The sequence below is a fragment of the Rhizobium sp. SG570 genome (assembly GCF_012275345.1).
Classification (GTDB): domain Bacteria; phylum Pseudomonadota; class Alphaproteobacteria; order Rhizobiales; family Rhizobiaceae; genus Rhizobium; species Rhizobium lusitanum.
In genome coordinates, this window is record NZ_JAAZQI010000008.1 from 227,562 (window position 1) to 328,166 (window position 100,605).

Annotated in this window: 88 protein-coding genes, 1 other RNA gene and 1 pseudogene (1 of these 90 cut by a window edge); 36 read left to right on the forward strand and 54 right to left on the reverse strand. The window is 60.2% G+C overall.

Annotated features, from left to right (window positions below):
• Nucleotides 1–999: the 5' portion of an FAD-linked oxidase C-terminal domain-containing protein gene (locus tag FHT28_RS18055; protein ID WP_168596955.1), read on the reverse strand. Its footprint begins 414 nt before the window's first position; the window shows 999 of its 1,413 coding nt (coding positions 1–999); the start codon lies at nucleotides 997–999; its stop codon lies off the left edge, out of view.
• 374 nt (nucleotides 1,000–1,373) lie between these two features.
• Between FHT28_RS18055 and FHT28_RS18060 the strand changes: the two genes are divergently transcribed.
• The 4 genes from FHT28_RS18060 to FHT28_RS18075 all read left to right on the forward strand — a co-directional run bounded on the left by FHT28_RS18060 (nucleotide 1,374) and on the right by FHT28_RS18075 (nucleotide 4,241).
• Nucleotides 1,374–2,147 carry a transporter substrate-binding domain-containing protein gene (locus tag FHT28_RS18060; RefSeq protein WP_246704893.1) on the forward strand — a complete coding sequence of 258 codons (774 nt, stop codon included), beginning with the start codon at nucleotides 1,374–1,376 and terminating at the stop codon, nucleotides 2,145–2,147.
• Nucleotides 2,148–2,210: 63 nt separating this feature from the next.
• The gene (locus FHT28_RS18065) at nucleotides 2,211–2,882 is read left to right on the forward strand and encodes an amino acid ABC transporter permease (RefSeq protein WP_037202689.1); all 672 of its coding nucleotides are present in this window, start codon (nucleotides 2,211–2,213) and stop codon (nucleotides 2,880–2,882) included.
• Nucleotides 2,879–3,538, forward strand: a complete 660-nt coding sequence (locus FHT28_RS18070; protein WP_037202690.1) for an amino acid ABC transporter permease — start codon at nucleotides 2,879–2,881, stop codon at nucleotides 3,536–3,538. Before FHT28_RS18065 ends, FHT28_RS18070 begins: the two co-directional genes overlap by 4 nt.
• A complete protein-coding gene (locus tag FHT28_RS18075) occupies nucleotides 3,516–4,241 on the forward strand; it encodes an amino acid ABC transporter ATP-binding protein (protein ID WP_037202691.1) in 726 nt (241 codons plus the stop codon). The genes FHT28_RS18070 and FHT28_RS18075 overlap by 23 nt, the downstream gene beginning before the upstream one ends.
• A gap of 7 nt (nucleotides 4,242–4,248) precedes the next feature.
• On the opposite strand, the gene FHT28_RS18080 is transcribed toward FHT28_RS18075, so the two are convergent.
• Nucleotides 4,249–5,124, reverse strand: a complete 876-nt coding sequence (locus FHT28_RS18080) for an AraC family transcriptional regulator (RefSeq protein WP_092574197.1) — start codon at nucleotides 5,122–5,124, stop codon at nucleotides 4,249–4,251.
• A gap of 35 nt (nucleotides 5,125–5,159) precedes the next feature.
• Between FHT28_RS18080 and FHT28_RS18085 the strand changes: the two genes are divergently transcribed.
• The gene (locus FHT28_RS18085) at nucleotides 5,160–5,567 is read left to right on the forward strand and encodes a DUF2000 family protein (protein WP_037202692.1); all 408 of its coding nucleotides are present in this window, start codon (nucleotides 5,160–5,162) and stop codon (nucleotides 5,565–5,567) included.
• A 59-nt stretch (nucleotides 5,568–5,626) separates the two neighbouring features.
• Here the strand turns inward: FHT28_RS18085 and FHT28_RS18090 are convergent, their stop codons facing one another.
• The 4 genes from FHT28_RS18090 to FHT28_RS18105 form a co-directional block, all read right to left on the reverse strand.
• Nucleotides 5,627–6,295, reverse strand: coding sequence for an OmpA family protein (locus FHT28_RS18090; RefSeq protein ID WP_037202877.1), 669 nt, complete (start codon nucleotides 6,293–6,295; stop codon nucleotides 5,627–5,629).
• A 195-nt stretch (nucleotides 6,296–6,490) separates the two neighbouring features.
• Nucleotides 6,491–7,504: a flagellin gene (locus FHT28_RS18095; protein WP_052212365.1), complete on the reverse strand. Its 1,014-nt coding sequence runs from the start codon at nucleotides 7,502–7,504 to the stop codon at nucleotides 6,491–6,493.
• A 250-nt stretch (nucleotides 7,505–7,754) separates the two neighbouring features.
• On the reverse strand, nucleotides 7,755–10,889 hold the full coding sequence (locus FHT28_RS18100) for an efflux RND transporter permease subunit (RefSeq protein ID WP_168597004.1): 3,135 nt from the start codon (nucleotides 10,887–10,889) through the stop codon (nucleotides 7,755–7,757).
• Between the two features lie 17 nt (nucleotides 10,890–10,906).
• Nucleotides 10,907–12,073, reverse strand: coding sequence for an efflux RND transporter periplasmic adaptor subunit (locus FHT28_RS18105; protein WP_168596957.1), 1,167 nt, complete (start codon nucleotides 12,071–12,073; stop codon nucleotides 10,907–10,909).
• A gap of 357 nt (nucleotides 12,074–12,430) precedes the next feature.
• Here FHT28_RS18105 and FHT28_RS18110 point away from each other — a divergent pair, with 357 nt between their 5' ends.
• From FHT28_RS18110 to FHT28_RS36855, 5 genes and pseudogenes are all read left to right on the forward strand, one after another.
• Nucleotides 12,431–14,896: a UvrD-helicase domain-containing protein gene (locus tag FHT28_RS18110; protein WP_047558046.1), complete on the forward strand. Its 2,466-nt coding sequence runs from the start codon at nucleotides 12,431–12,433 to the stop codon at nucleotides 14,894–14,896.
• A 195-nt stretch (nucleotides 14,897–15,091) separates the two neighbouring features.
• Nucleotides 15,092–15,271 (forward strand): annotated as a pseudogene (locus tag FHT28_RS36265) (GIY-YIG nuclease family protein); the annotation flags it as partial.
• Nucleotides 15,272–15,497: 226 nt separating this feature from the next.
• The gene (locus FHT28_RS18120; protein WP_168596958.1) at nucleotides 15,498–16,781 is read left to right on the forward strand and encodes a sugar MFS transporter; all 1,284 of its coding nucleotides are present in this window, start codon (nucleotides 15,498–15,500) and stop codon (nucleotides 16,779–16,781) included.
• 112 nt (nucleotides 16,782–16,893) lie between these two features.
• On the forward strand, nucleotides 16,894–17,517 hold the full coding sequence (gene pncA / locus FHT28_RS18125) for a bifunctional nicotinamidase/pyrazinamidase (RefSeq protein WP_168596959.1): 624 nt from the start codon (nucleotides 16,894–16,896) through the stop codon (nucleotides 17,515–17,517).
• Between the two features lie 81 nt (nucleotides 17,518–17,598).
• Nucleotides 17,599–18,684, forward strand: a complete 1,086-nt coding sequence (locus FHT28_RS36855; RefSeq protein ID WP_168596960.1) for a glycosyltransferase family 1 protein — start codon at nucleotides 17,599–17,601, stop codon at nucleotides 18,682–18,684.
• 53 nt (nucleotides 18,685–18,737) lie between these two features.
• On the opposite strand, the gene FHT28_RS18135 is transcribed toward FHT28_RS36855, so the two are convergent.
• Entirely contained in the window at nucleotides 18,738–20,135 is a 1,398-nt protein-coding gene (locus FHT28_RS18135; RefSeq protein ID WP_168596961.1) for a hypothetical protein, read from the reverse strand.
• 181 nt (nucleotides 20,136–20,316) lie between these two features.
• Between FHT28_RS18135 and FHT28_RS18140 the strand changes: the two genes are divergently transcribed.
• From FHT28_RS18140 to panB, 3 genes are all read left to right on the forward strand, one after another.
• Nucleotides 20,317–20,724: a DUF1801 domain-containing protein gene (locus FHT28_RS18140; protein ID WP_051964453.1), complete on the forward strand. Its 408-nt coding sequence runs from the start codon at nucleotides 20,317–20,319 to the stop codon at nucleotides 20,722–20,724.
• Between the two features lie 232 nt (nucleotides 20,725–20,956).
• Nucleotides 20,957–21,832 (forward strand): pantoate--beta-alanine ligase, encoded by an 876-nt coding sequence (panC, locus tag FHT28_RS18145; RefSeq protein ID WP_168596962.1) that lies wholly within the window; start codon nucleotides 20,957–20,959, stop codon nucleotides 21,830–21,832.
• 1 nt (nucleotide 21,833) lies between these two features.
• A complete protein-coding gene (gene panB, locus FHT28_RS18150) occupies nucleotides 21,834–22,655 on the forward strand; it encodes a 3-methyl-2-oxobutanoate hydroxymethyltransferase (protein ID WP_092574141.1) in 822 nt (273 codons plus the stop codon).
• An 8-nt stretch (nucleotides 22,656–22,663) separates the two neighbouring features.
• Here the strand turns inward: panB and FHT28_RS18155 are convergent, their stop codons facing one another.
• Entirely contained in the window at nucleotides 22,664–22,915 is a 252-nt protein-coding gene (locus tag FHT28_RS18155; protein ID WP_037202701.1) for a DUF2164 domain-containing protein, read from the reverse strand.
• 234 nt (nucleotides 22,916–23,149) lie between these two features.
• Between FHT28_RS18155 and FHT28_RS18160 the strand changes: the two genes are divergently transcribed.
• Both FHT28_RS18160 and FHT28_RS18165 read left to right on the forward strand, forming a co-directional pair.
• The gene (locus FHT28_RS18160; protein ID WP_168596963.1) at nucleotides 23,150–23,872 is read left to right on the forward strand and encodes an AzlC family ABC transporter permease; all 723 of its coding nucleotides are present in this window, start codon (nucleotides 23,150–23,152) and stop codon (nucleotides 23,870–23,872) included.
• Between the two features lie 2 nt (nucleotides 23,873–23,874).
• Nucleotides 23,875–24,186 (forward strand): AzlD family protein, encoded by a 312-nt coding sequence (locus tag FHT28_RS18165; protein ID WP_037202703.1) that lies wholly within the window; start codon nucleotides 23,875–23,877, stop codon nucleotides 24,184–24,186.
• A 51-nt stretch (nucleotides 24,187–24,237) separates the two neighbouring features.
• Here the strand turns inward: FHT28_RS18165 and FHT28_RS18170 are convergent, their stop codons facing one another.
• The 4 genes from FHT28_RS18170 to FHT28_RS18185 all read right to left on the reverse strand — a co-directional run bounded on the left by FHT28_RS18170 (nucleotide 24,238) and on the right by FHT28_RS18185 (nucleotide 29,418).
• The gene (locus tag FHT28_RS18170; protein ID WP_168596964.1) at nucleotides 24,238–26,073 is read right to left on the reverse strand and encodes an aminopeptidase P family protein; all 1,836 of its coding nucleotides are present in this window, start codon (nucleotides 26,071–26,073) and stop codon (nucleotides 24,238–24,240) included.
• Between the two features lie 686 nt (nucleotides 26,074–26,759).
• The gene (locus FHT28_RS18175; protein ID WP_037202705.1) at nucleotides 26,760–27,638 is read right to left on the reverse strand and encodes a 50S ribosomal protein L11 methyltransferase; all 879 of its coding nucleotides are present in this window, start codon (nucleotides 27,636–27,638) and stop codon (nucleotides 26,760–26,762) included.
• 20 nt (nucleotides 27,639–27,658) lie between these two features.
• On the reverse strand, nucleotides 27,659–28,807 hold the full coding sequence (locus tag FHT28_RS18180; protein WP_168596965.1) for an NAD(P)/FAD-dependent oxidoreductase: 1,149 nt from the start codon (nucleotides 28,805–28,807) through the stop codon (nucleotides 27,659–27,661).
• A gap of 8 nt (nucleotides 28,808–28,815) precedes the next feature.
• Nucleotides 28,816–29,418, reverse strand: a complete 603-nt coding sequence (locus FHT28_RS18185) for an SCO family protein (RefSeq protein WP_168596966.1) — start codon at nucleotides 29,416–29,418, stop codon at nucleotides 28,816–28,818.
• Nucleotides 29,419–29,876: 458 nt separating this feature from the next.
• On the opposite strand from FHT28_RS18185, the gene FHT28_RS18190 reads away from it, so the two are divergent.
• Nucleotides 29,877–30,341, forward strand: a complete 465-nt coding sequence (locus FHT28_RS18190) for a chemotaxis protein CheW (protein ID WP_034504287.1) — start codon at nucleotides 29,877–29,879, stop codon at nucleotides 30,339–30,341.
• 265 nt (nucleotides 30,342–30,606) lie between these two features.
• Here the strand turns inward: FHT28_RS18190 and FHT28_RS18195 are convergent, their stop codons facing one another.
• From FHT28_RS18195 to FHT28_RS18205, 3 genes are all read right to left on the reverse strand, one after another.
• Nucleotides 30,607–31,101 (reverse strand): CreA family protein, encoded by a 495-nt coding sequence (locus tag FHT28_RS18195; RefSeq protein WP_168596967.1) that lies wholly within the window; start codon nucleotides 31,099–31,101, stop codon nucleotides 30,607–30,609.
• Nucleotides 31,102–31,297: 196 nt separating this feature from the next.
• Nucleotides 31,298–31,741, reverse strand: a complete 444-nt coding sequence (locus FHT28_RS18200) for an SRPBCC family protein (RefSeq protein ID WP_037202708.1) — start codon at nucleotides 31,739–31,741, stop codon at nucleotides 31,298–31,300.
• A 38-nt stretch (nucleotides 31,742–31,779) separates the two neighbouring features.
• Nucleotides 31,780–32,103, reverse strand: a complete 324-nt coding sequence (locus tag FHT28_RS18205; protein WP_047558067.1) for a metalloregulator ArsR/SmtB family transcription factor — start codon at nucleotides 32,101–32,103, stop codon at nucleotides 31,780–31,782.
• A gap of 323 nt (nucleotides 32,104–32,426) precedes the next feature.
• Here FHT28_RS18205 and FHT28_RS18210 point away from each other — a divergent pair, with 323 nt between their 5' ends.
• On the forward strand, nucleotides 32,427–32,963 hold the full coding sequence (locus tag FHT28_RS18210) for a GNAT family N-acetyltransferase (RefSeq protein WP_168596968.1): 537 nt from the start codon (nucleotides 32,427–32,429) through the stop codon (nucleotides 32,961–32,963).
• Nucleotides 32,964–32,999: 36 nt separating this feature from the next.
• Here FHT28_RS18210 and ligA read toward each other — a convergent pair whose 3' ends face one another.
• The 9 genes from ligA to aqpZ all read right to left on the reverse strand — a co-directional run bounded on the left by ligA (nucleotide 33,000) and on the right by aqpZ (nucleotide 45,395).
• A complete protein-coding gene (gene ligA / locus FHT28_RS18215) occupies nucleotides 33,000–35,153 on the reverse strand; it encodes an NAD-dependent DNA ligase LigA (protein WP_168596969.1) in 2,154 nt (717 codons plus the stop codon).
• 130 nt (nucleotides 35,154–35,283) lie between these two features.
• Nucleotides 35,284–36,957, reverse strand: a complete 1,674-nt coding sequence (gene recN, locus FHT28_RS18220; protein WP_037202712.1) for a DNA repair protein RecN — start codon at nucleotides 36,955–36,957, stop codon at nucleotides 35,284–35,286.
• 12 nt (nucleotides 36,958–36,969) lie between these two features.
• The gene (locus tag FHT28_RS18225; RefSeq protein WP_173410968.1) at nucleotides 36,970–37,839 is read right to left on the reverse strand and encodes an outer membrane protein assembly factor BamD; all 870 of its coding nucleotides are present in this window, start codon (nucleotides 37,837–37,839) and stop codon (nucleotides 36,970–36,972) included.
• Nucleotides 37,840–38,124: 285 nt separating this feature from the next.
• Nucleotides 38,125–39,081, reverse strand: a complete 957-nt coding sequence (gene lpxC / locus FHT28_RS18230; RefSeq protein ID WP_037202714.1) for a UDP-3-O-acyl-N-acetylglucosamine deacetylase — start codon at nucleotides 39,079–39,081, stop codon at nucleotides 38,125–38,127.
• 330 nt (nucleotides 39,082–39,411) lie between these two features.
• Complete coding sequence (gene ftsZ / locus FHT28_RS18235; RefSeq protein WP_047558074.1) at nucleotides 39,412–41,130, reverse strand: cell division protein FtsZ; 1,719 nt, start codon at nucleotides 41,128–41,130, stop codon at nucleotides 39,412–39,414.
• Between the two features lie 103 nt (nucleotides 41,131–41,233).
• A complete protein-coding gene (gene ftsA, locus FHT28_RS18240) occupies nucleotides 41,234–42,565 on the reverse strand; it encodes a cell division protein FtsA (RefSeq protein ID WP_037202716.1) in 1,332 nt (443 codons plus the stop codon).
• A complete protein-coding gene (locus tag FHT28_RS18245) occupies nucleotides 42,562–43,470 on the reverse strand; it encodes a cell division protein FtsQ/DivIB (RefSeq protein ID WP_210255783.1) in 909 nt (302 codons plus the stop codon). The genes ftsA and FHT28_RS18245 overlap by 4 nt, the downstream gene beginning before the upstream one ends.
• Nucleotides 43,471–43,481: 11 nt before the next feature.
• Nucleotides 43,482–44,408: a D-alanine--D-alanine ligase gene (locus FHT28_RS18250; protein WP_047558077.1), complete on the reverse strand. Its 927-nt coding sequence runs from the start codon at nucleotides 44,406–44,408 to the stop codon at nucleotides 43,482–43,484.
• Nucleotides 44,409–44,708: 300 nt separating this feature from the next.
• Complete coding sequence (gene aqpZ, locus FHT28_RS18255) at nucleotides 44,709–45,395, reverse strand: aquaporin Z (RefSeq protein ID WP_047558078.1); 687 nt, start codon at nucleotides 45,393–45,395, stop codon at nucleotides 44,709–44,711.
• 256 nt (nucleotides 45,396–45,651) lie between these two features.
• Between aqpZ and FHT28_RS18260 the strand changes: the two genes are divergently transcribed.
• A complete protein-coding gene (locus FHT28_RS18260) occupies nucleotides 45,652–46,983 on the forward strand; it encodes an MFS transporter (RefSeq protein ID WP_037202724.1) in 1,332 nt (443 codons plus the stop codon).
• Between the two features lie 90 nt (nucleotides 46,984–47,073).
• Here FHT28_RS18260 and murB read toward each other — a convergent pair whose 3' ends face one another.
• The 17 genes from murB to FHT28_RS18345 all read right to left on the reverse strand — a co-directional run bounded on the left by murB (nucleotide 47,074) and on the right by FHT28_RS18345 (nucleotide 65,678).
• Nucleotides 47,074–48,048 carry a UDP-N-acetylmuramate dehydrogenase gene (gene murB / locus FHT28_RS18265; RefSeq protein ID WP_047639882.1) on the reverse strand — a complete coding sequence of 325 codons (975 nt, stop codon included), beginning with the start codon at nucleotides 48,046–48,048 and terminating at the stop codon, nucleotides 47,074–47,076.
• Complete coding sequence (gene murC, locus FHT28_RS18270) at nucleotides 48,045–49,460, reverse strand: UDP-N-acetylmuramate--L-alanine ligase (protein WP_037202727.1); 1,416 nt, start codon at nucleotides 49,458–49,460, stop codon at nucleotides 48,045–48,047. Before murC ends, murB begins: the two co-directional genes overlap by 4 nt.
• Nucleotides 49,457–50,581 carry an undecaprenyldiphospho-muramoylpentapeptide beta-N-acetylglucosaminyltransferase gene (gene murG / locus FHT28_RS18275; protein WP_168596971.1) on the reverse strand — a complete coding sequence of 375 codons (1,125 nt, stop codon included), beginning with the start codon at nucleotides 50,579–50,581 and terminating at the stop codon, nucleotides 49,457–49,459. The genes murC and murG overlap by 4 nt, the downstream gene beginning before the upstream one ends.
• Nucleotides 50,582–50,759: 178 nt before the next feature.
• On the reverse strand, nucleotides 50,760–51,914 hold the full coding sequence (ftsW, locus tag FHT28_RS18280; protein WP_037202730.1) for a putative lipid II flippase FtsW: 1,155 nt from the start codon (nucleotides 51,912–51,914) through the stop codon (nucleotides 50,760–50,762).
• A 1-nt stretch (nucleotide 51,915) separates the two neighbouring features.
• On the reverse strand, nucleotides 51,916–53,328 hold the full coding sequence (gene murD / locus FHT28_RS18285) for a UDP-N-acetylmuramoyl-L-alanine--D-glutamate ligase (protein WP_047639883.1): 1,413 nt from the start codon (nucleotides 53,326–53,328) through the stop codon (nucleotides 51,916–51,918).
• Nucleotides 53,329–53,335: 7 nt separating this feature from the next.
• Nucleotides 53,336–54,457: a phospho-N-acetylmuramoyl-pentapeptide-transferase gene (gene mraY, locus FHT28_RS18290; protein ID WP_037202734.1), complete on the reverse strand. Its 1,122-nt coding sequence runs from the start codon at nucleotides 54,455–54,457 to the stop codon at nucleotides 53,336–53,338.
• Nucleotides 54,458–54,468: 11 nt separating this feature from the next.
• Entirely contained in the window at nucleotides 54,469–55,929 is a 1,461-nt protein-coding gene (locus FHT28_RS18295; protein WP_037202736.1) for a UDP-N-acetylmuramoylalanyl-D-glutamyl-2,6-diaminopimelate--D-alanyl-D-alanine ligase, read from the reverse strand.
• Nucleotides 55,926–57,389 (reverse strand): UDP-N-acetylmuramoyl-L-alanyl-D-glutamate--2,6-diaminopimelate ligase, encoded by a 1,464-nt coding sequence (locus FHT28_RS18300; RefSeq protein WP_168596972.1) that lies wholly within the window; start codon nucleotides 57,387–57,389, stop codon nucleotides 55,926–55,928. Before FHT28_RS18300 ends, FHT28_RS18295 begins: the two co-directional genes overlap by 4 nt.
• 65 nt (nucleotides 57,390–57,454) lie before the next feature.
• A complete protein-coding gene (locus FHT28_RS18305) occupies nucleotides 57,455–59,209 on the reverse strand; it encodes a penicillin-binding protein 2 (RefSeq protein ID WP_047639885.1) in 1,755 nt (584 codons plus the stop codon).
• On the reverse strand, nucleotides 59,209–59,733 hold the full coding sequence (locus tag FHT28_RS18310) for a hypothetical protein (RefSeq protein ID WP_047639886.1): 525 nt from the start codon (nucleotides 59,731–59,733) through the stop codon (nucleotides 59,209–59,211). The genes FHT28_RS18305 and FHT28_RS18310 overlap by 1 nt, the downstream gene beginning before the upstream one ends.
• A gap of 1 nt (nucleotide 59,734) precedes the next feature.
• Nucleotides 59,735–60,760, reverse strand: a complete 1,026-nt coding sequence (gene rsmH, locus FHT28_RS18315) for a 16S rRNA (cytosine(1402)-N(4))-methyltransferase RsmH (protein WP_047639887.1) — start codon at nucleotides 60,758–60,760, stop codon at nucleotides 59,735–59,737.
• Between the two features lie 14 nt (nucleotides 60,761–60,774).
• Nucleotides 60,775–61,215, reverse strand: a complete 441-nt coding sequence (gene mraZ / locus FHT28_RS18320; protein WP_037202743.1) for a division/cell wall cluster transcriptional repressor MraZ — start codon at nucleotides 61,213–61,215, stop codon at nucleotides 60,775–60,777.
• 430 nt (nucleotides 61,216–61,645) lie between these two features.
• An RNA gene (rnpB, locus tag FHT28_RS18325) (RNase P RNA component class A) lies at nucleotides 61,646–62,045 on the reverse strand.
• Nucleotides 62,046–62,112: 67 nt separating this feature from the next.
• On the reverse strand, nucleotides 62,113–63,306 hold the full coding sequence (locus FHT28_RS18330; protein ID WP_168596973.1) for an FAD-dependent oxidoreductase: 1,194 nt from the start codon (nucleotides 63,304–63,306) through the stop codon (nucleotides 62,113–62,115).
• A gap of 81 nt (nucleotides 63,307–63,387) precedes the next feature.
• Nucleotides 63,388–63,945: a transglycosylase SLT domain-containing protein gene (locus FHT28_RS18335; RefSeq protein WP_037202746.1), complete on the reverse strand. Its 558-nt coding sequence runs from the start codon at nucleotides 63,943–63,945 to the stop codon at nucleotides 63,388–63,390.
• Nucleotides 63,946–64,212: 267 nt separating this feature from the next.
• Nucleotides 64,213–64,974 (reverse strand): N-acetylmuramoyl-L-alanine amidase, encoded by a 762-nt coding sequence (locus FHT28_RS18340; protein WP_092574169.1) that lies wholly within the window; start codon nucleotides 64,972–64,974, stop codon nucleotides 64,213–64,215.
• Nucleotides 64,971–65,678: a DnaJ family molecular chaperone gene (locus FHT28_RS18345; RefSeq protein WP_037202748.1), complete on the reverse strand. Its 708-nt coding sequence runs from the start codon at nucleotides 65,676–65,678 to the stop codon at nucleotides 64,971–64,973. Before FHT28_RS18345 ends, FHT28_RS18340 begins: the two co-directional genes overlap by 4 nt.
• Before the next feature lie 264 nt (nucleotides 65,679–65,942).
• Here FHT28_RS18345 and FHT28_RS18350 point away from each other — a divergent pair, with 264 nt between their 5' ends.
• The 3 genes from FHT28_RS18350 (at nucleotide 65,943) to FHT28_RS18360 (ending at nucleotide 69,188) form a co-directional block, all read left to right on the forward strand.
• Entirely contained in the window at nucleotides 65,943–67,154 is a 1,212-nt protein-coding gene (locus tag FHT28_RS18350) for a pyrophosphate--fructose-6-phosphate 1-phosphotransferase (RefSeq protein ID WP_168596974.1), read from the forward strand.
• A gap of 115 nt (nucleotides 67,155–67,269) precedes the next feature.
• On the forward strand, nucleotides 67,270–67,905 hold the full coding sequence (locus FHT28_RS18355; RefSeq protein WP_034504243.1) for a LysE family translocator: 636 nt from the start codon (nucleotides 67,270–67,272) through the stop codon (nucleotides 67,903–67,905).
• A gap of 134 nt (nucleotides 67,906–68,039) precedes the next feature.
• On the forward strand, nucleotides 68,040–69,188 hold the full coding sequence (locus FHT28_RS18360) for a transglycosylase SLT domain-containing protein (RefSeq protein ID WP_168596975.1): 1,149 nt from the start codon (nucleotides 68,040–68,042) through the stop codon (nucleotides 69,186–69,188).
• A 28-nt stretch (nucleotides 69,189–69,216) separates the two neighbouring features.
• Here FHT28_RS18360 and FHT28_RS18365 read toward each other — a convergent pair whose 3' ends face one another.
• Nucleotides 69,217–70,605, reverse strand: coding sequence for a serine hydrolase (locus FHT28_RS18365; protein WP_037202754.1), 1,389 nt, complete (start codon nucleotides 70,603–70,605; stop codon nucleotides 69,217–69,219).
• Between the two features lie 192 nt (nucleotides 70,606–70,797).
• On the opposite strand from FHT28_RS18365, the gene FHT28_RS18370 reads away from it, so the two are divergent.
• The 5 genes from FHT28_RS18370 (at nucleotide 70,798) to FHT28_RS18390 (ending at nucleotide 76,135) form a co-directional block, all read left to right on the forward strand.
• Nucleotides 70,798–72,045, forward strand: a complete 1,248-nt coding sequence (locus FHT28_RS18370; protein ID WP_037202756.1) for a DUF3419 family protein — start codon at nucleotides 70,798–70,800, stop codon at nucleotides 72,043–72,045.
• Between the two features lie 50 nt (nucleotides 72,046–72,095).
• A complete protein-coding gene (locus FHT28_RS18375; protein ID WP_052212368.1) occupies nucleotides 72,096–72,716 on the forward strand; it encodes a class I SAM-dependent methyltransferase in 621 nt (206 codons plus the stop codon).
• A gap of 214 nt (nucleotides 72,717–72,930) precedes the next feature.
• Nucleotides 72,931–73,722 (forward strand): GH25 family lysozyme, encoded by a 792-nt coding sequence (locus FHT28_RS18380; RefSeq protein ID WP_037202761.1) that lies wholly within the window; start codon nucleotides 72,931–72,933, stop codon nucleotides 73,720–73,722.
• A gap of 79 nt (nucleotides 73,723–73,801) precedes the next feature.
• Complete coding sequence (locus FHT28_RS18385) at nucleotides 73,802–75,046, forward strand: lytic murein transglycosylase (RefSeq protein ID WP_037202763.1); 1,245 nt, start codon at nucleotides 73,802–73,804, stop codon at nucleotides 75,044–75,046.
• A 162-nt stretch (nucleotides 75,047–75,208) separates the two neighbouring features.
• A complete protein-coding gene (locus FHT28_RS18390) occupies nucleotides 75,209–76,135 on the forward strand; it encodes a DMT family transporter (protein ID WP_168596977.1) in 927 nt (308 codons plus the stop codon).
• A gap of 427 nt (nucleotides 76,136–76,562) precedes the next feature.
• On the opposite strand, the gene metF is transcribed toward FHT28_RS18390, so the two are convergent.
• The 4 genes from metF to FHT28_RS18410 form a co-directional block, all read right to left on the reverse strand.
• Nucleotides 76,563–77,465 carry a methylenetetrahydrofolate reductase [NAD(P)H] gene (gene metF, locus FHT28_RS18395; RefSeq protein WP_037202766.1) on the reverse strand — a complete coding sequence of 301 codons (903 nt, stop codon included), beginning with the start codon at nucleotides 77,463–77,465 and terminating at the stop codon, nucleotides 76,563–76,565.
• Nucleotide 77,466: 1 nt separating this feature from the next.
• Nucleotides 77,467–78,492, reverse strand: a complete 1,026-nt coding sequence (locus tag FHT28_RS18400; RefSeq protein ID WP_047558106.1) for a metalloregulator ArsR/SmtB family transcription factor — start codon at nucleotides 78,490–78,492, stop codon at nucleotides 77,467–77,469.
• A gap of 190 nt (nucleotides 78,493–78,682) precedes the next feature.
• Nucleotides 78,683–80,332 (reverse strand): energy-dependent translational throttle protein EttA, encoded by a 1,650-nt coding sequence (ettA, locus tag FHT28_RS18405; RefSeq protein WP_037202770.1) that lies wholly within the window; start codon nucleotides 80,330–80,332, stop codon nucleotides 78,683–78,685.
• Between the two features lie 125 nt (nucleotides 80,333–80,457).
• Entirely contained in the window at nucleotides 80,458–81,204 is a 747-nt protein-coding gene (locus tag FHT28_RS18410) for a ribonuclease (protein WP_168596978.1), read from the reverse strand.
• A 165-nt stretch (nucleotides 81,205–81,369) separates the two neighbouring features.
• Between FHT28_RS18410 and FHT28_RS18415 the strand changes: the two genes are divergently transcribed.
• From FHT28_RS18415 to FHT28_RS18430, 4 genes are read left to right on the forward strand one after another with little or no spacing between them, the layout of a single operon-like run.
• Entirely contained in the window at nucleotides 81,370–82,302 is a 933-nt protein-coding gene (locus FHT28_RS18415) for an alpha/beta hydrolase (RefSeq protein ID WP_168596979.1), read from the forward strand.
• 19 nt (nucleotides 82,303–82,321) lie between these two features.
• Complete coding sequence (locus FHT28_RS18420; RefSeq protein WP_168596980.1) at nucleotides 82,322–83,281, forward strand: DMT family transporter; 960 nt, start codon at nucleotides 82,322–82,324, stop codon at nucleotides 83,279–83,281.
• A gap of 18 nt (nucleotides 83,282–83,299) precedes the next feature.
• Entirely contained in the window at nucleotides 83,300–84,502 is a 1,203-nt protein-coding gene (locus FHT28_RS18425) for a CaiB/BaiF CoA-transferase family protein (protein ID WP_037202777.1), read from the forward strand.
• Nucleotides 84,499–86,157, forward strand: coding sequence for a thiamine pyrophosphate-binding protein (locus tag FHT28_RS18430; protein ID WP_168596981.1), 1,659 nt, complete (start codon nucleotides 84,499–84,501; stop codon nucleotides 86,155–86,157). Before FHT28_RS18425 ends, FHT28_RS18430 begins: the two co-directional genes overlap by 4 nt.
• A 39-nt stretch (nucleotides 86,158–86,196) precedes the next feature.
• On the opposite strand, the gene FHT28_RS18435 is transcribed toward FHT28_RS18430, so the two are convergent.
• The 3 genes from FHT28_RS18435 to FHT28_RS18445 all read right to left on the reverse strand — a co-directional run bounded on the left by FHT28_RS18435 (nucleotide 86,197) and on the right by FHT28_RS18445 (nucleotide 87,879).
• On the reverse strand, nucleotides 86,197–86,538 hold the full coding sequence (locus tag FHT28_RS18435) for a RidA family protein (RefSeq protein WP_015340385.1): 342 nt from the start codon (nucleotides 86,536–86,538) through the stop codon (nucleotides 86,197–86,199).
• An 89-nt stretch (nucleotides 86,539–86,627) separates the two neighbouring features.
• Nucleotides 86,628–86,966 (reverse strand): TIGR01244 family sulfur transferase, encoded by a 339-nt coding sequence (locus tag FHT28_RS18440; protein WP_168596982.1) that lies wholly within the window; start codon nucleotides 86,964–86,966, stop codon nucleotides 86,628–86,630.
• A 73-nt stretch (nucleotides 86,967–87,039) separates the two neighbouring features.
• Entirely contained in the window at nucleotides 87,040–87,879 is an 840-nt protein-coding gene (locus FHT28_RS18445; protein ID WP_168596983.1) for a DUF4432 family protein, read from the reverse strand.
• A 250-nt stretch (nucleotides 87,880–88,129) separates the two neighbouring features.
• Here FHT28_RS18445 and FHT28_RS18450 point away from each other — a divergent pair, with 250 nt between their 5' ends.
• A complete protein-coding gene (locus tag FHT28_RS18450) occupies nucleotides 88,130–89,569 on the forward strand; it encodes a L,D-transpeptidase (RefSeq protein ID WP_092574202.1) in 1,440 nt (479 codons plus the stop codon).
• A 108-nt stretch (nucleotides 89,570–89,677) separates the two neighbouring features.
• Here the strand turns inward: FHT28_RS18450 and FHT28_RS18455 are convergent, their stop codons facing one another.
• From FHT28_RS18455 to FHT28_RS18475, 5 genes are all read right to left on the reverse strand, one after another.
• Nucleotides 89,678–90,826, reverse strand: a complete 1,149-nt coding sequence (locus tag FHT28_RS18455; protein ID WP_168596984.1) for an iron-containing alcohol dehydrogenase — start codon at nucleotides 90,824–90,826, stop codon at nucleotides 89,678–89,680.
• A complete protein-coding gene (locus tag FHT28_RS18460; RefSeq protein WP_037202882.1) occupies nucleotides 90,823–92,208 on the reverse strand; it encodes an aldehyde dehydrogenase family protein in 1,386 nt (461 codons plus the stop codon). Before FHT28_RS18460 ends, FHT28_RS18455 begins: the two co-directional genes overlap by 4 nt.
• Nucleotides 92,209–92,369: 161 nt before the next feature.
• A complete protein-coding gene (locus FHT28_RS18465) occupies nucleotides 92,370–93,740 on the reverse strand; it encodes a glutamine synthetase family protein (RefSeq protein ID WP_047558113.1) in 1,371 nt (456 codons plus the stop codon).
• Nucleotides 93,741–93,867: 127 nt separating this feature from the next.
• A complete protein-coding gene (locus FHT28_RS18470) occupies nucleotides 93,868–95,439 on the reverse strand; it encodes an amino acid permease (RefSeq protein ID WP_047558114.1) in 1,572 nt (523 codons plus the stop codon).
• Between the two features lie 127 nt (nucleotides 95,440–95,566).
• Nucleotides 95,567–96,334 (reverse strand): N-formylglutamate amidohydrolase, encoded by a 768-nt coding sequence (locus FHT28_RS18475; protein WP_168596985.1) that lies wholly within the window; start codon nucleotides 96,332–96,334, stop codon nucleotides 95,567–95,569.
• 180 nt (nucleotides 96,335–96,514) lie between these two features.
• Between FHT28_RS18475 and FHT28_RS18480 the strand changes: the two genes are divergently transcribed.
• The 5 genes from FHT28_RS18480 to FHT28_RS18500 form a co-directional block, all read left to right on the forward strand.
• On the forward strand, nucleotides 96,515–97,387 hold the full coding sequence (locus tag FHT28_RS18480) for a MurR/RpiR family transcriptional regulator (protein WP_037202794.1): 873 nt from the start codon (nucleotides 96,515–96,517) through the stop codon (nucleotides 97,385–97,387).
• A 186-nt stretch (nucleotides 97,388–97,573) separates the two neighbouring features.
• Nucleotides 97,574–98,677, forward strand: coding sequence for an ABC transporter substrate-binding protein (locus FHT28_RS18485; protein ID WP_092574188.1), 1,104 nt, complete (start codon nucleotides 97,574–97,576; stop codon nucleotides 98,675–98,677).
• 72 nt (nucleotides 98,678–98,749) lie between these two features.
• On the forward strand, nucleotides 98,750–99,643 hold the full coding sequence (locus tag FHT28_RS18490; RefSeq protein WP_037202796.1) for an ABC transporter permease subunit: 894 nt from the start codon (nucleotides 98,750–98,752) through the stop codon (nucleotides 99,641–99,643).
• Nucleotides 99,640–100,428: an ABC transporter permease gene (locus tag FHT28_RS18495; RefSeq protein WP_168596986.1), complete on the forward strand. Its 789-nt coding sequence runs from the start codon at nucleotides 99,640–99,642 to the stop codon at nucleotides 100,426–100,428. The genes FHT28_RS18490 and FHT28_RS18495 overlap by 4 nt, the downstream gene beginning before the upstream one ends.
• Before the next feature lie 10 nt (nucleotides 100,429–100,438).
• Nucleotides 100,439–100,605, forward strand: a 167-nt coding sequence (locus FHT28_RS18500; RefSeq protein ID WP_168596987.1) for an ATP-binding cassette domain-containing protein, incomplete at its 3' end; no start/stop codon positions are given.

The following is a 100,605-nucleotide window of genomic DNA, read 5'->3' on the forward strand; positions in this document are numbered from 1 at the left end:
ATCATGCCGCGCCTTCCAGAGCTTGTTGCGCTCCTCCGCATTAACAGTCCAAAGGAATTCACCTCCGCCGCACTCGGCTGCGATCTCGGCGAATTGTGCCGATTGCAGCGCAACGGTCTCGTCGGTGCCGTGAAATTCGAGGAAAAGCGTGGGCTTCTCGTCAAAGGTCAGACCGGAATAGCGATTGCAGGCCCGAAGCTGCATTGCATCGAGCAACTCGATACGGGCAACGGGAATGCCCATCTGGATCGTCATGATGACGGCATCGCATGCCGCCTTGATATCGGGAAAGGCGCACGCGCCGCCGGCGATCTTCTGGGGAATTCCCTGCAGGCGCAACGTCACCGACGTCAGCACCCCAAGCGTTCCTTCCGCGCCGACGAACAGCCGGGTCAGATCATAGCCGGCGGACGATTTCTTGGCGCGGTGGGCGGTGCGGATTTCCTCGCCATTAGCGGTAACGACAGTCAATGCCAGCACGTTGTCCTTCATCGTGCCGTAGCGGACCGCATTCGTGCCCGAGGCGCGAGTGGACGCCATGCCGCCGATCGAGGCATTGGCGCCGGGATCTATCGGGAAGAACAGGCCGGTATCACGAAGATAGGTGTTGAGCTCCTCGCGGGTCACGCCTGGCTCGACGGTGCAATCCAGATCCTCGGCATTCACTTCAAGAACCCGGTTCATCCGGCTGAAATCGACGGAAATTCCGCCTTGTGGTGCATTCACCTGTCCTTCCAGCGAAGAGCCCGTGCCGAAGGGGATGACAGGCACCTTATGCTCGGCGCAGACCTTGACGACAGCCTGCACGTCCCCGCGCGTTTCGGCGAAAACCACGCCATCGGGAAGCTGCGCGGGAATATAGGTGGTCGTATGGGCATGCTGGGCGCGGAAACTTTCGCCGGTCTGGAAGCGCTCTCCGAACGTCTGCTTCAGAATGCCGAGAACGGCTGATATCCCCGCCTCGTTGCGTTTTCCCGCCTTAGCATCAGCCAGCACCATCTTCCGAATCTCCCATCGCGAGCGTCAAAGGACGTTAACCTTTTGTCGGTTCTATGGGACATAGATGTGGCGGTGTCCAGCCATGAAAATGATCCACCGTTCTCGTGCCACATCGCCCCTTGCTTCTATTGCATGAGTGCCCGTTTGCGGCGCCCCGGATAGACACGTGCAAAGAAACGTCGCGACCTTAAAATGCGTATTTTTTAGGCAAGCGCCGGCAAACTATCCATCGAAGACGAACCCCTCTCGCGAGGACACCGGCAGCCGCCTGAGATGAACGTCGTGCCGGCGACTGGCATGGGTCTTGCCTTTTGCCCTCCAGCTTTCACATAGCCCGATTGGAAGGACACTCGATGAAGCGCAGACAATTGCTCATGGCACTCGGCATCGCGATGCTCGCGATGGGATCGCTTTCCGCCCCCCACACAGCCCGGGCGGATGCCTTGAGCGACATAGCATCGCGCGGCACGCTCCGCGTCGCCGTTCCACAGGACTTTCCGCCTTTCGGCAGCGTCGGCACGGATATGGCGCCGATGGGTTATGACATCGACATGGCCAACCTGATCGGCGAAAAACTTGGCGTGAAGACCGAGCTCGTGCCGGTCACCAGCGCCAACCGCATTCCCTACCTGCAGACGAACAAGGTCGATCTGGTGATTTCAAGCCTCGGCAAGAATGCCGAACGCCAGGCCGTCATCGATTTCTCCGACGCCTACGCGCCGTTCTTCAACGGGATCTTCGGCCCCGCCGACATTGCCGCCACCAAGCCGGAGGACCTTTCCGGCAAGACGATCGGCGTCACTCGTGGCGCGATCGAGGATCTGGCGCTGACGAAGGTCGCGCCGCAGGACGCGACGATCAAGCGCTATGAAGACAATAACGGCACCATCTCCGCCTTCCTCTCCGGCCAGGTGCAATTGATCGCGACGGGCAACGTCGTCGCGGCGGCAATCCTCGCCAAGAACCCGCCGAAAAAGCCCGAGATGAAATTCCTCATCACCAACTCCCCCTGCTACATCGGCTTCAACAAGAGCGAGCCGGCCCTGCAGAAAAAGGTCGATGAGGTCATCGCCGCCGCCAAGGCCGATGGGACGCTGAACAAGATATCGCAGAAGTGGCTCGGTGCCGATCTTCCCGCCGGCTTCTGATCAACGCACGACGGACCGCACCACTGGCTGGCGGCGCGGTCCGTCCGAGCGAGGTATCTTCCCATGCGCTATCATTTCGACTTCGGCTGGCTCGCCGAATATTACCCTGTCCTGATCAAGGGTATCCTTGTCACTCTGGAGCTGACCCTGATCGGCGCCGTGCTTGGCATCATCCTCGGCATCGCCTGCGCCTGGGCGCGCGCGCTCGGCCCACGCTGGCTCAAGCCCGTGGTTGCAACCTATGTCGAGCTGATCCGCAACACGCCTTTCCTGATCCAGCTCTTCTTCATCTTCTTCGGCCTGCCCGGCATCGGCGTCCAGATGAACGAGATGACCGCAGCCAACCTCGCCATGGTCATCAATCTCGGCGCCTATAGCTGCGAGATCATCCGCGCCGGCATACAGGCAACGCCGCGTGGCCAGTTCGAAGCCGGCGCGAGCCTCGCGATGACGCCGTTCGAGACCTTCCGCCATGTCGTTCTCGTGCCGTCCCTGCAACGCATCTGGCCGGCGCTATCGTCGCAGGTCGTCATCGTCATGCTCGGTTCATCGGTCGTCTCGCAAATCGCGGCAGAGGATCTGACCTTCGCGGCAAACTTCATCCAGTCACGCTCGTTCCGCGCCTTCGAAGCCTATTTCGTGTCCACGGCGATCTATCTGGGGCTGGCGATCCTGCTCCGACAGACGCTCGCGGGCGTGGGCGCATTGATCTTTCCACGCAGGGCCAGCCGATGATCCAGTTCACCACATGGGATATTCTCCGCGGCCTGCTGTTGGCCACGCGCTGGACGATACTTCTGTCGCTGGTCTCCTTTGCCGGCGGCGCCATCGTCGGCGCGATCCTGCTGTTCCTTCGCATCGGCAAGCGCAAGGCCGGTCGCATCGCCGTCAAATACTTCGTCGAGCTGTTTCAGGGCACACCGCTGCTGATGCAGCTCTTCCTCGCCTTCTTCGGCCTTGGCCTCTTCGGCATCGACGTGCCGGCTTGGCTGGCCGCCGGCGCAGCGCTGACCCTCTGGTCGTCCGCCTTCCTCACCGAGATCTGGCGCGGCTGCGTCGAGGCCGTCGCCAAGGGGCAATGGGAAGCCTCCGCCAGCCTCGGCATGGGCTATATCCAGCAGATGCGCTATGTCATCCTGCCACAGGCGCTGCGCATCGCCGTGCCGCCGACGGTCGGCTTCTCCGTGCAAGTCGTCAAGGGCACGGCGCTGACCTCGATCATCGGCTTCGTCGAGCTGTCAAAGGCCGGCACCGTCATCACCAACGCGACCTTCCAGCCATTCACCGTCTATGGCTTCGTCGCTCTCATCTATTTTGCCCTCTGCTGGCCGCTGTCGAAAAGCAGCCAGATCCTGGAAAGGAAGCTCAATGTCGCTCATCGAGGTCACTGAAGTCCGCAAAAGCTTTGGCAGCAACGAAGTCCTGAAAGGCATCAACCTCGATGTCGAGCCGGGCGAAGTCATCGCCATCATCGGCAAGAGTGGTTCGGGCAAATCGACGCTGCTGCGCTGTATCAACGGGTTGGAGACAATCAACGACGGCTCGATCTCTGTTGCAGGCGCGCAGCTTCTGCCAGATGACCTGCATCTGAAAGCATTACGTCTGAAGGTCGGCATGATCTTTCAGCAGTTCAATCTGTTCCCGCATCTAAGTGCCGGACGCAACGTCATGCTGTCGCAGATGGTCGTCAAGAAGATCGCCAAGGCCGAAGCCGAAACCATGGCACGCCGCATGCTCGATCGCGTCGGTCTTGGGCACAAGTTCGACGCCTTTCCGGACGAGCTCTCCGGCGGCCAGCAGCAGCGCGTCGCCATTGCCAGGGCGCTCGCCATGCAGCCGATCGCGCTTCTCTGTGATGAGATCACCTCGGCCCTCGACCCGGAGCTTGTGGCTGAGGTTCTCGCCGTCGTGCGCGAGCTGGCAAGCGAAGGAATGACGCTGCTGATGGTGACGCACGAAATGAAATTCGCCCGCGACGTCTGCTCCCGCGTCGTCTTCATGCACCAGGGCCGAGTGCATGAGATCGGCCCGCCGGGCGAAGTCTTCGCCAACCCGCAGACACCGGAGCTCAAGCAGTTCCTCGGATTTCACTGAGGGCCGGTCAGCCTCGCTGTCCGGCTCCCCGCACCATGCTGCCCCATGCGCCCGGTGCGATGCCGAAGGCTTTCTTGAAATGCCGCGTCAGATGGCTCTGATCGGCAAAACCGGTCGCGGCGGCAACCTCGGCGATCGACTCGCCGTTGCCGATCATCACCTTCGCCTGCTGCAGCCGCCGCATCAGCAGGAAGCGGTGCGGACTGGTCGCGAAGGCGGCGCGGAAATGCCGCGCGAGCGCAAAACGGTCGAGGCCGGTGATGCGCTCGAGTTCCTGTGAACGCACGTCGCGCGTGACATGCGCCTCGAGATAGTCCCGCGCTGCCTTCGCCTGCCCCCAGGCGATGCTGCCCAACGGCCTCTGTGGCAAGCGCGCATGCTGCACGAGGCCGTCAGCAAGGCGGGAGACGAAATCGTCGACAAAGAGCTCATCCAGTTCGCGATCGAGCTCGCCGAGTGCCGCCAGCAGCAGACCGGCAAGGCGGTTGTCCTCAATGACGGGTTCGTCGACGAAGGGCAGCCCGATACGGGCAGCCGCCAGGCATTGAAACAGCACGGAAGGCTCCAGATAGAGCATGCGGTAGACGAGGCCGTCATCGGTTGCAGCACCGCCATCATGCAGTTCGTCCGGATGGAGGACGATCACCCGCCCCGGCAGGCTATTGCGCTGCTCGCCACGATAACGAAAGGTCTGCACGCCGCGCATGGTGACACCAAGCGCATAGGTATCGTGCCGATGCAGTTCGAAGGCATCGCCGCGAAACTGTGCCTGGATGCGCTCGATACCCGGATAGGGGGGCGCCGACAGGATGCGGTTCGCCTCCGGCGTCACGCACAAACGTTCAAGACGCTCGAAGGTCTCTACGGCTACATCCCCGCGCAATGTCCCATGTCCAGACTGCATGAAAGTGACCACCAATGTTCGATACCAAAATCGCCATCGTTCTGCGAAACGATCTTCAATCCTGGCAAAAGCTGAATGTGACCGCGTTCCTGACAAGCGGCATTGCCGGACAAAGTCCGGAAATCATCGGCGAACCCTATCGCGATCGTGCCGGCAACGTCTACAACGCATTATCGATCCAGCCGATCATCGTCCTCTCGGCCAATGAAGACAGCATCGCGACCATCCATCGCCGCTCGCTGGAACGCGGCGTCACTTCTTCGCTATTCATCGAGGAGATGTTCGCGACCGGTCACGACGTCGCCAATCGCGCCGTTTTCTCCGAATTCGCTCCTGAAGATGCCAAGGTCGTCGGCATCGCGATCCGCGCCGACAAGAAGATCGTCGACAAGATCACCAAGGGAGCAAGCATGCACGCGTGATAAAAGCGCGCAAGAAAAACGGCCGGATCGTGAGACCCGGCCGCACTGATTGAAAAGACTCAGCCGTTTTGGGTGATCGGTGCGATCTGGATCTCGACACGGCGGTTCTGGGCGCGGCCAGCTTCGTTTGCATTGGACGCGACCGGCTGCGACGGGCCGAAGCCGATGGCAGACATGCGGCGCTGGTCGATGCCCTGGCTGCCGAGGTAGGAGGCAACCGAGCCGGCACGGCGCTCGGACAGATCCTGGTTGTGCTGCAGGCTGCCGGTCGAATCCGTGTGGCCGTTGACGTCGATCAGCGTACGATTGAACTTGCGCAGGACGATGGCGACGGAATTGAGGGTCGCAAAGAACTCCGGCTTGATCGCATCCTGGTCGACATCGAAGGTGATCGCCGACGGCATGTTCAGGATGATGCGGTCACCCGCGCGGGTAACCGAAACCCCGGTGCCCTGCAGCTGCGCGCGCAGCTCCGATTCCTGCTGATCCATATAGTTGCCAATGCCGGCACCTGCGAGCGCACCGACGCCGGCGCCGATCAGCGCGGCATTGCGGCGCGAAGCCGGGGAATGACCGATGAGAAGACCGGCAACCGCACCGACGCCGGCACCGAGTGCTGCACCGCCCGCCGTATTGGACACCTTCTGCTCGCCCGTATAGGGGTCAGTCGTGGTGCATGCATTCAAAAAACCTGCCGCTAGGGCAAGGATGGCAATTTTCTTGATCATAGAATCGTCGCTCTCCGGTTCGATGGCCGCAGCAGATATGAAGCATTGCGGCAATATGATGAAGAGAAATCTTATCCGGACCTTTGTCCCCTGTGCATAGCGCAAAGGCACAGCTTTTGCGGAAACCAATCGCCGCCCGCGATCTGCGGGGCTGATATCAACCCGTTTCACCCCGCTGCGGCGTAGGCCCGACAGTCAGAGATTCTGGAAGAGCTGCAAAACCGTATTGTAGCTCGCATTGGCGATCGAAAGCGATTGCAGCCCGAGCTGCTGCTGGGTCTGCAACGCCAATACCTTGCTCGACTGCTGTTCCATATTGGCATCCACGAGCTTGCCGACGCCGCTCGTCAACGAATCGCTGAGATTGCCGGCGAACTGGCTCTGAAGGTTGATGCGTGTCTCCAGGGAGCCGAAGGCCGAGCCGATCGTATTGAGCTGCTGCAACATCGCCGTAACGGTATTGACCATATCGACGATAGCGCCCTTCGTCGTATTCGCATCGAGTGAAATTTCCACCTGGCCGCTCGTGTCGCCATTCTTGCTGTCGATCAGTACATAGTTCTTCGCTGCCCCGGCATCCGTCGCAAAGGCCGTCGAGGTCAGCACGCCGTAGCCGCCGGTTCCACTCGACTGATCATCGATCAGGTATCGCGCATCCGCTGGTACGATGGTGCCTCCCGTCGATGCCACGCCCTCGTAGTTCAGCATGCCGATCGAAATGCTTCCGTTGGTGTGGCGGATGAGAGAGCCCGGCACCTGGTGCGGCTCTGTCGGGTCTTCGCCGTCCTGCAATACGATCCAGTTGACGCCGTTGAAGCTTGCCGACTCCCCGACGCTGCGAAGCTGCTGCTTGAGTTCGGTAATCTCGTCATTGAGCTTCGTCTTGTCGACGCTCGTCTCAAAGGCGCTGACAAGCTTCGTTCGGATCTGCGTCACGATGTCGATTGCACTGCTGACGCCCGTGGAGGCGGTGCTGACCGTGGATGCGGCAAGGCCAAGCGCGTCATGCACCGCCGAAATGGCGCCGACATCGGTGCGCGTCAGAGTCGAAATTTTCCAGTATGTAGCGTCGTCCTTCACCGTCTGCACACGCAGACCGGACGACATCTGCCGTTCGGCATTGTTCAGTTTGACCTGGGTGTCCCTCAGCACTTCCAGCGCTGTATTCACAGAGGGACTGACCCTGATGAAAGTCGAAAAAATACTCACGGCACACGAACTCCGGACGCAACAATACGCAACAAATACAATGAGACATTGGAACCTTGCCGCGGGCGCTCATGCGCGCGGGCCGAGAGTGTCGGCAAACGGGAAGCCAGGCAAAAACAACACCTGAATTCCGGCGGTTACAGGTCACTATCATTAGCAAACATGCTTAATAAACAGCTAATCGTAACGCATGATTTGCCATAAATAAGCGCAGAAGCTGCAGCGGGCGCAACTCACCCGTGCTCGACTTTCATTCCGCAGCCCGGAGATCGGCCAGCTTCGCGCGGAGCGCCGCGTCCGACATTTCCTCATGCAGGCGTTGCTCCTCATGTGTCTGCGGCTTGGCGAAGCGGGCAATAAGGAGATAGGCGACGGGCGTGATGTAAAGCGTCACCAGGGTTGCGAAACCAAGCCCGCCGACGATCACCCAGCCCAGTGCTATGCGCGCTTCCGCACCCGCGCCTTCGGCAAACACCAGCGGCACGCCACCGAGGATGGTCGCAATCATGGTCATCATGACGGGACGTAGGCGGAGCGCGCAGGCCTTTTCGATTGCTTCGCGCACGCCCTCGCCCTTGTCGCGAAGCTGGTTGGCGAATTCCACGATCAGTATCCCGTTCTTCGCCATCACGCCGACAAGCAGCACCAGCCCAATCTGGCTGTAGATGTTGAGGCTCGAACCGGTGATGACAAGCGCGAAAACGGCACAGGCAAGGCCAAGCGGCACCGTGGACATGATGATCAGCGACGACAGCACGCTTTCGAACTGCGCAGCAAGCACCAGGAAGATGATGACGATGGCAAAGCCGAAGGTCAGCGCCATGCCGCTGGAATTCTCCTCCAGCGTTGCCGCTTCCGCCAACGGCATCAACCGCGCGCCAGGCGGCAATAGCGGTGCCGCGATCCTGGTCACCTCCTCGACGGCTTGGCCGAGCGACATGCCGTTCTTGAGGCCGGCGGTGATCGCAACCGACGCAAGCTGCTGCTCGCGGGTCAGCTGCGGCGCAACAGCATTCTCCTTCAAGGATGCGATAACCGACATCGGCACGATCTTGCCGTCGCCGGTCTTCAAATAGACGTTCTCAAGATCGGTCGGATCGTCGATCGGGCGCATCGTCGAGGTCAGCAGCACCGGATAGGACTCGCCGGCGACGAAGACATCGACCACGGAACGCCCTTCAAGCAGCGACTGCAGCGCGACCGAAAGACCTGTAATATCGACCCCGAGATCGGAAGCGCGCTCGCGATCGATGGCGACGGAAACCTGGGCCTGGGTCGGTTCGTTGTTAAGACGCGGCGTGTCGAACTGGCCCGTTGCATCGAGCGCCTGCACCAGTTTCAGTGCCGATTCGGTCAGCGCCTCATGATTATTGCCGATAAGCGCCATCTGCACGCCACTGCCGGCGCCGCGAATGCGCAGGCTGTTGGCCTGAATAACGTTGCCGCGCAGGGCCGGCACATTTGCCGTGGCGCGGTTGATGTCGGAAACGATGTCCTGCTGCGTGCGATGACGTTCGCTCCATGGCGCCAGGGTCAGCACCATGAAACCGCTATTCTTCTGGCCGTTCATGCCGGAGATTGCGTAGATATTGCGGATATCGCCGCTATCCATCAGCGGCTGCAGCCGCTCCTCGACGCGCTGCAATTGATCCTTCGTGTAATCGAGACCCGCCCCCTGCGGCGTGGTCAGGCGAAGCATGACCATGGCCCGGTCTTCGTTTGGCGTCAGTTCGCTTTTGACATTCATGAATGCCAAGAGGGCGGCAGCCGAGAACAGGGCGCAGAAGACGATGACCACAAGCGGTCCATTGAGACAGGCCCGCAGCGTCCGACGATAGACGGTGGCAAACAGCTCGCCGAAACGGCCGAGCATGCCGTGATCCTCGCGCATCTCCTTGGTGAGCATGCGCGACGCGAGCATGGGGCAAAGCGTCAATGCCACGATCGACGACAGGCCGACGGAGAAGGCAAGCACGAAGCCGAACTCGCGGAACAGGCCGCCCACCTGCCCCGGCAGGAACGACAGCGGAATGAACACCGCAGCAAGCGTGGCCGTCGTCGCAATGACGGCGAAGAAGACTTCGCGCGTGCCGAGCACGGCGGCGGCCCGCGGCCCGATTTTCTCGGCCCTGCGACGGACGATGTTTTCCAGCACGACGATGGCGTCGTCGACCACGAGGCCGGTGGCAAGCACGATCGCCAGCAGCGTCAGGATATTGACCGAGAAACCGACCATGTAGAGCGCGGCGAGCGTACCCGTCAGCGCCACCGGCATGGTGACGACCGGGATCAACGTTGCCCGCCAGTCTCTCAGGAAGAGGTAGATAACGACGGTGACGATCAGCGCGGAAAGGATGAGCGCCAGCACGACCTCGTGGATCGCTCCCTGAATGAACACGGCATCGTCGCTGGTGATGACGATACGCGTCCCCTCGGGCAGTGACTTCGAAAGTTGCGCGACAACAGACTTCACGCCTTCCGAGATATTGAGCGTATTCGACTGCGCCTGACGAATAATGCCGAGGCCGATCCCCTGCACGCCGTTGGAGCGCAGCGCGGTCGTCCCGTCGCGCGGACCGAGCGTTACGGTAGCGACATCGGAAAGCCGCACACGGTCCTTGACCATCAGCCGCGCAAAATCCTCCGGCGTCTGCAGCGCAGCCGTAGCGCGCACGACTATATCCTGACGGGCGCTTTTCAGCGACCCCGCCGGCACGTCGAGCGCGGCCGTCGCAAGCGCGGTCGTCAGATCGCCGATCGTCAATCCTCGCCCCGCCAGCGCTGCCTGATCGACATCGATCCGGAAGACTTTCTCCTGATCGCCGTAAAGCTCGACATCGGCAACGCCTTCGACCGAAGCCAGCCGGTCGGTAATCTCCTTGTCGACGAGCTGCGTCAGGTCGTCCATCGTCAACGTGCTGGAGGTTACGGCAAGGCGCATGATCGGCTGCGAATCCGAATCCGCCTTGACGATCTGCGGCGCATCGGCCTGATCGGGCAATTGCTCGGTGATGCGGCCGATGGCATCGCGGACGTCGTTGGCGGCGACCGAGAGATCCGTGGCGTCGGAGAACTCCAGCGTCACCCTGCTCTGTCCGAAGGACGAGCTGGAGGAGACCGATTTCAGACCGCTGACGCGAGCGACAGCACCTTCGATGACCTTGGTCAGCTCCTGATCCACCGTCTGCGGCGACGCGCCGTCGAATACGGTTCGCACCGTGACGACGGGACGGTCGACATCCGGCAGCTCACGCACCTCGACGCCGACATAAGCGGCAAGGCCGGCAACGACCAACAGCGTATTGAAAACCAGCGCCAGAATCGGCCGGCGCACGAAAAGCGCGGTGAAGGACTGCTTGCCCGAACCCGCGCCGGCTTCCTTCATCTCATCGCCCTGCCCCGTCATTGCGTGATGACCTCCGAGGCCTGGGCGACATCGCGCGCAAACCGAACGTCGCCGCCTTCGGTCACACGCTGCAATCCTTCGATGACGATGAGATCGCCATCGCGAAGATCACCCTTGACCAAGACGGCATCCGGATTGCGCTGCACGATGCTGACACGCACCTTCGACGACTTGCCGTCGGCAACGCGCCATACATGCGCGCCCTCTCCGTCCCACTGCACCGCAAGCGGATCGACGGAGGGATAGGTTTCGCCGGAGAAGCGCATGCCGACATTGAAGGACATGCCGGCCCGCAGCTCATCGGCGGCGTTGTCGATGCGGGCGCGCACGCGCAAGGTCCGGCTGGCGCCATCGATACGATTGTCCACCGCCTCGACCACACCGGTGAAGACGCGCCCCGGCAGCGCAACCGATGTCGCTTCCGCCGGTTGATCGACCTTGACCGTATTGGCGAAGCGTTCCGGCACCCAATAGTCCACCAGGATCTCGGAGCGGTCGTCCAGTGTCACGATGCTGGTCGTCGTCGTCACGTTGTCGCCGACGACAACCGGCACGATCCCGACGATGCCGTCGATCGGCGCAACGATATCGCGGCGCTTCAAGGCGAGTTCCGCCGATTGCAGCGCGAGCTTGGCGCCCTGCTCGACGATCTCCGCATCGAAGACATCCATGCGCGACACGCTGGACTTGATATTGCGATAGAGTTGGGATTTCTCGGATGCGCTCCTCAGCGCTACTTCCGCCTGGCCGCGAGCGATGACCTGCTCGTCATCGTCGAGGCGGGCCAACACCTGTCCCTGCTTTATCCGATCACCGGACTTGATGAGGATTTCCCGGATCGTGCCGGCTGCCTGCGGCATGACGACGACCGAACGGATGGCGTCGCCTGTACCGATGGCGCTGAGGCGGTCATTGATGATGCCGCCGACCACCGGCTCCGTAACGACGAGCGGCACATTCTGGCCGCGGCGTGCACCGCCATTGGCAGCACTAGCCTGCTTCTCGCCATTGTCGCTCTTGCCGGGCGCAACAACCGCCACCACGGCTTCCGGAACGCCAGCTCCCTGCAACAGGCCGGCTGCGCCCGGCACGAAGGCCACGGCGGCGGCAAGACCCGCCACCAGCAAGAAAAAACACAAGGAAAGCTGCTTCCAGGCGGTCATGCACGTCTCCGGCTCGTTGTGTCAGAGGCGATGAAATCGCGTCGTCGGTTTGGCATGGCCTCGTCGCGTCAAGCGCGCTTGCCGAGGCCAAGTTCGGGTTGGCTTCATAACGCACGATTGTGCCCGATTTTCTGCAATATCGTTTTTTTATACATATGCGGCAAGCTTTGCCGCAGACTATGACAAAGTTGTAATATTTCCGCAGACAACGAGGCGTTTCATTCGCACTCCCACATCTCCCGTTCAGATGCGGGAACAGCCTCCCCGTTACCTGCTTTACCTGTGAATGTGCACTTTTTGTTCTATTTTCAGCCCGTTTCTTTTGCCTTTCAGGGTAGAATCATTACATTGGGCCACATGACCATCGGACATGACGACATTCCCTTCTTTGACGAGGAGCCGGAGCATCTGGCGCCGCGCCGTTCTGCGCCGGATGCAGGCAGCATCGGCGGCGGCATTGCGGCCCGTGCCATGGCGGCGCGCGACAGCCACCGCCGGCCGGACTATCTCGCAGGCCTCAATCCGGAACAGACGGAAGCGGTGGAGACGCTCGACGGGCCTGTTCTGGTGCTTGCCGGCGCCGGAACCGGCAAGACGCGTGTGCTGACGACCCGCATCGCCCATATCCTCTCCACCAACCGCGCCTTCCCCAGCCAGATCCTCGCCGTCACCTTCACCAACAAGGCGGCGCGCGAAATGAAGGAACGCGTCGCCCTGCTCGTCGGCGGCGCTGTCGAGGGCATGCCCTGGCTCGGCACCTTCCACTCGATCGGCGTCAAGCTTCTGCGCCGCCATGCAGAGCTGGTCGGCCTCTCTTCCAGCTTCACCATTCTCGATACCGACGACGTCATCCGCCTGATCAAGCAGCTGATCCAGGCAGAGGGCCTGGACGACAAGCGCTGGCCGGCCAAGCAATTCGCCGGCATGATCGACACGTGGAAGAACAAGGGTCTTGGCCCCGCCGAGATTCCCGAGGGCGATGCCCGCGCCTTTGCCAATGGCAAGGGCCGCGAACTCTATGCCGCTTACCAGAACCGCCTGAAGACGCTGAACGCCTGCGACTTCGGCGACCTTTTGCTGCATCCGATCAATATGTTCCGGCAGAATCCGGACATATTGAAGGACTACCACCAGCGCTTTCGCTACATCCTTGTCGACGAGTATCAGGACACCAACACGGCGCAATATATGTGGCTGCGACTCCTAGCCCAACGGCCGAAGGGCGAGCTGCAGAATGTCTGCTGCGTCGGCGACGACGACCAGTCGATTTATGGCTGGCGCGGCGCGGAGGTGGACAATATCCTGCGCTTCGAAAAGGATTTTCCCGGCGCCAAGGTGATCAAGCTCGAGCGCAACTACCGCTCCACCGAGCACATCCTCGGTGCCGCCGCGCATCTGATCGCCCATAATGAGGGCCGGCTCGGCAAGACGCTGTTCACCGACCGTTCCGACCCTGACGACATCAAGGTGCAGGTGCACGCCTCCTGGGATTCCGAGGAGGAAGCCCGCGCCATCGGCGAGGAGATCGAGCAGCTTCAGCGCAACAAACACAAGCTGAACGACATGGCGATCCTGGTGCGCGCCTCCTTCCAGATGCGCGAATTCGAAGACCGTTTCGTCACGCTCGGCCTGAACTACCGCGTCGTCGGTGGCCCTCGCTTCTACGAGCGCCTCGAAATCCGCGACGCCATGGCCTATTTCCGCCTGGTCTGCCAGCCGGCCGACGATCTCGCCTTCGAGCGCATCGTCAACACCCCAAAGCGCGGCCTCGGCGATACCACGGTGCGCGCGCTGCATGATTACGCCCGCGTGCGCGATATTCCAATGCTGGCGGCAGCGGCCGACATCATCGAGACCGACGAGATGAAGCCAAAGGCGCGCAAGGCGCTGTTCGACGTCGTGCAATCCTTCCGCCGCTGGCAGGGCCTGCTCGAAAATACGCCGCACACTGAACTTGCCGAGCAGATCCTTGAGGAGTCCGGCTATACGGACATGTGGAAGAACGACAAATCGGCGGAAGCGCCCGGACGGCTTGAAAACCTGAAGGAACTCATCCGCTCGATGGACAGCTTCGAATCCATGCGCGGCTTCCTCGAACACGTCGCCCTCGTCATGGACGTCGAGCAGAACGAAAACCTCGATGCCGTCTCGATCATGACGCTGCACTCCGCCAAGGGCCTGGAATTCGACACCGTCTTCCTGCCCGGCTGGGAGGAAGGCCTTTTCCCTCATCAGCGCTCGCTCGACGAGAGCGGCCGCGCCGGCCTGGAGGAAGAACGCCGCCTCGCTTATGTCGGCCTCACCCGCGCCAAACACCGCTGCCACATCTGGTTCGTCTCCAACCGCCGCATCCACGGCCTATGGCAATCGACCATCCCGTCCCGCTTTCTCGACGAATTGCCGGTCACCCATGTCGAAGTCGCCGAAGTCGAGCAATCCTACGGCGGGTACGGCCGCGGCGGCTATGGCCAGTCGCGTTTCGACAAAGCCGAGCCTTTCGCCAATTCCTATTCCACCCCTGGCTGGAAACGCGCCCAGGCCAACAAGACCGACGCGACCCGCGACAACTGGGGCAGCCGCTCCGGCCACGCCGTCGAACGTATCGGCTACGGCGAAAGCGGCCCGAAAGTGCGCACGATCGACGGCGAGCTGGTGGCCAAGTCCACCTCCTCCGAACCCTCCAAATTTGCCATCGGCGACCGCGTCTTCCACATCAAGTTCGGCAATGGCAATGTGTCGGAGATCGAAGGCAACAAGCTGACGATCGAATTCGACCGCGCCGGGCAGAAACGTGTGCTGGATGGGTTTGTGGAGCGGGTTTGATTACCTAGATCATCCGGTTTGGGACCAGAGGGCGCACACGAATGCGAAGGCCTACGCCAATATAAAGCGAGGCCTTGGACTCACTGTAGGGCTCCTCATCTCCCCACCCTCCGTCATCCTCGAGCTTGACCCGAGGATCCACGCAAAGCATTCCGACCGGACGCATTGTGCCCACTAGAACCACGGGCGCGTCACACACCCGGATTCGCATGGAAGTATGGTTGCACGCGGCTCGTCTGGTATGAAGATCACGCAGACATCGTTTCAGCCATAAAGCGGGAAAAGTCTCTGAAACACTGGCATCGCCAATGGAAGATCGAGCTGATTGAGAAAATGAACCCCGATTGGCGCGCCCTATATTATGAATTGTGGTAGACGCTCAATCAGCCGCCCGCCCCCAACATCCCAGCCCTGCAAAATCCGCATCGCTAGCAAGCTACCAATCCAGTCCTAATCGATTATATCGACTTTGGCGGCTTCGGGATTCCGCGTTTCCCGCGGTATCTCGGCAAGCCGCTGCCAGCCTGCATCTCGGCCCGTTCGGGCTCTCGCCCGGGCCGATCATCGAAGCCTGGCAAAAACAAAAACCGAGGATAAAAAAGTGGCTGGCTCAGCAACAAGCTCTGCGCCCACCAGCGCCCGTGCATCCGCACACCAAGGCCAGGGCAGTTATCAATTCGCGCTTATCGCACTCACCTCACTCTTTTTCATGTGGGGCTTCATCACCTGCCTGAACGACATTCTGGTCCCGCACCTGAAGAGCGTCTTTCAGCTCAATTACACCCAGTCGATGCTGATCCAGTTCTGCTTCTTCGGCGCGTATTTCATCGTATCGCTGCCGGCCGGAGCGCTTGTGAAGCGCATCACCTACAAGTGGGGGATCGTCGCCGGCCTCGCTATTGCCGCCGTCGGCTGCGCGTTGTTCATTCCTGCCGCCAGCTATCGCGTCTATACCCTCTTCCTCGGCGCCCTCTTCGTGCTTGCCACCGGCATCACGATCCTGCAGGTCGCCGCCAACCCCTATGTCACCGTATTGGGACCTCCCGATACCGCCGCAAGCCGGCTGAACCTGACGCAGGCATTCAATTCGCTCGGCACAACGATTGCACCGCTCTTCGGCGCCATGCTGATCCTGTCAGCCGCAACCGTTGCCGCAACCAACGCCACACCGGAACAGATCGACGCCATGCGCCTTGCCGAGGCGGGTGCGGTGAAATTCCCCTATCTACTGCTTGCGGTGGCTTTCCTGGTGCTTGCCGCCATCTTTGCGGCGCTGAAGCTGCCCGAAGTCGAAGACGAGGAGACGGTCGAACCGATGCGCGGCGGCGGCTCGGCCTGGCAGTATCGCCATCTCGTGCTCGGCGCTGTCGGCATCTTCCTCTATGTCGGCGCCGAAGTCAGCGTCGGCAGCTTCCTCGTCAACTTCCTGAGCCAGCCTGACATCGCTCATCTCTCCGAGGCCGATGCCGCGCATTATGTCTCCTATTTCTGGGGCGGCGCCATGATCGGCCGCTTCGTCGGCTCGCTGATCATGCGCCATATAGACGACGGCAAGGCGCTTGCCTTCAATGCCGCTGCGGTCATCATCCTGCTCCTGGTCACCGTGCTCACGACCGGCCATGTCGCCATGTGGTCGGTGCTGGCAATCGGCCTGTTCAACTCCATCATGTTCCCGACGATCTTCAGCCTGGCGCTGCACGGTCTCGGCAAATATACGAGCCAGGGCTCCGGCATTCTGTGCCTGGCCATCGTCGGCGGCGCCATCCTGCCGATGATCCAGGGCGGACTTGCAGACACCATCGGCATCCATCTCGCCTTCCTGATGCCGATCATCTGCTACGTCTATATCGCCTTCTACGGCCTGAAGGGCCACAAGCCCGCGTAAACCTTTGCAAACCATTGCGCCTCGTCCGGTCCGCTGGCGGGGCGCAAAAGGCTTGATCCGAATCCCGTCGCTTGGCATCGTGCAGTGCAACAGAGACGGAAGGACAGGCCTCATGAAAGCACTGCTGCTCATCGACATCCAGAACGGCTTCTGCCCCGGCGGCAATCTTCCGGTGCCCGATGGCGATCAGGTGGTGCCTGTTGCCAACGCGCTCATCGATAGCGGCAGATACGACCTGGTTGTGGCATCGCAGGACTGGCATCCAGCCGGTCACGGCAGCTTTGCCTCGGCCCATCCCGGCAAGAAGCCTTTCGAAATGGGCATGCTCTCTGGCAAGCCGCAGATGATGTGGCCAGACCATTGCGTCCAGAATACCGAAGACGCCATGTTCCACCCCGATCTCAACGCCGACGGTATCGACTTCGTCCAGCAGAAGGGCCAGAATCCGGCCGTCGACAGCTATTCCGCCTTTCGCGACAACGATCAAGCGGCGCTCACCGGCCTTGCCGCACGTCTGCGCTCCGAAGGGGTGACTGAGCTCGATCTCTGCGGGCTGGCGACGGATTATTGCGTGAAGTTCTCAGCGCTCGACGCGGTCGAGATGCTGCCGGGTGTCACCGTTCGCTTCATTGAGGATGCAAGCCGCGGTATCGATCCGGCCGGCGTCAAGGCGGCGATCGATGAAATGCGCACGCGTGGCGTCGCCATTATCGGCAGCAAGGATGCGCTTGCGTAAAATCGCGACGGCCCGGCTAAACCTTCTCTAAAGAAAATGGTGCAAGCTGTTCCCGATCAATGAGATATCGGGATTTTTCGCGTGCAATCGATCATCATCAACGGGCGTTTTCTCGGCCAGCCTCTTTCCGGCGTACAGCGCTTTGCGCGCGAACTCACGCTGGCGCTCGACCGTAGGATCTCCGCCGGCAACGTACCCGCCGTATTAAAGGGTGCAAGCTGGCGGCTGGCCGTTCCGCGGCACACCCCAGTCGATCTTGAGCTTTCCGCCATAGTGGTCGATTCCTTCGGCTCCGGCCCCGGCCATGTCTGGGAGCAGACGGCGCTGCTGGCGCGTTCGCGCGGCGGCCGGCTGATCGGCTTCGGCGGCAGCGGCCCTCTCCTACACCGCCGCCAGGCCGTCGTCATCCACGACGTAACGATCTTCCGGCACCCCAAATCCTTCAAGCGCAGCTACCGCCTGCTGCATGGCGCACTCGGCACGGTGCTAACCCGCACCGCCAAGATCGGCACGGTCTCGGAGTTCTCGCGCCAGGAGCTTGCCTCGGTCTTCCGCGTCTCGTCCGGCGGGATCGATGTCGTCTACAATGCCGTCGATCATTTCGCCGCGATCGAGCCGGATGAGACCATCGTCCAACGCCTCGGGCTGCAGGCCAACGGTTTCTTCCTGCTCGTCGGCACGATGAAGCCGAACAAGAATCTCGATTTTGCCATGCGCGCTTTCGAGACGCTCGGCGACGAAAGCCAGAAGCTCGTGGTTGTCGGCGGCACTGCGCCGACCGTGTTCAAATCGGATGGTCCGCAGTCGAGCGATCGCCTGCTCTTTCCGGGGCGGCTCAGCGATGCAGAGATCGCCGCGCTGCAGCGTCATGCCACCGCCTTTGTCTTTCCGAGCCTCTATGAAGGCTTCGGCATCCCGCCTCTCGAGGCCATGACGCAGGGCTGCCCGGTGCTCGCGGCCGATATTCCCGCCGTGCGTGAAGCCTCCGGCGACGCCGCGCTTTATTTCGATCCAACCAGACAGGCCGAGCTTATCACCGGCATGCGAAGGATCGCCGAGGACAGCGCCCTGCGAGAGAACCTGCGTCGACGCGGCCGAGAAAACGTCGCCCGCTTCTCCTGGGACCGCAGCGCCGATCGTGTACTCTCGATGCTGGAAGATCTTTGAGCGCGAAGAGCATTCCGGACGGAAAACCGCTACGCACTTTTCCTGGAAATGCTCTAGGACCGGGTTTTCGGCCGGAACATCGTAACGAAATAGCTGTAGAGCCCGAGCAGGCAGAAGAGCGCACCACCGATCACGCCGGCCGAGACCGATATCCAGAGCGAATAGGTGAAGCCCGCAGTCGCAAGCACCGGCACGGCGAGGCCGACGGCGGAGAGCAAGACCGGCTGCCAGACGAAATCGAAGGGCAGCGATATCAGCACCTTCACACCGACCGCCATCGCAATCAGCGCCCCGATCATGCCGCCGGCCATCAGGGCCGCATCGCCAAAGGACCCGAGATAGCCGCCCGCCAGCGTCCCGGCATTCAACAGCACGCAGTCGATCGCGGCGAGCAGGAAAATCGCCAGCAGCCGATGCTGCAGATGCGCCGGCGTCGGCAGCATGTTGAGTGTCAGGGCGCGGCACACCGCAAGGCCGGTCACGAAAGGCGCCGCCACGAGAAACTCGTTGCGCAGGCCGGCGGAAATGACGAATTGCCCGATGGGCTGCAACAGCGCGAAGATGCCGGCCGCCGTCATCAGAGTAAAGCCGGTCAGCAGCGAGTAGTAGTCGCCGAGCTGCTTCCTGAAAGCCGGAGTTGCGCCCTCGCGATCATAGGCGGTAACCACATCGGGATATTGAATGGCCTGCAAGGCTGAAACGATCAGCACGAAAGGCCGTTGCAGCAGATCGAACGCCAACAGCGCGCCGGCAGCCCCCCCTGCGCCCAGCACCGACGTCAGGATCGACTTCAATGCCAACGGCGCCAGAATGCCGATAACCGATGCACTGGCCGCGACGCTGCCATAGACGAAGTGCTTGCGGACCAGCGGCGGCTCGAAATGCGCCGCCTCGCGCAGGCTGTTGCGCGTGAGGAACCCAGCCCAGATACCGTAGGCGACATAGCCGGCCAGCAAGCCGGCGACCGTGCAGGTGAAATTCGGCGCAACGGCCGCACCGGCCAGCGTACCGACCGCAAGAATAGTGGCGCGCGAACCCTGGAGGCGCGAAAAGGCGCGAAACTCCTGGCGGAAGCGCAACATGGTGAGGTGCAGATCGCTGCCACCCTGGAAGATAGCGACCATGCCGCCGAACACGGCAATTTTGCCGGGAACCGAAAAGAAAATCGACGCAGATGCCGCCATCAGACAAATCGCGGCGCATACGGTGAATTCGATCGTCAGCGCGCTTCGCTCCAGGGCCTCGCTTCCGGGCGTCGACCCCGGATAGAAACGGCTGCAGGCAAAGCGGATCCATTCGAAACAGAAGATCGCCGCGAACTGGCTGATCGAGATGAAGAGCGAATAGGCAGCGTAATCAGCAGGAGCCAGCAGATGCGCGACCGCGATCAGCAGCCCGAAGGCCACCGCCGCCTGATAGAAATATGCCGCCAATGCCACGATCTTCGCCATGTGGGCAGCTAACAGCAAAAGATTGAGAAAAGCGCTAAGCTTGAGGGGAAGATTCGGAAATTGAGTGGCAAATGCCATCGATGACGACGTGACTGCAATCGCAACTTGGGGCCGCAAGCAGACATCTAGCTCGCCCCATGCTAAAGAACAGCCGTCATCACCAAAGAGCAGAGACGCCGTTTTGACGGAGCCTAAATTACTTGTAGGCGGCAACCCGCAAATACCCAAAGGCGAAGGCAATGGGCCTGTCCAGGCCTATATTGCGGCGATGCCCTGTTGGAAGCAGCGCGTGGGACGCGCCATCGACGACGTCATCGAACGCACCATTCCCGGCGCAAGAAAAGCGGTCAAATGGAACACACCGTTATATGGCGTCGAAGGCCAAGGCTGGTTCCTTGGTTTTAATTGCTACGAACGATATGTGAAAGTGACGTTCTTCCGCGGCGCATCGCTCGATCCGGTACCGCCGGGCCAGTCGAAGCAGAAGGATGTTCGCTACCTCGATATCCACGAGGATGACCTGATCGACGATACCAGTCTTTCAGACTGGATCAGGCAAGCGAGCGCATTGCCTGGTGAAAGGCTCTAGAACCGCCCTTCTCCTTCACCCTTGGCTTCGTTCCTCGATCGGATAGCTAGGTAAAGTCACAGACGATTGAACCCCGACGCCAGTGCACGGATTGCCGGCGATGCGCTCCGGAGCCATGGGGGCCGATTGGCATTGAATTGCCTTTTTGCACTGCACACGTTAGAAGAGCCGCCAAATTCAAGGGATGGAAACGGGCGGTGGGGGACAGCGCGGCCCGCGGAGGAGTGCCATTATGGAGATCGTCAATACGATAGCCGCCTTGCGCGAGCGCCTTGCCGCGCATCGCAGAGCCGGCAAGAGCGTCGGTCTGGTGCCGACCATGGGCTACCTGCATGCCGGCCATATGGAACTGGTATCGTGTGCCAGGATGGAAAACGATATCGTTGTCACCTCGATCTTCGTCAATCCGCTGCAGTTCGGCGCCAACGAGGATCTGGCGAAATATCCGCGCGATCTTGAGCGCGATAGCGCCGTGCTGCGGGACGGCGGCGTCGATTTCCTCTTCGCGCCCGGCGTGACCGACATGTATCCCCGGCCGATGGAAGCGGTGGTTGACGTGCCGAACCTCGGTGCGGAGCTGGAAGGCGCGGTTCGCCCCGGTCACTTCGCCGGTGTCGCCACTGTCGTCACCAAGCTTTTCAATATTGTCCAGCCCGATAGCGCCTATTTCGGCGAAAAGGATTATCAGCAGGTGGCGATCATCCGCCGCATGGTCGAGGATCTGGCGCAGCCGGTTCGGGTCGTGCCGGTGCCGACCGTCCGCGATGCTGACGGATTGGCATTGTCCTCCCGCAACGTCTATCTCTCGCAAGAAGAGCGTGCCGCCGCTGTCATCGTACCGAAGGCATTGGCGGAAGCCGAAAGGCTCTACGATCTCGGCGCCGACGATCCCATCGCATTTGAGGAGGCCTTGCGCGCCTTCATCGAAAAGGAGCCGCTGGCAACTGCCGAAGTCGCCGCCGTTCGTCATCCCGATACGCTGGCGGAGCTGACGAAACTGCAGGGCCAGCCCGTGCTCGTCGCCCTCTTTGTACGCATCGGCACCACCCGCTTGCTCGACAACCGCGTAATCGGCCGCAAGCAGGCCGCCAGCGAAAAGGCCGCCTGAGATGAGCACTGTCGGACAAACCAAACGCATGACGCCCGCCGCCATCGAAGCGATGAAGGGCACGCGCCCGATCGTCAGCCTGACGGCCTATACGACGCCGATCGCCCGCCTGCTCGATCCGCATTGCGACCTCCTGCTGGTCGGCGATTCCCTTGGCATGGTGCTCTACGGCATGGAGACAACGGTCGGGGTGACGCTTGACATGATGATCGCGCACGGCCAGGGCGTCATGCGCGGTGTCAAGCATGCCTGCGTCATCGTCGACCTGCCCTTCGGCTCGTATCAGGAATCGAAAGAACAGGCCTTTCGCAATGCCGCACGAATCCTCAAAGAGACCGGCTGCGATGGCGTGAAGCTGGAAGGCGGTGAGGAAATGGCTGATACGATCGCTTTCCTCACGGCCCGCGGAGTCCCCGTCTTCGGGCATGTCGGGCTGATGCCACAGCAGGTGAACGCCACGGGCGGCTACCGCTCGCTCGGCCGCTCTGACAAGGAAGCCGACAAGATCCGGCGCGACGCCAAGGCGGTCGCCGATGCCGGCGCCTTCGCCGTCGTCGTCGAGGGCACGATCGAGCCGCTTGCCCGCGAGATCACCGCCTCGATCGGCATCCCCACCATCGGCATCGGCGCATCCCCCGCCTGCGACGGCCAGATCCTGGTCTCCGACGACATGCTCGGCCTCTTCAACGATTTCAAGCCGCGCTTCGTGAAGCATTTCGCGGAGCTGGCACCCGTCATTTCAAAGGCGGCGGAAACCTATGCGGAAGAAGTGAAGGCGCGGACGTTTCCCGGCCCGGAGCATACCTTCCAGCCAAAAAAATAGAGCCGGGTTCAACCCTTGGCTGGCTCCTTCTCCAGCAGGTAGATCGCCTCGCCGAAATCCTCCATCTTGCTCATCAGCGCGGCATGAGCATCCCGCAGGCCCTGATTGTAGTAATGGGGGCCAATCTCGGCGGTGAAGAAATCTAGCAGGAATTCGGCGGGCAGCGTGCCGAGCGTCTGGTCGAGCTCGTCGGCGAAATAGCGCTGAAGGCGGGCGACCATGGCTGCCTTCTCTTCCTTGGCAAAAGTGATCTTCTTCATAGTCAGTGCCTCCCATTTTGCGAACAAGCCCAATAAGATGGATCAAGGAAATCAATTCACCCATCAAGTAAATTGAATTGCCGCCTCTTCGCGCGCAGCTTACAGCTCCGCCATTGAACAGCGCGCGGGAGCGGACACGCAAGGGGTGCAATCATATTTGTGATCCGCGCCCGGGGATGCAAATCCACTGTCCGGGATTACGTGCCGGGTTTTCCATGAAGGACAGAGCGGACCATGAGTCGCGCGGAATTTCTTGACGGGTTGAAGGGTGGCATCCCCGTCGGCCTTGCAGCAGCGCCCTTCGGCGCCTTGTTTGGCGCTTTGGCGCGCGATCAGGGCATGTCGCTCGGCGAATTGACCCTGATGAGCGGCACCGTTTATGCCGGTGCCAGCCAGATGGTGGGGCTGGATCTCTTCGGCCACAACGTCCAGGCTTGGCTCATAGTGCTGTCGATCCTGGCAGTGAACTTCCGCCACGTGCTCTATTCGGCGGCAATTGCCCGCTATATCAGGCATTTCTCGGCGGTCGAAAAATTCTTCACCTTCTTCCTGCTGGTCGATCCGCAATTCGCCGAGACGGTCAAGCGTCATGAAAGCGGCAAGCCCGTAACTTTCGCCTGGTATTTCGGCTTTGCGGCAATGGTTTATGTTCCCTGGGTATTGGTGAGCCTTGCCGGCGGTTCGCTCGGCAGTTTCATCGGCGATCCGAAATCCATCGGCCTTGATATCCTGCTGCCGATCTATTTCCTCGGAATCGTCATCGGCTTTCGCAAGCGCGATAACTTCCTGCCCGTCGTGGTGGCCAGCGCCGCGGCTTCGGCCCTCGCCTATCGCTATGTCGGCTCGCCCTGGCATGTCAGCATCGGAGCGCTCGCCGGCGTCGCCATCGCCGCTATTCTGCCGCCGGTGAAAGCAAATCGTAAGCCCGACCTCGTTCACGAAAACCACGAGGTCTGACCATGCTCGACTTCAATTCGCATATGGTCCTGCTGATCCTGGCTGCAGCCGTGGTGACCTTCCTGACGCGCATCGGCGGCTACATCCTCATCGTCAAGATGACCCGCATCCCGCCGCGCGTCGAGGCGGCGCTGAATGCGGTGCCCGCTGCAGTGCTGACGACCCTCGTCGCACCGGCCTTCTTCATCGGCGGCTGGGATACAAGGGTGGCACTATTCGCGGCCCTTCTGGTGGGCTTGCGCTATCCGCCGACATTCATGTTGATCGTAGGCTGGATCGTCGTGATGGCCTGGCGGCATTTCATCGGCGCTTGAAATGCCCGCAGCCGATCCCGCCCCTCACACGAGAGGCGGGATGGCATGGTCTCAATGGCTGAGTTCGAGCGTCGCGTTCTCCAGCCAGGCCCGGATATCCGCATCATGGATCAGCGGCATCAGCGCTTCACGAGTCTTGGTATGATAGTCGTTCAGCCAGTGCAGCTCTTCATGCGTCAACAGTTCCACAAGGACCAGGCTGCGGTCGATCGGGCAGAAGGTCAGCGTCTCGAAACCCAGCATCGGCATATCGCCGCCTTCGATCTCCTCCGGATCGCGAATGTAGATCAGGTTTTCGATGCGGATGCCGAAATGGCCGGGGCGGTAGTAGCCGGGCTCGTTCGAGAGAATCATGCCGGGCAACAGTTCCTGCGTCGATAGCCGCGAGATGCGCTGCGGCCCCTCATGCACCGAGAGATAGGAACCGACGCCATGGCCGGTGCCGTGGGCAAAATCGACGCCGGCTTTCCAGAGCGCGATGCGCGCCAGCGGGTCGAGATCGCAGCCGCGCGTGCCCTTCGGGAAGCGCGCCGTGCTGATCGCGATCATTCCCTTCAAAACCAGCGTGAAAAGGCGCTTCTGTTCTTCGGGGACGGTGCCGACTCCGACCGTGCGGGTAATATCGGTGGTGCCGTTGATATACTGCGCGCCTGAATCGATCAGGAACAGCTCGCCGGCCTGGATCAGCCGGTCGCTCGCCGTCGTGACGCGATAATGCATGATCGCGGCATGCTCGCCGGCGCCCGAGATCGTATCGAAGGAAATGTCCTTCAGCGGGTTCTGCATGCTTTCGCCGACACGGGCGCGGCAGGCTTCCAGCCGTTCGGCGGCAGCAATTTCCGTCACGGTGCCCGGCTTGTTGGTTTCCAGCCAGTAGAGGAATTCCACCATGGCGGCGCCGTCCTGCAGATGGGCTGCCGCGGATCCGTTGATCTCAGCGGCATTCTTGCAGGCGCGCGGCAGCTTGGCGGGATCATTCCCCTCGACGACCTCGCCACCCTCGCGGCGGATGATATCGGTGAGCGCATAGGAAGCGAGGTCCGGATCGACCAGGATGCGCCCACCATTCGCAGCCGCGAGAGCCAGCCGCTTGGCGAGGTCGAACGGCGGCAGCTGCTTGCAGATCTGCGCCAGGTAGGCCTCGGCCTCGACCTTGGTCTTGCGCTTGTCGAGGAAGAGCTCGGCCTCGGCCTCGGCATAGATGATGGCGCGTGCCAGCGGATGCGGTGTGTGCGGCACGTCGCTGCCGCGAATGTTGAAGATCCAGGCAACCGAGGACGGATCGGTGATCAAGGCCGCCTTGAGGTTCTTTTCCTTCAGACTGGCTGCGATCGTCGCCAGCTTGTCTCTCGCCAATATGCCGGCCTGGCCAATATCCTGAATGATGACGCCGCCGAGCGGTTCGTCGGGCCGGTCGCTCCAGAGCCGGTCCAGCGGATTGTGGGGCAGGAAAACCAACTTGCCGTCGATTTCGCCCAGCGCCTTCTCCAGCCGCCGCACTTCGGCGCCCGTATGCAGCCACGGATCGATGCCGAGCCGGAATCCCTTCTTTGCATTGCGCAGCAGCCAGACATGCGGCGGCTCGTTCACCAGGTCGCCGCCGGTAAAGACAGTGCGATCCACCTGCTCGGCGAGCTGCGTCACATAGCGACCGTCCACGAAAACCACGGCTTGGCTGTGTGTCACAAGCGCAACACCCGCCGACCCAGTGAAGCCTGTGAGCCATGCCAGACGCTCCGAGCAGCTGGGCACGTACTCGCCTTGATACTCATCGGCACGAGGCACGAGGAAGCCGTCAATGCCGAGATCGCCGAAGGCGTTGCGCAATCCGGCGACACGTTCGCGGCCGAATTGCGGGGTGGAGGTGACGTCGAAAGACTGAAACATGGCTTGATCCGAGACTGATGGGAATCCGTGAAACTGAGTGCTGCCAGTATGTTAGAGCATGATTGTCGGAAGTGCGACGTGATTTTCGGCTGCGGGCGAAAACTGTCGGCTGGGCGGCAAATCGAGCCCGCAGCATCGCAGGTCTCGAACCTGGCCCGTTAACGAATCCGCCCATTTCATGAGCATCGCTGGTCAATTATGACATCTTCACGGCATGCAATATGCATATGACGCATGGCTCCCATGAGGCGTACCCCCTGCCACGCAAGCTGGCGAGTCCCTATATCCAGCGCATCGAACGGGGTTCACAACGAGCCCAACCAAAAAGGACTAAAAACAATGCCTATCTCCCGCTCTGCATATGTTAGCCCGGCGCTGGCTGGCGAGCGTCGCACCGTACGCCACTCCGTCGGCTCGCTTCGTCAGCTTGAAGTCGAAACGTCCAGGGCAATCGGCACAAGCCGTGGCGATCGCCACTAAGAGTTCATGAGCTACGCGTTCTAATTCGGTCGTGGTCCGGTTCTCCTCCTCCCTCCCCGGATCATGATCAGAACGGTAGAGCCCGCTTGAGCACTCCTCCACACGCTCGCGGGTAAGATCGGTCTAGGCCGATCCAAGGCGGTGCCTCGGCACCGCCTTTTTTTATTTTCTCTCGTCGGAAACAGGATTACGGAAAAGCGACCGGCTCAAGGCCGGTCGAGATGGATGGTGACCCAGCCGTTGCGCCAGATGGTGCGCACATGGCGCAGCTTCGCACCATTATAAGCAGCAAGAACCTTCCAGCGCTGTTCGGCGAGAATGCCGGAAAGAACGACCGAGCCGCCCGGCGCCAGATGTGCCACAAGTTGCGGCGCCATCTTGATCAGCGGACGCGCAAGAATATTGGCGATGATCAGATCGAACGGCCCATGACGCGAAAAGGCCGTGGAATGAAAGCCCGGCGCAGTCTCGAGCGCGATGCCTGAGGAAATGCCGTTGCGGCGCACATTTTCGCGCGCGACGCGCACGGCGACCGGATCGATGTCGGTGGCAAGAACCGGAATATTGCGCAGCTTGCGTACCCCGATCGCCAGCACGCCGCTGCCGGTGCCGAGGTCGAGGGCATTGCGCACACGCCGGCTGGCGAGAACCTTCTCGATCGTCTCCAGGCAACCCGCCGTCGTGCCGTGATGGCCGGTACCAAACGCTTGGCCGGCATCGATCTCGATGGCGATGTCGCTCGAGCCAATCTTGTCGCGGTCGTGCGAACCGTGCACCAGAAAGCGCCCGGCGCGAACCGGCTTCAATCCCTCCAGCGACTTGGCGATCCAATCGACATCAGGAATGATTTCCTTTTCGACGGCAAGCTCGGGAAAGGTCGGCTTCAGCAAGGCGGCAAAGCGAGCGCGCACGTCGTCTTCGTCATCCGCGTAGAGATAGATCGAGGTTTCCCAGATGTCCCTCTTCTCGTCGATCTCGCTGGTAGCGATCGGCAACTCTTCGTCTTCGAACACCGGCGTCATCAGATCGAGAATCTGCTCTGCCTTCTTCTCGGTCGTCGTCACATAAAGGCGGATTTCACTCAACTCGTCGCTCTTTCTCGTTCTTACTCGGCCCAATCGATCCAAGGTGGCTTTGGCGTATCGTAACCGGCTACACTCCGAAGCAGGGCCAGCCGGGCCGGGCCGAATCGCAGGAGTAGCGGTGCCAACAGATTGCGCGCCTCAATGGCCAGCGGATTTATCATGGTGATCAGTCGCGTCAGGCCATAGGTCTGCTTCAACACCTGCTTCACGGCGGGAATTCTCAGCGCCGAATACTCCTGTTCTCGCCCTTCCGCAATGAGCCAGGCAAGCCAGCAGGCATCTTCGATGCCGAGGTTCATGCCGCGCGCGCCGGCTGGCGAATGGATGTGGGCAGCATCACCGGCCAGAAACACATTGCCCTTCGCCATCGGCTCGACATGGCGAAAGTGAATGCGGAACTGCGAGGCCCAGGTCTTCTCGGCAACCTTGGCCGGATGAACGATGCGGCTTTCGAAACCCTCCAGCGTCGAAATATAGCGTATGACATCGGCAGCGACAGGCAGGCGTCCGATCATGCCTGGATCGAAGAGCGAGATCTCCGCGACATGCGTATCGACCGGATCTTCGTAGCGGAAATCCGCGAGATAGAAATAGGCCTCCAGCGCCTCCCCGGGGAAACCGGCACCCAGCGCCTTGCGCACGACAGAATGCGCACCATCGGCACCGACGAGGATATCCGGCCGAACCGTTTCCATCGCGCCGTCGGCATGCCTGAGCGTAACCTCCGGCTTCCTCAAATCGGCCACCTCGCCCGCGACAACAGCCGTTTGCCATTCCGGCGCAATGCCGTGGGTCGAAAGCGCCTCGATCAGCAAGCGTTCGGTGCGGCCCTGCGCCAAAGCATGAACGGCGCTGAAACGACCGTTCACCTGCCGGGTATCCAGCTCGATGAGAGTTTTCTCTCCCGAACGAACGCGAAAATGTTCGATGGGTTGAGCGGCTGCGATGATGCGTTCACCGACGCCGCAGGCGGAAAGCAGCGTCAGCGTGCGTGCATTGACACCAAGAGCTCGGCTCTCCTCGGCGGGTGTCGGGCCAGTGCCGTCATCGATGATGCGCGGCGCGAAGCCGCGTCGGGCAAGCTCAAGCGCGGCGGTTAAGCCGACAGGCCCCGCCCCCGCAATCAGGATGGATCTGGATTTCGCTTTGCCGCCAACCCCGTCGCCCATCTTGGCCCCTATCCCTTCTTGATCAGGTTCTCCAGCTTCTTCACCGCCACGTCCGGATCCTCCTGGTAGGCAATGGTTCCGGCAAAACCGCCGGCCGAATCCAGCAGGAAAACCGAGGCGGTGTGATCCATGGTATAATCGCCGTTCGGTTGCTTTTCGTCCATCGGCACCTTCTTGGCATAGACACGGAACCCCTTGACCATGTCCATCACCTTCGAGGGATCGCCCGAAATGCCGGTAATCCGCTTGGATACGTTGGAAACATACTGGTCCATGATTTGAGGCGTATCGCGCTCGGGATCGACAGTCACGAAATAGGCATTGAGCTTGGTGCCATCGGGATCGACCTTCTGCAGCCAACCGTCCAGTTCGAACAGGGTCGTCGGGCAGACATCCGGGCAATGCGTGTAGCCGAAGAACACGGCCGAAGGCTTACCGCGAAACGCCTGATCGCTGATTGGCTGGCCACTCTGCGAGACGAGTGTGAAAGGCACGCCGTAAGGCCCCGCCGCTGCCGCCTCCGGCGCCCTGCCATTTCCGAAGCTCAGCCAGCCCAATATCCCGGCCACGATCAACACGGCCACCCAGACACCAATTCGCACGCTTTTCATGACTGCAATTCCTTGATCGGCCCCCACCGTCCATCCCGCCTGAAAAATGGCGAAGGACGGTCCTCCAGCCGGTGTAACGGCTCGTCGTGGAGGACGCAATTCAACAAGACGTTTTGACGGAGCCGAAATCGTCGCAGCAGGGGGCCGCTAAGTCTCAAGCGTCCTCCCGGCTCTTCCTTGCCGTTTCGGGCAGACCGAGGCGAAATCTGCCTGTGTGTTAAACCAATCCTAACCTGTCCGCGCCAACATCAACCACAAAAGCAAGACTCGACTTCGCCGGCCGCAGGCAAAGCGCGGCAGACCGATTTCTTTCAGAAGGGCATGACGCCCGCCGGATCAGCCAGGCGTTTTCCGCCGAAGCCACCGGATGCTGCCGCTGCCCAAGCCGCTCCAGCCGATCCCTCTTTTTCAATCGCTAGCGTCGCGTGCCGCCGACGCCAAACGGGAAGTCCTCAATCATGACGAACGCCATCAAACAATCGGGCGCCTACCTGGAAATCGTCTCCTTCCATCTCGGCGATCAGGAGTTTTGCATCGATATCATGGCCATCCGCGAAATCCGCGGATGGGCGCCGGTAACGCCCATGCCGCATACGCCGCCTTACGTGCTCGGCCTCATCAACCTGCGCGGTGCCGTCATCCCCGTCATCGACATGGCCTGCCGCCTCGGTATGAAAATGACCGAGCCATCCGAGCGCTCGGCGATCATCGTCACCGACATAGCTGGAAAACTCGTTGGCCTCCTGGTCGAACAGGTCTCCGACATGATGACCATCAAGAGCGAAGATCTGCAGCCGGCGCCGGAGATCATCCCGGAAACCCAGCGCGCCTTCTGCCGCGGTATCGTGGCGCTGGAAAAGAGCATGGTCTGCTTCCTCAACCTCGATACCATCATCGCCGATCAACTGGCGCAGGCAGCCTGATCTCAACACATTGCCGCAAAAGAGAATCGCCCTGGGGCCAAGGCTCCAGGGCGATCGTTTTTGTTCGACCGACGTTGGCAGGGGTGTAGCCAATGCGCCAGCCATGCAGGCCGTGAACAGACGGAAGCATCGCTTCACTGTTCGTCTTCAAAATTGCATCAAAAAGATGCAATCCGAAAGCAACTAGAAGGAATTCGACAACCAAAGAGTATGACTTTTTTTGGTAATAACCCTCTAACGGTTGTCGATGTGGTATTCTGATAGCTTATTTGGGTTTCCCGTTCTTCCAGCTAACATTCTGACCGAACAGCGGTATTGTCGAAATCGCCATCTTGGCCGAGCCGTCCGTCAATTGCCGCGAATGGATGAGATAGACCAGCGTATCGTTCTTCTTGTCGTAGATTCGGGTCACGACCAGTTTCTTCCAGATAAGCGACAATCCGGCGCGAAACACTTCCTCGCCACTCTGGGACAGATTGATATCGCCGATCTCGATCGGGCCGGTCTGGCGGCAGGCGATGGAGTTGTTGGAAGGATCCTCGAACCAGTTGCCCTTGCGCAATCGGTCTATGACGCTGCGGTCGAAATAGGTGACGTGGCAGGTGACACCGGAGACCCCCGGATCAGACACGGCATCGACCAGAATATCATTGCCTGTCCAATCCACTCCCACCTTGCCGACGACTTCGGCAGAGGCGGAAACAGGAGCCAAAGCCAGCAAAGACGCGGCAATGGCGGCACAGAATTTCGGTGAACTCATCGGTCATCCTCCAATATCAGCCGCGGAGCTAGAGCGGCATCGCTAAGGTAAGAGTGCCGGTGAGCTATGCAAGAGAAGGCCGCCAATGCCGCTGCCTACGAACGACCGCTCAGCGATGGGCGCCGACGGCAGCTCCCATCGCGAGGCGCCATCGCCAGGGCGACAGCGCCTCAAACCACGTCGAGAGCATTTGGCTTCATTTGCTTTCGATCGCGACCCCGCCCGTCTCCAACAGTGACTTGAGGTTGGACAATATCTTCGGCCAGCCACCGGAGACCGCCTCGATGAACTTGGAATTCTCAAGCTCGATCGTATGGGTGACCGTCAGTTTCACTGCGCCGTCGGCCGGCTCAAGCTCCATCACGCAGCGCGACCAGCCCTCGGCTTTCAGCTCCGGCCTGAACTCGTTGCGCCATCTGATGGCAAGACGTCGTGGCGGCTCGAACTCGGCGATTTCGCCCATATCGGCGATACGGCCATCGGGAAAGAGCATCTTCCATGGCGAGCCGACCTTCCAGTCGGTCTCGTGCGTCATGTCGAACCAATACTGCCTGATGAATTCGGGCGTGGTAAGCGCCGACCAGAGCTTCTCCGGCGCGGTGCGGATGAAGGTGACGTAGACGAACTTGCTTCCAGTCATGTCATTTCTCCTTGTTTCAACAGTCGTGCTTGTTGGGGCTATTGGCCGCCCTCGCCTTCGAGCGCCTTCTTCAAGGCCGAAAGCGTGCTCAGCTGCCGATGCTCGAACTTGTTGATCCAGCGCTCGGCGATCTCATTGATCGGCAGAGGATTGATAAAATGCAGCTTCTCCCGACCCTGCTTTTCGGAGGACACCAGATTGGCTTCCTCCAGAATGGCGAGGTGCTTTGCCACCGCCTGGCGGGTCATCCGCAGATCCTCGCAAAGCGCGCTCAATGTCTGGCCGTTGCGATCATAGAGTTGATCCAGCAATTGTCGCCTGCTTGCATCCGCCAAGGCCTTGAAGACCGCGTCATCATTCATATCAATACGGAACCATTTGGTTGCCTCTTTGGATCTTATAGGCAACCAAATAGTTGCCTGTCAAGCAATCTTTGAGAGAACGCGCTGTCGTAGTCGGGGATCACAGAAATGATGGGAGTCGATTGACAATGATGCTTTCGCATCGGATCATTCGCGTCATGATCGCAAACCGCACCACCACGATGCATCTTATCACCACCTCACCCCTTGCAGGGCGAGTGGAAGCTGTGTTGCACTGAGCGAACCGCGATCCATTTCAACCCTGCCGAGGCGAGCAGGGTTGAAATGGTCCTTGCTCTCCTCCCTTATCCCAAGGAGAGCCCATGAATTCCGAACAGGAAGAACCAAGCGAACGACGATCCGGCAAAATCGGACCCGTCGAGATTCGTGCAGCGCGTCCGTCCGATGCCGAAGCGATCACATCGATCGCCAACCTCTCCGGCTTTCGCGCCGGCACGCTGCGCCTGCCCTTCCAAAGCATCGAGGAAACGCAGCAGTGGCTGGATAAGCCTGCGCCCGGTGCGATCAACCTTGTGGCTGTGCTTGACGGACAGATCATCGGCAATGCCGGCCTCCGCCGCCTCACAGGTCGGCGGATTCACGTTGGGCAAATCGGCATGGGCGTGCATGACGATTTTACAGGCCGCGGCGTCGGCTCCGCACTCCTCGCAGCCCTCATCGATACCGCCGACAACTGGCTGGCGATCAAGCGCGTGGAGTTGACTGTCTATGTCGACAACGCACCGGCGATCCGGCTCTATGAGAAGTTCGGATTCGAAACCGAGGGGCGGCTCAGAGCCTTCGCATTCCGCAATGGCGAATATGTCGACGCTTTCACCATGGCACGTCGGAAACTTTGAAAAATTCTGGCGGCGGATGCAGTACCGCCGCCATCCTCACCCGCCGATAAGGTCGAGCCATTCGTCCTCAGTCATGACCTGGACGTCGAATTCCCGCGCCTTGTCGAGCTTCGAGCCTGCGCCCGGCCCTGCCACCACGATATCGGTCTTCTTTGAAACCGAGCCGGAAACCTTGGCTCCCAGGCTCTCGGCCTTGGCTTTCGCCTCGTCGCGGGTGAACTTTTCCAGCGATCCGGTGAAGACAACGGTCTTGCCGGCGACGGGGCTGCCTGAAGTCACCGGCTGCTCGGCCTCCTGAGGCTGCACCTCTTTGAGCAAGCTTGCGATCACCTCGGTATTTCGAGGCTCCTTGTAGAATTCGACGATCGCGCGCGCTACCACTTCGCCGATGCCTTCAATATTGTTGAGATCGTTCCACGCGTCGCCCGCAAGCGGGACCGCTTCCTTCATCGCCATCTCGAAGGCTTCGTAGGTGCCATAAGAGCGTGCAAGCAGCTTCGCCGTCGTCTCGCCGACATGGCGGATGCCGAGCGCGAAGATGAAGCGATGGAGCGCAATCTGGCGCCGTTCGTTGATCGCGGCGTAAAGTTTGCCAACGCTGACCTTACCGAAGCCGTCGATATTCTCCAGCTTGGTAAGCGACGACTGCTGACGCCTTTCCAGGGTGAAGATGTCAGGCGCAGTCTTTATCTGCAGCGCCGGGTCATCGCTCGCAAAGAAGAAGTCGATCTGCTTCGAACCCAGTCCTTCGATGTCGTAGGCATTGCGCGAGACGAAATGCTTGAGATGCTCGGTCGCCTGCGCGCGGCAGATGAAGCCGCCGGTGCAACGGGTCACGGCATCGACCTTGCCGGTCTTTTCGTTGATATCGCGCACGGCATGGCTGCCGCAGACCGGGCATACCCTAGGGAATTCGTAAGGCACGCTCGACGCTTCACGCTTTTCCAACACGACGTCGACGATCTGTGGAATGACATCGCCTGCCCGCTGCACGATCACCATGTCGCCGACACGAATATCGCGGCCGTCGCGGATCGGCTCGCCCTTGTTGCCGATACCCCTGATGTAATCGGCATTGTGCAGCGTCGCATTGGTCACGACCACGCCGCCGACGGTGATCGGCTCCAGCCGCGCGACCGGCGTCAGCGCGCCGGTACGGCCGACCTGGATGTCGATATCGATCAGATGTGTGAACGCCTGCTCCGCAGGGAATTTATGCGCCGTCGCCCAGCGCGGTGAGCGCGAACGGAAGCCGAGGCGAGCCTGCAGTTCCAGGCTGTCGACCTTGTAGACGACGCCATCGATGTCATAATCGAGATCGGGCCGCTGCAGGCCGATCTCCTGATAGTGGCCGAGAATGTCGTTGACGGAATTCAGCCGCTCCATCAGCGGATTGACCGGGAAACCCCATGTCTTGAAGGTCTGCACCATGCCGAACTGCGTATCGGCCGGCATGTCCGACATCTCGCCCCAAGCATAGGCGAAGAATTTCAGCTTGCGGCTTGCCGTTACCTTCGCGTCGAGCTGGCGAAGCGAACCCGCCGCGGTGTTGCGCGGGTTGACGTAGGTCTGTTTGCCCTCCGCCTCCATCTGGGCGTTGAGCGCCAGGAAATCGCTCTTGGCCATATAGACCTCGCCACGCACCTCAACGACCGCAGGCGCGCCCGCTGGCAGGGTCTGGGGAATTTCCTTGATGGTTCTGATGTTGGCGGTGACATTCTCGCCGGTCGTACCGTCGCCGCGTGTAGCAGCACTGACCATTCGCCCGTTCTCGTAGCGGATCGACATCGAAAGGCCGTCAATCTTCGGCTCGGCTGTAAAGGCGATCGAGTTGTCGGGCAAACGGCCGAGGAAGCGGTAAACGCTCGCCACAAAATCCGCCACGTCCTCCTGCGAAAACGTATTGTCCAGCGACAGCATCGGTCTTGCATGCACGACGGGAGCAAAGGTTTCCGAGGGTGCGGCACCTACCCGCCGCGAAGGGCTGTCGGCTCGAATGAGCTCCGGAAACCGCGCCTCGATGGCATCGTTGCGCCGCTTCAGCGCATCGTAGTCCGCATCCGAGATCTCCGGCGCATCCTTGCTGTGATAAAGCGCATCGTTGCGCGCAATCTCCGCGGCCAGATAGGCGAGCGCGGCGGCCGCTTCCTCTTCGGTCAAATCCTCGACGGGCTTCTGTTCGGTGCTCATGAATCGACACTCCCCGATTTCGGAGATGTTTTAGAGCACTTCGAGAAAAAGTGCGAAGCGGTTTTCCGTCCCGAATGCGCAAAAACAAGGAGAAAAATCGGGCAATGGGACGAGGGCTGGAGTGCAGGGATCAGCCGTTGCCTGCCAGCAGCCGCTTTGCAGCCGCCCTCGCCTCTTCGGTCACCGATGCGCCTGCTAGCATGCGGGCGATTTCCTCGGTACGGTCTTTCGGCGCCATGGTGGCAACCCGCGTGGAGATCTTTTCCGAGCCATCCGCAACGGGGCCTTTGGAGATCAGCAGATGAGTCGCAGCGCGTGCCGCGACCTGCGGCGCATGGGTGACGGAAAGTACCTGCACGCGATCGGACAGGCGCTTAAGCCGCTGGCCGATGGCATCCGCCACCGCACCGCCGACGCCCGTATCGATTTCGTCGAAAACAAGGGTCGGCGCGGAACCTCGGTCGGCCAACGCCACCTTCAGCGCCAAGAGGAAACGCGACAGCTCGCCGCCGGAAGCGACCTTGGTAATCGGGCCTGGCCGCGTGCCCGGGTTGGTCTGCACATGGAATTCGACGACATCTATGCCATCGGCCGTCGCGGCCTCCGAATCGCTGGTGATTTCAACCATGAACCGCGCCCGTTCAAGCTTCAGCGCCGGCAATTCCGCCATGACGGCGGCGGCAAGCGCTTCACCGGCATGGTGGCGCTTATCGGAGAGGCTGCGGGCGGCCGCATCATATTCCGCCTTGGCAACGGCAAGCTCGCCAGCCAAACGCGCCAGTCTTTCTTCCCCGGCATCGACATCGGCAAGATCGGAGATCATCCGAACGGCAAGTGCCGGAAGCTCGGTCACCGGCACCGAATATTTGCGCGAGGCTCCGCGGAGCGCAAATAGACGCTCCTCGACCCGCTCCAGTTCCCGCGGATCGTATTCCGTCTTGCGGAGCGCGGCCTCGACTTCCATCTGCGCGTTGGAGAGCTGGTCCAGCGCCGCATCGAGCAGCGCTACGGTGTCTTCCAGCAAGCCTGGCGCCTCGTGGCTCTTGCGCTCCAGCCGGCGCACCAGCGAGGCAATGTGCGGCACGGGAGAAGCATTGCCGTTGAGGAATTCGGAGGCTTCAGCGATGTCGCCGGCGATGCGTTCGGCCTTCATCATCCGCGAGCGGCGCTCGGCCAGATCATCCTCCTCGCCATCCTGCGGCGATAGCTTCTCCAGCTCCTCGACGGAAGCGCGCAGATAGTCCGCCTCACGCGCGGCGCTCTCTACCTGTTCCCTGTGCTTTCGCAATGTCCGGTCGGTGTCGCGCCAGACCTTATGAAGCCTGCCGACCCCTTGCGCTTCCTCGGCAAGACCGGCAAAGGCGTCAAGCAGCATGCGATGCGCATCCGTATCGACAAGCGCACGGTCGTCGTGCTGCCCATGAATTTCGACGAGAAGCTGACCCACCTGGCGCATGAGCTGAACGCTGAGCGCCTGATCATTGACGAAGGCCTTGGTGCGGCCGTCTGCGGACTGGATACGGCGAAAGATCAGGTCGCCGTCGTCGTCGATACCATTGTCGCGCAGCAACTTGCGGGCCGCGTGCTGCGTACCGACATCGAAGACCGCGGTCACCTGGCCACGATCCTCTCCATGACGCACGAGACCGCCATCGCCGCGCCCACCTAGGGCCAGCGACAGGCTGTCAAGCAGGATGGATTTGCCCGCGCCCGTTTCGCCTGTCAAAACCGAGAGCCCGGACTCGAAGGCAAGATCCAGCCGCTCGATCAGGACGATATCGCGGATCGAAAGCTGGATCAGCATCTGCGCTCAATCTCACGTCCCAAGTATAAGTTTCTTGCCCGCTCTGGAAATCCAGGAACCAGTGTTTTCGCTCGGCTCGACGCCGCCGCTCTTCAGCAGCTTATATGAGTCGGCATACCAGCGGCTATCCGGATAATTGTGGCCGAGAACAGCTGCTGCCGTCTGCGCCTCCGGAACGATGCCCATGGCGTAATAGGCTTCGACCAGGCGCGCCAGAGCTTCCTCGATCTGATTCGTGGTTGGATACTGCTCGATGACCACGCGGAAGCGAGCGATCGCGGCAAGATAATCCTTGCGCTCGAGATAGTAGCGCCCGATCTGCATTTCCTTGCCGGCGAGCTGGTCGCGGGCAAAGCGAATCTTCTCCTGCGCGTCGCTGACATACTGCGATTTCGGATAGTTGTTGACGAGCTTGGTCATCGCCTCCATCGTCTGCTGCGCGGCGCGCTGATCCTGGGTCACGTTGACAATCTGCTTGGCGTAGGACGAACCGACGAGGTACTGGACGTAGTCAGCATCCTCGGAGCCGGGATATTGCTTGAGATAGCTATTGCCTGTCTGCACGGCATCATCATAGCGACCTGTGCGGTACTTCACGAAAGTGCTCATCACCAGCGCCTTGCGCGCCCATTCCGAGAATGGCTGCTGCTGGTTGATGGCATCGAACTTTTTACCGGCCTCCGTCATATTGCCTGCCTTGATGTTGGCAAGGCCCTGATTGTAGAGCAGTTCCGGCGGATCGGTCTCGACACCGAGCTTGGTGATGTCGATATCCTTTTTCGTATTACAACCCGTCACCACCGCACCGGTACCAGCGAGGAGAAGCGATACGAGCAAAGCCCGTGTTGTAATCTTCATGCTTTCAGACCTTGCAAAACCCATCGGATCACTGTCCCACTAGCCGTCGTTGCGGAGACGGCATTCTCTCGCTGGCGTTTCTAGCCGCAAAAACACCATCAGGGCAACGCAATGATGATGCATTAACGCATTTTTGTGGCGAAGACCGCATATCAGCGGGCTTAATCACTGTTTTGACTGGGAATTCTTTCGCCGGTCTCCCTGACTTCCATGTCCTGCACCGACTGAAGGCAAACCTCGCGAATCTCCCGCCAAAAAAAGAGCCGCTCCTCATCGGAGCGGCGTCGTTTCCTGTCTAAGGTCTGAAAATCACGCCGACCAGGGCGCGAATTCCGGCGCGTTGACCGGAACGAAATCGCGGCTGTGAGCACGCTGACGCGGCGCCGATGTTTCGACGACATCGTAGGCGCTGGGATCGCTGAGCAATGCCTTCAGAGCATTCGCATTCATACGATGACCGCCGCGATAGGAACGGTAATGACCGATGAACTGCGCACCTGCCATCGCCAGATCGCCAACGGCATCCAACGTCTTGTGGCGAACGAATTCGTCCTTGGCGTAACGCAGACCCTCAACGTTGATGACCGTATCGTCGTCGGAGATGACAACGGAATTTTCCAACGACGAACCCAGCGCGTGACCCGAAGCCCAGAGGCGTTCGACATCGCGCATGAAACCGAAGGTGCGAGCGCGCGACAGTTCGGTCTTGAAGGTCTCGGCGGTCAGGTCGCCTTCCCATTTCTGCCGGCCGATCAGCGGGCATTCGAAATCGATCTCAACCTCGAACCGCGTGCCGTCATAGGGACGGAATTCGCACCAGGAGCCGCCAGCCTCGATACGCACCGGCTTGGTAACCCGGATGTAACGGCGCTTGACGCCAAGCGAAACGATACCAACCTGCTCGATGGCCTCGATGAACGGAAAGGAACTGCCGTCCATGATCGGCATTTCAGCGCCCGTAACTTCGATGGCGACGTTGTCGAGACCAATAGCGTAGATAGCCGCCATGACATGCTCCACAGTCGCGACGGAGCGCGACGGCGAGAAGCCGAGAACGGTGCAGAGATCCGTATTGCCAACCTGCGAGGAAACGGCGCGCAGTTCCGTCACGTCGCCATTGTCATGCAGACGCTGGAAAACAATGCCGCTACCAGCCTCGGCTGGATAGAAAGTGATCGACACATCGGCGCCCGAATGAACGCCTATACCCGAAAGTGTCACGGGGTTTGCAATGGTGGTCTGAAAACCCAGCAATCCGATTGCCATATAAGTTCTGCCTTCGTCTATCTGATCCAGGCCGGGCGGTCATCTTCGGACGCTTACCTTATTGCCGGTTCAGTCTGTTAATCATGCTGCGGGCGCCACATACGTTCATCATTGAATGTGATTCCGCAGGCTTGCTTGGTAACTACATACGCGCCGAGGCATCGCATTCCAAATCACTGTTTCTTTCGCTTTGTTACGAAAGCAGTTGCTTGAATTTGCAGGATAATTTCAGATACGACAACGAGTCTGAAATATGGAAAACCGGGATCTTTCGACCCCGGTTTTCTCAAAGATGGTTAGCAACCTATTAAAAGGCCGCCCAATATTGGCTCAGTTCGACTGACGACGCAGGAAGGCCGGAATTTCGAGCTGATCGTCTTCATGGCTCGTCATGCGTGCCGCCGGAACCTGGCGGCCCTGATCGTCGAGCTGGCCGCGACGCGGTGCGTAGAGGCTCGCTTCCGGCGACGGCGCACGACGCTGCTGCGGAGCGGCAGCGGCCGGAGCCATCATATCGTCGAAAGCAGGATCTTCGTCGCGACGACCAAGCGAATTGGTGATTCGCTTCAGCAGGCCCATGGGACCGCGCTCTTCGGCAGCCTGAGCGGCGACCGGCTGGGCGCGATGTTCCATCTCGGCCTTAACCACCGGCGGGAAGTCTTCCACCTTCGGCATGCGGACCTGCTCGGGAGCCTGACGGATGATCGGCTGCTGCTGCATGACCGGCGCGGGCTGCGGCTGAACCGGAGCCTGACGGACGGGCTGAGCTTCCGGCGCTGCCGCAAAGATGCGGCTCTGCGGACGGAAGTTCTCCTCAGGCGCTGAAGCCTGCGGCATGACCGGCTGCTGCTGAACTTGAGGCTGACGACCCATCTGGATTTCCAGCTCGCGTTCCAGGTCGGCTTCGGCAGCACGAATGGTCTGGGCGACCGGATCGATGGTGCGAGGAGCCGGAGCGGTGTGGGCCTGCGCGACATGGGCAGGCTGAGCTGCGGCCGCTGCCGGGGCGGCGGCCGCGGAAGGACGGATAGCCGGCTTCGCGACCGGGCGGAATTCCATGCCCCTGTCGGCCGCTTCGTTCATCGCACGGTCGATACCCGTTGCAACGACGGAGACGCGGATGATGCCTTCGAGCGATTCGTCGAAGGTGGCGCCGAGGATGATGTTGGCGTCCGGATCGACTTCTTCGCGGATGCGGGTCGCAGCCTCATCGACTTCAAACAGGGTGAGGTCGCGACCACCGGTGATCGAGATCAGCAGGCCCTGTGCGCCCTTCATCGAGGTTTCGTCGAGCAGCGGGTTGGCGATGGCGGCTTCTGCAGCCTGCATCGCGCGGCCCTGGCCGGAAGCCTCGCCGGTACCCATCATGGCGCGGCCCATTTCGCGCATGACCGAGCGGACGTCGGCGAAATCGAGGTTGATGAGACCTTCCTTCACCATCAGATCGGTGATGCAGGCAACGCCCGAATAAAGAACCTGGTCGGCCATCGAGAACGCGTCGGCGAAAGTCGTCTTGTCGTTGGCGATGCGGAACAGATTCTGGTTCGGAATGACGATCAGCGTGTCGACCGACTTCTGCAGTTCCTGGATACCCATTTCAGCAAGCCGCATGCGACGACCGCCTTCGAAGTGGAACGGCTTGGTGACGACGCCGACGGTCAGGATGCCCTTGTTGCGGGCGGCCTGCGCGACAACAGGCGCTGCACCCGTGCCCGTGCCGCCGCCCATGCCGGCGGTGACGAAGCACATGTGCGTGCCGTTGAGATGATCGATGATCTCATCGATGCATTCCTCGGCAGCTGCGCGGCCGACTTCCGGCTGCGAACCGGCGCCGAGACCTTCCGTGACGTTGACGCCGAGCTGGATGATTCGCTCGGCCTTCGTCATCGTCAGCGCCTGCGCGTCGGTGTTGGCGACGACGAAATCGACGCCCTGCAAGCCTGCCGTGATCATGTTGTTGACAGCATTGCCGCCGCCGCCGCCGACACCGAACACGGTGATACGCGGCTTAAGCTCGGTGATGTCTGGCTTATGCAGCTTGATAGTCATTGTACCCGTTCCTTCTCTCTATGGCCGCATCGCCACGCCGGCCAATTCACTCGATTTCACTTGCCTGACGCCTACCCCGGAAAGATTTGCCGGGATCAGGCATTCAAAAACTCTCTTTCAGCCATTGGCCGACACGGCCGATCCGGCTGTTGTTACCTCCAAGCGACGAGAGCAAGCCGCTGCTCGGCGCATGTGTCTCCATGTCCGCAACCTGCGGATAGATCATCAGGCCCACCGCCGTCGAAAAAGCCGGCCCCTTGGCCGCGGTCGGCAGGCCGGACACGCCCATGGGGCGGCCGATGCGGACATTGCGGGCAAGAACGCGGCGCGCCACGTCGGGCAGGCCGGTCAACTGGCTGGCACCGCCGGTCAGGACGACGCGCTTGCCGACGATCGGGCTGAAGCCCGAGCGCTGAATGCGATCACGGATCAGCTCGAGGGTTTCCTCGATGCGGGCCTTGACGATGCGCGACACCAGAGCCTTCGGCACCTGCGTCGGCTGATCGCGCTCATCCTCGCCGATTGGCGGAATGGAAATCAGCTCGCGCTCATCCGAGGAGTTCGCCAGCGCGGAGGCGTGCACCACCTTCAGCCGCTCGGCATCCTCGATGCGGGTCGAAAGGCCGCGGGCAAGATCTGTGGTCACATGATGGCCGCCAAGGCTGACGGCATCGGTATGCACCAGCTTGCCTTCGGCAAAGACCGAGATCGTCGTCGTGCCGCCACCCATATCGATTGCGGCGCAACCAAGCTCGACTTCGTCATCGACGAGAGCGGCAAGGCCGCTGGCATAGGGAGTTGCCACCATGCCCTCGACCGACAGATGCGCACGATTGATGCAGAGCTCGAGATTGCGGAGCGCCGCACGCTCCGCCGTCACGACATGCATGTCGACACCCAGCACATCGCCGAACATCGCCAGCGGATCGCGAATGCCGCGCTCGCCATCGAGGGAATAACCGGTCGCCAGCGAATGCAGGACGGCACGCTCCTGGCGGATCGACTGCTGGCAGGCCGCGGCCAACACTTTCTTGAGATCGTTGCTTTCGACTTCCTGACCGCCCAGATCGATCGTCGCGGTATAAATATCGCTGCCGAGGCGTCCGGCGGAAACATTGACGATCAGGCTATCGACGGTAAGGCCCGCCATGCGCTCAGCCGCATCGACGGAGAGCCGGACCACGCTTTCCAGCGCATCGAGATCTGCGATCACGCCGGTCTTGATGCCGCGGGAGCGCTGATGGCCGATGCCGATGATCTCGATATTATGCGTGCGGTTCGGGAGAACCTGGCTCTCCTCGCGCGGTGTCAGCCGGCCGATCATGCAGACGACCTTCGTCGAGCCGATGTCGAGGACCGATACGATATGCGACCGCTTCGAGGACAGCGGCTTCAACCGAGGCAGGCCAAAATGGGACGAACCGAACAAGCTCATGTATCCTGCCCTGCTTTCTTCAAAGCCTTGTTTCTGGCGTCGACAGCAGCTTCACGGCGAACCGCTGCGTCTGGGGTCAATTCAATGGCGGTACGATCACCGAGACGGAGATCAACGGCGGCGATGTCGCGCTGCAGAAGGTTCTGATCCTTATCGAGCTTGGTCAGCCGGGCGAGCGCGCCATCGATATTGTCTTCCGGCAATTTGATGACTACGCCGTTGTCGAGATAGAGATCCCACCGGCGACCGGCGACGCGTACAAACGCCCTCACGTGGTCGCGAATATCCTGCCACTTGGCGAATTCGTCATCGATGGAAGCGGCTGCCGTTTCAGCATCGCGGCCGACGAAGAGCGGCAGCTTTGCGAACTTGTTGTCGCGCAGTGGCGCGATCACGCTGCCGTCCTTCTGGATCAGCGAAAGCTCGGAGCCATGCTGCCAGATGGCATAGGCCTTGCGCTCCGTCAGCTTCACCTCGACAGTTCTGGGATAGACCTTGCGGACTTCGACGCTCTGCACCCAGGGCAGATTGGCGATCTTCTGGCGAGCCGCATCCGCATTGAGGGCGACCAGCGACGTCGTGCCATCGAGACCGAGCAGCTGCAGGATCTCGATTTCCGACGTTTCGTCGTTGCCCGAAACCTTCACGTCCTCGATGGCGAAACCGGCAGCCGACGTCGTCGCCTCGGCGACAGCCTGGCTGTGCCCGCCGATCGACATGCCGTAAAGACCCGTCACAGCCAGGAGTACAAGGGTGGAAACCGTGCCCGTATGAGCTGGAATGTTAACGCGGCCCGAGCCGAGACTGACCAGGAAGCGTACGGTGCGGCGCATCGGGCGCGGCAGCACGAACGTATCCTCGACATCGTCGATGGCGAGCGGGACGCGATGACGGGACCGCCTCATATTTTTGACCGTCAGCGCAAACAAGACGCGTCCTCCACCATCCACCGGAGAAATTCACCAAAAGCGTAGCCGGCGTGAGCGGCCATTTCGGGCACCAATGAGGTAGGCGTCATGCCCGGCTGAGTATTGATCTCCAGCCAAACAAGTTCACCCTCTTCGGAAAAGCGATCGTCAAAACGGAAGTCAGACCGACTGACGCCACGGCAGCCGATAGCTTCATGCGCCCTTAACGATAATGTTTGTATGTTTTGGTAAAGATTTGGTGAAATTTCCGCCGGAAGCACATGTTTTGATCCACCATGGGCGTACTTGGCGTCATAATCATAGAAACTGTGACCCAGCGGCACGATCTCGGTGACGCCGAGAACCTTGTCGCCCATCACCCCGCACGTCAGTTCGCGACCCGGAATATAACGTTCGACCAGCACTTCATCGCCATAGCGCCACTCCGAAGACGTGATGATCTGCGGCGGATGCGCCTGATCCTCCTTGACGATGACGACGCCGAAGCTTGACCCTTCGCGCACAGGCTTGACGACATAGGGCGGCTTCATCGGATGCTCGCCGACAATGCCGAAGCGATCCATGACGATCGAACTGGCAACGGGAATGCCGGCCGCTGCGGCAACCGTCTTTGCGCGGGATTTGTCCATCGCGAGAGCGGAGGCGAGCACCCCGGAATGCGTGTAGGGGATCTGCAGATATTCAAGAATACCCTGAATGGTGCCGTCCTCACCGAAAGGACCGTGCAGCGCGTTGAAGACCACGTCGGGCTTCATTTCGGCCAGGCGGCTGGCGACGTCGCGATCCACGTCGATGCGGGTAACCTCAAATCCTTCGGCTTCGAGGGCATCAGCGCATGCCTTTCCCGAGGAAAGGCTGACCGGCCTTTCCGAGGAAAATCCGCCCAAAAGGACAGCCACATGCTTGCCACCCATCAATACCCCCAGTGTTTACAGTCTCTTCTCTGCGTTCGCTCGACCTCGCCTACAGCGATTCTCGCCCCGCTTTCCATGGTCCGATTAGAACGACATTAAGGTTAATGAAGCGTTTACTTTCGTTAACTTTCGGTCGCCCTGCCGATGGCCGGTTTTCTCGAATCAAATCGGTCTAAAGAATTCTGCCATTGGAATCAGAGAGTTGCTACTTTTGAATGTCGACATTTAGATTTTTTTAAACAAAGAGGCCCGCATCGAGGGGTCCGATGCGGGCCTGAAAATCTTAAACCGACGCTGATCTCATTCGTTGTCGTCGACCAATTTCCAGACGAGTCCCCCTAACGCGCCACCCACGATCGGCGCCACCCAGAACAGCCAAAGCTGCTGCAACGCCCAACCGCCGACGAACAGGGCCTGACCTGTCGAACGGGCCGGATTGACCGAGGTATTGGTGATCGGGATCGAAATGAGGTGGATCAGCGTCAGCGAAAGGCCGATCGCGATCGGCGCGAAGCCGGCCGGCACCTTGCTGCTCGTCGAACCGAGAATCACAACCAGGAAGAACAAGGTCAACACGATCTCGGCGACCAGTGCCGATAGCAGGGGGTAGCCACCCGGCGAATGTTCTCCGTAGCCGTTTGCCGCAAAGCCGCCGAGCTGGAAGTCGGCCTTGCCGCTCGCAATCAGATAGAGCACGGCCGCCGCCACGACCGCGCCGACAACCTGCGCGACTATATAAGGAATGAGCTGCCCGGCGGGGAAACGACCCGCAACCGTCAGACCAACCGAAACGGCTGGGTTGAAATGGCCGCCCGAGATACCGCCGACCGCATAGGCCATGGTCAGCACCGTCAAACCAAACGCAAAAGCAACACCTAGAAAACCGATACCGAGGCTCGGAAATGCCGCGGCGAAGATTGCACTGCCGCAGCCGCCGAATACGAGCCAGAACGTCCCAAGAAACTCAGCAATGAGTTTTTTCTGCATTAACCCTTCTCCTGTGCCCGCAACCGAAGCGAAAGTCAGCCATTTTTAGAAAAAGATCTCGGGAAGGACTCGCCGAAGACACGCCCACTCAGTGGCAAACATTCGCTTAGTTGCTCGCGAATCAACCATTACGGTTAAACAATAGCATGCAACCGGTGATTTCTTGTTCATTTAGCGTTTGCGTCGAATAAAAATTACGCTAAGGAGACCTTTTACTCGCTAAGGTAACCTTAGCGTCATCTAAAATGGTGGGACCATGACTGACGCGATAACTCCTTTATCGCCGACCCCCTCGTCATCGAACAATGCTGTTGCGAATTCCCCGGCACGTGTTCTGATCGCGAGCCTCATCGGCACAACGATCGAATTCTTCGATTTCTACGTCTATGCAACGGCGGCGGTTATCGTCTTCCCGAAGCTGTTTTTCCCTGCAAGCGATCCGACCTCGGCGACGCTGCAATCCTTCGCGACCTTCTCCATCGCCTTCTTCGCGCGCCCGATTGGCGCGATGATCTTCGGCCACTTTGGTGACCGAATCGGCCGAAAGGCGACGCTCGTCGCGGCATTGATGACCATGGGCCTCTCGACCGTAGTGATCGGTCTGCTTCCGACCTATGAATCAATCGGCGTTGCGGCTCCGCTCCTGCTGGCACTTTGCCGTCTTGGCCAAGGCCTTGGTCTCGGGGGCGAATGGGGCGGCGCGGTGTTGCTCGCCACAGAGAACGCGCCGGAAGGCAAGCGCAGCTGGTACGCGATGTTCCCACAGCTCGGCGCCCCCATCGGCTTCATCCTTTCCGCAGGTCTCTTCCTGACCCTCCGCGAAAGCATGACGGATGCCGACTTCCTGAGCCATGGCTGGCGTATCCCCTTCCTGATCAGCCTCGTATTGGTGGCAGTCGGCCTCTATGTCCGACTGAAAATCACCGAAACACCGGAATTCCGCCGCGCCATCGAAAAGGAAGAGCGCGTTTCCGTTCCGATCGCTGTCATCTTCCGCTCGCACCTCCGCAGCCTCTTTCTCGGCACGATCATCGCGGTCGCGACCTTCGTGCTGTTCTATCTGATGACGGCATTTACCTTGAGCTGGGGCACCAGACCGGCGGGCACCGGGCCGCTGCCGGCAGGTCTCGGCTATTCGCAAGGCCAGTTCCTCGTCGTTCAGCTCGTTGGCGTCGTCTTCTTCGGCCTGATGATTCCGATCTCCGGCCTGCTCTCGGACCGCTATTCGCGCAGGCTGGTTCTGGTGCTCACGACCATCGGCATCTTGATCTTCGGCCTGTTCTATTCATCGCTGCTGACCGCCGGCCTTGCGGGCGCCTTCGCCTGCTCGATCATCGGCCTGGCGCTGATGGGCTTCACCTACGGTCCGATCGGAGCGGCATTGGCTGCCCCCTTCCCGACCGCCGTGCGTTATACCGGTGCCTCGATGACCTTCAATCTCGGCGGCATCGTCGGTGCATCGCTCGCTCCCTATATCGCCACCTGGCTCGCAACGAACTACGGCTTGGTCTACGTCGGCTACTACTTGACGGCCGCGGCAGCGCTCTCGCTGATCGGCATCGTCCTGTCGGGCAACGACGAAATCTGAGAATATTGCGATAACCAATTGAAAAGGCCGGGTGAAAACCCGGCCTTTTCAGTTGAATCAATTTGTGAGCTACAGACGGATGAGAATACCCTACTCCGTCGTGACGCCCTGGAACGGACGAACTTCCCGGCCGGGCATGAAGCTGCCGAGGCGCTTGATTTCCCATTCCAGCTTGACGCCGGACTTCTCGAAAACCTCGCGGCGAACCTGCTCGCCCAGATATTCGAGATCGTAACCGGTTGCCTGCTCCATGTTGATCATGAAATTGCAGTGCAGCGACGACATTTGCGCGCCGCCGATGACAAGACCGCGGCAACCGGCCTCATCAATCAATTTCCAGGCGGAAAAACCATCCGGATTCTTGAAGGTCGACCCGCCGGTCTTCTCCCGAATCGGCTGCACGGTTTCGCGATGCGCCCGCACGGCATCCATCTCTGCGCGGATCTTGGCCTTGTCCTCGGGATAGCCCTCAAACAGAACATGGGTGAAGATCAGATCTTCCGAAGCGTCGGAATGTCGATAGCTATAGCCCATCTCGGCATTGGTCAGCACATGCTTCTCGCCCTTGCGGTCGACCGCGTGCACCTGGACGACGCGTTCGCGTGTCTCGACGCCGTTAGCGCCGGCATTCATACGCGCCGCGCCGCCGATAGTGCCCGGTATGCCGTAGTAGAAATGGAAACCGCCAATGCTGTTGTCCATCGCCATGGCCGCGACGTGCTTGTCCGGGCATGCGGCGCCCGCCAGGATGCGGTTATCGCCCTGGAGTTCGACAGAGCCGAAGCCCTTGGCCGAAAGCCGCAGGACAATGCCCGGGATGCCGCCATCGCGCACCAATATGTTCGAACCCACGCCAACCACCGTCAGCGGCACTTCTTCCGGCAGGATCTTCAGGAACGCAATGAGATCGTCCGTGTCGTGCGGCTGGAACATCAGCTCCGCCAACCCGCCGGCGCGAAACCACGTCACACGATCCATCGGCGCATCCGGCGTCAACCGACCCCTGATGTCCTTTACACCGTCGCCGAGCGACGCCAGAAGCTTTTCCCCATTTACCTGTTTCATGCGGACTTACCCGAGAGGCCTTCCAATTCCTTTGGCAATGATGCTGCCCAATACGTAATGCTGCCAGCCCCCAACAAAACCACAAAATCACCCGGTCGCGCAATCTCCGCAACCATGGCGGCAAGATCTTCCTGCGATGGCAGATAGCGCGCGTCGCGATGGCCACCAGCCTTGATGCGCGAAACCAGCGTCTGCGAATCTACGCCTTCGATCGGATCCTCGCCGGCGGCGTAGACGGGTGCCAGGAAAATGCTGTCGGCATCGTTGAAGCAGGCGGCGAATTCCTCGAAGAGGCTCGACAGACGCGTATAGCGGTGTGGCTGGTGGACAGCGATGACACGGCCATTGCAGGCTTCGCGCGCGGCCTTCAGCACCGCCTTGATTTCGACAGGGTGATGGCCGTAATCGTCGAAGACCTTGATCCCGTTCCATTCACCTGTCAGCGTGAAGCGGCGCTTGACGCCGCCGAAAGACGCCAGCCCCTTGGCGATCGCCTCGCTGGAGATGCCGAGCCGGTTAGCGACGGCAACCGCCGCCGTCGCATTGGAAATATTGTGCCGACCGGGCATCGGCATCACGAGATCCTTGATGTGGATCACCTTGCCGGTGCGGCGCCTGCGGATTTCGACGTCGAACAGCGACCGCGTGCCGTCGATGCGGACATTTGCAAAGCGCACATCAGCCTGCGGGTTCTCGCCATAGGTGATGATCTTGCGGTCCTCGATGCGACCGACCAGGGACTGGACTTCCGGATGGTCGATGCACATGACGCCGAAGCCGTAGAACGGCACGTTCTCGACGAACTGCCGGAAGGCGGCGCGGACGGCATCGAAATTGCCGTAGTGGTCAAGATGCTCCGGGTCGATATTGGTGACCACAGCGACGTCGGCCGGCAACTTCAGGAAGGTGCCGTCCGATTCGTCGGCTTCGACCACCATCCATTCGCCCTCGCCCATGCGCGCATTGGTGCCGTAGGCATTGATGATGCCGCCGTTGATCACGGTCGGATCGAGCCCGCCGGCTTCGAGCAGCGTTGCCACCAGCGACGTGGTCGTGGTCTTGCCATGCGTGCCGCCGATGGCGATGGCATTGCGGAAACGCATCAGCTCGGCAAGCATCTCGGCACGGCGCACCACCGGCAACAGCTTTTCGCGCGCGGCAACGAGTTCCGGATTGCTCTTCTTGATGGCAGTGGAGACAACAACGACTTCGGCATCGCCGAGGTTTTCCGCCTTGTGACCGATATGGACCGGGATGCCCTTGTCGCGCAGCCGCTGCACGTTGGCGCTTTCCGATTGATCGGACCCCTGCACGCGATGACCGAGGTTATGCAACACCTCGGCAATGCCGCTCATGCCGATACCGCCGATCCCGATAAAATGTACAAGGCCGATTGCCTTCGGCAGCTTCATGCGCCTGCCCCCTTGAATTGCTGAATTGAACGTCCCCCGGCAATAGCCTCAACTATGTCGGCGAGCAAGTTTGCCGCATCCGGCTTGCCTGCCTGTTTGGCGGCAGCCGCCATCTTTGCGAGCTTCTCCGGCATCGTCATCGAACCGCGCAGAATGGTCGAAAGCTTCTCCGGCGTAAGCTCGGATTGCGCGATGACCTTGACGCCGCCGGTTGCCGCAAGCGCTGCCGCATTGGCGGCCTGATCATGATCCAGCGCATGCGGATAGGGCACGAGGATCGCCGGGCGGCCGATGACGGCGAGCTCGGATACCGTCGAAGCCCCGGAACGGCACAGAACCAGATGCGCCGCACCGATACGCTCGGCCATGTCGGTGAAGAACGGCGCTATATCCGCGCCCATCTCCAGCCTTCTGGTGCAGCTGTTGACCGTCTCCATATCCTCGGGTCGCACCTGCTGTGTAATCCGCAGGCGCTTGCGCAGCGGCTCTTCCAGCAGGCTGATGGCCGTTGGCACCGCCTTTGAGAAATACTGAGCGCCCTGACTGCCGCCGAAGACGACCAGGTTGAAAGGATCATCCGGTACAGAAGGCACATAGGGCCGCTTGGCAGCCTCGATGACGGCCGGGCGCACCGGGTTGCCGGTCGTCACCGTCTTTTCCGAAAAGGCGCCGCCATCTTCCACCAGGAAACCGCCCGCGATCGCGCGTACCCGCGTCGCAAGCATCTTGTTGGCACGCCCCATGACCGCATTCTGTTCATGGATCATCGACGGCACACCCATGCGGGTGGCGGCCAGCAGCGGCGGAACGGTCGGGTAGCCGCCGAAGCCGACGACGCAGAGCGGCTTGATTCTATTGATCAGCTTGCGCGCCGCGCGCATGCCCGTCCACAGCGTCAATAAGGCGCCGGCAACCTTCAAGGGATTCTTGGAGCCGATCGTCGCCGAGGGCACGACATGGATCTCATCGGCAGGAAACTTGCCGGCATAGCGTTCGGCGCGGCTGTCGGTGACGAGGTGCACGGAATAGCCGCGCTCCTTCAGCTTATAGGCCAGCGCCTCGGCCGGAAATACGTGACCGCCGGTTCCGCCGGCGGCAAGAAGGATAGTACCTTTACTCATAATCTTCGCTCCCGCGAATACCCCACTACTCGGGGCATATCCCTAATATAGGAAGCCGCCTCGACCGCGTCATCAACGCGGGCCAAGCCTCCCTCATAGACGGCCGCCTCTGGAAAAGCGACCGGAGAATGAGCAAGAGAGAGATGTCGGGGCTGGAGCACAGGCAAGTTCAAGACAGTCACTCCGCCGGCAATCCATGCGTCACGCGGAACTGGCTGCGATCCTGCGCCCGCTTTTCCGGGCGGTGACGCGTCAGCGCCAGAATGAAGCCTGCGGTCACGCAGATCGCGGTCATCGATGAACCACCATAGGAAATCAGCGGCAAGGTCATGCCCTTGGCCGGCAGCAGCTGCAGGTTGACGCCGATATTGATGATCGACTGGATACCGATCTGCAGCACCAGGCCGGCAACTGCGAAGCGATTGAAGTCGTTCTTTTCCTTGTAGGCATGGGACAGACCCCGCAGTACCAGGAACGCGAAGATGCAGACGAGCACCATGCAGAAGATGACACCGAACTCTTCGGCGGCCACCGAGAAGATGAAGTCGGTGTGGGCGTCGGGGATGATGCGCTTGACGATGCCTTCACCCGGGCCGACACCGAACCAGTTGCCGTGAACGATCGCTTCCTTGGCGGTATCGACCTGGAACGTATCACCCTCGCCGGTCATGAATTTATCGACGCGGAGCGCCACGTGGGGAAAGACGTAATAAGCGGCGACGAACCCGCCGGCGCCAAGCCCGCCGAGCACCGAAATCCAGAGCCAGGGCATGCCGGCCATGAAGAACATGCCGCCCCAGACGGCTGTCGTCAGGATCGTCTGACCAAGGTCCGGCTGCGCGACGAGCAGCGCAGCGACGATGCCGAAGAGAATGATGGCGAAGAGATTACCCGGAATTTCCGGCTGGCGCGCATGCTCGGCAAACAGCCAGGCGCAGACGACAACGAAAGCAGGCTTCATGAATTCCGACGGCTGGATCGACAGCGCCGCGATGTTGACCCAGCGTCGCGACCCCTTGACTTCGATGCCGAAGAACAGGGCAAAAAGCATCATTGCCAGCGAGACGACCAGCAGGATGACCGCCGTGCGCCGCACCTGCCGCGGCGTCATGAAGGAAATGCCGATCATCGCCGCGATTGCCGGAACGAGGAACAAGGCGTGGCGTTTGACGAAGTGGAAGGGCTCAAGCCCGATGCGCTCCGCCACCGCCGGCGAGGCCGCGAAGGAAAGCATGAAGCCGATACCGATCAGCAGGATGAATAATGCCAGGAACACACGGTCGATGGTCCAGAACCATTCGGCCAAGGCCCCACGCTCAACGCGGCTTACCATATCATATGCCTCCTGTTGCTGAACCGATCAGCATGGTGACACCCTCGATCGCAGCCACATGACTGACGAAGGCGTCACCCCTGACCTCGAAATTCTTGTATTGATCGAAGCTTGCGCAGGCCGGTGACAGCATCACCGCTGCGGACTCATGTTCATCCCTGTCCGCATCGGCGGCCGCGTGCGCGACAGCGCGTTCCAGCGTGCCCGATATCTCGTAGGGCACCTGTTCGCCGAGCGTCGCCGCAAAGGCGGGCGCCGCCTCTCCGATCAGATAGGCTTTCGCAATACGCGGAAAGAGCGGCGCCAGGGTCGTGATCCCGCCCTCTTTCGGCAGGCCGCCGGCGATCCAATAGATATTCTCATAGCTCGAAAGCGCCGGCGCCGCGGCATCCGCATTGGTCGCCTTGGAGTCGTTGACGAACACGACCCGGCCGCGCCGTCCGACCGGCTGCATGCGATGCTTGAGGCCAGGAAAGGATTTCAGCCCGGCGCGGATCTCATCGGGAGAAACGCCGACCGCCAGGCATGCGGCGATAGCCGCTGCAGCGTTCTGCGCGTTATGGCCGCCACGCAATGTCTGGATGCCATCGAGATCAGCGATCTCTCTCGTCGCACCGACAGATGCCTGCATGATGCGGCTGCCTTCGGCATAAAGGCCGTCAGCAAGCACGTGCCGGCGTGAAATCCGCGTCACCTTGCCGCCGGCCCGCTCGATACGATCGGCGATCAATGAAGAATGACTGTCATCGACGCCAACGACGGCCACGCCGCTTCCGGCGACGAGCCGCTCCTTGATATCGGCATAGTGCTGCATCGTGCCGTGCCGATCGAGATGGTCGGGCGTCAGGTTCAGCAGAATGCCGGCCGAGGGATTGAGCGTCGGTGCAAGATCGATCTGGTAGGACGAGCATTCGACGACGTAATAGCGCCCGGCCTTCGGCGGATCGAGCGTGAGGATGGCCGTGCCGATGTTGCCGCCAAGCTGCGTGTCGCGACCGCTCGACTGCAGGATATGGGCGATCAGCGCCGTCGTCGTCGATTTGCCGTTGGTTCCGGTGATGGCGATGAACGGGCAATCCGGCGCGTGCGCCCGGCGCTCGCGGACGAACAGCTCGACATCGCCGATGATCTCGACGCCTGCGGCATGCGCAAGATCAACTGTCCAGTGCGGCTTGGGATGTGTCAGCGGCACGCCGGGCGACAGAACGAAGACCGATAGCCCGTTCCAGTCGATCGTCCTGAGATCGGCGACCGCTATTCCTTCCGCGGCCGCTGTAGCCACGCTGTCCGGATTGTCGTCCCAGGCCGTGACCTCGGCACCGCCGGCAACAAGCGCACGCGCCGTCGCAAAGCCCGAGCCGCCGAGGCCGAACAGGGCGACCTTTTTTCCTTTCAGCGTGGTGACGGGGATCATCGATGCCTCACCGCAGCTTCAGGGTGGAGAGGCCGACCATCGCCAGAATGACCGCGACGATCCAGAAGCGAACCACCACCTGGCTTTCCGTCCAGCCCTTCTTTTCGAAGTGATGGTGGATCGGTGCCATTAGGAAGACGCGGCGCTTGGTCATCTTGAAGAAGCCGACCTGGATGATGACGGAAAGCGCCTCGACGACGAAAAGACCGCCGATGATCGCCATGACGATCTCATGCTTGGTGGCGACGGCAACCGAACCGATCATGCCGCCCAGCGCCAGCGAGCCGGTATCGCCCATGAAGATGGCCGCCGGCGGCGCGTTGAACCACAGAAAGCCAAGGCCGGCGCCGATGACTGCGCCGAGAACCACCGCCAGCTCGCCCGTACCCGGCACGAAATTGATGGCGAGGTAGTCAGCAAAGACGAAGTTGCCGGCGAGATAGGCGATGACACCGAAGGAAGCCGCCGCGATCATGACCGGTACGATTGCAAGCCCGTCAAGTCCGTCGGTCAGGTTCACGGCATTACCGGCGGCAACGATGACGAAAGCCCCGAAAAACACAAAAAACATGCCGAGATTGAGCAGCAAGCTCTTGAAGAAGGGAAAAGCGATCGACGAACCAAAGGTCGAGCCGGCGGGACCGGAGGACAGTGCCGTGGTCATCATGAAATACACGGCAATGCCTGCAATGACGAATTCGATGCCCAGGCGGGCGCGACCGGAGAAACCCTTGTCGCTCTGCTTCGTCACCTTGAGATAGTCGTCATAGAAGCCGATCGCGCCGAACCCGAGCGTGACAAGCAGCGTGGCGACCACATAGACGTTGGCAAGATCAGCCCACAGCAGAGACGATACGACAATACCGGCAAGGATCATCAATCCGCCCATCGTCGGCGTGCCGGCCTTCTTGAAGTGCGTCTGGGGACCATCGGCGCGAATCGGCTGCCCCTTGCCCTGACGCACGCGCAGGGAGGAGATGATTCGCGGCCCGAAAAGGAAAACGATAAACGCGGACGTAAAGAGGGCGCCACCGGTACGGAACGTGATGTATCTGAACAGATTGAGAAATCTGAAATGTGTACTAAAAAAATGAACGTGGTCCGACAGTTCGGCTAGCCAGATCAGCATAAGAGCCCTTTCTAAAGCCCCTGATGGGCGTGGGTGCCCGTGTCGGAAAATGCGGGAAACTTGTCAAGCAAGCCTGCCACGATCTTTCCAAACCCCATGCCCAGCGATGATTTCACCATCAAGACGTCACCGGGGGCGACAGAATTGAGCGCGAATTCCGAGAGTTCCTCCGTCGTCTCACGATATTCGACATGAACACTTTCCGGCAGCTCATCCCTCAAAGCCGCCATCTCCGGACCCGCCAGCCAGACATGCTCGATACCGGCCGCCAAGAGCGGCCCGGCAAGGTTTGCATGCACTCGCTGGGCGTAATCCCCCATTTCCAACATATCGCCTAGGACGGCGATTCGCCTGCCCGTCCGACTGCCGGCACCCGCATTCGGCGACGTCGTCGCCAGCAGCGCGATAGCCGCGCGCATGGATGCGGGATTGGCATTGTAGCTTTCATCGATCAGCGTGAAGTAGCCGCTGCCGATCGCGCGCTTGTGGCGTTGTCCCCTGCCCTTTTCCGGCCGCAAGTCCGCCAGCGCTTCGACAGCCTTGTCGAGATCTGCCTCGACGAGCATGACGGCGCCGAGCACGGCGAGCGCGTTTTCCGCGATGTGACGGCCCGGCGCGCCGATCGCCACTTCCATGGTCTCACCGCCGATCGTCAGCCATAGCGTCGAATTCTCTTCCGAGGCATTGAATTCGGCGAGACGCACGTCGGCCTTGGCATGCTGGCCGAAGCTGTGCACATGTTCGATACCGGCTGCTAAAGCAGCCTGTTCCAGCATCTCGAACTGATCGTTGTCGTGATTGAGGATGGCGTGACCGCCCGGCACGACACCGTCGAAAATCTCCGCCTTCGCGGCGGCTATTTCCGTGATGCTGTTGAAATTGCCGAGATGCGCCGGTGCGATCGTGGTGATGATCGCGACATCCGGCTGCACCATCTTGACGAGCGGCCTGATCTCCTCGGGATGGTTCATGCCGATTTCAAAGACGCCGAAATCGGTGTCTTCGGGCATGCGCGCCAAGGTAAGCGGTACGCCCCAGTGATTGTTGAAGGAGGCGACGGAAGCATGCACCTTGCCCGATGGAGCGAGCGCGCGACGCAGCATTTCCTTCGTTGTGGTCTTGCCGACCGAGCCGGTAACGGCAATGATCTTGGCCTGCGTCCGCTGGCGTGCGGCGACACCCAGGCGGGCGAGCGCTGCCAATACGTCATCCACGACGACCTTCGGCACGGTCAGCCTGCCCATTGCCGGCAGCCGTGCCTCGCTGATCACGATGAATGCCGCACCGTTCGCCATAGCCTGGTTAGCAAAATCATGACCATCGACGCGATCACCCTTGATGGCGAAAAAAGCCTCGCCCGGCTTGATGGAACGACTGTCGATGGAAATGCCCGTAATGCCTTCGGGCAGCGCTCCGACGAAGCGGCCAGAGATTGCGGCAATCATATCCTCAGTTGTCCAAAGCCAGTTCAAGGTTTCAAATCCTCCAGTGCTTTTCGCAGTTCGGCGTGATCGGAAAAGGGCAGCGTGACGCTGCCGATCGTCTGACCTTCCTCATGCCCCTTGCCGGCAACGATCAGCGTGTCACCGGATTTCAGCATGCCGACCGCCTTGCGGATGGCTTCGGCGCGATCGCCGATCTCGCTGGCGCAGCCAGCCGCCGCAATGATCTCTGCACGAATGGTCGCCGGGTCTTCCGAACGCGGATTGTCGTCAGTGACGACAACGATATCGGCGAGACGGCAGGCGATTTCGCCCATGATCGGCCGCTTGCCGCGATCACGGTCGCCGCCACAACCGAAGACGACGATGACGCGGCCTGTCGTGAACGGGCGCACCGAATTGAGGACGTTTTCCAACGCATCCGGCTTGTGAGCGTAATCGACATAAGCGAGCGCGCCGTCACGCGTATGGCCGACGAGTTCCAGACGGCCCGATGCGCCGACGAGCTTCTCCAGCGCCGCCATGGCGACGGGAGCGGCGACGCCGGTGGAGATGGCAAGGCCGGCAGCCACCAACGCATTGGCGACCTGGAAATCACCGGCCAGCGGAATATGAATCTCGAAAATATCGTCGCCGAAATGAACTTCGGCGGTCTGCTTGTGACGGAAATGCTCGACGCGCTTCAACACCAGGAAATCACCCTTGCGCCCGACCGTGCGCACATCCTGCCCGGCATCGCGTGCGGCGGATATTGCCTGGGCCGACCATGCATCGTCGGCAAAGATCACGGCCGGCGAACCCTTCGGAAGCAGGTCCCTGAACAGCCGCATCTTGGCGGCCATATAGTCTTCGACCGTCGGATGGTAATCCATGTGATCGCGACCGAGATTGGTGAAGGCGGCGGCGGCAAGCCTGACGCCGTCGAGACGGAACTGATCGAGGCCATGGCTGGAAGCCTCCATGGCCGCATGCGTTACCCCCTCGTCGGCAAGCTCTGTGAGCAACTGGTGCAGCGACACCGGGTCCGGTGTCGTCAGCGAGCCGTAGTCGTTGCGCGTCGGCGATATCACGCCAGTGGTGCCGATCATGGCTGCCGGATGGCCGGCATGAGCCCAGATCTGGCGCGTGAAGGAGGCAACCGATGTCTTGCCGGCGGTACCTGTCACGGCGACCATCGTCTCAGGCTGTTTGCCGTAAAAACGTGAAGCGGCGACGGAAAGAAAGCGGCGAGGTTCGGAAACGGTCAGCAGCGGCACGCCGGCGACGGCGTCGCCGTGGCCGGCGACAACGACGGACGCGCCACGCGAAACGGCATCGGCGATGAAACTTGTTCCATCCGCCTTTGTGCCGGCGACAGCTACGAAAGCCATGCCTGGTACGACCTTACGGCTATCGGCGGAAAGGCCTGTTATCTCAAGATCGCCAAGTGTCCCGCCGATTTGTCCGTTGAGTTCCGGAAACGCATTTCCGGCGATATCTCGCAAGTTCATCGAATATACTTTTCATTTTTGATCGGTCCGCCCTCTCGCGAATCGACCCGTGTATTCTTTCACGCTTAATAAGACGCCAGCAAGGCCGAGTTATCTTTTCCGAAGCTGGGTTGCACCCCAAGGATAGGCGCCGCCCTGGCGATGATGTCGCGAGCGATCGGCAATGCCGTAAAGGCCGAGATCGTGCCGCCGCCGCGCTCACCGCTCTTCGGCTCATCGATGAAGGTCATGACCATGTATTGCGGATTATCGATCGGGAACGCCGCCAGGAAGCTGTTGAAATTCAACGTATTCGAATAGCGGCCGTTAACAACCTTGTCGGCTGTGCCGGTCTTGCTGCCGACGTTATAACCGGGAACGCGAGCGTTGCGACCGGAGCCCCTGGTGCCGTTGAATTCAAGCAGGAAACGGATGTCGTCGCTGGTGCTCTTCTTGACGACCATCTTGGCAATGGCATCGGCCTGGTCACGCGTGCGCGGCAGGAAGGTCGGCTCGATCAGCTTGCCACCGTTGACGAGGGCTGACGCGGCAACCGCTGTCTGCAGCGGCGTGGTCGAGACACCGTGGCCGAAGGAAATGGTGATCGAGTTGATCTTCTTCCAGACGCGAGGCTGGCTCGGCGCCTTCACTTCCGGCAGTTCGGTGTCCATCTTGTTGAGCAGACCCAAGCGGGTCAGGAATTCCTTGTGCGGGTCTATGCCGACAAGATCGGCGATCTTCGCCGTGCCAATGTTCGAGGAATACTGGAAAATTTCCGGAACGGTCAGTACGCGATGCTGACCATGGAAGTCATGGATGATGAAACCGCCGATCCGGATCGGATTGGTGGCGTCGAAGGCATCACGCAACGTCACCTTGCCGGAATCGAGCGCCATCGCCATGGTGAAGGTCTTGAAGGTCGATCCCATTTCGAACGTGCCGTTCGTCATGCGATTGAGCCATCCTTCGGTCGCGCCTTCGTTCGGATAGTTCGGATCGAAGTCGGGAGCCGAGGCCATGCCCAGCACTTCGCCCGTGTGGATGTCGATCACGGCAGCGCCCGCGCCCTTCGCCTGAAAATTCTTGACCGCGTTGACGACCGCATCACGGACGATGCCCTGCACACGCAGGTCGATCGAAAGCTTCACCGGCTGCAGAGGCTGGTCGTTGGTCATGCCGGCGGCGGCAAGGTCGGCAAGACCCTGGTCGTCGATATATTTCTCCATGCCGGCAACGCCGCGGTTGTCGATATTGACGTAGCCGAGGATATGGGCGGCGGTCGAGCCGCCCGGATAGAAGCGGCGCTTCTCGGGGCGGAAGCCGATGCCGGGAATGCCGAGCGCCAAAATCTGGCTCTGTTGCTTCGGCGTGAGCTGGCGGCGCAGCCACGCAAAATGCGAGGTCTTGGCGGCGAGCTTCTTGTATGTACCCTTGGTATCCAGATCCGGCAGGACCGTGCGCAATTCCTCGACGGCCTCATCGGGATCGATGATCTTGTTCGGCTCGGCAAACAGCGAGACGGTACGGATGTCGGTGGCAAGCAGGGCGCCGTTGCGGTCGACGATATCCGGGCGCGAGGCCATCAGGCGATCCGGCGGCAGGATGCTCGACGTGGTGTCCGGCGGCGTCATGGCGAACTGGGCAAGACGGCCGCCGATCACGCAATAGACGGCAATGAAGCTCGTCACCAGCAGAACGACGCGGCTTTTGGCTTGATTGGATTTACGCTTGCGAGCCCCTTCGAAGGTCGAACGGGAGAAGCTGTCGCTCGGGCGGTTGTTCCCGTCGGTGGAGAAGTGCGCCTTGCTCTTCAAGACCATGATGCGAGAAAGAAAAGACATTATTCGTCCACCGATCCCGTTGCGATGTTGTCGACTTCAGGTTTTTTGCGCCTGGCCAAAGCCGGCGACTTGGGCCGTGGCGCCGGAGCGGCCGCCACATCGGCGATGGCCTTCCTGATCTCGGCATCGGTCGTATCGCCGTTCTTCGAGGCCGAAGCGACATTGCCCTTGGAGCCGGTTCCCTTGCCGCTCTTCGTGCTGTCTTTCGCATCCGCAACTATCGGCGGCGGAACCTGCGAGCGCAGCATCGGCAACTCGTTCGGCTGAACGATGGCCGTGGAGAGGGTCGGCTGCAGCTGAAGCTCGTTGCTGTAGTTGTTGACGAGACGTTCGAGACGGTTCGGCTGCGAGACGAGTGCCCAGTCCGCCTTGAGGAGCTCGATCGTATCCTTCTCGAGCTTGATCTCGGACTCGAGACGGTGAACCTCTTCCAGCTTCAGCTCGGCTCGGTGCTTGATCGTATAGGTCACGCTGGCCATTGCCGTCATGACTCCGATCAGCACGATGTCAAAAGTCTTCAGCATATCAACCTCCGAGCTTTCCGAGACTGGCGAGATTGGGCAGATCGAAGATCGAAAGATCGGCGGCCTCGGCGGGTGCAGAGGTGCGAACACCGGCGCGCAGCTTTGCCGAGCGGGCCCGTGGATTGGCCTCCGCCTCCGCATCGCTGGCGGACACCATCGATTTGCCGATGGGCTCGAAGGTTGCTGGCCGCTCATGCACGATCGGCATGTGGCGCGATCCCACGGCACGACCGGACCGATCGGCGAAGAATTTCTTGACGATCCGGTCTTCCAGGGAATGGAAGGTCACGACGACAAGCCGACCACCCGGCTTGAGCGCGCGTTCGGCGGCGAACAGCGCCTGAGCCAACTCGCCAAGCTCGTCGTTGACGAAGATGCGAAGCGCCTGGAAAACGCGGGTAGCGGGATGAATCTTGTCCTTGGCCTTTCGCGGCGTCACGATCTCGATCAGGCCGGCCAGATCGCGGGTGGTCACGAAGGGAGCTTCGGCACGCCGCTTCTCAATCGCATGCGCGATGCGTGGCGCCTGTTTTTCCTCACCCAGAAAGACGAAGATGCGAATGAGGTCCGCCAGCTTGGCGCGATTGACGACGTCGGCCGCCGATACGCCGCTTGCCGACATGCGCATGTCGAGCGGGCCACTCTTATTGAAGGAAAAGCCGCGCTCGGCCTCGTCGATCTGCATGGAGGATACGCCGATATCGAGCACGATCCCGTCAAGGCCGCCCTCCGGTGCATGGTCGGCAAGCTGGGAAAATTGCGATTGAATGAGCTTGAGGTGCCCCCCATGGGCTTCAACGATCGCCTGCCCCGCCGCAATCGCCGTCGGATCACGATCGAGCGCGATCACATCGGCACCGGCTGCAAGCATGGCCGAGGTGTAACCGCCAGCCCCGAACGTTCCATCGAGGATAACTTTGCCGGGCGCAGGCGCCAGCGCCTCGAGCACTTCGGAAAGGAGAACCGGAATGTGACGAACTGGTCCGCCACCGGCATCAGTCAAACCTCCGCCTGAATTCGCCACCATTCCGTTTCCCCGCTCTATTCCGAGCGCCTGCCCGCCAGCCTGCGCTCCTCTCGTGCCTGCGCCTGCAAGGCCTGAAAAGCCTCCGGTCGCCACAATTGAAAATGATCCGCCCGCCCGACGAAAGTCACTTCGCCAGTAATGCCGGTGAAGTCGCGGATGAAATCCGTGATCATCAGCCGCCCCTCGGCATCGAGCTTCATAAAGACCCCGCCCCCGTGAATCAGGAGCGACATCTGGTTCGCCGCCGGCGAAAAAGGATCGTCCGCCGCAATCTGCCGCTCGAATCGATCGAGCAGATCGAGGCCGCCGACGCTGATCGCCGGAAACACAAAATCCTGGAAGCAATACAGCTCCTGGATATTGCGCTCGGCCAGCACGGAACGGAATGCCGCCGGCACGGAAACCCGCCCCTTGACATCGATCCGGTTGGTCGCATTCGACAGGAAGCGGTTCATGACGCGAAACACCCGTCCCCCATGATCCGCAAGCAATCACGCACTCACGGACACAGCCAAAATCGGACACAGCTTCGCAAGCCGAAAGAGCCAACGCCCCTTCGACACCCCCCTGATGAGGGCAATCACGGCTTTGCGATGATTGGGCTCTGATTTGCCCGTTTGCAGTGTTGTTTTGGGATACCATGGGACCATATGGGCGTCAATGGGATGAAGCCGCATCGGGCGCGGCCACACCCTGAATATTCATAAGCCGTTAAGTTTAACGAAAGGTTAGGATCGCCTTCAGCGGGCGCTCCGAAACGGATTGTTTTCACAAGCGAAAACGCTCGCCCGCGATGACCGGAAACCCCGGGGAACCGGGGCGTCCGGCGGCCCTCGAAATTATTTGCGGAGAGCGAAAAGGCCCATCCGAAAAAAGGGGCGATGATTTGCCAGTTGGCCTGTAAGCCGGGTTCTGTATGGCTCCGGCCGAGGCCGGAACGTGGCAGCCATTCATCTGGGACGGCGCTTGCGCGACGCCTCTTGCAACCCACCCGGATGACCGGCCCGGAAACAGGCTGGAGCGCTTGCGCGCTCCGCGTCATCCCTATTCGGTTTTGCTCCCGGTGGGGTTTTCCGTGCCGTCGCTGTTTCCAGAGACGCGGTGGGCTCTTACCCCACCCTTTCACCCTTACCCGATCCTGAGACCGGGCGGTTTGCTTTCTGTGGCACTTTCCCTGAGGTTGCCCTCGCCGGACGTTATCCGGCACCGTGTTTCCGTGGAGCCCGGACTTTCCTCACCTCATCGCCTTTCGGCATTGATGAAGCGCGGCTGCCCAGCCAACTGGCACTGGCTCATTAACTGAGACTTCAGGCAATTGCCACCTAAATATGCGGCCCGGTTTCCGTCCAATGCTAGCTGCGGAAATGCGCAGAGAAATCCGTGCTGTAGCCTTCATCCTTGATTCGACCCGCGAGCAGCAGTTCCGCGCCCAGCCGGCCGATCTCGTCCGAGCTCTTGGCAGCTGTGCCGCAGCCGCCGGTCAGTACCGCGACGCGCGGCGAAGAGGTGTAGCCGATCATCGGATAGCCTGATGGAGAATAGGAGACTGCGCAGGAATTGGTGAAGGCCGGCGGGCGGGCCACGCTGGGAACGAGATCGTGGAATCTCCGCACCAGATGTTCGCGCGCCTTGTCGCGGCCGGCGGTGCGGAACCAGGCCCGGAGTTCCGGTTCGCTCTCGAATTGAAGGTCGTCGGGATCGCCGCCGATCTTGATGTAGTATTTGCCGTCCGGGTAGCGGATCGGCGGCAGCATATAGATGCTGTCCACGTCATCAAGCGCTACAGATATCAGTGACGGCATGCCGGAAAGAGCCCCGGCTTCGGCCTCGCTAACCTCGAAAAAGGTGACGGTGCGGCCATAAACCTTCATCTCAACCGGTCGCGGCAACAGATTCTCGGCAATGGAGAATCCGCCTGCGGCCATCAGGATCTTCTCGGCGCTGAACGTCTCACCTTCGGCGGTCGTGACAACTGCCAGGCCGCCCTCATCACGGATCGACAGGGCGGTCTGCTTGATCACCCGCGCTCCCGCCTTTTCCGCCAGCAACGACTGCGCTTTCACCAGCCGCCGTGGGCTGATATGGCCGGCCCCGCGCGCCTCGTAGACGCCTTCGCTTCCCGATGCGAAAGAGAAGAACGGAAACTTCGTCTTGAGCCCGGCATCGTCGAGAATGTCGGCCTGAACACTTAGCCGCTCCGCCGCATCAACCACGTCGCCGACATAGCCGCTATCGCCGCCGCGTTTCGGGCCTGAGACCAGGCAGCCGACAGGTGCATAGAACTGGATACCGCTATCCCGTTCGATTTCCGCGTAGCGGCTGATCGAGCGGTTGGCGAGGCGAGCCCAATCGGTATCGGGGTCGATCGTACGGGTAATACGGCCCTCGTCGTAGTGACTGCCGAAGACACCCTGATGGCTGGCGCGGTCCGCGGGTTCATCCGGCCCGATGACGGCAATGCCATCCGTTTGCCCGGCGAGATGACGGGCGGCAGCCGCCCCCATCATTCCCCGGCCGACGACGATGAACCTGAAATCCGCTGCCATGCTACGCCCTCTCAAATAACAGCGGATTCGATAGCATGGAAAGCGATTCAGCCCCACCCGCAAATGCTCAGTGGACGGCTGTCAGTCCAAAAGCGCCAGCACCTTGCCGCAATAGCGCTTCGAGACCGGGTTCATGCGCGTCGCGCCATGGCCGGCATTGTATTTGAGAATGGTATTGCAGGTCTGCCCGCCGCCGAGATCCTGAGCCATGGCAAGGTATTTCATACCGAACTTGATGTTCGTTTCGGGATCGAAAAGCCCCTTGGCCCGGCCGGCGTACCCCATCAGTCGGGCCGTTGCCGGCTTGATCTGCATCAGGCCGATTTCCCCGGCACTCCCCCGCGTTTTCGGATTGAAATTGCTTTCGATCTGAACGACGGCAGTTGCCAGTTGCACCGGCACGCCGTTCTGCTTTGCATATTTGGCAATGAGATCGGAATAGCGATTCTGCCGCACAAAGGCATTTTCAGCGTCACGTAATTCGGCGGGAACGTTCGGCACCGGATAGCCGGTGGTACGATAAGCGATCTTCAAAGGAACCGTTTGACTTTTCTCGCCCCGCTGACCCGCAAAGGCGCAATCATACCCCGCCAGCAGCACGCCCACGCATGCTGCAGCCGCAACAATTAAATTTTTCATGTAGTCTTTTGTCTCCAGGCGCGGGACCGCGGACGGCCTCAAGCCGTCATGTCCGGCTGGAGGCAAAAAGAGCCGCCGGAGTGCACAGTCCCCATTAGTCGTCTACGGCCGCGCGACACACAAAACCAAACTGCGCGACCGCCGTTCAGCGAGCGTCGTTAGACCAGTGCAATGCGGAGATAATAGGGAAATGATGTGGCGCAGCAGGGGGTTACGCTTTTTCGCACTGATAGCCGGCTATAAAGATGGCCAGCACCCCTCACCTTTCTATGAAAAGCGAGGCAGCGCGGACAGAAGACGATGGAGCGTATCGATCGTGGAAAAATCGGCGATGCCATCCACACGCTGCGGGCGGAAATGGCGTTGGAAAGCCTCGACGTCTCCCTTCAGCCTTTCCGAGAATTCACCAGTGATTTCAGTTTTATAGCCATAGAGCGAGAGCATGGATTGCAGTGCTTCGATCGGCTGGCCCACATCCCCCTTCTGGAAAAATCGGCCGCCGGTAATCGCAGCCGGCTCAACCCAGTGCCCGACGCCTTCAGCGGCGAGCCGGGCCCAGGGGAATTTCTCGCCCGGATCGACCTTGCGCACGGGGGCTACATCGGAGTGTCCGAGCACCCGCTCGGGTGCGATTGCCCAGCGTTGGCCGCAATCACGACACAGTTCGATGACCGCTTCGATCTGCGCATCGGGGAAATCCGGCAGCCCTCCGGGATGGCCGGCGTTGGCTATTTCAATACCGATCGACAGTGAATTGATATCGGCCTCATTGTGCCAGGTGCTCTTCCCCGCATGCCAGGCACGGCGCTCCTCTGGCACGAGCTGAATGACCCGCCCGTCCTCGAAGACGAAATAATGGCTGGATACCTGGCTCTCCGGGCGACAGAGCCAGTCCAGCGCGCCCTCGGCCGTGCCCATGCCGGTATAGTGTAGAAGGATCATGTCCGGTTTGCGCCCGTCTCGCCGCTCGCCGTGATTCGGCGAAGGCTGCACCATGGCGCGAGCGAAATCGGCCGGAAAGGCATTCATGCGGCGCGGCGTTCTTTCTCGATTTCAGCGTAAGCGGCGTTCAGAGCGGCCATACGCTCGTTGGCGATGAGGTGGAACTCCTCCGGCACACCGCGCGAGACGAGACGGTCAGGATGGTTCTCATAGACAAGGCCGTGATACCGGCGGCGGATCGTCGGGAAATCATCATGGCGCGATACGCCGAGTATCTTGTAGGGGTCGCGTCCACCGCTCACATGGCGCGCCATGATCTGATCGAACCGTTCCTCGCTCATATGGAATATCTCGGCCACATGCTGCAGGAAGGCCATTTCCTTTTCGTGGATCAGCCCGTCGGCCTTTGCAATGTGAAACAGGCCGTCGAGCACGTCTTCCAAAACAGGGCAATTCTTGGTGCAGGTCACGCAAAGCGACGAGAGCCGCTCCGCATAGGCTTCGTAGCCCGCCACGTCCTGCCGTGCCAGATTGTAGAGACGCGCGACGTTCTTGGCCTGATCCGGCGGAAACTCGAAGATCTCGCGGAACGCGTTGACCTCGTTTTCGGTCACAATGCCGTCAGCCTTCGCCATCTTGGCGGAAAGGGCGATTATCGCGACGGAAAACGCCACCTTGCGGCGGGTTTCCGGATCGCCCTCGAACAAGGTTCGAATAGCCTCGACCACTGCCGACAGGGCATTGCCAGCGGTGCCACCGATAGCATTCAGCAATTTTTCCCAAAACGACATATTGGTCCCGACGGCTCTCATAGACAGTAGAATACCTTGACCAAATAATGCCTGCCATTGCAAGCAGTCCATTCGTCGCAAGGCGGAAAACACTTTTCACAATTTGGTAATGATGGCGTGTTCCAAACCGCATCCGACCGCGCGTTCGCGAGCAGACAAAGCGCGCGTTTCTTAAATTCTTTACTTTACAGCCATGCACGCCTGTCGCATCCATTCCCACCGCAACCATTGAAATGAAGCAGCTTGACTGCAAGGAGGATCTCCATGGCCAAACAGAAAGTCGCAATGCTCACCGCCGGTGGATTGGCGCCCTGTCTTTCTTCCGCCGTTGGCGGGCTGATCCAGCGCTATACCGACGTGGCGCCCGATCTCGACATCATCGCCTATCGGTCTGGCTACCAGGGAGTTCTGCTGGCTGACAGCATCGGGGTGACGCCGGCCATGCGCGAGCGTGCGCACCTGTTGCATCGCTACGGCGGCTCTCCGATCGGCAACAGCCGCGTAAAGCTCACCAATGCCGCCGACTGCGTCAAGCGCGGCCTGGTCAAGGAAGGTGAAAACCCGCTGCGCGTCGCAGCCGAGCGTCTCGCCTCCGATGGCGTCACCATTCTTCACACGATCGGCGGCGACGATACGAACACCACGGCCGCCGATCTTGCCGCCTATCTCGGGGCCAACGGCTACGACCTGACCGTCGTCGGCCTGCCGAAAACGGTCGACAACGACGTCGTGCCGATCCGCCAGTCTCTCGGCGCCTGGACGGCAGCCGAGGTCGGGGCGCATTTCTTCGACAATGTCAGCAACGAACAGACCGCCGCACCGCGCACGCTCGTCATCCACGAGGTCATGGGACGGCACTGTGGCTGGCTGACGGCGGCCACTGCCCGCGCCTATATTCAGAAGACCGCTGCCAACGAATATATCGACGGCTTCATGATGAATGCCGAGATGAAGAGCATCGACGGCCTCTATTTGCCTGAAATGGCCTTCGACATCGAAGCAGAAGGCGAGCGCCTTCGTTCCATCATGGAAAAGACCGGCCAGGTGACGCTGTTCGTATCGGAAGGTGCGGCCCTCGACGCCATCGTCGGCGAGCGCGAAGCCGCAGGTGAAAGCATCAAGCGCGACGCATTCGGCCATGTGAAGATCGACACCATCAATGTCGGCGGCTGGTTCCAGAAGCAGTTTGCCTCGATCATCGGCGCCGAGCGCTCGATGGTACAGAAATCGGGCTATTTCGCCCGCTCCGCGCCGGCAAACGGCGAAGATCTTCGCCTTATCCAGGGCATGGTCGATCTCGCGGTGGAAAATGCACTCAACAAGGTATCCGGCGTCACCGGCCACGACGAAGGCCAGGGCGGCAAGCTGCGCGTCATCGAATTCCCGCGAATCAAGGGCGGCAAGGCATTCGATCTCTCGCAGCCGTGGTTCGCCGACGTGATGGACCACATCGGGCAGAAATACACGCAAGCCTGATTGATCGGCGATCAGGCGATCGGTGATCAAGCGGCCTGATCGATGATCAAGCGGATTGACGGATCGTAAATCCGATGTCTTTGCTGGCGGCGAAAAAGGAATAGAGGAGGATTCCATGTCCATCGAAACCTGGCTCGCTTTCGCCGCCACATCCTGCATCATGCTGGCCATACCGGGGCCGACCATTCTCCTTGTCATCTCCTATGCCCTCGGTCACGGTCGCAAAACGGCGCTGGCGACCGTGACGGGCGTGACGCTTGGCGACTTCACGGCAATGACCGCCTCGCTCGCGGGCCTTGGCGCCATTCTCGCCGCATCCGCATCGCTGTTCACGATTCTTAAGCTGATCGGCGCGGCTTATCTCGTCTTCCTCGGAATCAAGCTCTGGCGAGCCCCGATCGTGACCGGCCCGATGGGCGATAACGACAATCTCCCCGAGGAGAAGCCGCTAAAGATCATGCTGCACGCTTACGTTGTAACGGCCCTCAACCCGAAGAGCATCGTTTTCTTCATCGCTTTCGTGCCGCAGTTTCTCGACATGTCGAAGCCCTTCCTTGAGCAAACGCTTATTTTGGAGGCAACTTTCCTCACTCTCGCCGCATTGAATTCGCTGCTTTACGTCTTCGTCGCCGACATGGCGCGCGGGTTTATCCGCAAGGCAAGCGTGCAACGCGCCGTCAACCGCACAGGCGGAACCCTGTTGATTGCCGCGGGTGCTGTGACCGCCGGATACCGCCGGATGGCCGCTTGACGCCGTCCAGGGTTGCGGCGCGATCACGGATAGGTTAATGGGGATTCATAATTTTATCGATCCTGTGGCCGAATTGTGCGGTCCTGTGGCCGATTTGCATCGCAAATAGGTTTGGTTTTTTCGAAAGTGACAGAATGGTAGCGATCGGATTTCCCAGCCTGAAGCGCAGCGTTGCCTTGTCGGCAATGATGTGCGGCGCTCTTGCGGGGTGCGCAAGCACTCAGCAGCAGGCGTCACAGGCAGAACTCCCGTCGGCACACACCAACGTGCCGCATCCGAATACGGCCCCGACCGCAACTGGCGTTGCCTCGTCCACGGGCGGCGTTGCGATGGCTTCAGCCGCTCCTGCATCTTCGACGGTTCCCGTATCGAATGAACCGCAGCAGGCAGCCTTGGCAAAATCCGGCCGTGTAACGGCGGGTGCGGTCAACCAGCAGCAGATCGACGCCGCTCAGGCTCGCTTTGGTGCTCCGGCGACAACCGCGAACGCACCAAGCCAGGGAACGGTGGCCATTGCGGCGGCTACAGGCATGTCTGCAACCGGCACCTCGACCGCAGCCGCCTATGCCGCATCGGACGTGCCGCTCATACCCTCCGTGGTCGCAATCCCGATACCCAATCCGGCGCGCCCCGGCGACGCGGCACTCACGCCGGTCTCGAGTTCGGTCGCTGATGCGGCGGCAACCATTCCGATGACCTCGGACGTCGCCGCCATCCAGGCCCCAGTGCCGATGCCCCGCCCCGATTCCCGCCCCGCGACGGAAGTCGCCTTCGTTTCGCCGGCGCAGATGGGCCTGCCGCGCTATGCGGATAACCGCATGCATTACGATTTCAACTTCGACACCACCGGCCCCACGGTCGTTACGGCTGTCTTGACCAGCCCGAGTTATGATTCCGATGTTCCCGCCGCTGAAAAAAGCTATGTTTCGAGGCTCATTCAGAAGTACGCCAAGATCTACGAGATCCCGGAATCGCTGATCCATCGCGTTGTCCACCGCGAGAGCCGTTACAATCCAAAAGCCTATAATCGGGCCGGATATTTCGGTCTCATGCAGATCAAATACAACACGGCCAAGTCGATGGGCTATGAAGGCCCGCCCTCAGGCCTGCTCGATGCCGAGACCAATATCAAATACGCCGCCAAATATCTGCGTGGTGCGTGGATGACAGCAGACAGCAAGGCCGAAAACAAAGAAACGAATGCCGTGCAGCTCTATGCCCGCGGCTATTACTACGATGCCAAGCGCAAGGGCCTGTCCAGCGTCGCCAACGGCGACTATTGATTTCTCAAGGAAGCTTTGGAAAGCCGGCCTAGTTTGTGGCCGGCTTTGTTGCATCCAGGATCCGCTTGAGCAGAATTTGCGGCCTGTAATCCGCCCAGGCCGGCGTCAATCCCATCCGCACCACAACAAGATTGGCCGAAGGAACGATAGCAACAGACTGGCCATCGTGACCGCTCATCCAGAAAGTATCAGGGGGCAAGCCGAATTGCGCGTTCGAACCGCCGGGACCGGCGAGCCAGGCCTGAACTTGCGAATACACCCCTTCCGAAGCCGTCGTCGGCGTGCGCATGGCCCCCACAAAGCCCTCCGGCAGCAAGCGCTGCCCTTTCCAGACGCCATCCTGGAGCAGGAATTGCCCGAAACGCGCCCAATCGCGAGCGGTGGCGTAGAGATAGGAACTGCCGACATAGGTGCCGCGCTCATCTGCCTCGAGCACCGCACTGTGCATGCCAAGCGGCCCGAAAAGCGCCTCGCGCGGATAGGATATGGCCGCACTCAGGTTCGGCAGCCGGTTCATCCACAGCCTTGAGAGTAGCGTTGCCGTACCGCTGGAATAGTTGAAGCGTTCTCCAGGCGCGGCCACCTGGCGCGCATTGGCCACGATGCTGGTCGTGTCCGGCTCGAGATAAAGCATGCGGGTCACGTCCGATACGTCGCCATAGGCCTCGTTGAAGGCAAGACCGCTTTCCATGGCGAGAAGGTCGCTGAGCTTGATATTCTTGCGCGCATCGCCACTCCATTGCGGCAGGAGATTTTGGTCGTCGAAAGACATGCGGCCGGCCAACATGAGGCGGCCGATGATGGCGGCGTTGACTGTCTTTGTCATAGACCAGCCAATCAGGGGCGTTCCCTCGTTGAAACCGTCGCCATAGGCCTCGGCTACGATATGCCCGTCTTTGACGACGACAACGGCGCGCATCGCTGGCCCGGCAAGATCCGGGTTTGCCACCAGCTTAGCAAACTTGGCGTCTTGCTCACCCGAACCGAGCGTGACCGTATTGCCATCAGGCCAGAACGCATCGCTCTTCGGCGTCTTCAGCTTGTTCAGGAAGACCGCGCCGCGCGCTGCCTGGAGATCGCCATCGGGCACCGTCGTGCAGCCGAGCGCACCGCGATAGAGCGCATAATTAGGCGCAAACATTCCAAGGAAGCGCGCTCTGACGACGCCCTCGTCGCGGTCGACCGAAACATGGATAAGCTTCAACGCCGGATTGCCCGGTGCCTGCACGTCATCCGCCAGCACCTGATCCGGGTCCCGTTTGGCGACAAACGTGTTGGAACACACCATCTTGGCGGCATAGCCATCGCCGACCCTGAGCAATTCCGGCGGGTAAACAGAGAGCCAGACGGCTCCGCCTGCGACAATGATCAGCAGCAAAACAACAAATGCTCCGATCACTCTCGATATCAAACGCATGTCACATACCCTCCAAAAGGTAGGCGGAGACAAGCAGGAAACGCAGCAAGATGAAAGAGCTATCGTCGCTGCCGCCACTCAAATATGTGCAGGGCCATATCTCGACCGAATCTGCCAACAGCCCGCGTCATCAGACTGTAGCATTGCCGGGTTAAACGCGCTGAACCCTGACAAATTGGTGACAAGACTCAGATGACGGAATTCGCCCCAGACGCCGGTCTCCAAAAGAACCGGAAACTCAAGGATGCTCTGCTGCAACATAAGGCGCTGTCCAAGGCCGGCCTTTCGGAGCGCCTCTTCGGCATGCTGTTTTCCGGTCTTGTCTATCCGCAGATCTGGGAGGATCCTGATGTCGACATGGAGGCGATGGAACTCCAGCCACATCACCGCATCGTTACCATCGGCTCTGGCGGCTGCAATATGCTCGCCTACCTTTCGCAGAACCCTTCCTCGATCGATGTGGTCGATCTCAACCGCCACCACATTGCTTTGAACAAGCTGAAGCTGGCAGCTTTCCGGCTGCTGCCCGGCCATGCGGATCTGGTGCGTTTCTTCGGCACGCCAGGCGTTGCCGCCAACAGCCAGGCCTACGACCAGTTTATCGCGCCGCGGCTGGACGAAGCTACCGCTTCCTATTGGGGTGGCCGCGACATGTATGGTCGTCGCCGCGTCACGGTCTTCAATCGTAACATTTACAAGACCGGTCTCCTCGGCCGCTTCATCGGTGCCGCGCATGTGCTGGCGCGCCTGCACGGCGTGCGCCTCGCCGGGATGACGGAAGCCCGCACTCTCCGCGAGCAGCGCCAGTTCTTCGAAAACGAGATCGCCCCGATCTTCGACAGGCCGGCGGTTCGCTGGTTGCTCGGTCGCAAGAGCTCGCTCTTCGGTCTCGGTATTCCGCCCCAGCAATATGATGAGCTTGCAAGCCTTGCCGGCGATGATTCGATTTCTGCCGTATTGAAGCACCGCTTGGAAAAGCTGGCATGCCACTTCCCGATGCGGGATAACTATTTTGCGTGGCAAGCCTTCGCGCGCCGCTACGCCGGCCAGCATCAGGGTCCCCTGCCCACCTACCTGAAGCCGGAGCATTATGCCGCAATCCGCGCCAATGCCGACCGCGTCGATGTCCATCACGCCAACTTCACCGAACTCCTGGCCTCCAAGCCGGCAGCCTCCCGCGATCGTTACGTCTTGCTCGACGCGCAGGATTGGATGACCGATGAGCAGCTCAACGGCCTTTGGGCGGAAATCACCCGCACGGCGCGCGAAGGCGCTCGCGTCATTTTCCGCACGGCTGCGGAAAAGAGCATCATCGAGGGCCGCCTGTCACCGGCCATCCGCGATCAGTGGGTCTATTTCGAGGAGCGTTCGCAGGAGCTCAATGCCCAGGATCGTTCGGCGATCTATGGCGGCTTCCACATTTACGGGAAAAAAGCGTGAGCCAGGCGGATACGGGCACGGAAACCGGCTCGAACAATCATGCAAGGCTGATGGACGGCATGTACCGTTATCAGCGGCATATCTACGATCTGACCCGCAAATACTACCTCTTCGGGCGCGACCGCACGATCGAGCAGCTTAACGTGCCCCCGGGTGGCTCATTGCTGGAAGTGGGCTGCGGTACGGGCCGTAACATGCTGCTGGCCTACCGGCATTTCCCTTCCGCGAAGCTTTATGGCCTTGATATCTCGCAGGAGATGCTGATTTCGGCGCGCAACAATTTTCGCGGCCTGAAGCAGATGCCGGATTTTCGCGTTGCAGACGCCACCACGTTTTCTCCCACCGATTTCGGCACTGATGGATTCGACCGCGTGATGGTTTCCTACGCGTTGTCGATGATCCCGGATTGGACGAGCGCGATCGATGCATCGCTTGGTGCAGTCGCCCCCGGTGGCGAACTGCACGTCGTCGATTTTGGCCAGCAAGAAGGTCTGCCGGGCTGGTTCCGGACCCTTCTCAAAGGATGGTTGAAGAAATTCCACGTCACCCCCCGCGCCGATCTTCTGACGGTACTGGAAGAGAAGGCAAAGGCGCGCGGCATGACGCTCAAGACCGAAAAGATCGGTCGTGGCTACGCCTGGAGAGCCGTCGTCGCCAAGCAAGCCGCATAAGCGGCGGCGGAATTTGGCGAGAAATACGGTGCCATCGTGCTTCAAGCATAAGAATTTGCTTGAAGATAACGCATTTTTTACGTTGATATGGTGAATAAAGTGGCAAGGCCGGCTGACAGCAGCTTGGCCTGCCGCTCTTTTGGATTTTCGGGGACCACAATACGGAAGCCAAGTCTTGGGGCAGCCAGATCACTCGCGTCATAACGGGATACTCATGCGCCGGCTTCTGTTGTGCTTAATGCCGCTTGCCCTTTTTTTGAATGGCTGCACGATGGGCTACGACGCTTTTTCGACGGCGTCGCTTCCCAAGACCAGGTTCAGCGATACAAAGCCGCAGGATTTCGGCCGCGACCATCCTGACCGCCATCCCATCCACGGCATCGATATTTCCAAGTACCAGGGCGATATCGATTGGCAGGCCGTTAAGTCTTCCGGCGTGGCCTTTGCCTTTATCAAGGCGACGGAAGGCAAGGACCGGATCGATCCGCGCTTTACCGAATATTGGCGCGAAGCTGCCGCTGCGGGACTTCTTCACACAGCCTATCATTTCTATTATTTCTGCTCGACTGCCGACGATCAGGCGGACTGGTTCATCCGCAATGTACCGAAGGACGCCACAATGCTTCCGCCGGTCATCGACGTCGAATGGAACCCCAGCTCCCCGACCTGCCGCACGAGACCGGCCCCTGAAACGGTGCGGACGGAAATGAAGCGCTTCATGGATCGCCTCGAAGCCTATTACGGCAAGCGCCCGATCATCTACACCTCGGTCGACTTCCACCGCGAAAATCTCGCTGGTTATTTCAAGGATTACCACTTCTGGGTCCGCTCGGTCGCGAAGCATCCCAAGGAGATTTACGCGAATCGTGACTGGGCCTTCTGGCAGTATACATCCACCGGCCTTATCCCCGGTATCAAAGGGCCGATGGATATCAATGTCTTCGCCGGTTCCGAGCAAAATTGGCACAGCTGGGTGGCGGCAGTACAGAAGCAAGGAAATTCTTGAGTTTGACGCTATTTCTCTCTTGCTTATGTCACAATCTTCTGTGAAAGCGACCCTATTCTATCACTAGAGAGGATCGCCCATGGACCGTTACACCATTCGACGCAACGCACTCGCGTTGATCTTCGCCTCAGCCATAACCGGCGCGGCGATGGCTCAGAGCGCGGCCCCAGCCGCCGCACCGAGCACGGATGGCGTCAGCGCTCCCAAGGTGGCTTGCGGCGGTGATCTTGCACCCTTCCTGGCTGGTGTGAAGGCTGAAGCAATTGCGGCTGGCGCAGACGCCGCGGCGGCCGACAGGACCTTGGCTGGCGCGCAAATCGATCCCAAGGTTCTCTCCATGGACCGTGGTCAGGGCGTATTCCGCCAGACCTTCCTCGAATTCTCGCAGCGCACCGTCAGCCAGGGTCGCCTGGATATCGGTCGCCAGAAGATGAAGCAATATGCCGACGTCTTTGCAAAGGCTGAAAAAGACTACGGCGTCGCCCCCGGTGTCATCACAGCCTTCTGGGCGATGGAAACCGACTTCGGCGCCGTTCAGGGCAACTTCAACACCCGCAACGCGCTTGTCACCCTCGCGCATGACTGCCGTCGGCCGGACTTCTTCCGTCCGCGTCTGATCGCGCTGATCGAATTGGTGCAGCGCGGCGATGTCGACCCGGAGACCACGACAGGTGCATGGGCCGGCGAAATCGGCCAGACGCAGATGCTGCCGCCCGATATCATCGCGTACGGCACCGATGGCGATGGCGATGGCCACGTCAACTTGAAGACAAGCGCGCCCGACGTCATTCTGACGACGGCAAGATTCCTCCAGCATCTCGGCTTCCAGCGCGGTCAGCCCTGGCTGCAGGAAGTAACCGTGCCGGATAATCTGCCCTGGGAGAAATCCGGCATCGGCGGCACGCTCACCGCCGCCGACTGGTTCCAGCTCGGCGTCAAGCCGCGCGACGGCAACACAAGTTTCGGCTCGCTGCCGGCTGCCCTCATCCTGCCGCAGGGCCGCAAGGGTCCGGCTTTCCTGACCTATCCGAACTACAACGCCTATCTCGGATGGAACCAGTCGTTCATCTACACGACCTCCGCCGCCTATTTCGCCACTCGCTTCGCCGGTGCTCCGCCCTATAACAAGGGCACGCCGGAACCGGGCCTGAACGATGTCGATATGAAAACGCTTCAGACCAAGCTCGTGGCGCGCGGCTACGATGTTGGCAAGATCGACGGCATTCTCGGCTCCGGCACGCGCATCGCCATTCAGAAGGAACAGTTCCGCCTCGGCATGCCGGCCGATGGCTGGGCGACTTCGGCGCTTCTCGGCGCACTCTGAGTTTTCCTGCTTCCCTATCAAAAAGGCGGCCGCAAGCCGCCTTTTTAATTGAGCTCCTCTCTCCCCGAACGCTCAGAGAAACCCATTCTGCCCGGTGTCGCAGGAAACGGGTGGGACCCCGCCCTCTCCCGGTTTACATGAGCCGAAATGGGAGGAACGGCGATGGACAGCGAAAATCGAATGAATGCACTCACCTGGGGCCTGCTGCTATTGCTCGGGCTGATCTGGGGTGGGTCGTTCTTCTTTGCCCGTATCGCCGTTCACCATGTCCCACCCTTCACCCTCGTCCTTCTGCGATTGTCGCTGGCAGCGGTGGCGTTGCATGTCTATCTCGCTGGCCGTTTCGGGATCTATCAGGTGCTGCGGAGCCATTGGCGGCAATTCTTGATGCTCGGCCTCATCAACAATGCGGTACCGCACACATTGATCTTCTTCGGCCAGACAGAGATGGGAGCGGGACTTGCCTCTATCCTCAACGCAACCACACCGATCTGGACGGTCCTGATCGGCAATCAGTTGACGACGGACGAGCGGCTGACATCGGCCAAGCTGGCCGGCTGCCTCGCCGGGCTCGTCGGCACGGTCATCCTGCTCGCGCCAAGCGTGACCAACAGCGCTTCTGTGCCCTTCTGGGCGCTGCTGCTGCCGATCATCGCGGCAATTTCCTATGGCTTCGCGGCGATTTACGCCAAGCGCTTCAAAGGCATCGCGCCGCCCGTCGTCGCGGCTAGCCAGCTGACCGGCTCCTCGCTCATCATGTTGCCGGTCGCCCTGGTCATAGACCAGCCTTGGATGCTGGCGACACCGCCGGCCGCCGCGATAGCAGCCATTCTAGGGCTAGCCCTGCTATCGACCGCTTTCGCCTACATCCTCTATTTTCGCATCATGGCGCTTGCCGGCGCGACGAACGCCTCGCTTGTCACCCTCCTGGTACCGCCAAGCGCTATGCTGCTCGGCTTTCTTTTCCTGGGTGAACGGCTCGGCTTCACCGAGATCGCCGGCATGATGCTCATCGCGCTGGGCTTGCTCATCCTTGATGGCCGCACCTACGCATGGATAAGGCATGGCATGCGCGCCGGCGCGGCATAATCCGCACCCCTCCACCCGAAATAAGTCATACACGGCGTTGGGAATAGGTATGCGTTAACACTTATTCACAGCGGGCCAGGCGGCAAACAAGGGAGATTTATTTAATGAAATCAATTCGCTAAGGCGAAACCATGAATCAAAACGCCAACCGGATACCGCGCCGCAGCATCGAATTCTCTTTCCAAGCGACACATTATCGACATAAAATTTAACGGCTGACTGAGGAGGAAGACATGGGATTGACGCGATCCATCAACGTCCTAGTGGTTGGTGCGGCCTTCATTTTCGTCGTAACGATGCTTTTCATCTAACGGCATGACGATCACCGCAGGCGACCGAACTCCGAAAAGCTAACAAAACGACTATTCCATTAAAAAAGCGCATGCCCGGGAGGGACATGCGCTTTTTCATGTGTTGTGTGGCAACCTTAGGCGGCAGCGCCCGCCCGAGCATCCACCTTGCGCTGGAGGCCCAGCCGCTCGAGGACGGCAGAAACGAGAGGCGAGCGGTTCATCGTATAGAGATGAAACTCGTGAATGCCGCGACGCATCAGATCCTGGATCTGTTCGGCGGCGACATCGGCCGCGACCTTGGCGCGCTCATCGGTATTTTCGTCGAGACCATCGAAACGTTCATCGAGCCAGGACGGAATGCTGGTACCGCAAGCACCGGCAAAGCGCTTCAGTTGCGTCAGGTTTTGGATCGGCATGATACCCGGCACGACCGGGATCTTGATGCCGGTTGCGCGAACGCGATCATGATAGCGCTCGAAGGCGTCATTATCGAAGAAGAACTGCGTAAGGGCGCGGTCTGCGCCGTTGTCAGCCTTGCGCTTCAGCATATCGATGTCGGCTACGGTATCGCGGCTCTCCGGATGCTTTTCCGGATAGGCCGATACGGAAATATCGAAATCCCCCCGCTCGCGCAGCGCGGTCACCAGTTCGGCGGCATTGGCATAGCCGCCCGGATGCGGCTGGTAGGCGGAACCGACACCGCCCGGCGGGTCGCCGCGCAGGGCGACGAAACGGCGGACGCCGGTGGCGAGAAATTCGTCGATCACCCGATGCGTATCCTCGCGCGTCGCACCGACGCAAGTCAGATGCGAAGCAGTCGTGAACGGCGTCTCATGGATCATCTTTCGCACGGCCGAGAGCGTCGGCGCCTTGGTCGATCCGCCCGCTCCATATGTCACCGAAACGAATTCCGGTTCCCATTCGCTCAATTCCGAAACCGTATTCCATAGCTGCTGCTCGGCTTCTTCCGACTTTGGCGGGAAGAACTCGAAGGAAATGCGGATACCGCCCTGGCCATTTTCGGATTTAGAAGACATGTCAAACTCTCCCGGCAAGAATGGGGGACGATTGGCGGTCCTGCTCGGCTGCCATCAGCAACCGCGGGTCGCGCGCCAGCCAGATCGTGACTGTCAACGCCTGACCGCTTTCCCTCCCCGAATGAAGGTCCTGTACCTGCTCGACATCGAGCCCGGCCAATTTCAGCCAATCGGATATGGTCTGATGCGAGAAACCGAGACGCAGATGCGCATGCTCATCGCGCAGATATTCCAGCCCGTGCGGCGCGAGATCGATGATGGCAAGCCGACCGCCGGGCCGCAGCATTCGCGCCGCTTCAGCAACCGCGATCTGCGGCTGATCAAGGAAATGCAGTACCTGGTGAATGGTGATCAGATCGAAATCCTGCTGCTCGAGCGGCAGGTTGAAAATATCGCCCTGACGCACCGACGCGGCCATGATGTTGGAACGGTCGAGATTGGCGCGGGCTACGGCCAGCATGTCGCGGCTGGCATCGATGCCGATGGCGCGGCGATAGTGACCCGCCAACAGCTGCAACATCCGGCCCGTGCCGGTACCGAGATCGAGAAAGGAATCGATCGGCTGCGGGCCTATCAATTCGATCAGCGCCTTGTCGACATCCTCATCGGCGACATGCAGACGGCGCAGCTCATCCCACTCGGCAGCATTCCGGCTGAAATAGGCTTGCGCGCGCTCGGCGCGAATGCGCTTCACGGAAGCAAGACGCTCCCCGTCGCGCAACAGCACGGAATCCTTCTCCGCCGTATGGCGCAGAAGCGTTCGTGCCATCATCACCGCCTTGCCGTCCTGCTTCAGGCGGAAATAGGCCCAGGCGCCTTCCTGATAGCGGTCGATCAGGCCCGCTTCCCCAAGCAGTTTCAGATGCCGCGAAATGCGGGGCTGTGATTGGCCGAGAATTTCGGTAAGATCGGTGACTGTTAGATCGCCGGCGGCAAGAAGTGCCAGTAGCCGCAGCCGCGTGGGCTCGCCGACGGCTTTCAGCACGTCCACAACCTCATCCAAGCCGAGCTTCACAACATCAGTCATTCCACACCCAATCAAGATATAAAGATATCTTTATGTGATTTGGGCGCATTCTGCAAGAGCCAAACGATCGCCGACGCGGTTTGACGTCGGAAATCTGTTAGTTTCTGCCGAAAACGGAACACCGAATGCCAACGCCGGATAAACAAAAACCCCGGTCAAGCCGGGGTTTTCGAAGAGCAAAAGCAGAAGCTTATCGCGTCAGGCGCTTATAGGTGACGCGGCTCGGATTGATGCTGTCAACGCCGAGACGGCGCATCTTGTCCTGTTCGTAATCCTCGAAGTTGCCTTCGAACCATTCGACATGGCTATCGCCTTCGAAAGCGAGGATATGCGTGGCCAGACGATCAAGGAACATGCGATCGTGGCTGATGATGACGGCGCAACCGGCAAAGTTTTCAAGCGCGATCTCGAGAGCGCCAAGCGTTTCCGTATCAAGGTCGTTGGTCGGTTCGTCGAGCAGCAGAACGTTGCCGCCGGCCTTCAGCATCTTGGCAAGGTGCACGCGGTTGCGCTGGCCGCCCGAGAGGTTGCCGACCTTCTGTTGCTGGTCGCCGCCCTTGAAATTGAAGGTCGCGCAATAAGCGCGCGAATTCATTTCATACTTGCCGAGCTTGATGACTTCGGCGCCGCCGGAGATCTCTTCCCAGACGGTCTTGCCGCCATCGAGTGCGTCACGGCTCTGGTCGACATAGCCGAGATGAACGCTGTCGCCGATGCGGATGCTGCCGCTATCCGGCTTTTCCTGGCCGGTGATCATGCGGAAAAGCGTCGTCTTGCCGGCGCCGTTCGGACCGATAACGCCGACGATACCGCCCGGCGGCAGCTTCAGCGACAGACCTTCGATCAACATCCGGTCGCCATAACCCTTGTTGATGCCTTCCATCTCGATGACCACCTGTCCGAGACGCTCACCGACCGGAATGATGATCTGCGCATCGCCGGGACGCTGGTTCTCGGCGGCATCGACCAACTCGTCATAAGCGCGGATACGGGCCTTGGACTTCGACTGGCGGGCTTTCGGGCTGGAAGCGATCCACTCCTGTTCGCGAGCGATCGCCTTCTGGCGACCGGCCTCTTCGCGACCTTCCTGCTGCATGCGCTTCGCCTTCGCCAGCAAGTAGGAGGAGTAGTTGCCTTCGTAGGGAATGCCGCGACCGCGGTCGAGTTCGAGGATCCAGCCGGTGACGTTATCCAGGAAGTAGCGATCGTGGGTAATCATCAGCACGGCGCCCGGATAGGCACGCAGATGCTTTTCCAACCAGGCGATGGTTTCGGCGTCGAGATGGTTGGTCGGTTCGTCGAGCAGCAGCACGTCCGGCTGCGACAGCAGCAGCTTGCACAACGCCACACGACGGCGTTCGCCGCCGGAGAGTTTGGTGACGTCGGCATCGCCAGGCGGGCAGCGCAACGCATCCATTGCCATCTCAACCTGGCTTTCCAGGTCCCAGAGATTCTGGCTGTCGATGATGTCCTGGAGCTTAGCGCCCTCTTCCGCCGTCTCGTCGGAATAGTTCATCATCAGTTCGTTGTAACGATTGAGGACGTCAGTCTTCGCCGCAACGCCTTCCATGACGTTTTCAAGCGCCGTCTTCGCCGGATCGAGTTGCGGCTCCTGCGCCAAATAGCCGATGGTGGCACCCTCGGCCAGCCAGGCCTCGCCGGTATACTCCTTATCGAGACCGGCCATGATCCGCAGGACGGTCGACTTACCTGCACCGTTCGGACCGAGAATACCGATCTTGGCATCGGGGTAGAAGGAGAGATGGATATTCTCGAGAATTTTCTTGGCGCCATAGGCCTTATTCAGACCGGCCATATGATAAATGAACTGACGTGCCATAGCTTGGGTTACTCCACGGGCGGACAACATTGTGAATTGTGCCGCTATGTAGGCGAAACCCCGCCCTCGGGCAACGGCGAAACCTTGTCCGAGGGCATTATCCGAGTCATAAAGCCCGTATTTCCTCAGAAACCGGCCGCATCCACCACGCCGCGATCGCACCCGAACGACGTGCTGCCGGCACCCTGGATCAGTTTGCCAAGCCGTGGCTCGCCACCCTGCTGCGGATCGATCGCATCTTCGGAGAGGCCGATCGTCAATTCCGAAATCATCCTGGTATTGCCGACCCGGCGGCAGCTCATCTTGATGCGCGCATTGGCACCCTCGCCGAAGCTTTGGTCGAAGGCGGCCTTGATGGTTTCGGCATCCAGCTCCTTGCCGATATTCTCAGCGAAAAGATCGCGCACGGCCGATGCATTGAGTTCGGCGATCAAACCGGCAGCGGTCGAGAAAAACTGATCGGCGCTGAGCTTCGTGCATGTGCCGTGCTTGATCCATTCATGGCGTTCGAGGCCGGACTGGGTGCCCGGCATGACCTTGTCGAGCTTTGCCTTGACTTCCTGCGACAGCTGAACCGCCGGTAGATCCTTCCAATCGCTGCTGCGGTCGGCCTGTTTCAAATCGTCCGAAACGTCGCAATATTCCTGCCGCATCGGCCAGAGGCCGTGCAGCGAGAAATTTGTGGCGTCATAGTTGTTCGACGATTGGTTCCGGCATTCCGCCTTCTTCTGGTTCGTCGCACAAAACGCCGGCTCCCAGCTCGCCGCCAGTATAAAGCGCGTCCGCCCTCTGCTCTGCTCCTGCGCCGCCGCGCTGGCGATCGTTCCGCCCGAAAGGAGCACAACCGCAAATATCCGAAGCAAATGCTTCATTTCATGCCTCCAATTAGAACATTATAGGAACAAATAAGCAGTTTGGTTGAGTAGATGCAACCCTGAATCACATGGCTTGCGAAGATTTATTTCTGTGGGCTTCGATCGTTATCCGTTGCAATCAACCGAATGATGACCTTTCGTCCAAATGGGGAGGAACCATGCATGTTCGCCGAGACGCAACGCCTGGAAAGCCCGACGGGCGCGATAATTGCCTATCATCATTCGCCGGCTAAAGGCGATGCACGCGGCATCCTCCTGATATCTCATGGCCTTGCCGAACATTCACGCCGCTACGCAGCTTTTGCTGAAGCCATGGCCGCGCGCGGCTTTCATGTCTATGCCCATGATCATCGCGGCCATGGCGAGACTATTGCTGCCGACGCTCCAATCGGCCGTTTCGCGCGAAGAAACGGCGTCGGGCAGGTCATCTCTGATGTGCTGGCCATGCGCGAGCTTGCCGCGACGGCCCATCCCGGCCTGCCCATCATTCTCTTCGGTCACTCCATGGGAGGATTGATCAGCCTCAACACGGTCGTCACGCATCCGGACAAATTCGATGCCGTCGCGGTCTGGAACTCCAACTTCAATCCCGGCCTCGCCGGCCGCGCCGCCCAGCTCATCCTGAAGACGGAGCGCATGTTCAAAGGATCGGACGTCCCCAGCGGGCCGTTGCCGAAACTGACCTTCGCTACCTGGGGCAAATCCATCCCGAACCGCCGCACCGAGTTCGACTGGCTTTCGCGCGTTCCCGAGCAGGTGGACAAGTACATCGCCGATCCGCTCTGCGGCTTCAATGCATCTGTCTCGCTCTGGCTTGACATATTCGAGCTCAGCTTTCGCGCCCCGCAGAAAACCTATCTCGACCGGCTGCGGCGTGACATGCCGATTCATCTGACGGGAGGCGGCAAGGATCCGGCGACCGACAACGGAAAAGCGATTTCCTGGCTGTCAAACCATTTGAAAAATGCCGGCTTCTCTCATATTACAACCGCGATCCATCCGGACATGCGGCACGAGACGCTGAACGAAATCGGCGCCGCCCAAGCCATTTCCGACTTTGCCGACTGGTGTGAGAAGGTGACGGCAAGGAACTGATTCTCAAAGGAATTCTACAATGAATGCCAGCAGCGGCACCTCGCTTCGATTGCCGCAGTCGGAGCTGACCTTCGGCCTGTTGATGATGTTCCTCTCCGTCGTCCTCTCGCCGATCATCGACATATTCTCCAAGCTCGCGGCAACCACCATTCCGCCGGCTGAAGTCACCGCCGCGCGTTTCATCTTCCAATCGCTCTTTGCGCTGCCGATGATGGCCATGCTTGGACAATGGGGCGTATGGACATGGCGTCGCAGCGGCGTGCATGCCATCCGCGCCGGCGTGCTCACGCTGTCCATGGTTTCGTTCGTGACGACGCTGCAGGTCATGGAAGTCGCCGATGCCATCGCCATCTTTTTCGTCGAGCCGATGATGCTGACCATTCTCAGCAGCATTTTCCTCAAGGAAACCATCGGCTGGCGGCGCTACACGGCCTGCGCCGTCGGTTTTTTCGGCGCGATGCTGATCATCCAGCCGAGCTTCGAAGAGGTCGGTTTCGTGGCGCTTTTGCCCGTCGTCACCGCGCTCTGCATCGCCGTCTACGTGATGATCACTCGCGTCGTCTCCCATAGCGAGGATGCATGGTCGATGCAGTTTCAAACGGGCATATGGGGGGTCGGCTTCAGCCTGATCCTGCTTGCGATTGGCCGTGCGACCGGTTCTGCCATCCTCGATCCCGTCCTGCCGGACCTGATTGCCATGCTTTATCTGCTCGGCGTCGGCTCCAGCGCAGCCGCCGCCGGCATCCTCACCGTACACGCCTATCGTGCCGTGCCAGCCTCGACGCTTGCGCCCCTGCAATATTTCGAGATCGTCTCGGCGACGATCTTCGGCTGGCTGGTCTTCGGCAACTTTCCGGATGCGATCAAGTGGCTCGGAATATTCATCATCATCGGCTCCGGGCTCTACATTCTCTGGCGCGAGCGGCGCTTTGCTTCCAAGCCGGTATCCGATACATCTGCAACAGCATTCACGCCTTAAGCGAGAGAGCGGGTCGACATGACAGACCAGAAAACCAAGAAACCTCCGCTGTCCGGTATTCGAGTCATCGAGCTTGCTCGTGTGCTCGCAGGCCCCTGGGCGGGGCAGATGCTGGCCGATCTCGGCGCCGACGTCATCAAGGTGGAAAATCCCGACGGCGGCGACGACACGCGCCAATGGGGCCCGCCCTTTGTCGAGGGCAAGGATGGCGAAAATCTCTCGGCCGCCTATTATCATTCGGCCAATCGCGGCAAGCGTTCCATCGTCGCCGACCTCAAGAACGCAGAGGGTCAGGAGCTCGTGCGCCGGCTGGTGAAGACGGCCGACGTCGTGATCGAGAATTTCAAGCTCGGCGGCCTGGTCAAATACGGCCTGGACTACGAAAGCCTGAAAAGGATCAATCCGAGGATCGTCTATTGCTCTATCACGGGCTTCGGACAGACAGGACCTTATGCCGGCCTGGCAGGCTATGACTACATCGTCCAGGGCATATCCGGCTTCATGTCGATCACCGGCGAGCCCGACGGCCAGCCGATGAAGGCAGGCGTCGCGATTGCCGATATCTTCACCGGTATCTATGCGGTCTCGGCAATCGAGGCCGCCCTGATCCATGCGCTCAAGACCGGTGAAGGCCAGCTCGTCGATATGGCGCTTCTCGACGTGCAGTCGGCCGTGCTCGCCAATCAGAACATGAACTATCTGATATCGGGCAAACCGCCCGTGCGCCTCGGCAATGCCCATCCCAATATCTCGCCCTATGAGGTCGTTCCCACCGCCGACGGCTATCTCATTCTGGCTGTGGGCAATGATGGGCAGTTCCGCCGCCTGTGCGCAATTCTCGGCATCGATGCCCACGCCGACGACGAGCGCTATGCGACCAACAAGGCCCGCGTCGCCCACCGCAACGAGGTCCGGGCATTTATATCGGCGAGGACGCTGACCTGGAACAAGGCGGATCTGCTGAAGGCCTGCGAGGACAATGCCGTCCCGGCCGGCGCCATCAATACGATCGAGGACATGTTCGCCGACCCGCAGATCAAGTCGCGCGGTTTGCGGATCGATCTCGAGGACAGCGTCGGCACCATGATCCCAAGCGTGCGGACGCCGATCGTTCTGTCGGAGACGCCCTTGACCTATACACGGCCGAGCCCGCGCCTTGGCGAACATCAGGAGGAGGTTCTGGCCGAATTGGCCGAACTGGAGGGAAAGGCGAAGATATGAAGCGAACGGGCGGCCAACTCATCGTCGAAGCTTTGAAGGCCAATGGCGTAGCGCGTATTTCCTGCGTGCCGGGCGAGAGCTTTCTTGCCGTGCTCGATGCGCTGCATGACAGCGACATCAAGGTGCTTGTCTGCCGTCAGGAGGGTGGTGCGGCGATGATGGCAGATACCTGGGGCCGGCTGACGGGAGAGCCAGGCATCTGCATGGTCACCCGCGGCCCTGGCGCAACCAATGCCTCCGCAGGCCTGCATATCGCCCGGCAGGATTCGATCCCGATGATCCTCTTCATCGGTCAGGTTCAGCGCGACGCCCGCGAGCGCGAGGCCTTCCAGGAAGTGGAATTCCGCCGCGCCTTCACCGAATTCGCGAAATGGGTCGGCGAGATCGACGATGCTGCCCGCATCCCGGAATTCGTCACCCGTGCCTTCGCGGTCGCGACTTCGGGTCGTCCCGGCCCCGTCGTACTGACCCTGCCCGAGGACATGCTCCGCGACGAGGTCGACGCGCCGGAAGCAAAGCCATATACGCCTGTCGCCGCACATCCCGCCCGCAGTCAGCTCGCCGATCTTCATCGGCGCCTCATAGCGGCGGAACGCCCGATGGTCATTCTCGGCGGCACGCGTTGGAATGAGGAGGCGGTTGCCGGCATCCGGCAATTCGCGGAGCGTTTCAGCCTGCCGGTCGGCTGTTCCTTCCGTCGCCAGATGCTGTTCGATCATCTGCATCCGAACTATGTCGGCGATGTTGGGATCGGCATCAATCCGGCGCTCGCCAAAGAAATCAAGGAGGCGGATCTGCTCATTCTTCTGGGTGGGCGCCTCTCCGAGATGCCGTCCTCCGGCTATACGCTAGTGGATATCCCCTACCCGCGCCAGCAGTTGGTCCACCTCCATCCCGACCCGTCAGAGCTTGGCCGCGTCTACCGCCCAGATCTGGCGATCTGTGCGAGTCCCACTGATTTCGTCGCGGCGCTGGCCGATCTGGATGCACCGAGCGAAACACCTTGGGGCGAACGCACCGAACGCATGCATGCCGCTTATCTCGCCTGGTCGAAGACGCCGGAGAGAAGCCCCGGTGCGGTTCACATGGGCCGCATCATGGACTGGATCGAAGCCAATACCGCTGATGATGCGATCTTCACCAACGGCGCCGGCAACTATGCGACCTGGCTGCATCGCTTCCATCGCTTCCGCCGCTTCAACACCCAGGCGGCCCCCACCTCGGGATCAATGGGCTACGGCTTGCCGGCAGCGGTCGCCGCCAAGCAGCTGTTTCCGGAGCGCGAGGTGATCTGCTTTGCCGGCGACGGCTGTTTCATGATGCACGGCCAGGAATTCGCGACTGCCGTCCAATATGATTTGCCGCTGATCGCGCTGGTCATCAACAATGGCATGTACGGCACCATCCGCATGCATCAGGAGCGGGAATATCCCGGCCGTGTCAGCGCCACAGCACTGAAGAACCCTGATTTTGCCGCCCTCGCCCGCGCCTATGGCGGCCACGGCGAGACGGTGATGACGACGGAAGACTTCGGCCCGGCATTCGAGCGGGCCCGTGCCAGCCGCAAACCGGCGATCATCGAGATTGCGCTCGATCCGGAAGCGATCACTCCCTCGCGCACCCTGACGGAAATCGCTCAAACGAAAGGCCGGTGAGCGCGAGCCCACCGGCCTTCCAAAACACGCCGCGTCGACTTAGAGCGCGGCCGTCACGATGAATTCGACCTTGTACTTCGGTGCAGCGAGCTTGGCTTCGCTGGTCGCGCGAGCCGGCGTGTTGGCCGGATCGACCCAGGCTTCCCAGGCGGCATTCATTTCTGCGAAATAGGAAATATCGGAGAGGTAGATGAGCGTCTGCAGGATCTTCGACTTGTTGGAGCCGGCTGCTGCGAGCAGGCGGTCGACTTCGGCCAACGCCGACTTGCACTGATCGGTGACGCTTTCGCCTTCACCAACCTGGCCGGCGAGGTAGACGGTGTTGCCGTGGATGACGGCGCCGCTCATGCGGGCGCCAACGTCGATACGCTTGATGCTCATGGTTTTCTCCTGATGTTGTTCTTCGACAGGTAACGGAAAGGCACGGCCGGTGGCCTGCCCTTCAATCTCAAGATTGGGAATGCGCCCGTTCAGCCGCGAATATGATGCGTCTTCTGATAGATCGCCGTCGAGCGCGCGCCGGAACGGCAATAGCCGAGCATCGGCCGCGGAAACTCGTCCAGCGCATCGACCATACCCTGCACGGCTTCTTCGGTGACGCCCATGGGGCCGACAGGCACATAGGTGATCTCGAGGCCAAGTTCCTTGGCGCGAGCTTCAATGGCCGAGAACGGCGTCTGGTCCGGGCTTTCATCGTCCGGGCGATGGCAGACGATCGACTTGAAACCCATGGCCTTGATCTGGTCGAGATCCTCTACGGTGATCTGGCCGGACACCGAGTATTCATCATCGATCGGGCGGATATCCATGGTTCATGTCCTCTCTAAAACCGAGGGCTTTGATCTACGCCGCCCCACGGCGAGCGTCAACCGCTCGGCACCCTCAAACAAAGGCAAAGTTGAGCATGAAATTGCGGGCTTCGTCGGGCTCAAGAATATTGAATTCACCAGCCTCTTCCAGCTCCGCGCGCGAGACCCAGCGATGCGAAACCGGCTCAATGCCGAGAACATGCGCCGGCGCACGCTGATTGCGCCAAACCTGCAGGAAAGGCAGCGTGTCGGTGCCAAAGCGCACCCTCAATGTCTTGCCGCCGATCGCCGCGATCGGACCGAGGCTGATCTCCGCCCAGTCCTCGCCTTTCTCCAACGCCGGCACACAGAAAATGTCGCCGGGTTTTTCACCGAATGTCCAAGGAAAGCCACCATTCTCCAGCATCTGGCCCGACAGGCGCGTGCCGGCGTCGAACCATTTGCCACCGATGTTCATATGATACATGAGGAAGACGGGCATCGCCTCGGTACTCGTATTGACGAGACGATCGGCAAGCGAAACCTCGCCGGTGGCACCGTCGATCCGCCAATGACGTTCCAGCCTTGCCGTGCGGCCTTCAGCGGTGACGACGTCGATGTCCGCGCGGCATTCGGCATTGCCGTTCTCGAATTTGATCGAGAGAATCCTGGCCGGATGAGAAGAGAGCGAACCATGCAGCGGATAACGTCTTCCCTCAAAACTATCAGGCATCAGCTCTGGATGGCGAATGTGATCCGGCCCGCAGGTGAAGAGGAAGCCCTCCAGGGAATGATCGATGCGCGGATCGCCGTCATCGGGAATGGCGCGTCCGGGCGCAAGATTGTTGCCCTCCACGATGCAGGCGCCGATATCCAGCACGGAGCTTTCGTCCAACGTCAGTTTTGGCCCCTTGGCCGCGGAAAAATCCATCATTTTCTAAAATCCTCCCTGATCGGCGCTCCCGCAAGCATCGTCCTATGATGGAGCGCAGCGAGAATAAGCGGTGAGTTGTCTTACCAAATGTTAACTTGAAGCCTTGATCACGCAATTTTTTATATTTTATTCAGCATGATAAACTAAATCTCCATACTGGCGTCAAAATTGCCATGTGTGTGTCAGCCGAACTACATCCGAGGATTCGACAGACGTGAACGGGTTCGTGAAATTCAGCCTTTCCCTGGCAATGACTGCCACGGTGTCCATGCTTGCGCTCACCGACGCGCAGGCACAATACTATCGCAGCGGAAACAACAATACCGTTCTCGTGACTCCGGATGGCCGGATTCTGGATCAGTACCCAGATCAAGGCGCAGGCGGCTACGTCATGGCGCGCGATGGACGCGGCAGGCGGGTTCTCATCGACAGCTATGGCAACGTGGTTGCCACGGAGATGCGGGCCAGCACCTATTATCCGCGCGCGCCGGCTCGTGACGCCTATGGCGATAACGGATATGGCGCCGGCAACCGTTACGGCGACACGCAACTTTCTTCCAACGGTGATGGCTATCGCGACTATCGTCAATATCGCAGCGATGGCTACGGAAATTACAATGGCTCTGATCAGCAGGACCGCAACGTCGTGACCGGCGGCATTCCGCGCGACGGCGACATCCAGCGCGAGCCGCTCGACAACCAACCGCTGCCGGGCACGAAGGCGCAGACCCAGCAAGGTCAGACCAACCCGAGCGACAACGACTACGCAGCGATAGACCCGCAGCAGGGGACACCGGATATCGTCCGCAAGCCTCCGGCCGATCCGGTCATTACCCTCAAGGGCAAATCGAAGGCGGAGATCACGGCGCTCGAGGTCTTTCTCGCACGCCAGGGCATCTCGCCGGGCGCGATCGACGGCCGCATGGGCGCGAACGTCACCAAGGCTGTTTATGCCTATCAACAGATGACCGGCCAGACGCTGGATCCGAACAACACCGACGGGATACTAGAGCAGCTGCGCATGTCCGGCGGCATGCCGATTATCAACTACACGATTACCGCTGCCGACGCGGCTGGCCCCTATGTCGCGTCCATCCCCGAGGACTATGCCGCAAAGGCTCAAATGCCGTCGCTTGGCTATACATCGACGACGGAAATGCTGGCGGAACGCTTTCATATGGATGAAGGCTATCTGAAAGAGCTCAATCCAGGCGTCGATTTCACCGTTCCGGGCAACACGATCAAGGTCGTCAATACCGGCCCCGCCAAGACCGGTACGGTCGCAAAAATCCTTGCGGATAAGGGCCGCAAGCAGGTTTTCGCCTATGATGCCAACGGAACGCTGATCGCGGCCTATCCGGCCAGCATCGGCTCGACCGACACACCATCGCCCTCCGGCACGGTCACAGTCGAGCGCGTCGCCTTCAATCCCGGCTATACATACAACCCGAAGATCAACTTCAAGCAGGGCGCGAACGACAAGATCCTCGACATTCCGCCTGGTCCGAACGGCCCGGTCGGCACTGTCTGGATGGCCCTGTCGAAGCCAACGTACGGCATCCATGGCACGCCTGAACCCTCGAAGATTGGCAAGTCGCAGAGCCACGGCTGCGTTCGTCTCACCAATTGGGATGCAACCGAGCTCGCCAAGATGGTCAAGCCCGGCGTGGTCGTCGAATTCGTCGATTGATCGCAGGTAGAACAAACAAAAAGGCCGCCGGGCGATCTTCCGGCGGCCTTTTTTATAGCTACAAAATGATCGACGCGTCGCGATCCCTTCCGGCGCGTCGATGGTGTTCTAGAAGCAATCGCGGAAAAGTGCCTTGGTGTTTTCCAGCGTCATCGGCACCGGATTGCCGCCGGCGCTTGGATCTTCGATCGCCATTGCCGAGAGTTCATCGATCCGATCCGGCGCGATGCCCATAGCCGAAAGGCTTTCGGGGACGCCAAGTTCGGCGCGCAATTGCAGCACGTAGTCGTAGAAGCCGTCAAAACCACCGGAAATGCCGAGGTAGGCCGCGGCACGCGCAATCTTGTCTTCAATGGTTTTCCGGTTGAAGCGCAGGACCGCCGGCATGACGACGGCATTGGTCATGCCGTGATGCGTGTTGTAGACGGCACCGATCGGATGCGACAGCGCATGAATGGCGCCGAGCCCCTTCTGGAAGGCGACAGCGCCCATCGCGGCGGCGCTCATCATATTGGCGCGAGCTTCGAGGTCTGTCCCCTCCCTGTAGGCGCGCGGCAGGAATTCCTTGACCAGCCGCATGCCTTCCAGCGCGATGCCGGCCGACATCGGGTGATAGAAAGGCGAGGAATAGGCTTCCAGGCAATGAGCAAACGCATCCATGCCGGTGCCGGCGGTGATGACTTTCGGCATGCCCACAGTCAATTCCGGATCGGCGATGACGACGCCCGGCAGGAATTTCGGATGGAAGATGATCTTCTTCACATGCGTCGTGGAGTTGGTGATGACGCTGGCGCGACCGACTTCCGAACCCGTGCCTGCCGTGGTCGGTACAGCCACGATCGGGGCAATGCCCTCGAGGCTGGCGCGGGTCCACCAGTCGCCGATATCTTCGAAATCCCATACCGGCCGCGTCTGACCGGCCATGAAGGCGACGCACTTGCCGAGGTCGAGACCGGAACCGCCGCCGAAGGCGACGACGCCGTCATGACCGCCATCCTTGAATGCCTTCACGCCGGCTTCGAGATTCTTCTCGTTCGGGTTCGGATCGACATCGGCGAAAATGGCGCGGCCGAGACCCGCGTCTTCCAGGATGTCCAGAGCCGTCTTGGTGATCGCCATGGAAGCAAGCCCCCGATCGGTGACCAGGAGCGGCTTCTTCATGCCCAGGCTCTTGCAGGCGTCCGCCAGCTCCTTGATCCGGCCGCGGCCGAGCTTGAAGGCGTTCGGATAGCTCCAATTGGCTGAGATAGTGCTCATGCTGTTACTTTCTTCAGGTGATAGGATTTAGGACGCGTCAGATTGTGGAAGCCGATAATCGACAGCGAGCCGCCGCGGCCGGTTTCCTTCACTCCGGTCCAGCAAAGTGCCGGATCGAGATAGTCGGCGCGATTCATGAAGACGGTGCCGGTCTCGATATCGTGGCCGATGCGCGATGCGCGCTCGACATCCTTGGTCCAGAGCGAGGCGGTCAGGCCATAGGGGCTGTCGTTCATCAGCTCCAGCGCCTCGGCATCGCTCTTCACCTTCATGATGCCCACGGCCGGACCGAAGGTCTCTTCGCGCATGAAGGCCATCGAATGATCGACATTGACGAGGATCTGCGGCGCGAGATAGGCGCCACCGTCATCGGCCGGGAACAGCTTGGGATCGACCAGCGCCTTGGCACCCTTGGCGACCGCATCGGCGATCTGCTCGCGCACCACCTTGGCAAAGCGCTTGTGCGCCATCGGCCCGAGCGAGGTTTCCGGATCGAGGGGATTACCGAGCTTGTAGTTCGAAACCCAGGCAACCGACTTTTCGACAAAGGCGTCGTAGAGCGATTCATGCACATAGATGCGCTCGATACCGCAGCAGCATTGACCGGAATTGTAGGTGGCGCCGTCCATCAGCGTATCCACGGCGGCGTCGAGATCGGCGTCCTCCATGACATAGCCCGGATCCTTGCCGCCAAGCTCAAGGCCAAGGCTGGTGAAGGTGCCGGCGGCGGCGCGTTCGATGGATCGTCCGCCTTCGACGGAGCCGGTGAAATTGACGAAATTGAAGCTGCCGGCGGCAATCAGCGCCGAGGTCGTTTCATGGTCGAGGAACACGTTTTGGAAAACATCGGCGGGAACGCCGGCCTCAACGAAGGCCTGCACCAACCGCTCACCGACCAACAGCGTCTGGCTGGCGTGCTTCAGAATGACGGTATTGCCAGCCATCAGCGCCGGCGCGATCGTATTGATCGCCGTCATATAAGGATAGTTCCAGGGGGCGATGACGAAGACGACGCCCTGCGGCTCGCGTTCGATGCGCCGCGCGAAATTCGCGCTGTCCTCGACCACCAGCGGCGCAAGCGCATCGGCGGCGATCGACGCGACATAGTTGGAGCGCTCGTTGAAACCGCGATACTCACCACCATACTTGATCGGTCGGCCCATCTGCCAGGCAAGCTCGGGCACGACCACATCGGCCATCTCATTGAGCCGGGCGGCACCCTTCAGCACGAGCTGGACACGATCCTCCAGCGGGCGACGGGCCCATTCCTTCTGCGCCTTGCGGGCGCGGGCCACTGCTTCCTTGGCGGCATCCAGCGACAAGGCCGGACGCTCGGCATAAACCTCTCCATTCACCGGAGAGACGCATGTGATCATGGTCATGATCGAATTCCTGTTTTCATCATCAATAATTTGATTGCCGGATGTTCCGCAACCTGCCTCCCGCACCATCGCTCAAAGGCGAAGAAGCGGGTGCGCAGATCATCCCAGCGCCCTGCCCGACTATAAAATGAAAATCGGGTTGGAGTCAGGTCGAAAGAGCCTTACGCCCTTTCGAATCCGCGCGCCACTTCCCAATCCGTGATGCGACGATCGTACTCTTCCTGCTCCCATTCGGCTGCGCGGGTGTAGTGATCGATCACATCGTCACCGAAGGCTGCGCGCAACATCTTCGAATTCGTCAGCGCCACGGCGGCATCGCGCAAGGTACGCGGAATTTCACGAACCTCGCGGGCACCATAGGCGTCTCCCACAAAAGGCGCTTCCAGCTCCAGCTTGTTCTCGATGCCGTCGATGCCGGCGGCAATGAGCGCAGCAAAGGCGAGATAGGGATTGAGGTCGGAGCCGCCGACGCGGCATTCGATGCGGATGCTCTTGGTCTCGGCGCCGCACAGGCGATAACCGGCCGTGCGGTTGTCGGTGCTCCAGATCGCCTTCGTCGGGGCGAAGGTGCCGGCGACGAAGCGCTTGTAAGAGTTGATATAGGGCGCCAGGAAATAGGTAATTTCGCTGGCATGCGTCAAAAGACCGGCGACATAATGCTTCATCAGCGGCGTCATGCCGTGTTCTTCTTCCTTGTCGAAGAACAGCGGCGTCTTGCCGTCTGTGCTCCAGAGCGACTGATGAATATGCGAGGAGCTGCCGGCGGCGCTGTAGTTCCATTTCGCCAGGAAGGTGATGGCCTTGCCCTTCGACCAGGCGATCTCCTTGCAGCCGTTCTTGATGATCGCATGACGGTCGGCCATATCAAGTGCATCGGCGTAGCGGACGTTGATTTCCTCCTGGCCGGCCGAGGCTTCGCCCTTGGAGTTTTCGACCGGGATATCGGCGCCCTGCAGGCCCTTGCGGATCGCCCGCATCACATCCTCTTCCTTCGTGGTCTGGAAGATGTGGTAGTCCTCATTGTAGCCGCTGACGAGATTGAGGTTGCGATATCCGGACTCGCGGGCACTATCGTAAGTTTGATCGAACAGGAAGAATTCGAGTTCCGAGGCCATGTAGGCCTTCATGCCCATCGCCTCGAGGCGCTTGATCTGCTTCTTCAGAATGGCGCGCGGAGAATGAGCCACTTCCTCATGCGTATGATGGTCGAGCACGTCGCAGAGGACGAGCGCGGTGCCTTCCAGCCACGGGATCCGGCGCAACGTCGCCAGATCGGGCTTCATCGTATAGTCGCCATAGCCCTTCTCCCAGCTCGTCGACTTGTAGCCGGAGACGGTCTCCATCTCGATATCGGTCGCCTGAAGATAATTGCAGCTATGCGTTTCCTTCCAGGCGCTCTCGACGAAGAATTCGGCCTGGAAGCGCTTCCCCATCAGGCGGCCCTGCATGTCCACCTGGCATGCCAGAACGGTGTCGATGCGCCCTTCGGCCACATCCTTTTTGAGGTCGTCGAACGTATAGCTAGTGCTCATAATTAAACCGCCTGAAAGATAGAAGAGTGATCGGCCGGCGGCGCTGTGAGACATACTGCCCCAAGCCGCTCGTCGAGTTGGATGGGGCCGCGACAACGGCCCCCGCCGGATTGATGATGAATAAGGATCATACCTCGCCGACGGCCCGTTCGGCGGCGGCGATATCGGCCTGACGCTTTGCGATCATGTCACCGATCGGCGGCCCCTGGAAGCGACGCTTTTCGAAGGCGAACCAAACGATCGCGGTCAAGACCAGGAAGCCGATGGTGATATAAAGCGCCCATTCGTTCGGGGGCTGCACACCGATGATGAAGATGATCGCCATGGCAAGGATGACAAGAACCGAGACCACCTTATAAAGGCCGATCCCCATGTTCCACGGCCCCATCTTCGGCCATTTCGCAGTTCCGATCGCCTTGATGCCGAGTACGATCGGCACGGCGAAGGAGAGGAAAAGGAAGATGACCGTGCACGACACGACGATGGTGTAGGCCGAAGAGCCGGCGATCGTGACGAGCGAAGCGCCCCAGACGAACAGCACTGAGAGAACCGCAGCCGTCCAGATGGCGACGGAAGGTGTGCGAAACTTCGGGCTGACGCTGGCGAGCGCCTTCGAAAACGGCAGGCCGCCATCACGCGAGAAGGCATAGATCATGCGCGATGCCGATGTCACTGTCGCAAGGCCGCACAGGAGCTGCGAGATGAAAATCGCAACATAGAGGATGTTGGCGACGACAGGATTGGTAATGCTGTTGATCGTCCAGAAGAAGACGTTCCAGCCCTGCTTCGACGCCTCGTTCATGTCCGGGATCGCCAGAAGGAAGGCGAGGAGCATGATATAGCCGAAGAAAGACGACCACCAGACCGAGGAGACCATGCCGCGCGGCACGGAACTCGACGCCTTGACGGTCTCTTCGGACGTATGCGCCGAGGCGTCATAACCGGTGATCGTGTAGATCGGCAGCAGCAGACCAAGCGCGAAGATGTACCAGACATTGTCCGTCTTCGGCCAAACCGAGGCGTCACCTTCCGGCGTGCCGGAGTAGTTGGTGAAGGTCCAGATGCGGCTGATGTCCCAGCTCTTCACCCCGATGAGGCAGACGATGGTCAGCGCAATCGCGGCGGCGAAGATCAGGTAGCCGGACATGTCAGTCAGTTTTGCCGTGAGCTTGATGCCGAAATGATTGATCAACGCCTGCAGGCCGGTGATGACGGCGACGAAAATGATCTGATTGGCAAAACCCGCCGAAGTCGTGGTATCGACGGCAATGCCGAACCATCCGGCGATGGAGCCGCTGAAGAAGCCCCAGGTGCCGACATTGATCGCGCCAAGCACCGTGATCAGGCCGAGAAGATTGAGCCACGCCGTCAGCCAGCCGGTGAACCGGTTGCCGAGGATCGAGCCCCAGTGATAAAGCCCGCCGGCCGTTGGATAGGCCGAGGAAATCTGCGCCATCGAGAGCGCGAAAACGCCCGAAATCAAGCAGCCCAGCGGCCAACCGATACCGATTGCAGCACCGCCCGCGCCCGATGTCGCCTGCGCGAGCGAGTTGATGCCGCCGGACAGAATGCAGATGATGGAGAAGGAAATGGCGAAATTCGAGAATGAACTCATGCGCCTTTCCAGCTCTTGAGCATAGCCCATGGAGTGCAGGATGTGGACATCCTGTTTCTTGTCTAAGTCTGTGTAATCAGACATGTCATTCCCCCTAAATCCCGGTTATCCGCGGAATTGCGGATAACCATGTGTCAGGTGAGCCGCCGGCATTTTGCCGTGCGGCCTGATCGCAGTTGAACTGCTCCCCGGGGTCTTTTTCTTTTTATGCTCAGGCTTCCAGACTGCTCTGGAGGAGCCCTGTCAGATAATCAGCCATGACCCCTTGGCCGACGTCGTCTCTGATGAGGTCGTTGCGGACCTCGATCATTACATTATGCAAGCCGTTGGCGATCCCATGCAGTTTCAGCGTATGGGTGACACCATCTTCCGGACCGTAAGGCTGGTTGCGCTCCGTGTGAAAGAGCGGCGCCTTAGCCGCCGCGTCCAGTATGCGGTCCGCCAGCCAACGGTCTTCATCATGCAGGATGCCAAGCTCAACCGCCCTCTGCCGACCATTATAGACCGGCGTAAAGCTGTGGATCGTCACGATCACGTTTTCTTGTCCGCTTGCCGCCCTCTTCTTGAGCATCGAGCGAATTCGATCGTGAAACGGTATATAGAGAGCTTCCGTACGCGCCTGGCGATCCATCTCACCGAGATGTTGATTGCCGGGAATGGTATAGATTTCGCTGGTTTCCGGCATGGCGCCGGCGCTTTCCGGCGGGCGGTTGCAGTCGTAGATCAGCCGCGAGAACCGTTGAGAGACCAAGGTTGCATCGAGGCTCGCGGACATCTTCCTTGCAACCGCAAGTGCGCCCGGATCCCAGGCGATGTGGCTGGAAAGCGCCTCGATGGAAAGCCCGAGATCGCCGAACTTCTCGGGCAAGGCGCGCGAGGCATGTTCGCAAATGATGAAGACCGCGCTGCTTCCATCCGGTCTTTCGACCGCAACGCAATCGCCGTCCGCTTCCGTCAAAATGCCTTGCTGCGCGAGCATTGGGGGGCCTTATCGCCGCTTAATAAAATCTTTATAAAGAAAAGAATTCTTCAGCTTTTGACCACTGTCAACTGGAAACTGAAATTATTTCTTCATTTGTGACATTGACTCGAAATGTGACAGCGTTGTTATATCCTTGCAGGAGATCGGCATAAGACCGTCCCGGGGAGCAAAAATCGAGTGAGCAATGCGTCGAAGACAGTTTCTGACGTGATCAACGCGCGTTTCGACACGCTGACGCGGGCCGAAAAGCAACTCGCCACGAGCCTGCTCGACAACTATCCCGTTTCGGGGCTTGGCAGCATCACGACAGTCGCCGAAAATGCACGTGTCTCGACGCCAACCGTCGCACGCATGGTGCAAAAACTCGGCTACAAGGGCTATCCCGACTTTCAGTCTCACCTCCACCAGGAGGTTGAGGCTACCATCTCCAACCCGCTGACGAAGCATGATCGCTGGGCATCCAATGCGCCTGGCACGCATATTCTCAATCGTTTCGCCGATGCGATCATGGGCAATTTGCGCCAGACGCTTTCCGATATCGATGCTGCGACGTTCGATAGCGTGGCTGCCCTGCTGTCCGAACGCAAACGCGGGCTCTATTTTGTCGGTGGCCGCATCACAGGCGCTCTTGCCGAATATTTCTTCACCCATATGCAGGTCATTCGCCCCAACACGACCCTGCTCTCTCCAAACTCCAGCGCCTGGCCGCAATATGTCCTGAACATGAATCCGGGCGATCTGCTCGTGATCTTCGACATCCGCCGCTACGAGCAGGAAATGGTCAATCTGGCAGCCGCCGCGCGCCGCCGCGGTGCCGAGATCATCGTCTTTACCGACCAGTGGGCGACACCGGCCGCCAAGCATGCCAGACACACGTTTCGCGTGCAGATTGAAGCGCCGTCGGCCTGGGATTCTTCCGTGGTGACGCTCTTCATCGTCGAAGCTCTGATCGAGGCCGTGCAAAGTTCGACATGGGACGAGACGAGCGAGCGCATGAAAACGCTCGAGGGTCTTTTCGAGCAAACTAAACTGTTCCGGAAGCTAAGTTAGAGGGAAACGGAAGCAAAAAATTGCGTGGTGCGAGGCGGTTGGACTGCAGCGACTGTCATACTTGACCGTTAAAAGCAAAACCCTTCGCATTCTTAGCAAACTCAACGCTTTGATGCCGTCACACAACCTTCACGTAACGTCATTAACAGCAACGCCAGACACTGATAACCCAAAGGAGGAAATGCAGTGATTTCGAATATTCATCGTCTTCTGACAATCTCCACCGCGATGCTCGTCGCTTCGACGGCTATCGCAGCCGCAGAACCGAGCGCCGATCTCATCGCCGCCGCCAAGAAGGAAGGCACGCTGACCACCATCGCCCTGCCCCACAACTGGTGCGGTTATGGCGACCTGATCGCTGCATTCAAGGCAAAGTACGGCATCGAAGTCAACGAACTGAATCCGGATGCCGGTTCGGGCGATGAAGTCGAAGCAATCCGCGCCAACAAGGGCAACACCGGCCCGCAGGCTCCCGACGTGATCGACGTCGGTCTCTCCTTCGGCCCGACCGCCAAGAAGGAAGGCCTGCTGCAGCCCTACAAGGTTTCCACCTGGGCTTCCATTCCGGACAGCGCAAAGGATGCCGAAGGCTACTGGTACGGCGACTATTACGGTGTTCTCTCCTTCGTCACCAACAAGGACGTCGTGAAGAACCCGCCGAAGGATTGGGCCGACCTGCAGAAGTCGGAATATGCGAACACCGTTTCGCTCGCCGGCGACCCGCGCACCTCGAACCAGGCTGTCCAGGCCGTTTATGCAGCTGGCCTCGCTGCCGGCGAGAAGGATGCCACGAAGGTCGGCCAAGCCGGTCTGGATTACTTCGCCAAGCTCAACAAGGCCGGCAACTTCGTTCCGGTCATCGGCAAGTCCGCATCGCTGGCTCAGGGCGCAACCCCGATCGTCGTTGCATGGGACTATAACGGTCTTGCATGGCGCGACAGCCTGAACGGCAACCCGCCGGTCGACGTCACCGTTCCGGCTTCGGGCGTCATCGCAGGCGTATACGTCCAGGCAATCTCGGCTTTCGCTCCGCATCCGAATGCTGCCAAGCTCTGGATGGAGTTCCTCTATTCCGACGAAGGCCAGATTGGCTGGCTGAAGGGCTATTGCCACCCGATCCGCTTCAACGATCTGGCGAAGAACAAGAAGGTTCCGCAGGAGCTTCTCGACAAGCTGCCGCCGGCTGCTGCCTATGAAAAGGCTGTCTTCCCGACGCTCGACGAGCAGGCTGCCGGCAAGGCCGCCATCACCACCAAGTGGGATTCTGTCGTCGGTTCGAACGTACAGTAATCAGACCAGACATGACCTCCCCGCCTGGGCGGGGAGGTTTTCCGTATTCAAACGCTGCGGATTGGCCCACTCATGAGCACAGTGACAACATCAACGATCAGTTCCGCACCCCTGATCAACAAACGCGTGGTTGTCGACTGGCTGGGCATCGCGCCCTTCCTGATCTTCGCACTGCTGTTTTTGATTCTTCCGACGATCTACCTGATTGCGGGCGCATTTCTGACGCCTGACGGCAGTTTTACGCTGAAGAACATCGCGGATCTGTTCACCAAGTCCATCTGGGACTCCTACTGGATCAGCATCAAAGTATCACTCGCATCCTCGCTCGGCGGCGCGTTGATCGGTTTCTATCTGGCCTGGGCGCTGGTCATGGGCGGACTTCCAACCTGGCTCCGCCATGCGTTTCTGACATTTTCGGGCGTCGCTTCCAACTTCGCCGGTGTGCCGCTGGCCTTTGCCTTCATCGCCACGATCGGCCGCCTCGGCCTCGTCACTCTGCTGATGAGCAACTGGTTTGGCTTCAACCTTTATTCGAAAGGCTTCAATCTCTACAGCTTCCTCGGCCTTACCCTCACATACATGTATTTCCAGATTCCGCTCATGGTGCTGATCATCACGCCCGCACTTGACGGGATGAAGAAGGAATGGCGAGAGGCCGCCTCCATTCTCGGCGCGACCAACAAGCAATATTGGCTCATGGTGGCACTGCCCATCCTCTGGCCGAGCCTACTTGGCACGACGTTGCTGCTTTTTGCCAACGCCTTCGGCGCCATTGCAACAGCTATCGCGCTGACCGGCAGTTCGCTGAACATCATACCGATCCAGCTCTATGCTCAGATCCGTGGCGACGTGTTGCACAACGCCAATCTCGGATATGCCATGGCCCTCGGCATGATCGTAATAACCGGCATATCCAACGTCATTTACATCATCATGCGCGTACGCGCGGAACGGTGGCAGAAATGAAGCTGCAAAAACTCTTTGCCTGGATCGCTGTCGTCATCGGCGCCATCTATTTCATCGTCCCCCTCATCGGCACGCTGGAATTCTCGCTGCGCATGCGCCGTAACGCCTATAGTTTCGACGCCTACACATCGGTCTTTTCCGACTCTCATTTCCTGTATGCGTTCGGCTATTCCATGTTTATGGCCCTGCTGACCATCATCTTCGGCATGCTGCTGGTCGTCCCCACTGCCTATTGGGTCCGCCTTCGTTTGCCGCAGATACGTCCGATCGTTGAATTCATCACCTTGATGCCGCTGGTCATTCCGGCGATCGTCATCGTCTTCGGCTATCTGCGCCTCTACAATTCATCTTCGATACTGCCTTTGACGGGCTTCGAGCAGGCGACGAACTTCCTCTTGGTCTGCTCCTATATTGTCTTGTCTCTTCCTTATATGTATCGTTCGGTGGATACGGCGATGCGTACGATCGACGTCGGTACCCTGACGGAGGCAGCGGAAAGCCTTGGCGCGAAGTGGACCACTATCTTGTTCCGCTGTATTTTTCCCAATGTCATGAGTGGCGTTCTCTCCGGCGCCTTCATCACGCTTGCGATCGTCATGGGCGAATTCACCATGGCCTCGCTGCTCAATCGGCCTGCATTCGGCCCGTACATGCAGCTGGTCGGCGCCAATCAAGCTTATCAGTCTTCCGCGCTGGCAATCATCGCGCTTGCTGTCACCTGGCTCAGCATGGGCCTTCTGCAGCTGGCTTCCCGCTTTTCAAAACTGGCTCCGATTAAGGCGTAAGGTTCCCACTATGGCTTTTCTCGAACTTACACACATCAAGAAGTCCTTCGGCGACATTCATGTCGTCCATGATTTCAATATGCAAATCGAGAAGGGAGAATTCATCTCCTTCCTCGGACCATCAGGCTGCGGCAAGACGACCGTGCTGCGCATGATTGCCGGCTTCGAGACCCCGAC

Excerpts from the sequence above, each read along its gene's own strand:
- FHT28_RS18225 (WP_173410968.1), bottom strand. The coding sequence starts at position 37,839 with ATGGGTTTTGCAAGGTCTGAAAGCATGAAGATTACAACACGGGCTTTG.
- murC (WP_037202727.1), bottom strand. The coding sequence starts at position 49,460 with ATGAAGCTGCCGAAGGCAATCGGCCTTGTACATTTTATCGGGATCGGC.
- FHT28_RS18420 (WP_168596980.1), top strand. The coding sequence starts at position 82,322 with ATGAATGCCAGCAGCGGCACCTCGCTTCGATTGCCGCAGTCGGAGCTG.
- FHT28_RS18075 (WP_037202691.1), top strand. The coding sequence starts at position 3,516 with ATGTCGCTCATCGAGGTCACTGAAGTCCGCAAAAGCTTTGGCAGCAAC.
- FHT28_RS18465 (WP_047558113.1), bottom strand. The coding sequence starts at position 93,740 with ATGAGCACTAGCTATACGTTCGACGACCTCAAAAAGGATGTGGCCGAA.
- FHT28_RS18440 (WP_168596982.1), bottom strand. The coding sequence starts at position 86,966 with ATGGATATCCGCCCGATCGATGATGAATACTCGGTGTCCGGCCAGATC.
- mraZ (WP_037202743.1), bottom strand. The coding sequence starts at position 61,215 with ATGAACCGCTTCCTGTCGAATGCGACCAACCGGATCGATGTCAAGGGG.
- FHT28_RS18340 (WP_092574169.1), bottom strand. The coding sequence starts at position 64,974 with ATGAATGCCTTTCCGGCCGATTTCGCTCGCGCCATGGTGCAGCCTTCG.
- FHT28_RS18370 (WP_037202756.1), top strand. The coding sequence starts at position 70,798 with ATGACGGAATTCGCCCCAGACGCCGGTCTCCAAAAGAACCGGAAACTC.
- FHT28_RS18170 (WP_168596964.1), bottom strand. The coding sequence starts at position 26,073 with ATGTTTCAGTCTTTCGACGTCACCTCCACCCCGCAATTCGGCCGCGAA.
- FHT28_RS18135 (WP_168596961.1), bottom strand. The coding sequence starts at position 20,135 with ATGGCGAAGATCGTGGCATTGGCGGCATATTTCTATCAGGCGGCGGTG.
- FHT28_RS18310 (WP_047639886.1), bottom strand. The coding sequence starts at position 59,733 with ATGCTGAAGACTTTTGACATCGTGCTGATCGGAGTCATGACGGCAATG.
- murG (WP_168596971.1), bottom strand. The coding sequence starts at position 50,581 with ATGAGTAAAGGTACTATCCTTCTTGCCGCCGGCGGAACCGGCGGTCAC.
- FHT28_RS18415 (WP_168596979.1), top strand. The coding sequence starts at position 81,370 with ATGTTCGCCGAGACGCAACGCCTGGAAAGCCCGACGGGCGCGATAATT.
- FHT28_RS18380 (WP_037202761.1), top strand. The coding sequence starts at position 72,931 with ATGCGCCGGCTTCTGTTGTGCTTAATGCCGCTTGCCCTTTTTTTGAAT.
- murD (WP_047639883.1), bottom strand. The coding sequence starts at position 53,328 with ATGATCCCCGTCACCACGCTGAAAGGAAAAAAGGTCGCCCTGTTCGGC.
- metF (WP_037202766.1), bottom strand. The coding sequence starts at position 77,465 with ATGTCTTCTAAATCCGAAAATGGCCAGGGCGGTATCCGCATTTCCTTC.
- FHT28_RS18365 (WP_037202754.1), bottom strand. The coding sequence starts at position 70,605 with ATGCGTTTGATATCGAGAGTGATCGGAGCATTTGTTGTTTTGCTGCTG.
- FHT28_RS18385 (WP_037202763.1), top strand. The coding sequence starts at position 73,802 with ATGGACCGTTACACCATTCGACGCAACGCACTCGCGTTGATCTTCGCC.
- ettA (WP_037202770.1), bottom strand. The coding sequence starts at position 80,332 with ATGGCACGTCAGTTCATTTATCATATGGCCGGTCTGAATAAGGCCTAT.
- FHT28_RS18355 (WP_034504243.1), top strand. The coding sequence starts at position 67,270 with ATGTCCATCGAAACCTGGCTCGCTTTCGCCGCCACATCCTGCATCATG.
- ftsZ (WP_047558074.1), bottom strand. The coding sequence starts at position 41,130 with ATGACTATCAAGCTGCATAAGCCAGACATCACCGAGCTTAAGCCGCGT.
- aqpZ (WP_047558078.1), bottom strand. The coding sequence starts at position 45,395 with ATGCAGAAAAAACTCATTGCTGAGTTTCTTGGGACGTTCTGGCTCGTA.
- FHT28_RS18160 (WP_168596963.1), top strand. The coding sequence starts at position 23,150 with ATGAGTCGCGCGGAATTTCTTGACGGGTTGAAGGGTGGCATCCCCGTC.
- ligA (WP_168596969.1), bottom strand. The coding sequence starts at position 35,153 with ATGAGCACCGAACAGAAGCCCGTCGAGGATTTGACCGAAGAGGAAGCG.
- FHT28_RS18105 (WP_168596957.1), bottom strand. The coding sequence starts at position 12,073 with ATGACCGCCTGGAAGCAGCTTTCCTTGTGTTTTTTCTTGCTGGTGGCG.
- FHT28_RS18100 (WP_168597004.1), bottom strand. The coding sequence starts at position 10,889 with ATGAAGGAAGCCGGCGCGGGTTCGGGCAAGCAGTCCTTCACCGCGCTT.
- FHT28_RS18155 (WP_037202701.1), bottom strand. The coding sequence starts at position 22,915 with ATGAAGAAGATCACTTTTGCCAAGGAAGAGAAGGCAGCCATGGTCGCC.
- FHT28_RS18060 (WP_246704893.1), top strand. The coding sequence starts at position 1,374 with ATGGCACTCGGCATCGCGATGCTCGCGATGGGATCGCTTTCCGCCCCC.
- panB (WP_092574141.1), top strand. The coding sequence starts at position 21,834 with ATGAGCACTGTCGGACAAACCAAACGCATGACGCCCGCCGCCATCGAA.
- FHT28_RS18065 (WP_037202689.1), top strand. The coding sequence starts at position 2,211 with ATGCGCTATCATTTCGACTTCGGCTGGCTCGCCGAATATTACCCTGTC.
- panC (WP_168596962.1), top strand. The coding sequence starts at position 20,957 with ATGGAGATCGTCAATACGATAGCCGCCTTGCGCGAGCGCCTTGCCGCG.
- FHT28_RS18455 (WP_168596984.1), bottom strand. The coding sequence starts at position 90,826 with ATGAGCACTATCTCAGCCAATTGGAGCTATCCGAACGCCTTCAAGCTC.
- FHT28_RS18185 (WP_168596966.1), bottom strand. The coding sequence starts at position 29,418 with ATGAAAAGCGTGCGAATTGGTGTCTGGGTGGCCGTGTTGATCGTGGCC.
- FHT28_RS18390 (WP_168596977.1), top strand. The coding sequence starts at position 75,209 with ATGGACAGCGAAAATCGAATGAATGCACTCACCTGGGGCCTGCTGCTA.
- FHT28_RS18400 (WP_047558106.1), bottom strand. The coding sequence starts at position 78,492 with ATGACTGATGTTGTGAAGCTCGGCTTGGATGAGGTTGTGGACGTGCTG.
- FHT28_RS18090 (WP_037202877.1), bottom strand. The coding sequence starts at position 6,295 with ATGATCAAGAAAATTGCCATCCTTGCCCTAGCGGCAGGTTTTTTGAAT.
- FHT28_RS18495 (WP_168596986.1), top strand. The coding sequence starts at position 99,640 with ATGAAGCTGCAAAAACTCTTTGCCTGGATCGCTGTCGTCATCGGCGCC.
- rsmH (WP_047639887.1), bottom strand. The coding sequence starts at position 60,760 with ATGGTGGCGAATTCAGGCGGAGGTTTGACTGATGCCGGTGGCGGACCA.
- FHT28_RS18210 (WP_168596968.1), top strand. The coding sequence starts at position 32,427 with ATGAATTCCGAACAGGAAGAACCAAGCGAACGACGATCCGGCAAAATC.
- FHT28_RS18435 (WP_015340385.1), bottom strand. The coding sequence starts at position 86,538 with ATGAGCATCAAGCGTATCGACGTTGGCGCCCGCATGAGCGGCGCCGTC.
- FHT28_RS18330 (WP_168596973.1), bottom strand. The coding sequence starts at position 63,306 with ATGGCAGCGGATTTCAGGTTCATCGTCGTCGGCCGGGGAATGATGGGG.
- FHT28_RS18245 (WP_210255783.1), bottom strand. The coding sequence starts at position 43,470 with ATGAGGCGGTCCCGTCATCGCGTCCCGCTCGCCATCGACGATGTCGAG.
- FHT28_RS18375 (WP_052212368.1), top strand. The coding sequence starts at position 72,096 with ATGGACGGCATGTACCGTTATCAGCGGCATATCTACGATCTGACCCGC.
- lpxC (WP_037202714.1), bottom strand. The coding sequence starts at position 39,081 with ATGGCAATCGGATTGCTGGGTTTTCAGACCACCATTGCAAACCCCGTG.
- FHT28_RS18450 (WP_092574202.1), top strand. The coding sequence starts at position 88,130 with ATGACTGCCACGGTGTCCATGCTTGCGCTCACCGACGCGCAGGCACAA.
- FHT28_RS18475 (WP_168596985.1), bottom strand. The coding sequence starts at position 96,334 with ATGCTCGCGCAGCAAGGCATTTTGACGGAAGCGGACGGCGATTGCGTT.
- ftsW (WP_037202730.1), bottom strand. The coding sequence starts at position 51,914 with ATGGTAAGCCGCGTTGAGCGTGGGGCCTTGGCCGAATGGTTCTGGACC.
- FHT28_RS18445 (WP_168596983.1), bottom strand. The coding sequence starts at position 87,879 with ATGATGGATTTTTCCGCGGCCAAGGGGCCAAAACTGACGTTGGACGAA.
- FHT28_RS18260 (WP_037202724.1), top strand. The coding sequence starts at position 45,652 with ATGACTGACGCGATAACTCCTTTATCGCCGACCCCCTCGTCATCGAAC.
- FHT28_RS18350 (WP_168596974.1), top strand. The coding sequence starts at position 65,943 with ATGGCCAAACAGAAAGTCGCAATGCTCACCGCCGGTGGATTGGCGCCC.
- FHT28_RS18250 (WP_047558077.1), bottom strand. The coding sequence starts at position 44,408 with ATGGGTGGCAAGCATGTGGCTGTCCTTTTGGGCGGATTTTCCTCGGAA.
- FHT28_RS18425 (WP_037202777.1), top strand. The coding sequence starts at position 83,300 with ATGACAGACCAGAAAACCAAGAAACCTCCGCTGTCCGGTATTCGAGTC.
- FHT28_RS18430 (WP_168596981.1), top strand. The coding sequence starts at position 84,499 with ATGAAGCGAACGGGCGGCCAACTCATCGTCGAAGCTTTGAAGGCCAAT.
- FHT28_RS18195 (WP_168596967.1), bottom strand. The coding sequence starts at position 31,101 with ATGAGTTCACCGAAATTCTGTGCCGCCATTGCCGCGTCTTTGCTGGCT.
- FHT28_RS18085 (WP_037202692.1), top strand. The coding sequence starts at position 5,160 with ATGTTCGATACCAAAATCGCCATCGTTCTGCGAAACGATCTTCAATCC.
- FHT28_RS18305 (WP_047639885.1), bottom strand. The coding sequence starts at position 59,209 with ATGTCTTTTCTTTCTCGCATCATGGTCTTGAAGAGCAAGGCGCACTTC.
- FHT28_RS18470 (WP_047558114.1), bottom strand. The coding sequence starts at position 95,439 with ATGTCTGATTACACAGACTTAGACAAGAAACAGGATGTCCACATCCTG.
- FHT28_RS18165 (WP_037202703.1), top strand. The coding sequence starts at position 23,875 with ATGCTCGACTTCAATTCGCATATGGTCCTGCTGATCCTGGCTGCAGCC.
- FHT28_RS18335 (WP_037202746.1), bottom strand. The coding sequence starts at position 63,945 with ATGAAAAATTTAATTGTTGCGGCTGCAGCATGCGTGGGCGTGCTGCTG.
- FHT28_RS18300 (WP_168596972.1), bottom strand. The coding sequence starts at position 57,389 with ATGAACTTGCGAGATATCGCCGGAAATGCGTTTCCGGAACTCAACGGA.
- FHT28_RS18180 (WP_168596965.1), bottom strand. The coding sequence starts at position 28,807 with ATGGGCGACGGGGTTGGCGGCAAAGCGAAATCCAGATCCATCCTGATT.
- FHT28_RS18490 (WP_037202796.1), top strand. The coding sequence starts at position 98,750 with ATGAGCACAGTGACAACATCAACGATCAGTTCCGCACCCCTGATCAAC.
- FHT28_RS18360 (WP_168596975.1), top strand. The coding sequence starts at position 68,040 with ATGGTAGCGATCGGATTTCCCAGCCTGAAGCGCAGCGTTGCCTTGTCG.
- FHT28_RS18190 (WP_034504287.1), top strand. The coding sequence starts at position 29,877 with ATGACGAACGCCATCAAACAATCGGGCGCCTACCTGGAAATCGTCTCC.
- murB (WP_047639882.1), bottom strand. The coding sequence starts at position 48,048 with ATGAAACAGGTAAATGGGGAAAAGCTTCTGGCGTCGCTCGGCGACGGT.
- mraY (WP_037202734.1), bottom strand. The coding sequence starts at position 54,457 with ATGCTGATCTGGCTAGCCGAACTGTCGGACCACGTTCATTTTTTTAGT.
- recN (WP_037202712.1), bottom strand. The coding sequence starts at position 36,957 with ATGCTGATCCAGCTTTCGATCCGCGATATCGTCCTGATCGAGCGGCTG.
- FHT28_RS18345 (WP_037202748.1), bottom strand. The coding sequence starts at position 65,678 with ATGTCGTTTTGGGAAAAATTGCTGAATGCTATCGGTGGCACCGCTGGC.
- ftsA (WP_037202716.1), bottom strand. The coding sequence starts at position 42,565 with ATGAGCTTGTTCGGTTCGTCCCATTTTGGCCTGCCTCGGTTGAAGCCG.
- pncA (WP_168596959.1), top strand. The coding sequence starts at position 16,894 with ATGAAAGCACTGCTGCTCATCGACATCCAGAACGGCTTCTGCCCCGGC.
- FHT28_RS18410 (WP_168596978.1), bottom strand. The coding sequence starts at position 81,204 with ATGAAGCATTTGCTTCGGATATTTGCGGTTGTGCTCCTTTCGGGCGGA.
- FHT28_RS18205 (WP_047558067.1), bottom strand. The coding sequence starts at position 32,103 with ATGAATGATGACGCGGTCTTCAAGGCCTTGGCGGATGCAAGCAGGCGA.
- FHT28_RS18070 (WP_037202690.1), top strand. The coding sequence starts at position 2,879 with ATGATCCAGTTCACCACATGGGATATTCTCCGCGGCCTGCTGTTGGCC.
- FHT28_RS18110 (WP_047558046.1), top strand. The coding sequence starts at position 12,431 with ATGACCATCGGACATGACGACATTCCCTTCTTTGACGAGGAGCCGGAG.
- FHT28_RS18460 (WP_037202882.1), bottom strand. The coding sequence starts at position 92,208 with ATGACCATGATCACATGCGTCTCTCCGGTGAATGGAGAGGTTTATGCC.
- FHT28_RS18200 (WP_037202708.1), bottom strand. The coding sequence starts at position 31,741 with ATGACTGGAAGCAAGTTCGTCTACGTCACCTTCATCCGCACCGCGCCG.